Annotated in this window: 89 protein-coding genes, 8 tRNA genes and 1 pseudogene (2 of these 98 running past the window's edge); 57 read left to right on the top strand and 41 right to left on the bottom strand. The window is 71.4% G+C overall.

Annotated elements, in window-relative coordinates:
• The 8 genes from CFRA_RS04980 to CFRA_RS04945 form a co-directional block, all read right to left on the bottom strand.
• Positions 1 to 882, bottom strand: the 5' portion of a protein-coding gene (locus CFRA_RS04980) for a phosphatidylinositol mannoside acyltransferase (RefSeq protein WP_083666846.1). It extends 186 nt beyond the left edge of the window; only the first 882 of its 1,068 coding nucleotides appear in the window; its start codon is at positions 880 to 882; the stop codon falls past the left edge of the window.
• Positions 851 to 1,624 (bottom strand): phosphatidylinositol phosphate synthase, encoded by a 774-nt coding sequence (pgsA, locus tag CFRA_RS04975; protein ID WP_083666845.1) that lies wholly within the window; start codon positions 1,622 to 1,624, stop codon positions 851 to 853. The genes CFRA_RS04980 and pgsA overlap by 32 nt, the downstream gene beginning before the upstream one ends.
• Complete coding sequence (locus CFRA_RS04970) at positions 1,618 to 2,259, bottom strand: ATP adenylyltransferase (RefSeq protein WP_083666844.1); 642 nt, start codon at positions 2,257 to 2,259, stop codon at positions 1,618 to 1,620. The genes pgsA and CFRA_RS04970 overlap by 7 nt, the downstream gene beginning before the upstream one ends.
• Entirely contained in the window at positions 2,249 to 4,330 is a 2,082-nt protein-coding gene (thrS, locus tag CFRA_RS04965; protein ID WP_075663708.1) for a threonine--tRNA ligase, read from the bottom strand. The genes CFRA_RS04970 and thrS overlap by 11 nt, the downstream gene beginning before the upstream one ends.
• Positions 4,331 to 4,598: 268 nt before the next feature.
• Positions 4,599 to 5,891, bottom strand: coding sequence for a Dyp-type peroxidase (locus tag CFRA_RS04960; protein ID WP_075663707.1), 1,293 nt, complete (start codon positions 5,889 to 5,891; stop codon positions 4,599 to 4,601).
• Positions 5,892 to 6,014: 123 nt separating this feature from the next.
• Positions 6,015 to 6,713, bottom strand: coding sequence for a copper chaperone PCu(A)C (locus tag CFRA_RS04955; protein WP_075663706.1), 699 nt, complete (start codon positions 6,711 to 6,713; stop codon positions 6,015 to 6,017).
• Positions 6,714 to 6,717: 4 nt separating this feature from the next.
• Positions 6,718 to 7,299, bottom strand: a complete 582-nt coding sequence (locus CFRA_RS04950; protein WP_075663705.1) for a copper resistance CopC family protein — start codon at positions 7,297 to 7,299, stop codon at positions 6,718 to 6,720.
• Positions 7,300 to 7,496: 197 nt separating this feature from the next.
• Positions 7,497 to 7,568: transfer RNA gene (locus tag CFRA_RS04945), tRNA-Val, on the bottom strand.
• Between the two features lie 502 nt (positions 7,569 to 8,070).
• On the opposite strand from CFRA_RS04945, the gene CFRA_RS04940 reads away from it, so the two are divergent.
• The 9 genes from CFRA_RS04940 to msrB all read left to right on the top strand — a co-directional run bounded on the left by CFRA_RS04940 (position 8,071) and on the right by msrB (position 11,564).
• Positions 8,071 to 8,143, top strand: a tRNA-Gly gene (locus CFRA_RS04940).
• A gap of 24 nt (positions 8,144 to 8,167) precedes the next feature.
• Positions 8,168 to 8,239: transfer RNA gene (locus CFRA_RS04935), tRNA-Val, on the top strand.
• Positions 8,240 to 8,262: 23 nt separating this feature from the next.
• Positions 8,263 to 8,335: transfer RNA gene (locus CFRA_RS04930), tRNA-Gly, on the top strand.
• A 50-nt stretch (positions 8,336 to 8,385) separates the two neighbouring features.
• Positions 8,386 to 8,456, top strand: a tRNA-Cys gene (locus tag CFRA_RS04925).
• A gap of 17 nt (positions 8,457 to 8,473) precedes the next feature.
• Positions 8,474 to 8,545: transfer RNA gene (locus CFRA_RS04920), tRNA-Val, on the top strand.
• 23 nt (positions 8,546 to 8,568) lie between these two features.
• A tRNA-Gly gene (locus tag CFRA_RS04915) sits at positions 8,569 to 8,644 on the top strand.
• A gap of 75 nt (positions 8,645 to 8,719) precedes the next feature.
• Positions 8,720 to 9,532 (top strand): pyrimidine reductase family protein, encoded by an 813-nt coding sequence (locus CFRA_RS04910; RefSeq protein ID WP_083666843.1) that lies wholly within the window; start codon positions 8,720 to 8,722, stop codon positions 9,530 to 9,532.
• Between the two features lie 132 nt (positions 9,533 to 9,664).
• Complete coding sequence (locus CFRA_RS04905) at positions 9,665 to 11,122, top strand: glycosyltransferase family 87 protein (protein ID WP_075663704.1); 1,458 nt, start codon at positions 9,665 to 9,667, stop codon at positions 11,120 to 11,122.
• A gap of 19 nt (positions 11,123 to 11,141) precedes the next feature.
• Complete coding sequence (gene msrB / locus CFRA_RS04900) at positions 11,142 to 11,564, top strand: peptide-methionine (R)-S-oxide reductase MsrB (RefSeq protein ID WP_075663703.1); 423 nt, start codon at positions 11,142 to 11,144, stop codon at positions 11,562 to 11,564.
• Positions 11,565 to 11,777: 213 nt separating this feature from the next.
• Here the strand turns inward: msrB and hemQ are convergent, their stop codons facing one another.
• Positions 11,778 to 12,485, bottom strand: coding sequence for a hydrogen peroxide-dependent heme synthase (gene hemQ, locus CFRA_RS04895; protein ID WP_075663702.1), 708 nt, complete (start codon positions 12,483 to 12,485; stop codon positions 11,778 to 11,780).
• A gap of 147 nt (positions 12,486 to 12,632) precedes the next feature.
• Here hemQ and CFRA_RS04890 point away from each other — a divergent pair, with 147 nt between their 5' ends.
• Both CFRA_RS04890 and CFRA_RS04885 read left to right on the top strand, forming a co-directional pair.
• Entirely contained in the window at positions 12,633 to 13,256 is a 624-nt protein-coding gene (locus CFRA_RS04890; RefSeq protein ID WP_075663701.1) for a DUF3000 domain-containing protein, read from the top strand.
• 2 nt (positions 13,257 to 13,258) lie between these two features.
• Positions 13,259 to 14,593: an HRDC domain-containing protein gene (locus tag CFRA_RS04885; RefSeq protein WP_083666842.1), complete on the top strand. Its 1,335-nt coding sequence runs from the start codon at positions 13,259 to 13,261 to the stop codon at positions 14,591 to 14,593.
• A 19-nt stretch (positions 14,594 to 14,612) separates the two neighbouring features.
• Here the strand turns inward: CFRA_RS04885 and dxs are convergent.
• The 4 genes and pseudogenes from dxs to dut form a co-directional block, all read right to left on the bottom strand.
• A pseudogene (gene dxs, locus CFRA_RS04880) lies at positions 14,613 to 16,619 on the bottom strand (1-deoxy-D-xylulose-5-phosphate synthase); the annotation flags it as partial.
• 109 nt (positions 16,620 to 16,728) lie between these two features.
• Positions 16,729 to 18,204: a class I SAM-dependent RNA methyltransferase gene (locus tag CFRA_RS04875; RefSeq protein ID WP_075663699.1), complete on the bottom strand. Its 1,476-nt coding sequence runs from the start codon at positions 18,202 to 18,204 to the stop codon at positions 16,729 to 16,731.
• Positions 18,205 to 18,210: 6 nt separating this feature from the next.
• Entirely contained in the window at positions 18,211 to 19,122 is a 912-nt protein-coding gene (locus CFRA_RS04870) for a DUF3710 domain-containing protein (protein WP_075663698.1), read from the bottom strand.
• Positions 19,123 to 19,174: 52 nt separating this feature from the next.
• Entirely contained in the window at positions 19,175 to 19,609 is a 435-nt protein-coding gene (gene dut, locus CFRA_RS04865; RefSeq protein WP_075663697.1) for a dUTP diphosphatase, read from the bottom strand.
• Positions 19,610 to 19,747: 138 nt separating this feature from the next.
• Here dut and CFRA_RS04860 point away from each other — a divergent pair, with 138 nt between their 5' ends.
• On the top strand, positions 19,748 to 20,260 hold the full coding sequence (locus CFRA_RS04860; protein ID WP_075663696.1) for a DUF3093 domain-containing protein: 513 nt from the start codon (positions 19,748 to 19,750) through the stop codon (positions 20,258 to 20,260).
• Positions 20,261 to 20,331: 71 nt separating this feature from the next.
• Here CFRA_RS04860 and CFRA_RS04855 read toward each other — a convergent pair whose 3' ends face one another.
• Together CFRA_RS04855 and CFRA_RS04850 are read right to left on the bottom strand one after the other, a co-directional pair.
• Positions 20,332 to 20,625, bottom strand: coding sequence for a DUF4193 domain-containing protein (locus CFRA_RS04855; protein WP_075663695.1), 294 nt, complete (start codon positions 20,623 to 20,625; stop codon positions 20,332 to 20,334).
• A gap of 259 nt (positions 20,626 to 20,884) precedes the next feature.
• A complete protein-coding gene (locus CFRA_RS04850; protein WP_075663694.1) occupies positions 20,885 to 21,721 on the bottom strand; it encodes an inositol monophosphatase family protein in 837 nt (278 codons plus the stop codon).
• Between the two features lie 238 nt (positions 21,722 to 21,959).
• Between CFRA_RS04850 and ppgK the strand changes: the two genes are divergently transcribed.
• The 3 genes from ppgK to CFRA_RS04835 all read left to right on the top strand — a co-directional run bounded on the left by ppgK (position 21,960) and on the right by CFRA_RS04835 (position 25,569).
• Positions 21,960 to 22,721 carry a polyphosphate--glucose phosphotransferase gene (gene ppgK / locus CFRA_RS04845; RefSeq protein WP_075663693.1) on the top strand — a complete coding sequence of 254 codons (762 nt, stop codon included), beginning with the start codon at positions 21,960 to 21,962 and terminating at the stop codon, positions 22,719 to 22,721.
• A gap of 113 nt (positions 22,722 to 22,834) precedes the next feature.
• Positions 22,835 to 23,725: a nitroreductase family protein gene (locus CFRA_RS04840; RefSeq protein WP_083666841.1), complete on the top strand. Its 891-nt coding sequence runs from the start codon at positions 22,835 to 22,837 to the stop codon at positions 23,723 to 23,725.
• A 236-nt stretch (positions 23,726 to 23,961) separates the two neighbouring features.
• Positions 23,962 to 25,569 carry an RNA polymerase sigma factor gene (locus CFRA_RS04835; RefSeq protein WP_075663692.1) on the top strand — a complete coding sequence of 536 codons (1,608 nt, stop codon included), beginning with the start codon at positions 23,962 to 23,964 and terminating at the stop codon, positions 25,567 to 25,569.
• Positions 25,570 to 25,767: 198 nt separating this feature from the next.
• Here CFRA_RS04835 and CFRA_RS04830 read toward each other — a convergent pair whose 3' ends face one another.
• Together CFRA_RS04830 and CFRA_RS04825 are read right to left on the bottom strand one after the other, a co-directional pair.
• On the bottom strand, positions 25,768 to 27,486 hold the full coding sequence (locus CFRA_RS04830) for a DEAD/DEAH box helicase (RefSeq protein WP_075664880.1): 1,719 nt from the start codon (positions 27,484 to 27,486) through the stop codon (positions 25,768 to 25,770).
• Between the two features lie 11 nt (positions 27,487 to 27,497).
• Positions 27,498 to 27,737 carry a DUF3039 domain-containing protein gene (locus CFRA_RS04825; protein WP_075664881.1) on the bottom strand — a complete coding sequence of 80 codons (240 nt, stop codon included), beginning with the start codon at positions 27,735 to 27,737 and terminating at the stop codon, positions 27,498 to 27,500.
• Positions 27,738 to 27,798: 61 nt separating this feature from the next.
• On the opposite strand from CFRA_RS04825, the gene CFRA_RS04820 reads away from it, so the two are divergent.
• The 6 genes from CFRA_RS04820 to galE all read left to right on the top strand — a co-directional run bounded on the left by CFRA_RS04820 (position 27,799) and on the right by galE (position 33,965).
• Positions 27,799 to 28,362 (top strand): DUF3099 domain-containing protein, encoded by a 564-nt coding sequence (locus tag CFRA_RS04820; RefSeq protein WP_075663691.1) that lies wholly within the window; start codon positions 27,799 to 27,801, stop codon positions 28,360 to 28,362.
• Positions 28,359 to 30,053, top strand: coding sequence for a DUF7782 domain-containing protein (locus CFRA_RS04815; protein ID WP_075663690.1), 1,695 nt, complete (start codon positions 28,359 to 28,361; stop codon positions 30,051 to 30,053). Before CFRA_RS04820 ends, CFRA_RS04815 begins: the two co-directional genes overlap by 4 nt.
• 194 nt (positions 30,054 to 30,247) lie before the next feature.
• Complete coding sequence (dtd, locus tag CFRA_RS04810; protein ID WP_075663689.1) at positions 30,248 to 30,679, top strand: D-aminoacyl-tRNA deacylase; 432 nt, start codon at positions 30,248 to 30,250, stop codon at positions 30,677 to 30,679.
• A 100-nt stretch (positions 30,680 to 30,779) separates the two neighbouring features.
• Positions 30,780 to 31,775 (top strand): sigma-70 family RNA polymerase sigma factor, encoded by a 996-nt coding sequence (locus CFRA_RS04805; protein WP_075663688.1) that lies wholly within the window; start codon positions 30,780 to 30,782, stop codon positions 31,773 to 31,775.
• Between the two features lie 502 nt (positions 31,776 to 32,277).
• Positions 32,278 to 32,964, top strand: a complete 687-nt coding sequence (locus CFRA_RS04800; protein WP_075663687.1) for a metal-dependent transcriptional regulator — start codon at positions 32,278 to 32,280, stop codon at positions 32,962 to 32,964.
• Between the two features lie 14 nt (positions 32,965 to 32,978).
• Positions 32,979 to 33,965, top strand: coding sequence for a UDP-glucose 4-epimerase GalE (gene galE, locus CFRA_RS04795; RefSeq protein WP_075664879.1), 987 nt, complete (start codon positions 32,979 to 32,981; stop codon positions 33,963 to 33,965).
• Between the two features lie 11 nt (positions 33,966 to 33,976).
• Here galE and CFRA_RS04790 read toward each other — a convergent pair whose 3' ends face one another.
• Positions 33,977 to 35,188 (bottom strand): DUF4192 domain-containing protein, encoded by a 1,212-nt coding sequence (locus CFRA_RS04790; protein ID WP_075663686.1) that lies wholly within the window; start codon positions 35,186 to 35,188, stop codon positions 33,977 to 33,979.
• 271 nt (positions 35,189 to 35,459) lie between these two features.
• On the opposite strand from CFRA_RS04790, the gene CFRA_RS04785 reads away from it, so the two are divergent.
• From CFRA_RS04785 to CFRA_RS04775, 3 genes are all read left to right on the top strand, one after another.
• Positions 35,460 to 36,449 carry a PAC2 family protein gene (locus tag CFRA_RS04785; RefSeq protein ID WP_075663685.1) on the top strand — a complete coding sequence of 330 codons (990 nt, stop codon included), beginning with the start codon at positions 35,460 to 35,462 and terminating at the stop codon, positions 36,447 to 36,449.
• A 57-nt stretch (positions 36,450 to 36,506) separates the two neighbouring features.
• Positions 36,507 to 39,041: a DEAD/DEAH box helicase gene (locus CFRA_RS04780; protein WP_075663684.1), complete on the top strand. Its 2,535-nt coding sequence runs from the start codon at positions 36,507 to 36,509 to the stop codon at positions 39,039 to 39,041.
• A 181-nt stretch (positions 39,042 to 39,222) separates the two neighbouring features.
• Complete coding sequence (locus CFRA_RS04775; RefSeq protein ID WP_075663683.1) at positions 39,223 to 40,176, top strand: hydrogen peroxide-inducible genes activator; 954 nt, start codon at positions 39,223 to 39,225, stop codon at positions 40,174 to 40,176.
• Between the two features lie 166 nt (positions 40,177 to 40,342).
• Here the strand turns inward: CFRA_RS04775 and CFRA_RS04770 are convergent, their stop codons facing one another.
• Entirely contained in the window at positions 40,343 to 41,404 is a 1,062-nt protein-coding gene (locus tag CFRA_RS04770; protein ID WP_075663682.1) for a hypothetical protein, read from the bottom strand.
• Between the two features lie 124 nt (positions 41,405 to 41,528).
• Between CFRA_RS04770 and hrpA the strand changes: the two genes are divergently transcribed.
• The gene (gene hrpA, locus CFRA_RS04765) at positions 41,529 to 45,458 is read left to right on the top strand and encodes an ATP-dependent RNA helicase HrpA (protein WP_075663681.1); all 3,930 of its coding nucleotides are present in this window, start codon (positions 41,529 to 41,531) and stop codon (positions 45,456 to 45,458) included.
• Between the two features lie 12 nt (positions 45,459 to 45,470).
• On the opposite strand, the gene nrdR is transcribed toward hrpA, so the two are convergent.
• Together nrdR and CFRA_RS11590 are read right to left on the bottom strand one after the other, a co-directional pair.
• Positions 45,471 to 45,929, bottom strand: coding sequence for a transcriptional regulator NrdR (gene nrdR, locus CFRA_RS04760; RefSeq protein ID WP_075663680.1), 459 nt, complete (start codon positions 45,927 to 45,929; stop codon positions 45,471 to 45,473).
• Between the two features lie 81 nt (positions 45,930 to 46,010).
• On the bottom strand, positions 46,011 to 46,409 hold the full coding sequence (locus CFRA_RS11590; RefSeq protein ID WP_156887966.1) for a hypothetical protein: 399 nt from the start codon (positions 46,407 to 46,409) through the stop codon (positions 46,011 to 46,013).
• Between the two features lie 304 nt (positions 46,410 to 46,713).
• On the opposite strand from CFRA_RS11590, the gene lexA reads away from it, so the two are divergent.
• A complete protein-coding gene (gene lexA, locus CFRA_RS04755; RefSeq protein WP_075663679.1) occupies positions 46,714 to 47,409 on the top strand; it encodes a transcriptional repressor LexA in 696 nt (231 codons plus the stop codon).
• 328 nt (positions 47,410 to 47,737) lie between these two features.
• Positions 47,738 to 48,517, top strand: coding sequence for a DeoR/GlpR family DNA-binding transcription regulator (locus CFRA_RS04750; protein WP_075663678.1), 780 nt, complete (start codon positions 47,738 to 47,740; stop codon positions 48,515 to 48,517).
• A 262-nt stretch (positions 48,518 to 48,779) separates the two neighbouring features.
• Here CFRA_RS04750 and ptsP read toward each other — a convergent pair whose 3' ends face one another.
• Entirely contained in the window at positions 48,780 to 50,468 is a 1,689-nt protein-coding gene (gene ptsP, locus CFRA_RS04745; protein WP_075663677.1) for a phosphoenolpyruvate--protein phosphotransferase, read from the bottom strand.
• A gap of 173 nt (positions 50,469 to 50,641) precedes the next feature.
• Between ptsP and CFRA_RS04740 the strand changes: the two genes are divergently transcribed.
• The 7 genes from CFRA_RS04740 to CFRA_RS04710 all read left to right on the top strand — a co-directional run bounded on the left by CFRA_RS04740 (position 50,642) and on the right by CFRA_RS04710 (position 58,191).
• Complete coding sequence (locus CFRA_RS04740) at positions 50,642 to 51,613, top strand: 1-phosphofructokinase family hexose kinase (RefSeq protein ID WP_075663676.1); 972 nt, start codon at positions 50,642 to 50,644, stop codon at positions 51,611 to 51,613.
• 114 nt (positions 51,614 to 51,727) lie between these two features.
• Entirely contained in the window at positions 51,728 to 53,872 is a 2,145-nt protein-coding gene (locus tag CFRA_RS04735) for a PTS fructose transporter subunit IIABC (protein ID WP_075663675.1), read from the top strand.
• 385 nt (positions 53,873 to 54,257) lie between these two features.
• A complete protein-coding gene (locus tag CFRA_RS04730; protein WP_075663674.1) occupies positions 54,258 to 54,854 on the top strand; it encodes a peroxiredoxin in 597 nt (198 codons plus the stop codon).
• Entirely contained in the window at positions 54,855 to 55,391 is a 537-nt protein-coding gene (gene ahpD, locus CFRA_RS04725; protein WP_075663673.1) for an alkylhydroperoxidase, AhpD family, read from the top strand.
• Between the two features lie 88 nt (positions 55,392 to 55,479).
• The gene (locus CFRA_RS04720; protein ID WP_075663672.1) at positions 55,480 to 55,752 is read left to right on the top strand and encodes an HPr family phosphocarrier protein; all 273 of its coding nucleotides are present in this window, start codon (positions 55,480 to 55,482) and stop codon (positions 55,750 to 55,752) included.
• 478 nt (positions 55,753 to 56,230) lie between these two features.
• A complete protein-coding gene (locus tag CFRA_RS04715; protein ID WP_075663671.1) occupies positions 56,231 to 57,112 on the top strand; it encodes a vWA domain-containing protein in 882 nt (293 codons plus the stop codon).
• Between the two features lie 215 nt (positions 57,113 to 57,327).
• On the top strand, positions 57,328 to 58,191 hold the full coding sequence (locus tag CFRA_RS04710) for a hypothetical protein (RefSeq protein ID WP_075663670.1): 864 nt from the start codon (positions 57,328 to 57,330) through the stop codon (positions 58,189 to 58,191).
• Between the two features lie 90 nt (positions 58,192 to 58,281).
• Here CFRA_RS04710 and CFRA_RS04705 read toward each other — a convergent pair whose 3' ends face one another.
• Together CFRA_RS04705 and hflX are read right to left on the bottom strand one after the other, a co-directional pair.
• On the bottom strand, positions 58,282 to 59,562 hold the full coding sequence (locus tag CFRA_RS04705; protein ID WP_075663669.1) for a uracil-xanthine permease family protein: 1,281 nt from the start codon (positions 59,560 to 59,562) through the stop codon (positions 58,282 to 58,284).
• Positions 59,563 to 59,734: 172 nt separating this feature from the next.
• Positions 59,735 to 61,306, bottom strand: coding sequence for a GTPase HflX (hflX, locus tag CFRA_RS04700; protein ID WP_075663668.1), 1,572 nt, complete (start codon positions 61,304 to 61,306; stop codon positions 59,735 to 59,737).
• A 103-nt stretch (positions 61,307 to 61,409) separates the two neighbouring features.
• On the opposite strand from hflX, the gene CFRA_RS04695 reads away from it, so the two are divergent.
• From CFRA_RS04695 to CFRA_RS04685, 3 genes are all read left to right on the top strand, one after another.
• Positions 61,410 to 62,168 carry a hypothetical protein gene (locus CFRA_RS04695; protein ID WP_075663667.1) on the top strand — a complete coding sequence of 253 codons (759 nt, stop codon included), beginning with the start codon at positions 61,410 to 61,412 and terminating at the stop codon, positions 62,166 to 62,168.
• Between the two features lie 3 nt (positions 62,169 to 62,171).
• Complete coding sequence (locus CFRA_RS04690) at positions 62,172 to 62,714, top strand: hypothetical protein (protein ID WP_075663666.1); 543 nt, start codon at positions 62,172 to 62,174, stop codon at positions 62,712 to 62,714.
• 415 nt (positions 62,715 to 63,129) lie between these two features.
• Entirely contained in the window at positions 63,130 to 65,088 is a 1,959-nt protein-coding gene (locus CFRA_RS04685) for a vWA domain-containing protein (RefSeq protein WP_083666839.1), read from the top strand.
• Positions 65,089 to 65,314: 226 nt separating this feature from the next.
• Here CFRA_RS04685 and CFRA_RS04680 read toward each other — a convergent pair whose 3' ends face one another.
• From CFRA_RS04680 to CFRA_RS04665, 4 genes are all read right to left on the bottom strand, one after another.
• Positions 65,315 to 66,550 carry a ThiF family adenylyltransferase gene (locus tag CFRA_RS04680; protein ID WP_075663664.1) on the bottom strand — a complete coding sequence of 412 codons (1,236 nt, stop codon included), beginning with the start codon at positions 66,548 to 66,550 and terminating at the stop codon, positions 65,315 to 65,317.
• Positions 66,547 to 67,065 (bottom strand): molybdenum cofactor biosynthesis protein MoaE, encoded by a 519-nt coding sequence (locus CFRA_RS04675; RefSeq protein WP_083666838.1) that lies wholly within the window; start codon positions 67,063 to 67,065, stop codon positions 66,547 to 66,549. Before CFRA_RS04675 ends, CFRA_RS04680 begins: the two co-directional genes overlap by 4 nt.
• Positions 67,055 to 67,555, bottom strand: coding sequence for a MogA/MoaB family molybdenum cofactor biosynthesis protein (locus tag CFRA_RS04670; RefSeq protein ID WP_075663663.1), 501 nt, complete (start codon positions 67,553 to 67,555; stop codon positions 67,055 to 67,057). Before CFRA_RS04670 ends, CFRA_RS04675 begins: the two co-directional genes overlap by 11 nt.
• A 125-nt stretch (positions 67,556 to 67,680) precedes the next feature.
• Positions 67,681 to 68,940 carry a molybdopterin molybdotransferase MoeA gene (locus CFRA_RS04665; RefSeq protein WP_075663662.1) on the bottom strand — a complete coding sequence of 420 codons (1,260 nt, stop codon included), beginning with the start codon at positions 68,938 to 68,940 and terminating at the stop codon, positions 67,681 to 67,683.
• A 56-nt stretch (positions 68,941 to 68,996) separates the two neighbouring features.
• Here CFRA_RS04665 and CFRA_RS04660 point away from each other — a divergent pair, with 56 nt between their 5' ends.
• The 5 genes from CFRA_RS04660 (at position 68,997) to CFRA_RS04640 (ending at position 74,266) form a co-directional block, all read left to right on the top strand.
• Positions 68,997 to 69,260: a MoaD/ThiS family protein gene (locus CFRA_RS04660; RefSeq protein ID WP_075663661.1), complete on the top strand. Its 264-nt coding sequence runs from the start codon at positions 68,997 to 68,999 to the stop codon at positions 69,258 to 69,260.
• Between the two features lie 371 nt (positions 69,261 to 69,631).
• Positions 69,632 to 70,417: a molybdate ABC transporter substrate-binding protein gene (modA, locus tag CFRA_RS04655; RefSeq protein WP_415684194.1), complete on the top strand. Its 786-nt coding sequence runs from the start codon at positions 69,632 to 69,634 to the stop codon at positions 70,415 to 70,417.
• A gap of 60 nt (positions 70,418 to 70,477) precedes the next feature.
• Positions 70,478 to 72,475, top strand: a complete 1,998-nt coding sequence (gene modB / locus CFRA_RS04650; protein WP_245797695.1) for a molybdate ABC transporter permease subunit — start codon at positions 70,478 to 70,480, stop codon at positions 72,473 to 72,475.
• Positions 72,476 to 72,510: 35 nt separating this feature from the next.
• Positions 72,511 to 74,121: an alpha/beta fold hydrolase gene (locus CFRA_RS04645; RefSeq protein ID WP_245797688.1), complete on the top strand. Its 1,611-nt coding sequence runs from the start codon at positions 72,511 to 72,513 to the stop codon at positions 74,119 to 74,121.
• Positions 74,122 to 74,193: 72 nt separating this feature from the next.
• Positions 74,194 to 74,266, top strand: a tRNA-Arg gene (locus CFRA_RS04640).
• 18 nt (positions 74,267 to 74,284) lie between these two features.
• On the opposite strand, the gene CFRA_RS04635 is transcribed toward CFRA_RS04640, so the two are convergent.
• Both CFRA_RS04635 and CFRA_RS04630 read right to left on the bottom strand, forming a co-directional pair.
• On the bottom strand, positions 74,285 to 75,346 hold the full coding sequence (locus tag CFRA_RS04635; RefSeq protein WP_075663659.1) for a hypothetical protein: 1,062 nt from the start codon (positions 75,344 to 75,346) through the stop codon (positions 74,285 to 74,287).
• Between the two features lie 143 nt (positions 75,347 to 75,489).
• Entirely contained in the window at positions 75,490 to 76,587 is a 1,098-nt protein-coding gene (locus CFRA_RS04630; protein WP_075663658.1) for a hypothetical protein, read from the bottom strand.
• A 204-nt stretch (positions 76,588 to 76,791) separates the two neighbouring features.
• On the opposite strand from CFRA_RS04630, the gene CFRA_RS04625 reads away from it, so the two are divergent.
• Positions 76,792 to 77,967 (top strand): acyl-CoA dehydrogenase family protein, encoded by a 1,176-nt coding sequence (locus CFRA_RS04625; protein ID WP_075663657.1) that lies wholly within the window; start codon positions 76,792 to 76,794, stop codon positions 77,965 to 77,967.
• 89 nt (positions 77,968 to 78,056) lie between these two features.
• Positions 78,057 to 79,697 (top strand): AMP-binding protein, encoded by a 1,641-nt coding sequence (locus tag CFRA_RS04620; RefSeq protein WP_075663656.1) that lies wholly within the window; start codon positions 78,057 to 78,059, stop codon positions 79,695 to 79,697.
• On the opposite strand, the gene CFRA_RS04615 is transcribed toward CFRA_RS04620, so the two are convergent.
• From CFRA_RS04615 to CFRA_RS04605, 3 genes are all read right to left on the bottom strand, one after another.
• Entirely contained in the window at positions 79,694 to 80,485 is a 792-nt protein-coding gene (locus tag CFRA_RS04615; protein WP_075663655.1) for an enoyl-CoA hydratase-related protein, read from the bottom strand. The two genes, CFRA_RS04620 and CFRA_RS04615, sit on opposite strands and share 4 nt — an antisense overlap.
• A 189-nt stretch (positions 80,486 to 80,674) precedes the next feature.
• Complete coding sequence (locus CFRA_RS04610) at positions 80,675 to 80,884, bottom strand: PspC domain-containing protein (protein WP_075664875.1); 210 nt, start codon at positions 80,882 to 80,884, stop codon at positions 80,675 to 80,677.
• Between the two features lie 249 nt (positions 80,885 to 81,133).
• Positions 81,134 to 81,646 (bottom strand): MarR family winged helix-turn-helix transcriptional regulator, encoded by a 513-nt coding sequence (locus CFRA_RS04605; protein ID WP_075663654.1) that lies wholly within the window; start codon positions 81,644 to 81,646, stop codon positions 81,134 to 81,136.
• 221 nt (positions 81,647 to 81,867) lie between these two features.
• Between CFRA_RS04605 and CFRA_RS04600 the strand changes: the two genes are divergently transcribed.
• The gene (locus CFRA_RS04600; RefSeq protein WP_075663653.1) at positions 81,868 to 82,404 is read left to right on the top strand and encodes a YceI family protein; all 537 of its coding nucleotides are present in this window, start codon (positions 81,868 to 81,870) and stop codon (positions 82,402 to 82,404) included.
• A 100-nt stretch (positions 82,405 to 82,504) separates the two neighbouring features.
• On the opposite strand, the gene CFRA_RS04595 is transcribed toward CFRA_RS04600, so the two are convergent.
• The 4 genes from CFRA_RS04595 to CFRA_RS04580 form a co-directional block, all read right to left on the bottom strand.
• On the bottom strand, positions 82,505 to 85,150 hold the full coding sequence (locus CFRA_RS04595; RefSeq protein ID WP_075663652.1) for an ATP-binding protein: 2,646 nt from the start codon (positions 85,148 to 85,150) through the stop codon (positions 82,505 to 82,507).
• Positions 85,147 to 86,298 (bottom strand): metallophosphoesterase family protein, encoded by a 1,152-nt coding sequence (locus CFRA_RS04590; protein ID WP_075663651.1) that lies wholly within the window; start codon positions 86,296 to 86,298, stop codon positions 85,147 to 85,149. Before CFRA_RS04590 ends, CFRA_RS04595 begins: the two co-directional genes overlap by 4 nt.
• A gap of 74 nt (positions 86,299 to 86,372) precedes the next feature.
• A complete protein-coding gene (locus CFRA_RS04585; protein ID WP_075663650.1) occupies positions 86,373 to 87,293 on the bottom strand; it encodes an SWIM zinc finger family protein in 921 nt (306 codons plus the stop codon).
• Between the two features lie 10 nt (positions 87,294 to 87,303).
• Positions 87,304 to 90,444: a DEAD/DEAH box helicase gene (locus CFRA_RS04580; protein WP_075663649.1), complete on the bottom strand. Its 3,141-nt coding sequence runs from the start codon at positions 90,442 to 90,444 to the stop codon at positions 87,304 to 87,306.
• Between the two features lie 312 nt (positions 90,445 to 90,756).
• Here CFRA_RS04580 and putP point away from each other — a divergent pair, with 312 nt between their 5' ends.
• The 3 genes from putP (at position 90,757) to CFRA_RS04565 (ending at position 93,669) form a co-directional block, all read left to right on the top strand.
• Positions 90,757 to 92,328 (top strand): sodium/proline symporter PutP, encoded by a 1,572-nt coding sequence (gene putP / locus CFRA_RS04575; protein WP_075663648.1) that lies wholly within the window; start codon positions 90,757 to 90,759, stop codon positions 92,326 to 92,328.
• 111 nt (positions 92,329 to 92,439) lie between these two features.
• Positions 92,440 to 93,117, top strand: a complete 678-nt coding sequence (locus tag CFRA_RS04570) for an HNH endonuclease family protein (protein WP_075663647.1) — start codon at positions 92,440 to 92,442, stop codon at positions 93,115 to 93,117.
• A 75-nt stretch (positions 93,118 to 93,192) separates the two neighbouring features.
• Complete coding sequence (locus CFRA_RS04565) at positions 93,193 to 93,669, top strand: DUF2269 domain-containing protein (RefSeq protein WP_075663646.1); 477 nt, start codon at positions 93,193 to 93,195, stop codon at positions 93,667 to 93,669.
• Between the two features lie 205 nt (positions 93,670 to 93,874).
• Here CFRA_RS04565 and CFRA_RS04560 read toward each other — a convergent pair whose 3' ends face one another.
• On the bottom strand, positions 93,875 to 96,268 hold the full coding sequence (locus CFRA_RS04560; RefSeq protein ID WP_415684175.1) for a DEAD/DEAH box helicase: 2,394 nt from the start codon (positions 96,266 to 96,268) through the stop codon (positions 93,875 to 93,877).
• A gap of 177 nt (positions 96,269 to 96,445) precedes the next feature.
• On the opposite strand from CFRA_RS04560, the gene CFRA_RS04555 reads away from it, so the two are divergent.
• The 7 genes from CFRA_RS04555 to cydC all read left to right on the top strand — a co-directional run bounded on the left by CFRA_RS04555 (position 96,446) and on the right by cydC (position 107,851).
• Positions 96,446 to 97,891, top strand: coding sequence for an amino acid permease (locus CFRA_RS04555; RefSeq protein WP_083667032.1), 1,446 nt, complete (start codon positions 96,446 to 96,448; stop codon positions 97,889 to 97,891).
• Between the two features lie 35 nt (positions 97,892 to 97,926).
• On the top strand, positions 97,927 to 98,334 hold the full coding sequence (locus CFRA_RS04550; RefSeq protein WP_245797686.1) for a (deoxy)nucleoside triphosphate pyrophosphohydrolase: 408 nt from the start codon (positions 97,927 to 97,929) through the stop codon (positions 98,332 to 98,334).
• Positions 98,331 to 101,306 (top strand): DUF3427 domain-containing protein, encoded by a 2,976-nt coding sequence (locus CFRA_RS04545; protein WP_075663645.1) that lies wholly within the window; start codon positions 98,331 to 98,333, stop codon positions 101,304 to 101,306. Before CFRA_RS04550 ends, CFRA_RS04545 begins: the two co-directional genes overlap by 4 nt.
• 415 nt (positions 101,307 to 101,721) lie before the next feature.
• Positions 101,722 to 103,341, top strand: coding sequence for a cytochrome ubiquinol oxidase subunit I (locus tag CFRA_RS04540; protein ID WP_075663644.1), 1,620 nt, complete (start codon positions 101,722 to 101,724; stop codon positions 103,339 to 103,341).
• 19 nt (positions 103,342 to 103,360) lie between these two features.
• Positions 103,361 to 104,410 (top strand): cytochrome d ubiquinol oxidase subunit II, encoded by a 1,050-nt coding sequence (cydB, locus tag CFRA_RS04535; protein ID WP_075664871.1) that lies wholly within the window; start codon positions 103,361 to 103,363, stop codon positions 104,408 to 104,410.
• 115 nt (positions 104,411 to 104,525) lie between these two features.
• Positions 104,526 to 106,169 (top strand): ABC transporter ATP-binding protein/permease, encoded by a 1,644-nt coding sequence (locus CFRA_RS04530; RefSeq protein WP_083667031.1) that lies wholly within the window; start codon positions 104,526 to 104,528, stop codon positions 106,167 to 106,169.
• Positions 106,166 to 107,851, top strand: a complete 1,686-nt coding sequence (gene cydC / locus CFRA_RS04525; protein WP_083666836.1) for a thiol reductant ABC exporter subunit CydC — start codon at positions 106,166 to 106,168, stop codon at positions 107,849 to 107,851. Before CFRA_RS04530 ends, cydC begins: the two co-directional genes overlap by 4 nt.
• Positions 107,852 to 107,939: 88 nt before the next feature.
• Here cydC and CFRA_RS04520 read toward each other — a convergent pair whose 3' ends face one another.
• Both CFRA_RS04520 and CFRA_RS04515 read right to left on the bottom strand, forming a co-directional pair.
• Complete coding sequence (locus CFRA_RS04520; protein ID WP_075663643.1) at positions 107,940 to 109,334, bottom strand: DHA2 family efflux MFS transporter permease subunit; 1,395 nt, start codon at positions 109,332 to 109,334, stop codon at positions 107,940 to 107,942.
• Positions 109,331 to 110,737: an MFS transporter gene (locus tag CFRA_RS04515; RefSeq protein WP_083666835.1), complete on the bottom strand. Its 1,407-nt coding sequence runs from the start codon at positions 110,735 to 110,737 to the stop codon at positions 109,331 to 109,333. Before CFRA_RS04515 ends, CFRA_RS04520 begins: the two co-directional genes overlap by 4 nt.
• Positions 110,738 to 110,984: 247 nt before the next feature.
• Here CFRA_RS04515 and CFRA_RS04510 point away from each other — a divergent pair, with 247 nt between their 5' ends.
• Entirely contained in the window at positions 110,985 to 111,656 is a 672-nt protein-coding gene (locus CFRA_RS04510) for a hypothetical protein (protein ID WP_083666834.1), read from the top strand.
• Between the two features lie 408 nt (positions 111,657 to 112,064).
• Positions 112,065 to 114,320: an HNH endonuclease signature motif containing protein gene (locus CFRA_RS04505; protein ID WP_075663642.1), complete on the top strand. Its 2,256-nt coding sequence runs from the start codon at positions 112,065 to 112,067 to the stop codon at positions 114,318 to 114,320.
• 25 nt (positions 114,321 to 114,345) lie between these two features.
• Here CFRA_RS04505 and CFRA_RS04500 read toward each other — a convergent pair whose 3' ends face one another.
• A protein-coding gene (locus CFRA_RS04500) for an ATP-binding cassette domain-containing protein (RefSeq protein WP_075663641.1) crosses the window boundary here: on the bottom strand, positions 114,346 to 115,343 show its 3' portion. It continues 460 nt past the right edge of the window; the window shows 998 of its 1,458 coding nt (coding positions 461-1,458); its start codon lies beyond the right edge, outside the window — the gene reads right to left on this strand; the stop codon is at positions 114,346 to 114,348.

Raw genomic sequence — 115,343 nt, 5'->3', positions numbered from 1 at the left:
CGGCTGCAGCATGTGCCAGTCGGCCGGGTGCGCCGCGATATTGGCGGCGAACTGGTCGGCGACCTCCTGCTGCATCTTCTCGCGGGTGTCCACGGCGACCTGCTCGCCGACGGAGAAGCCCCAGCCGTCGTCGGTGAACCAGCAGTGCACCACGTGCAGGGCCGCGCCGGTCTCCCGGGCCAGGTCCACCGAGCCGGTGGGCATGGTGGTCTCCTCGCCGAAGAACTGCACCGGCACGCCGTGGCCCTTCAGGTCGCGCTCGCCGACCAGGCAGACCACGCCACCGGCCTCGACCACCTCGCGCAGGCGCTCCATCGGCGGGCGCCCGCCGGCGTGGGCGAGCACCTCGAAGCCGAGGCTGTTGCGGTAGTCGACGAAGGCGTCGAAGAGCGCCTCGGGGCGCACCCGCTCGGCGACGGTGGTGAAGCCGGTGTAGCGGCCGACGAGGAAGGCGCCGGCCATGTCCCAGTTGCCGGTGTGCGGCAGCACGAGGACCACGCCCTTCCCACGGCGGAAGGACTCGGCGAAGCGCTCCTCGCCCACCACACCGTCGCCGAGCCGGTCGATCAGCTCCGGGTCGCCGGCGATCGAGGGCAGTCGGAAGGCCTCGGCCCAGTAGCGGGCGTAGGAGCGCACCGAGTCGCGCACGAGGCGGCGGGTGACGTTCTCGGGACCGACCACGCGGGCGAGGTTGCGGCGCAGCTGTTCCATGCCGCGGCCGTTGTCGCTCGCCCTGTCGGCGCCGAGGCGGAAGGCGGCGTTGACCCACCTCTCGGGCAGGAGGCGCACCAGCCGCCACCCGGCGAGGTAGCCGAGGGCGGCCAGGTCGTCGCGTCGGGGCAGGCGCACGCTACTCGCCCTCCCGACCGGCCTCCGCCGCATCGTCTTCGGCCGCGCGGCGGGCGCCGGCCGCGCGCTCGGCGTCGGCCGAGTGCTCTGCGCCGTTCGCGCGCTCTGCGCCGCCCTCTGCTCCGGCGTCCGGCGCCTCAGCCGCCCCGGCGGGCGGGGCGATGCGCCGGCCGGCCTCCGGGTCGCGCGAGGCGCGCCACAGCCGCTGGCAGACGGTGAACGCGGAGCCGACCGCGAGCAGCCAGACGGCCACCTCGACGGCGTGCGGCACGCCCAGGCCCTCCAGGCCCAGGCCGAGCAGGCCGACGATGAGGCGCTCGGCGCGCTCGACGAGCCCGCCGTTGATCTTCAGCCCGCCGGCCTCGCCGCGCGCCTTGACGTACGAGATGACCTGCGAGGTCACCAGCACGACCAGCCCCGCGGCGACCGTGGAGCGGGCGGCGTCGTCGACGTAGACGAGCCACCAGACCACCGCGGCGAACAGCGCGCCGTCGGTGATGCGGTCGCAGCTGGCGTCCAGGGTGGCGCCGTAGGCGGTGCCGCCCCCGGAGAGCCGGGCCATGGTGCCGTCGATCAGGTCGAAGCTGGCGAAGACCGCGCACAGCACGGCCGCGGCGAACAGGTGGCCGGTCGGGATGAGCACGAGGATCGCCGCGCAGGTCAGCACCGTGCCGGTCAATGTCACCGTGTTGGGGCTGACCCCCGTGCGCATGACCGCACGGGCCACCGGCTCGACGACGACGGCGGCCGGACGCCTGCCACGCACGCTCAGCATGTGCGCCCCCAGGCGTCGGCCAGCAGCTTCCGGGTCTGCGAGAGCAGCTGCGGGAGCACCTTCGTGCCGCCGAGGACGGTCATGAAGTTCGCGTCGCCCGACCAGCGGGGCACGATGTGCATGTGCAGGTGGCTGCCCACGGAACCGCCCGAGCCCTTGCCCAGGTTGAAGCCGACGTTGACACCGTCCGGGTTCGAGACCCGCTTGACGGTGCGCACGGCCTCCTGCGCGAAGGCCATCATCTCGTGCGACTCGGCCTCGGTCAGGTCCTCCAGGTCGGCGACCTTGCGGTACGGGATGACCATCATGTGCCCGGCGTTGTACGGGTACAGGTTGAGGATGCAGTAGACCGTCTCGCCGCGCGCCACGATCAGCGACTCCTCGTCAGAGTGGCGCGGCGCGTCCACGAACGGGTCGTTGTCGCGCTTCGTCTCGGCGCGCGCGGCGTCGTCAATCGAAGAACCGTCCGGGCGGGTGGTGATGTAGTTCATCCGGTAGGGCGCCCACAGGCGCACCAGCCCGTCCGGCTCGCCCACGCCGCGGTCGACGTAGGTGCTTGACGACGCCGCGCCCGCGACGTCGCCGGCACCTGCGCCGTGGGCGCTGCGGGACGCATCGTCGGCCTCACTCGCCATCGGCGACCTCCGTGCCGAGCAGCGCCTTGAGCGCCTCGGCGGTCGGCTGGTCGTTGCGGCGCGAGCGCACCCACTCCTCGATGGCGTCGACGGCCTTCTCGACCGGCACGCCGTTGACCTGCGAGCCGTCGAGGAAGCGGAAGCTGACCGCGTGGGCCTCGACGTCGCGGCCGCCGGCGAGAAGCATGAACGGCGACTTGCCGGTGGTGTGGGTGCGGATCTTCTTCTGCATGCGGTCGTCCGAGGTGTCGACCTCGGCGCGGATGCCGCGCCCGCGCAGCTGGGCTGCGACGTCCTCGAGGGCCGGGATGAACTCGTCGGCGACCGGGATGCCGACCACCTGGTGCGGGGCCAGCCAGGCCGGGAAGGCGCCGGCGTAGTGCTCGAGCAGCACGCCGAAGAAGCGCTCGATGGAGCCGAAGAGCGCGCGGTGGATCATGATCGGGCGCTGCTTCGAGCCGTCCGGGGCGGTGTACTCGAGCTGGAAGCGCTCCGGCAGGTTGAAGTCGAGCTGCACGGTCGACATCTGCCAGGTGCGGCCGATGGCGTCGCGGGCCTGCACGGAGATCTTCGGGCCGTAGAAGGCCGCGCCCTCCGGGTCCGGGACCAGCTCGAGGCCGGACTTGGTGGCCACGCGCTCCAGGATGCTCGTCGAGCGCTCCCAGATCTCGTCCGAGCCGACGAACTTGTTCGGGTCCTTGGTGGACAGCTCCAGGTAGAAGTCGTCCAGGCCGTAGTCGCGCAGCAGCGAGATGATGAAGTCGAGCACGGAGGACAGCTCGTCCTCGAGCTGGTCCTCGGTGCAGTAGATGTGGGCGTCGTCCTGCGTGAAGCCGCGGGCACGGGTCAGGCCGTGGACCACGCCGGACTTCTCGTAGCGGTAGACCGTGCCGAACTCGAACAGGCGCAGCGGCAGCTCACGGTAGGAGCGCCCGCGCGAGGCGAAGATCAGGTTGTGCATCGGGCAGTTCATCGGCTTGGCGTAGTAGTCCTGCGGCTGCTTGGTGCAGTTGCCCTCCGCGTCGTACTCGCCGTCGAGCTGCATGGGCGGGAACATGCCGTCGGCGTAGAAGTCCAGGTGGCCGGACTTCTTGAACAGGTCGCCCTTGGTGATGTGCGGGGTGTTGACGAAGGAGTAGCCGGCGGCCAGGTGGCGGCGCCGGGAGTGCTCCTCCATCTCGAGGCGGACGATGCCGCCGTCCGGGTGGAAGACCGGGAAGCCGGAGCCGACCTCGTCGGGGAAGCTGAACAGGTCCAGCTCCTGGCCCAGGCGGCGGTGGTCGCGCTTCTCGGCCTCGGCGAGCATCTGCTCGTACTCGGCCAGCTTCTCCTTGGACTCCCAGGCGGTGCCGTAGATGCGCTGCAGGCCGGCGTTGTTCTGGTCGCCGCGCCAGTAGGCCGCGGAGGTGCGGGTCAGGGAGAACGCGGGGATGAAGCGGGTGGTGGGCACGTGGGGGCCACGGCACAGGTCGAACCACTCGACGTCGCCGGTGCGCGGGTTGACGTTGTCGTAGGCGGTCAGCTCGCCGGCGCCGATCTCGGTGGCCTCGTCGGAGTCGGGGTCGACGTTGCCCTTGTCGTCGATGAGCTCGAGCTTGAACGGCTCGTCGGCCAGGGCCTCGCGGGCCTCGTCCTGGGAGGCCCACACGCGGCGCTCGAAGCGCTGCCCGGTCTTGATGATCTTCTTCATCCGCTTCTCGAGCGTCTTCAGGTCCTCCGGGGTGAAGGGCTCGGCGGCGTCGAAGTCGTAGTAGAAGCCGTTCTCCACGGCCGGGCCGATGCCCAGCTTGGTGCCCGGGAACTCGGCCTGGACGGCCTGGGCGAGCACGTGCGCGCAGGAGTGGCGGATGACCGCGCGGCCGTCCTCGGAGTCGGCGGGCACCGGGGTGAACTCGGCGTCGGCCTCCGGGACGTGCGAGAGGTCCTTGAGCTGGCCCTCGGCGTCCTTGACCACGACAATGGCCTCGGGGCCCTTCTTCGGCAGGTCGAGCTCGCGCAGGGCAGCGCCCACCGGTGTGCCCGCGGGTACGGTGAACGGCCGGTAGGTACGGGACTCACTGGTTAATGCCATGGGAGGTAGGCGCTCCTTCTTGCGCTCACGCGGCGGCGCCATACCGGGACGCGGCCGCTGGTGGGTTCTTCCCCCGCGTTTCACCCCGCACGCCGGATGGGCGCGCGGGGCCGCGGACAGTCAAGCATCCTACCCGGCGGCCCCTCCCCCGCCCAGAGGCGGGCGCGCGGGACCGGCCGGGCCACGACAGTGCAGACTTCCCCGTGTTCCCCATAGCCCGGGGTGTCAGCCCCGGGCAGCCCCGCCGTGCTTTCAGCCCCGCGCCGCTCTAGGCCTCGAGCAGGCGCTGGCCCCAGTAGCTGTCGCCGTCCTCGCCGACGCCCGGCGGCAGGGCGTAGACCGAGGAGCCGATGTGGGTGATCCACTCGTTGAGGCGGTCGCCGCCGTCGAGGCGGCGCTGGATCGCGCTGAACTGCTTGTCCGGGTTGCGCTGGTAGCACAGGAAGACCAGCCCGGAGTTCGAGGCGTCGCCGCTTCCCGGTTCCGGCTCGAGGTCGTAGGTGTAGGGCCGGCGCAGCAGGCGCTGCTCGGCGTCGTATTTCTCGTCGTCGCGGGAGAGCGCCATGTGGCTCTTCGGGTCGATGACCGGAAGACCCGTCTCGTCGGTCTTGGTCAGGTCCGGTTCGGTGAACTCGTCGCCGCCGGACAGCGGCGCGCCCTCGGGCAGGTCGCGGCCGATGACGACCTCGCGGGAGTTGCGGTCGAGCTTCTCCCACTCGTCCATGTGCATGGCGATGCGGCGGGCGACCATCACGCTGCCGCCGTCGAGCCAGTCGGGCGCGCCGTCGGCGGCGGCGTCGATCCAGACCTGCTGGTCGTACTCCTCGTCACCGTGCGGGTTGACGGTGCCGTCCTTCTGGCCGAAGAGGTTGCGCGGGGTGGTGCCGTCGGCCATCGAGCCGTCGGCGTGGCTGAGCCCGCGCTGGAACCAGCGGGTGTGGGCGTAGTCCACGCCGGAGCGGATCATGTGGCGCATCGCGTAGGCCACCGAGATCGCGTCGTCGCCGCAGATCTGGAGCACCAGGTCGGTCTGACCCCAGCGCGGGTCCAGGTCGTCGTGCTCGAAGGCGGGGATGTCGTGCAGGAACCCGGGGCGCTGGTCGGGCAGGCCGATCTTGTCGAAGAGCGGCTCGCCGAAGCCGACCGTGATCGTCAGGTTCGCCGGGGTCTGCACCATCTCCGGCTCGAGCCCGCCGACCGGGTTTTTCCCGCCGCACAGCGCGCGGGCGTCCTCGGTCCACAGGTTCATCAGCCGGCGCACCCCGGCGCGGTCCACGCCCTCGTTGAGGTCGAAGGAGATCAGCGCCAGGTTCGCCTGCGAGGCGGTCTGCACGCCGGCCTGGTGGGGCCCGTCGAAGGCCACCGTCTGACCGGCCAGCGGGGCGGCGTCCGCACCCTGCGCGTCGGTCGCCTCATCCCCCTGGCCACCCTTGGCGGCCTCGCCCCCGCCGGGGGTGGCGCAGGCCACGGCGGCGGCGCCGACGGTGCCGACGCCGGCGCCGAGGAACCCGCGGCGCGAGAGGCGGTGGATGTGCTGGTTGCGGTCGGTGGTGTCTGTCATTTCCTTCTGGTCGAGCTCCCTCATCGTGGCCCGGTGCGGGCCGGGTGGCCGTCGGTGACCCCGGTGGGCCTCATGGCCCGGGTCAGCCCGACGGCTCTTGCGGGGCCTGGTGGCCGTGCGGGCCTAGTGGCCCTCGTGGCCGGAGTGGTCCATGCCCTCCATGCCGTCCATGTTGCCCGAGTCGCCGTGGTCCATGCCCTCGTGGCCGGAGTGGTCCATGCCTTCCATGCCCTCCATGCCCTCGTGGCCGCCGTGCTCCTGGCCGGCGAGGTCGCCGTAGTCCTCGTCGCCGGGCAGCAGGGTGCGCACGGGCACGTCCTTGGCCTCGACGGTGGAGCCGTCGGCGAGCTCGAAGGTGATGTCGACGGTGTCACCGGCGGCCACCGGGGTCTCGTAGTCCATGACCATCAGGTGGTCGCCGCCGGGCTCGAGCACGCGCTCGCCGCCGGCGGGGATCGTCATCGGCGTGGTCATCTCCTGCATCACACCGTCGACGGTCTCGTGCATCTGGTTCTTCGGCGCGCCCAGCGAGGTGGTGAAGCCGGTGATCGACAGGTCGCGGTCGGTGTGGTTGACCAGGGTGCCGAAGATGCCGGTCATGTGGTTGTCCTCGCCCTTGGCGCGCACGACGGCGTCGTCGAAGGTCAGCTCGGAGTCCGCGGCCTCGGCGGTGCTCTCGGCGGCCGAGGTCGCCTGGCTGCTCTCCGGGGAGGTGGCCTCGGAGTCCTGCTCGTTGGCGGGCGAGCAGCCGGCCAGGGCGAGGGCGGCGGTCGCGGTGAGCGCGGCCAGCATCATCGGCGGGCGCTTGGACAGGTGCTTCATCGAATTACTTCTCCTTGTCAGAGGACGTCCTGGATCGGGTGAACCAGACGATCACGGCGCCGAGGACGGCCAGCAGCGCGACCCCGCCGAGGGCGATCCACAGCCAGGAGGAGGGTCCCTCCTCGGCCGCGGCCTCGTCGGAGGCGTCCGCGGTCTCCCCGGTGGCTCCCGCGGCCCCGGCGTCATCGCCGAGGACGGTGAACTGCGTCTTGCCGCGGGTGGAGTGCCCGTCCGAGGAGGTGATCTGGAAGCCGACGGTGTAGGTGCCGGGCCCCGGGTCGACGTCCGCGGGCACGTCGATCGACACGAAGCGCCGGTCGAGATCGGGCTCGCCGCTGAACAGCACCTCGCCGCTCTCGGCGTCCGAGACGGCGACGGTGTTGAAGTTCGGGCGCGGCTCGCCGGAGAACTCCAGCGTGATGCGCTCCGGGAAATTGTCGACGCTCGCGTCCAGGCCCGGGTCTGCGTCGATGACGCTGTCGTGGGCGGTCGCCGTGGGCGCCGCCGCCGCGGCGCCGAAGACGCCGGTCAGGGCGGCTGCGGCGGCGACGAGGCCGGCTCGTGCACGGTGCGCGGTGTCTCTCAAGGTTCTCGGGGGCCTTTCCTTCGTCGTCGGCCCGGACCTTCCCGGCCCGGGCACTCCGGCTTAGTTGTCGGCGCGGTCTCCGCTCCAGTTCCCCACCGGGGGTGAAGACGGGGGTGCGCCGTCTCGGGTTCAGCCGTCGATTCTATCCCAGACATGCAAAAGATCCCGCACCCCTGATCGGGGGCGGGATCTGGCGGTGGTCCCAGCTGGGATCGAACCAGCGACCTTTCCGGTGTGAACGGAACGCTCTTCCACTGAGCCATGGGACCGAACGACCCGACGCGGACGACTCGGCCCGTGCGGTGCGCTGAACAAGTTAACACGCCACCTCGCCGCCGACCTAATCCGCAGGTGGACCGGAGTGCCGGCGGAACCCCCGGTGAGGCCCCGCTCCCCGACCACATCCACCGGAAGTCCCCGGAGGAATGAGGGGTCCGGAAAGGGCGGGCGCCCCGGAGGCGGGAACGCGCCCGCACGGGCGCGGGGCACGGCGTCGTCAAGCGCGCGTGGGCACCAGACGCGGGACGGGGCGCGCCCGGACGGGACGAGGTGGCGCCAAGCAGAGGCCGGACGGCGCGCGCAGGGGCGGGCGACGGGGCGTCGGCAAGCGTGCGGAGGCGAACACGGGTGCGGCGAAGTACCCCGGGGCGCGGCCACGGGCGCCGGGCGGGGGCGCCAAAACGGCGTGACGCTGGGGATTTGTCTTAGGCGACCGGAACCAGATAGAGTTTGTCCTCGCACAACGGCAGGCACCGCCTACCGGATGGGCATGCGGATGTAGCGCAGTTGGTAGCGCATCACCTTGCCAAGGTGAGGGTCGCGAGTTCGAGTCTCGTCATCCGCTCCGGGAATTTCGATTCCCTTCCCCGCGCGATTAGCTCAGGGGGAGAGCGCTTCCCTGACACGGAAGAGGTCACTGGTTCAATTCCAGTATCGCGCACAGAGAACCTTCGGGTTCTCGATGCGGATGTAGCGCAGTTGGTAGCGCATCACCTTGCCAAGGTGAGGGTCGCGAGTTCGAGTCTCGTCATCCGCTCCGGTACCCGGTTTCCGGGCACCCAATCAGGTGGGCCGAGGTCCTCCTGCGGTGGAATGGCCGAGTGGTGAGGCAACGGCCTGCAAAGCCGTGCACACGGGTTCGATTCCCGTTTCCACCTCGTAGTTCATCTACCCCGCGCGATTAGCTCAGGGGGAGAGCGCTTCCCTGACACGGAAGAGGTCACTGGTTCAATTCCAGTATCGCGCACAGAGAACCTTCGGGTTCTCGATGCGGATGTAGCGCAGTTGGTAGCGCATCACCTTGCCAAGGTGAGGGTCGCGAGTTCGAGTCTCGTCATCCGCTCCACTTCCCCGCCGGTCCCTTCGGGCCGGCGGGTTTTTCTGTGCCCGGGTGGGTCGCGGCCCCGGCTAGTCTCGGGGCATGCACTCCGACGCCGCACACCAGCCCCGCGACACCGACGCCACCGCGCCCGGGCCCGACGCGCTTCTCGACGAACTCGTCGGCCCGGACGCGCCCGCCGGCGAGGCGACGCACGCCCCGGACGGCGGCGGGCAGCCCGCCGAGGTGCGCGCCATCATGGTCAGCGCCCTGACGGGGTCGGCCGCCGTCGACGGGACCTCGGGCGGACTCGGCAACGACCTGGACGCCGCCCTCCTGGCCGCGGTGCGCCAATGGGCCGACGCGGTGCTCGTCGGTGCAGGCACCGTGCGCGCCGAGGACTACGGCCCGGTCTCCCCCGACCCCGCCTACACCGACCGGCGCACCGCCCGCGGACAGGCCGCGGCCCCGGTGCTCGCGGTGCTCTCCGGCTCGCTCGACCTCGACACCGACGCCCGCCTCTTCGCCGCCTGCCGCGGCGAGGCCCCCGGTGCGCGCCCGCCGCTGATCCTGACCGACTCCTCCGGTGCCGCCTCAGAGCGCGCCGAGGAGCTCCGCCGCGCGGGCGCCGAGGTCGTCGACACCGGCGGCGGCGACGTGCGCGCCGCCGTCGACGCGCTGGTCTCCCGCGGGGCGCGCCGCATCGTCTGCGAGGGCGGCCCCAGCCTGCTGGGCGCGGAGGTCTCCGCCGACCTGATCGACGTGCTCTACCTGACCCTCTCCCCCGTCCTCTCGGGCGCCGTCGAGCAGCCCCTGGTCACCGGCGGCGAGGCGGCCGCCCGCCCGATGGAGCTGGAGAACCTGCACCGCGACGCCGACTCGACGCTCTTCCTGCGCTACCGCCGGGTGCGCTGAGCGGGGCTCCTCGGGCGCGACGCCCCGGCAGATCCCCGCACACCGCGGCGGCCACCGGCTCCTGCTGAGCCCCGTCGATCCCGCCCGCCGAGGCTCCCGGCCACACCCGTCCCGTTCAGTAGGGTGGGGCGCGTGAAATCTCTTCGCAGCGACCCGTTCGCCGGCTTCTGGGTCGGCGCCCCGCCCGCAGCTCCCGGCGCGGCGCGCGCCGCAACCCCGGCTCCGTCCGACGACTCCCCCGCCGGGCTGCGCGACCTCGGCCGCCGCGACGGCCTGCTGCGCGTCATCCTCTGGCCGCTGGCGGTGCTGCTCGTCGTCCACACCGTCTTCGTGCGCGCCGTCGCCGGCAGTGTCACCGACGACTTCACCACCGTCTACCTCGCCGCGCGCCGCTTCCTGGACCGCGTGCCCGTCTACGACGAGATCTACCACCACGTCGACCCGCATTACCTCTACAACCCGGGCGCGACCCTGCTGCTCAGTCCCCTGGGCCTCAGCCACCACCCGAACGCGGTGCGCATGGCCTTCATCCTCGTCGGCGCGGCGGCGATCATCGCGGCGCTGGCCTGGCTGACCCGGCTGTTCGGCTACCGCGCCTCCTCCGCCGTGCTCCCGCTGGCCGTCTGTGCGGCCTTTTTGACCGAGGCCGTGCGCAACACGCTCGTCTTCGCCAACATCAACGGCGTCCTCCTGCTCGTCTTCGTCGCCTTCCTCGCCTGGCTGCTGCGCGGCCGCGACTGGGCCGCCGGCGTGGCGCTCGGCCTGTGCATCCTTATCAAGCCGATGTTCGCCCCGCTGATCGTGCTGTGCGTCGCCGTGTGGCGCTGGCGCGCGGTCGTCGCCGCGGTCGCCGTGCCCGTGCTGGCCAACGTCATCGCCTGGCCGCTGGTGCCCGGCGCCAGCGACTACCTGACCAAGCTCGCCCCGTACCTCGGCGAGGTCCGCGACTACGCCAACAGCTCGCTTCCCGGCATCGCCGTCTACTTCGGCTGGCCCGACTGGCTGCGCCTGGTCTTGACCGCCGTGTGCGCCGCCGCGGTGGCCGTGGCCGTCATCGTGCTGGCGCGCTACCGCTTCACCGCTCCCCTGCTGTGGCTGACCACGTCGTCGGGCGTGCTGCTCGCCGGGGTGTTCCTGCTGTCCTCGCTCGGCCAGCAGTACTACTCGATGATGCTCTTCCCGCTGGTCTTCACCGTGCTGCTGGACCGCTCGGTGGTGCACAACTGGCCGGCGTGGGCGGCCCTGGCCGCAATCTTCTCGCCCTTCGACTGGGACGCCGAGGCCTGGGGCCGGTGGGGCCGCTGGGTCGGCCAGTTCGCCAACACCGCCGGCTGGGCGGTGCTGCTCGTCGTCGCCGCGGCCGTCGCCGTGGCCTGGTGGCGCTCCGAGCGTCCCGGGGGCCGGCAGGCCACCCGGGCCTCCCGCCCCGCCGGGGCAGCCCGCACCGCCGGGACCGCACGCCCCTCTGAGGCGGCCCGCCCCGCTGGAGCCGCCGGTAAAGCGGGAGCCGCCGGGGATGCCGAGAACACCGGCTCCGGCCGGGAATATCGGGCCCGCCGCGTACGCTTCAGTGAGAAGCAGGGCAAGTGAATCCCCGAGGAGGCAGACCGTGACAGACTTCAAGATGATCTCCGACGCCGAGTGGCGCGAGCGTCTCAACGACGAGGAGTACCGCGTGCTGCGCCAGGCGGGCACCGAGGCGCCCTTCGTCGGCGAGTACACCGACACCACCACCGAGGGTGTCTACAGCTGCCGGGCCTGCGGCGCCGAGCTGTTCCGCTCCGAGCACAAGTTCGCCTCCCACTGCGGCTGGCCGGCGTTCTTCTCCCCGCTCGCCGGCGACCGCGTCGTCGAGCGCACCGACGACTCGCTGGGCATGCGCCGCACCGAGGTGCTCTGCGCCAACTGCGGCTCGCACCTGGGCCACGTCTTCGCCGGCGAGGGCTACGACACCCCGACCGACCTGCGCTACTGCATCAACTCCGTGTGCCTGACCCTCGAGCCCGCCGAGGGCGAGGCCGAGGAAAGCTAGGACCGGAGACTGCCAGGCCCCGGGACCGCCCGGCCCCGGGAGAACCAGGGGTGCGGCCAGACCGCACAACTGCACTCAGCGCAACGACAAACAGCGCAGCGAAAAAGGACCGCCGGTGAAAACCACCGGCGGTCCTTTCCTCTCGGGCCTTCAGATCTCCTTGGCCCCCGAGAGCCTTTCGGGCGGAAGGCCCCCTCAGGACAGCAACCCTTCTTAGGGCAGCAGGTCGACCATCTTCGAGATGTCCTCGTAGCGCTGGCCGGTGTAGAACGGGATCTCCACGCGCACGTGCAGGCGGGCCTCGGTGTAGCGCATCTGGTGCATGAGGTCGACGATGCGGTCGAGCTGGTCGGCCTCGAAGTTGAGCATCCACTCGTAGTCGCCCAGCACGAAGGAGGTGGTGGTGTTCGCGCGCACGTCGGCGTAGTCGCGGGCGTTCTGGCCGTGCTCGCGCAGGATCTGCGAGCGCTTCTTGGCGTCCATGTAGTACCACTCGTAGGAACGCACGAACGGGTAGACCGTCATCCACTCACGCGGCTCCTCGCCCATCACGAACGCCGGCAGGTGACGCTTGTTGAACTCGGCGGGACGGTGGACACCGTTGCCGGTCCACACCAGCTCCGAGGCACGGCCCAGGGCGGTGTCGCGACGGAAGGAGTTCAGCGCCTTCTGTAGGTCGGTGAACGTCTCAGCGTGCCACCACACCATGAAGTCCGCGTTCGCCTGGATGCCCGAGGTCAGGTAGACCCCGCGCACGGTGACGGTGCCCTCCTCGGCCAGCTTGTCGAAGAACTCCTGGGCCTCGCGGCCGACCTCGGCGCGGTCGGCGGGAAGCTCGCCGGGCAGCGTGCGGAAGACCGCGGTCTGGAGGTAGGCCTGGACGCGATTGAGCGCCACGTAGTCGATGTCGTTGTCAGCCATGCCGACGGGACCCTCGCTTTCTGGTGATGTCTCGGGAAACCGAATTGGGTCCATCATAAGTTGTATTTCCGGGCGCGTGCCAACCGACCCGCGCAACGGCGCGCCTCCCCCTCACCCGCCCGGGCGCCCGTTAGCTTGAGGGGCGTGATGTTTTCCGAGCAGTCTACGATTCCGCCGTCCCGGGACGGCCGCGCGGACGACGAGGCACTGCCCGCGGACTTCTCCGCCGCCGTCGAGTCCCTCTACCACGCGCGCCTGCGCGACGAGCTGTCGCTCGGCACGATCCGACCGCCGCAGCGGCTCGCGCCGTACAGCCACGCGGTCGGCCTCGAGGTCGACCGCGGCGAGAACCCCGACGACCCGCAGACCGACTCGGACGGCGACGCCTTCGGCCGGCTGATCCTGCTGCACGACCCCCAGGCCGAGGAGGCCTGGGACGGCTCGATGCGGCTGGTCGCCTACATCCAGGCCGACATGGACGACGAGGTCGCCTCCGACCCGCTGCTGCCCGACGTCGCCTGGCAGTGGCTGACCGAGGGCCTGGACAACCTCGAGGCGGGCCACACCAACCTCGGCGGCACGGTCACCTCGACGTCCTCGATGCGCTTCGGCGAGATCGGCGGTCCGCCGCGCGCCCACCAGCTGGAGATGCGCGCCTCCTGGACCGCCACCGGCACCGACCTGTCCGCGCACGTGGAGGCCTTCGCCGACGTGCTCGCCCACGTCGCCGGCCTGCCGCCCGAGGGTGTGCGCACCCTCGGCGCCCACTGACGGTGGCCGACGCGCGGCCCGTCCGGCGCGCCGCCGCCCCGGCCCGCCACAACGGCACCGGCGGTGACCGCGGCCGGGGCCAGACGCACGCGGAGCCCTTCCACACCGAGGCCGAACCGGCCGACCTGCTGCCGCGGGTGCTCGACACCCCGGAGCTCTTCGCCGCCGGCGCCGAGGTCCTCGCCGCCGGCCGCGGCCCCTTCGCCGTCGACACCGAGCGCGCCTCCGGCTTCCGCTACGACGACCGCGTCTTCCTGCTGCAGGTACGCCGCCGCGGCGCCGGCACCCTGCTCTTCGCCCCCGAGGGCCACCGCGGGGAACTGACCGCCGCGCTCGCGCCCGTGATGACCGGCGCCGACTGGATCGTCCACGCCGCCGTCACCGACCTGCCGCCCCTGGCCTGGCTGGGCCTCGTCCCGGGCCGCCTCTTCGACACAGAACTGGCCGGCCGCCTGCTCGGCTACGACCGCGTCAACCTCGGCGCCCTGCTCGAGAACACCCTGGGCGTGCACCTGGACAAGGGCCACGGCCAGGAGGACTGGTCGACGACCCCGCTGCCGGAGGACTGGCTCGTCTACGCCGAAGGCGACGTCGCCTACCTGCTGGAACTGGCGGACTTTCTGGCCGAGGCCCTCGACAACGAGGGCAAGCTCGACTGGGCCGAGCAGGACTTCGACCACATCATCGCCACCCACACCGACCCCGCCCCCGAGCGCGACTGGAAGAAGACCAAGGGGCTGCGCCGCCTGCGCCGCCCGCGTCAGCTCGCCGTCGCCCGCGCGCTGTGGCAGGCCCGCGAGGACGTCGCCGTCGCCGAGGACAAGAACCCCGCGATCCTGCTGCCGGACAAGGCGCTGGTCTCCTTCGCCGCCGCCGGGGTCTCCGACGCCGACCGGCTGCTCAACACCGCCCGCCTCAAGCCCACCCAGTACCGCCGGGTGGCCTCACGCATCAGCCTGTGGGCGAAGACGGCCGCCGAGGCGCTGACCTCGGACCCGGCCGACTGGCCGCGCCCGGCCCCGCGGCACGACTCGATCCCGCCGCACTCGCACTGGCCGGAGCACCACCCGCAGGCCGCGGAGGCCTGGGAGCGGATCCACGGCGAGCTCCTCGAGCTCTCGGTGGAGCTGGGCATGCCGGTGGAGAACGTCGCCACCCCGAAGGTGCTGCGCCGCGCGGTGTGGGAGTCCACCGAGGGCCACCAGCTGCACTCGGTGAGCGAGCTGGTGGACTTCCTCGTCGACTACGGCGTGCGCGACTGGCAGATCGAGCTGGTCGTACCGGCCTTCACCGCCGCGGTCTTCACCGCTGACGGGGGTCGTCGGCGAGGCTGGTGACCCAGCCCTCGATCGAGGAGCGCATGCCCTCGGCGTCGAGGCCGACCTCGGCGAGCAGCTGCCCGCGCGAGGCGTGCAGCGGGTAGATGTCCGGGAAAGCCAGGTGGCGCACCGGGGTGTCGATCTCGGCGGCCTGCATCGCCTCGGCGAGCTGGGAGCCGACGCCCCCGCGGATCACGCCGTCCTCGACGGTGACCACCAGGTCGGCGCCCGCGGCCGCCTCGAGCAGCTCGGCGCGCACCGGGGAGATCCACCGCGGGTCCAGCACGGTCACCGCGACGTCGCCGCCGCGGTCCACGCGGCCTGCCAACCCGTCGACGGCCTCGAGCACGGTGCCGGCCAGGGCACCGAAGGAGACCACGAGCAGCTGGAACGGATCGGTGGCCTCCTCGACGTCCGCGACCTCGGCACCGTCCGCACCCACGGCGGCGTCCACCGCAGCACCGTCCTCGGCGCCGTCCTCGGCGCCGTCCGCCGCACCCGCAGCGTCCGCGCCGGCGGCGCCACGCGCGGCGTCGTCAATCGGCCCCGTCTCGAAGAGCACGTCGGTGCCGCCGGCGGTGCGGCGCAGCGCGGGGATGTCCGCGGGCTTCTCGCCCTTGGGGAAGCGCACCACGGTCGGGCCGTCGGTGACCTCGATGGCCTCGTCGAAGAGCTCGACGAGCTGCTGCCCGTCGCGCGGGGCGGCCAGGCGCAGGCCCGGCACCAGCGAGGTGATCGTCAGGTCCCACACGCCGTTGTGGCTCGCGCCGTCGGAGCCGGTCACCCCGGCGCGGTCGAGCACGAAGGTCACGGGGCGGTTGAGCAGCCCGACGTCCATGAGCAGCTGGTCGAAGCCGCGGTTGAGGAACGTCGAGTAGAGCGCGACCACCGGGTGCAGCCCGGCCAGGCTCATGCCAGCCGCGCTGGTCACGGCGTGCTGCTCGGCGATGCCGACGTCGTAGAAGCGCGAGGGGAACTTGTCGTTGAAGGCCGACAGCCCCGTCGGCCCGCCCATCGCGGCGGTGATGGCCACCAGGTCGGGGCGCCGCGCCCCGGCACGGACCAGCTCGGCGGAGAACGCCGAGGTCCAGCTGGGCCCGGCGACCTTACGGGACTTGCCGGTGACCGGGTCGATGACGCCGGTGGAGTGCATCAGGTCCGGCGACTCGGTGGCCGCCGGTGCGAAGCCGCGGCCCTTCTCGGTCACGGCGTGCACGATGATCGGGCCCTCGAACTCGCGGGCGTAGCGCAGGACGTTGCCCAGCGCCTTGAGGTTGTGGCCGTTGACCGGCCCGATGTACTTGATGCCCAGCTCGGGGAACATCTGGTCCGGCAGCACCTGGGACTTCACGCCCTCCTTGAAGGCGTGCAGCGCCTCGAAGGTGCGCTCGCCGACCCAGCCGAGCGACTTCAGCGTGGTCTTGCCCTGCTCCATGACGCGGTCGTAGGTGCGCAGCATGCGCAGGTCCGCCAGGGCGTCGGCGAAGCCGCCGATGGTCGGCGAGTAGCTGCGGCCGTTGTCGTTGACCACGATGACGACGTTGCGGTCGCGGCCGGTGGCGATGTTGTTGAGCGCCTCCCAGACCATGCCGCCAGTCATCGCGCCGTCACCGACGACGGCGACGACATTGCGGTGCGGCTCGCCGCCCAGGGCGAAGGCCTTGGACATGCCGTCGGCCACACTCAGGGCGGCCGAGGCGTGCGAGGACTCGGTCCAGTCGTGCTCGGACTCGGCCCGGCAGGTGTAGCCGGACAGCCCGCCCTTCTGGCGCAGGGTGTCGAACTGGTCGGCGCGGCCGGTGAGGATCTTGTGCACGTAGGCCTGGTGGCTGGTGTCGAAGATCAGCGGCTCGCGCGGCGAGTCGAAGACGCGGTGCAGGGCGACGGTCAGCTCGACCACGCCGAGGTTGGGACCGAGGTGGCCGCCGGTGGCGGAGACCTTCTCGATGAGCAGCTGCCTGATCTCCGCGCACAGCTCGTCGAGGTCGCCGGGGTCCAGCGCCTTGAGGTCGGCGGGAGAGGAGATGGTGTGGAGAATTCCCATGGGGGTCAGCTCTGCTCCTTCGTGTACCGGGTGACACCGCCGGAGACGGGCCGCCGGCCACCCCCTGATGGGGGCAGCTGACACCCTACGGTGCGTTCCCTCGATCGTACTAGCGTGCCGCGCCCCCGTGGCCGACGGGGGCGGTCTGCGCCGCCTCGCCCTCACCCGCGGCACGTGCGGCCTCGTCGGCGGCGGCGCCACCGGCGGGGTCGGCGGGCTCGAGCCGGCAGACGACCTCGAAGTGGTGGGTGCCCGGGAAGGCGTCGACGAGCTGGCAGTCCGTCAGCCAGTAGCCGTTCTTGCGCCAGTCGGACAGGTCGCGCGAGAGCGTCGCCGGGTCGCAGCCGACGTGGACGACGACCGACGGGTGGGCGGCGGCCACGGCGGCGACGACGTCCGCCCCCGCGCCGGTGCGCGGCGGGTCGAGGACCACCGCGTCCGGGTGGGGCAGTTCGGCCACGGCGCGCTCGACGGTGACCGGGTGCACGTGGTGGTCGATGCCCTTCAGTGCAGGCTGGCTGCCCGCGCGCGCCGAGGGCGAGGAGTCGACGGTGTGGATCGCCGCGCCCTCCCCCAGCGCCGCGGCCAGCGCGGGTACGAACAGCCCGACGCCGCCGTAGAGGTCCCAGCCCACCTTGGGCGCGTTCTCGCCCTGCTTGACGACGCCCTCGGCGTCGGCGTCCAGTCCGGCGGGCGCGGTGGCCGAACCGTCGGACGCGGGCTCGCCGACGGCGGCGGCCACGCGCTCGCGCCCGGCCTTCGCGGCCTCGCTGTCGCGGGTGGCCGCCGGCTCGGCGGAGACGAAGCGCTCCACCAGCCGCGAGTAGGCGGCCGGGGCGGCGACGTGCGCCTGCCAGAAGGCGGGTGCGGCGACGCGGAACTCGCGGCCGGCGACCTCGATGCGGCCCGACTCGGGGCCCTCGATGATCTCGGAGACGCGTTCGGCACGCCGGCCGCGGCCGGTCTTGCGGGTCTCGACGATCTGGCGGCCGTCGTCGGTCTGGGCGACGATGACCTGCGCGCCCGGGGTGAAGCGGCGCGCGCCCTCGCCGACCACGCCGTCGAGCAGCCCGGGCAGCACCTGGGAGCACACGGCGTCGGTGACCAGCTCGTGCGAGCGGGCCTTGTGCAGGCCGGCGCGCCCCTGGGAGTCGACGCCCAGGCGCACGCGGGTGCGCCAGCCGGTCACGGGGTGCAGGGCGGCGGACTCGACCGCGGGGGCGGTGGTGAACCCGCCGAGGCGGGTCAGCTGGTCGCGCAACACGTCGACCTTGAGGCCGACCTCGGCGTCGGGGTCGACCACGCCGTAGTCGCAGCAGCCGGCGCCCTCCGCCGCCGCCGGGCAGCGCTGCTCGACGCGCAGCGGCGAGGCCTCGAGGATCTCGACCGCGTCGCCGCGCGCGAAGCGCTTCTTGGCCTGGGCGATGCGCACGGTGCAGGTGTCACCGGGCAGGCCGCCGCGGACGAAGACGACCCGGCCGGCGACGGTGCCGATGCCCTCGCCGCCGTGCGCCATGCGCTCGACGGTGACCTGGCACTCGTCGCCGGAGGCGAGGTGCTCGGGATGGCTGGTGGACTCACTCATCTGCGATCACGCTTTCGTGGTGCCGCCGGGCTGACCGGCGGCGCCACCCGGGTTCTGCTGGTTCTGCTGGTTCTGCTGGGCCGCGCGCTGCTTCATGGCCTGCTGCAGCTGCTCGACGAGCTGCGCCGGCAGGGCCACCGGCAGCGAGTTGCCGGCGAGCACCGGGTCCTGGCCGCGGTAGACGAAGGTGCGGGCGAACAGGTCGCGGGCCTCGTCGGCCAGCTCCTGCTCGTGGCCGGTCGGGGCGGCCAGGGTGAAGCGCAGCATCCAGCGCGGGCCGTCGACGCCGATGAGGCGCAGCTGGCCGTTCTCGTTGGGCGCGACGATCTCGCGGCCCCAGGGCCCGTCGACGATCTCGGGGGCCAGGCCGTCGTCCTTCATCTTGGCGACGATCTCGGTGACGGTGGTGCGCCACTGTCCGCCGGAGCGCGGGGCGGCGAAGGCGACCGGGGTGATGCGGCCGTGGCGGGTGACCACGTGCAGCATGCGCGGGCCCTGCTCGCCCATCTCGACCTGCACCTGGGAGCCCTTGGGCAGCGGCAGGCGCAGCGAGCCGAGGTTGAGCACGCCGGAGGCGAAGTCGGAGAAGTCGAAGTCCTCGATGTTGACCGAGTCGCCGTCGAAGGGGCCGGTCTCCCCCGTGCCGGAGACCTGGACGTCCTCGCCGGCGCCCGGGTCGGCGGCCGCACCGTCGGTGCCCGCCGTACCCGCCGTGCCCGCGGCGCCCGGGTTCTGGGCCGCGGCGGCGTCGGCCGCGGTGTCGGTCACCGCGGCGCCCGCGCCCTCGGCGCCGGTGCCGGTGCCGGTGCCGCCGACGTTTCCGTTGCCGGCGCCCTCAGCGCCCGGCGCGCCGGTGTCCCGCGCGGCGGCGTCCTCGTGCTTGTCCTTGTCCTTCTTGCCGAAAGGCCAGATCGCCATGTGCTCCTCGCTCCCCTTGTTGTCGTCGGTGTTGTCGTCGTTCCCGTTCGCTTCAGTTCAGCCCGGTCGAGCCGTGCCCGCCGGTGCCGCGTTCCGTGTCGCCGAGGTCGTCGGCCTCCGCGAAGTCGACGAGCTCGACCTTCTGGACCAGAAGCTGGGCGATGCGCTCGCCCCGGGTGACGTGGACGGTCTCGTGCGGGTCGAGGTTGATTAGGCTGATCTTCAACTCGCCACGGTAGCCCGCGTCGATGGTGCCCGGGGTGTTGATCACGGTCAGCCCCTGGCGCGTGGCCAAGCCCGAGCGCGGGTGCACCAGGCCGACGGTGCCGGCCGGCAACGCGATGGCGATGCCCGTGCGCACCAGGCGACGCTCGCCGGGGGCGAGGTCGACGTCCTCGGCGCTGCACAGGTCCGCGCCCGCGTCGTCGGGGTGCGCGCGCTTGGGCAGCGGCATGTCCGGGTCGATCCGGCGCACACGCACGGTCATGTTCGGGTCCAGGGTCTCACTCACGGCCCCCACGATACGGTGCGCCCCGCGCGGCGCGCACCACCGCGCCGCCGCGGCCCACCCCGGCCACGTGCCCGGGGTTCTGCCCGGCGGCGGCCTCCAGTAGACTCTCCGGGTGTGACTGAGACGGCGAACAATGAAGCGAAGGTGCTCTACCGCGAGCGCCAGTGGGTGCCCTTCTACTGGTGGATCCTGGCGTTCTTCCTGGTCGCGCTGCTGACCGCGCAGTTCGCGCACAACCGGACGATCGCCTGGCTGATCGTGCCGGCCGTCGTGCTCTCCGCCCTGGCGGTGTGGGTGCTCGTCTCACTGTCCTCGACCGTGCTGCAGGTCGAGCAGGACGCCGACGGCACCCGCTGGCTCTTCGCCGGCGACGCGATGCTGCCCGGCGACGTCGTCTCGCGCTCGCTGGCCGTGCCCGCCAACGCCAAGCGCAACGCCATGGGCCAGCAGCTGGACCCGGCGGCCTTCGTCGTCTCCCACGGCTGGGTCGCGGAGATGGTCATGCTCGTCCTCGACGACCCCGACGACCCCACCCCCTACTGGCTGATCGGCACGCGCAACCCCGAGGAGCTGCTGCAGGCCTTCCTGCCCGGCCAGGCCGAGGAGGCCACCCGCACGCTGCGGTAGGCGCCCCACCCGAGACGAAATTGCCGACGTCGCGCTGCGCGACGTCGGCAATTTTCTTCTGCGGTGCGCCGCTAGGCGCAGTCCTTGCACACCGGCGAGCCGTCGGACTCGCGGTGGTCCAGGCGCGCGGTCTTCTGCACCAGGAAGCACTCCGAGCAGGTGAACTCGTTGGACTGGCGCGGGACGACCTGCACGTTGAGCTCCTCGCCGGAGAGGTCGTTGCTCGGCGGGTCGAAGGAGTCGACGATCTCGCCGTCCTCGTCGATCGGCGAGGAGGCGGCCTCGGCGGCCTTCAGGCCCTCCAGGGAATCCGTCTCGAGCTCATCGTCCTCGCGGCGACGGGCGTTGTCGTAATCGGTGGCCACGGCAGCCTCACTACTCCCTCACAAGGTTGGGGTCGCCCCACCGGTATGCGGGGCGGACGACGTGTTCTTGGTGGCGGATACTAAACCACACACGCCCGCCTGTCATATATCCACGCCACGCGGCGTTTCCGCGGGTGTAACCAGGGCACCCGACCGCACCTGGCGGCGCCCGGAGGCCGGGCCCACCGGCCGCCCGTGCGCCGGGCCCACCGGCCGCCCGCGCGCCGGGGCTCGGCGGCTCAGCACGGGGCCCGGTGGCTCAGTGCAGCGGGGCGAGCTGGGCCGGCATGGCCAGCTCGTCGAAGAGCCCGGCCAGGGCCGGGTCCAGGGGGCCGGCCGCGGCGCGCAGCAGGCGGTACTCGGAGCTGGGCACGGAGAGCGCGGGCGCCTCGACCACGGCGCCGGCCTCCCGGGCGATGACGGCGCCGGCGGCGAAGTCCCAGCAGCTCAGCCCGTACTCGTAGTAGGCGTCCACGCGCCCCTCGGCCAGGCGGCACAGGTCGAGGGCGGCCGAGCCGGAGCGGCGGATGTCGCGCACCCGCGGCAGCAGGTCGACCAGGAGCTCGGCCTGGCGGCGGCGCGCCCGGGAGGCGTAGGCGAAGCCGGTGGCCACCAGGGAGCGCTCCGGGTCGGTCTCCTGCGAGACGGCGAGGGTCTCGGTGCCCTGCGGGTCGGTGCGGGTGGCCCCGGCGCCCCGGGCGGCGGAGTAGAGCGCGTCGGCCGAGGGGTCGTAGACCGCGCCGGCGACGACCTCGCCGTCGACGGCCGCCGCCACCGAGACGGCGAAGGCCGGCAGGCCGTAGACGAAGTTGACGGTGCCGTCGATCGGGTCGATCACCCAGGACACCCCCGAGTGCGAGGCGACCTGCGAGCCCTCCTCGCCGATGACGCCGTCGCCGGGGCGCCGGCGCTCCAGTTCGCCGACGATGAACTCCTCGCTCATCGTGTCGACGACGGTGACCGGGTCGACCGGCGAGGACTTCGTCATCGTGTAGGCGCGCACGTCGCCGAGCTCGGCGCGCCGGGTGCGCACGCGTGCGCCCGCCTCCCGGGCGATCTCGGCGGCCAGGTCGCGCAGCTCGGTCGGCTCAGTCATCTTCTCCGTCTCACTCTCTGTCGGTGTCGGTCAGTGCCCCGGGCGGGTCCGGGCCGGGCCCGAGGAGTCCCCCGGGCGGCCCCGGGCCGGGCCCGAGGTTCGTGTGCGGTGCCCGGTGCGGCCCCCGCGGCGGTCATGACGCCCGCCATTGTCCCACCGCCGCGGCGCCGGCGCCCACCGTCCACGCTCCCGCCGACTCCGCCCGGCGCGCGCCGTCCGCCTCGGTAGTATCAGGCGCATGGCTAAGCAGGAGAACGTCGGATTCGGCGTGGACATCGGCGGCTCCGGGATCAAGGGCGCGCTCGTCGACCTGGACGAGGGTGTCTTCATCGGGGACCGCCACAAGATCAAGACCCCGAAGAAGTCGACGCCGGAGAACGTGGCGGCCGTCGTCGCCGAGGTCGTCGAACACTTCGAGTGGGACGGCCCCGTCGGCATCACCCTGCCGGCGATCGTGCACGGGCAGGTCGCGCACTCGGCGGCCAACATCGACGAGTCCTGGGTGGGCACCGACCTGCAGGAGCTCTTCCACGCCCACCTCGGCGACCGCGAGATCTCGGTGCTCAACGACGCCGACGCCGCCGGCGTGGCCGAGGCCGCCCACGGCGTGCCCGAGGCCTCGAAGGGCGCGGTGATCTTTTTGACCCTCGGCACGGGCATCGGCTCGGCCCTGCTCATCGACGGCCGCCTCTTCCCCAACACCGAGCTGGGCCACCTGATCATCGACGGCAGGCACGCCGAGCACTTCGCCTCCTCGGCGGTCAAGGAGCGCGAGGACCTCAGCTACAAGAAGTGGGCCAAGCGCGTCAGCGTCGCGCTCAACGAGTACGACCGCCTCTTCTCCCCCGACGCCTTCATCGTCGGCGGCGGGATCTCGCGCAAGGCCGACAAGTGGATCCCGAAGCTGACCGTGGAGACCCCGGTCATCCCCGCCGACCTGCGCAACACCGCCGGCATCGTCGGCGCGGCCATGGCCGTCCACGACCACCTGCGGCCGTGAGGCGGGCGGGCGCCGCCACCGTGAGGCCCCCGCCCCCGCGGAGACCCGCCCGCAGGCACCGCCCCGGGCGCCGCCCCGGGCACCGACCAGAGCACCGAACAGAGAGGACACCGTTGACCCGACCCGAGGAGACCGCCGAGGCGCCGACCGCGGAGTCGACCGAGGAGCTGCTCGCCGCCCGCTACGGCGCGGGCCACCCCCCGGAGACCACGCCCGCCCCGCTGACCGAGACCATCGCCAACCAGCTGCGGCACCGCTCCGTGCGCCGCTGGCTGGACCGCGACGTCGACGGGCCCACACTCACGGCGATCCTGACCGCCGCGCAGTCGGCCGCGACGTCGTCGAACAAGCAGACCGTCTCCGTGGTCGCCGTGCGCGACGCGGAGACCAAGCAGGGCCTGGCCGAGGCCGCCCGGCAGATGGCCGGGCACATCGCGCATGCCCCGGTGGTGCTCGTCTGGCTGGTCGACCACTCCCGGGCCCGGCTGCTCGCGGCCCGCGCGACCGCCGGCGGCGAGGCACCGGACCTCGGCGGGCTGGGCTACCTCGAGGAGGTGCTCGCCTCCGTCACGGACGTCGGCATCGCCGCGCAGGCGGCCGTCGACGCCGCCGAGTCGCTGGGGCTGGGCACCGTCTACCTCGGCTCGCTGCGCAACGACGTGCCGCGGGTGCGCGAGCTCGTCGGCGCCCCGCGCGACGTCGTGCCCGTCCTGGGCCTCGCGATCGGGCATCCGGACCCGGAGGAGAACGCGGGCACCAAGCCGCGGCTGCCGCTGGAGCTCTTCGCCCACCGGGACCGCTACGTCGACTGCCGCGCCGACCCCGAGGCCGCGGCCGCGTTGGCCGGGTACGACGAGACGCTGGCCGGGTACTACTCCCGCTACGGCTCCCACTCGGCGTGGTCGGACCAGCTGCTGGGGCGGCTGTCCGAGGAGGCGGCGACGAAAACCACGCGCCACCTGCTGCGCGAGGAGTTCAACCGCTCCGGTTACGGCCTGCGCTAGACCGCGTGCCGGGCCGCGCCGGGGAAGGGGTGCACACGGCCGCGCGGCTTTGATCTATACTGGGCGCTTGTCAACTCGTGGCCCCGGTGTCTCTGCATCCTCGGAAGCAGGCGCCGCGGGCCACGATCCGGGGGCCGCCCAACGCCCGCTGTCAGGGCGCGGCGACCTCGTAGAGGAGGCGCCCGGCACCCCGTCGGGAACCTTCCGGGACTTGTAGGTAGAGCGAAAGGGCGTACGTGGCAGCCACCGGCACTCCAGGAAACCCCACCGACGGCCAGCAGGCCGAGAGCGCATCGGGCGAGGGGACTGTCGCGCGCAAGACGGCCAAGAAGACCGCCAAGAAGTCGGCGCGCAAGACCGCCCGCAAGGCGACTCCCCGCCGTGCCGCGACCGCCGGCACCACCGCGACCGCGAAGAAGACACGTGCGGCGTCCTCCGCCGGGACCAAGGCCGCCGCCGACACCGCGGCCGCGGCCCCCGCCGCTGAGACGGGCTCGGCCGAGGAGGCCGCCCCGGCGAAGAAGACCGCCAAGAAGACGGCGAAGAAGACCACGCGCAAGGCCACCAAGAAGGCGACGAAGAAGTCCGCCCGCAAGACCACGCGCAAGGCGACGAAGTCGACGGCCAAGAAGACCGCGAAGAAGTCGGCCAAGAAGACGACGAAGAAGACCGCCGCCAAGAAGGCGACCGCCAAGGCCACCTCCCCCGAGGACGAGTCGCAGGAGGACGCCGAGGACGACGAGTTCACCCACGACGAGGGTCACGACGACGCCCACGCCGAGGCGCACGCCCACGGCGAGGGTCACGACGACCACGACGACGAGGAGGAGGACGACGGCTCCTCGGTCTGGGACGAGGACGAGTCGGCCGCGCTGCGCCAGGCGCGCAAGGACGCGGAGCTGACCGCCTCGGCGGACTCGGTGCGCGCCTACCTCAAGCAGATCGGCAAGGTCGCCCTGCTCAACGCCGAGCAGGAGGTCTCGCTGGCCAAGCGCATCGAGGCCGGCCTCTACGCCAACCACCGCATGGAGCAGATGGCCAAGGCCTTCGCCGACGGCGACAAGGAGGCCCGCCTGACCCCGGCGGTCAAGCGCGACCTGCGCTCCATCGCCCGTGACGGCCGCAAGGCCAAGAACCACCTCCTCGAGGCGAACCTGCGACTGGTCGTCTCGCTGGCCAAGCGCTACACCGGCCGCGGCATGGCGTTCCTGGACCTGATCCAGGAGGGCAACCTGGGCCTGATCCGCGCCGTCGAGAAGTTCGACTACACCAAGGGCTACAAGTTCTCCACGTACGCCACCTGGTGGATCCGCCAGGCGATCACCCGCGCGATGGCCGACCAGGCGCGCACCATCCGCATCCCGGTGCACATGGTCGAGGTCATCAACAAGCTGGGCCGTATCCAGCGCGAGCTGCTGCAGGACCTGGGCCGCGAGCCCACCCCGCAGGAGCTGGCCAAGGAGATGGACATCACCGAGGAGAAGGTGATCGAGATCCAGCAGTACGCCCGCGAGCCGATCTCCCTGGACCAGACCATCGGCGACGAGGGCGACAGCCAGCTCGGCGACTTCATCGAGGACTCCGAGGCCGTGGTGGCCGTCGACGCGGTCTCCTTCACGCTGCTGCAGGATCAGCTGCAGGACGTGCTGACCACGCTCTCCGAACGTGAGGCCGGCGTGGTGCGCCTGCGCTTCGGCCTGACCGACGGCATGCCGCGCACGCTCGACGAGATCGGCCAGGTCTACGGCGTCACGCGCGAGCGCATCCGCCAGATCGAGTCGAAGACGATGTCGAAGCTGCGCCACCCCTCGCGTTCGCAGGTGCTGCGCGACTACCTCGACTAGTCCCCCGCCCCCACTTTCCGACGCCCGCGTGTCCCCCACGCGGGCGTTTTCCTTGCGCTCGTGCTGTGCGGCGCGCGGTCTGCGCCGCGCACTCCCCTGCTCCCCGGCGCCGGCAGAGCGCCCTCCCCCGGGGCCGGCCCCTGTCTTACGGTTTCTGCGGCACCGCTCCCACGGGCCGGACGGCGAAGCCTCCGGCCCCTACCACTTGCGCAGGTAGGCGATGCGGTCGCGCAGCTCCTGGGCGGAGCACAGCGCGGTCGGCGGGCCGCCGCAGGCGCGGCGCGCCTCGTTGTGGATCGAGCCGTGCGGCCGCCCGGTGCGCGCCGCGGTGATCGAGACGATCGCGTTGAGCTCCTTGCGCAGCTTCGGCAGCTCCTCGCTGGCCACGCGCTCCCGCGCCCGGCGGGCGCCCTCGGTGCGCGAGGCCTCGCGCTCGCGGCGCTGGTTCTCCTCGGTCTGCTTGGCCTGGCGGGTGCGCGCGTCGAGCTGCTCGGTCTGCCGGCGCTGCAGCAGCGCCTTGACCTGTTCGGCGTCGAGCAGACCGGGAAGACCCAGGTACTCACGCTCCTCGGCGGAGCCCACGCCGGCGCCGGTGCCGTAGGTGGAGCCCTCGTAGATCAGGGAGTCCAGCTCGGCCTCGGCGCCGATCGACTGGTAGCCGGTCTCCTCGTCGGGCTCGTTCTTCTCCCGGTTGGCCTCGGCCAGCGCCTCGTCGTCCCAGCCGCCGTTGTCGCGGTGGGGCTTGCTCAGCACGTGGTCGCGGGACTTCTCCAGCTTGGCGGCCAGGTCCAGCAGGACCGGCACGCTCGGCAGGAAGATCGAGGCGTTCTCACCGGGCATGCGCGAGCGCACGAAGCGCCCGATGGCCTGGGCGAAGAACAGCGGCGTCGAGGCGGCGGTGGCGTAGACGCCCACGGCCAGGCGCGGGACGTCGACGCCCTCGGAGACCATGCGCACGGCGACCATCCACTCGTCGGTGGAGGCGGAGAACTCGTCGATGCGGTCGGAGCTGCCCGGCTCGTCGGAGAGCACGACGGTCACCGGCGTCGAGGAGTAGCGCTCGAGGATCTTGGCGTAGGCGCGCGCGGTCTTGGTGTCGCTGGCGATGACCAGGCCGCCGGCGTCCGGCATGTTGTTGCGCAGCTGCTGCAGCCGGGTGTGCGCGGCGGAGAGCACCGCGGGGATCCAGTCGCCGCGCGGGTCGAGCGCGGTCTTCCAGGCCCGGGCGGTCTGCTCGGCGTTGAGCGGCTCGCCCAGGCGGGCGGCGTACTCCTCGCCGGCCGAGTCACGCCAGCGGGCCTCGCCGGAGTAGGCCAGGAAGATCACGGGGCGCACCACGCCGTCGGCGAGCGCGTCGGAGTAGCCGTAGGTGTGGTCGGCGCGGCTGACCAGGTGGCCCTCGCCGTCCTCCTCGTAGCGCACGAAGGGGATCGCCGCGTCGTCGGAGCGGAACGGGGTACCGGTCAGCGCCAGGCGGTATTCGGCGTCGCGGTAGGCCTCGCGGATGCCGTCGCCCCAGCTCTTCGCGTCGCCGCCGTGGTGGATCTCGTCGAGGATGACGAGCGTGCGCCGGGCGGTGGACACGGCGTGGTGCTTGAACGGGTGCAGCGAGACCTGGGCGTAGGTGACGGCCACACCGTCGAAGTTGCGGTTGAAGCCGTCGGAGTTCTTGAACTCCGCGTCCAGGGAGATGCCCACCCGCGCGGCGGCCTTGGCCCACTGCACCTTGAGGTGCTCGGTGGGCACGACGACCACGACGCGGTCGACGGCGCGCACGTCGAGAAGCTCGACGGCCACGCGCAGCGCGAACGTCGTCTTGCCCGCGCCGGGCGTGGCCACGGCCAGGAAGTCCTTGGGGCGCTCGGTCAGGTACTTGCGCAGGGCGCGCGCCTGCCAGTCGCGCAGCCGCCCCCTGATGAGCTGCCGGGTCACTTCTTGCGCAGGCTCCTGTAGATCCGTTCGCAGTCGGGGCACACGGGGGAACCCGGCTTGGCCTGCTTGGTCACCGGGAAGGTCTCGCCGCACAGCGCGACGACCATTTTCCCGCTCACCGCGGAGTCCACGATCTGGTTCTTCTTGACGTAGTGGAAGAACTTCGGCGTGTCGTCGGTGGTGCCGGTGCTCTCCCGGGTGTCTGGGCGCTCGATGGTGGTCGTTCCGGTTTTCACGGACCCCATAATGCCCCAACCGTGACTCGACGGTCCATCGGGGGTCTACCCTTGGTAGGCGATGAACGAGGGCACTGCAGGTGAGGACGCGGAGACGTCGGGCGACGACGTCTTCTTCGTCGACGCGCCCGCCGACACCCCCGCCGGGGACTCCGGGAGCACCGGCCACCACCGCTGGCGGCTGCGTCGTCGGCGCGCGGAGCTGATCACCTCGCAGCACCGCACCGCCGGGCAGAACCTGCACCGGCGCAAGGTCATCTACCTGACGCTGCAGCTGCTGCGCCTGCCGCTGATCGCGCTGGCGCTCGTGACCTACCTGGTCTGGGAGAACTGGTGGCTGGCGGCGATCGTCTTCGTCGTCTCCGTGCCGCTGCCCTGGGTCGCGGTGGTCATCGCCAACGAGAAGGGCGAGGTGGCCGACAAGCGCGAACGCAACGTCTACAAGCCGGCCGCCGTGCGCGAGCACCGCCGCGCCGTCGCCGCGGAACACGCCGGGCAGCTCGGCCAGGCACAGCGCCGCGAGCTCGGCGCCGGCCCCGCGGACCCCGGCTCCCCGGACACCGGGCGGGCCGCTGAGGAGCAGCACCCCACCATCGACGACCCGAACTGGAGGCCCAGTAAGTGACCCGACCCGACGACGCCGCGACCGATTCCCCGACCGGCCCCGCCGCGCGCCTGGCCGCCCGCCTCATCGAGCTCGGCTTCACCGAGCCCGGCCTCAACACCGCCCTCGGCGGCGAGGCCGTGGCCGCCCTGCACCGCGGCGAGCCGGCGGCCGTCGCCTGGGCGCTCGAGCGCGCCGAGACCGACCTGGAGGTGCCGGTGCGCGCCTTCCTGCTGCGCGAGCCGGTGGCCGAGGAGGCGCTTGCCGAGGCACTCGGCGCGGACCTGGTCAGCGCACTCGTCGACGCCGGCGTCTTCGAGACGACCCCGATTGACGACGCCGCGCGTGCCGACGTGGCGGGTTCCGGCGCGCCCGGCGGTGCCGCGACTGCGGGTGCCGACGTCGCCGGTTCCGCCACCGACGCGCCCGGCGGTGCCCCGGCTGCGGGTGCCGACGCCGCCGGTTCCGCCACCGACGCGCCCGCTCCCTCCGCACTGCGCGCCGTCGTCGACGTCCGCCCGGTGCACCTGAACGGCGCCGACCGCGTCGTCTTCTCCGACCGCGACGCCTCGGTCACCGACGCCGAACAGCGCCGCGACCACGTGCCCGGCATGGGCCAGGCCAGCCTGACGCTGCTGCGCTCGGTGCCCGACACACCGTGCGGCTCACTGCTCGACCTCGGCTGCGGCTGCGGCGTGCAGTCGCTGGCCCAGGCGGGGCTGGCCGAGTCGATCACCGCCACCGACGTGCTGGACCGCGCCCTCGACTTCACCCGCGCCACCCTGGCCGGTGCCGGGCGCGCGGACGCCGAGGTCCTCGACGGCCCGTGGTTCGAGCCGGTGGCCGGCCGCCGCTTCGACCGGATCGTGTCCAACCCGCCGTTCGTCGTCGGCCCGCCCGAGGTCGGCCACGTCTACCGCGACTCCGGGCTCGGCCTGGACGCCGCGAGCGCGACCGTCGTCTCCGGGGTGGCCGAGCACCTCAACCCCGGCGGGCACGCCCACCTGCTGGCCGCCTGGGTGCACCGCGAAGGCGAGAACTGGGCGGCGCGGGTGGCCTCCTGGCTGCCCGAGGACGGCGTGGCCGCCTGGGTCCTCGAGCGCGACCGGGTCGACCCCTCGACCTACGTGGGCACCTGGCTGCGCGACGAGGGCGTCGACCCGCGCTCGCCGGAGGGTGCGGCGCGCACCCACGCCTGGCTCGACTACTTCGAGTCCGAGAACGTCGAGACCGTCGGCTTCGGCTTCGTGGCCGTGGAGAACATCGGCGATGCGCCCTCCGAGGTCGTCGCCGAGGAGCTGACCCAGGCCTTCACGGATCCGCTCGGCCCCGAGGTCGAGGAGTACTTCCGGCGTGCGGCCTGGCTGCGCGCCCGCGACACCGAGGGCGTGCTCGCCGCGAACTACCTGGTTCGCCCGGGGGTCGCCCTCGAGGAGGTCGGCCTGCCCGACGCCGGGACCGGCTTGGGCTTCGCCGACGAGGTCCGTCGGCTCACCCGCACCGACGGGCCGCGCTTCAGCCACGAGGTCGACGCCCACGTCGCCGCCGTCGTGGCCGGCCTGCACCCGCAGGGGCTGACGCTTTCCGACGTCGCGGAGCTCTACGCCGCCGCGAAGGGGCTCGACGCCGACGAGGTGCGCACCGGCGCGGCGGCGGTGACCGTCGACCTGGTGCGCCACGGGCTGCTACTCCCGGCGGACCTGGTCTGCTAGGCCCGCCCCCGCGCAGCAGGCCGGGGGCCGCGGGCCGGGACCTAAGACCCCGCCGTGGCCGGGGCCATGGGCCGCGGCAGAAGGCCCCGCAGGGGCCGACGCCGTGGGCCCCGCACCCCACGCTGCGGGGACCGCCCGCGGGTGGGGCGCGACGTCGGCAATTGAAGAAGAGACGCAAGAGAAAGAGGTAGACGATGAGAGCCGTTCTGACCCGGGTGAGCTCGGCGTCGGTGACCGTCGACGGCGAGACCGTCGGCGCGATCGAGGAGCCGGGGCTGCTCGCCCTGGTCGGCGTGCACCGCGAGGACGGTGACGCCGACATCGAGAAGATGGTGCGCAAGATCGCCGAGCTGCGCGTGCTCGACGGCGAGGTCTCGGTCACCGACGCCGGCGCCCCGGTACTGCTGGTCAGCCAGTTCACCCTCTACGGGCGCACCGCCAAGGGGCGCCGGCCCTCCTGGTCCGACGCCGCCGGCGGCGAGCAGGCCGAGGCGGCGATCGCGAAGGTGACCGCGGGGCTGCGCGAGCGGAGCCTGACGGTGGCCGAGGGTCGCTTCGGGGCGATGATGCGCGTCGCATCCGTCAACGAAGGTCCCTTTACCCTGCTCGTGGACACGCGCGAGTGATCACGAAGCCACCCACGACTGACCCCGAAAAGGGGCACGGGAACTTTCCCGCCCGCCCGTGCGTTACACCCTTCGAGACGGCAACACTGAGGAGGCCTGCATGACAACTGCGTCCGCCAAGGACCACGACTCGAAGGACGTCCCCCACGACAAGGGCAGTCGCCGCAACCAGACCAACGACAACCCGTCGGCCGATCTGGTCCGCGTCTACCTCAACGGCATCGGCAAGACCGCGCTGCTGACCGCGGAGGAGGAGGTCGAGCTCGCCCAGCAGATCGAGGTCGGGCTCTATGCGGACCGGGTGCTCAACCACTCCGACCAGCGTCTCACCCGCGCCAAGAAGCGCGACCTGAAGGTCCTCATCCGCGAGGGCCGCAAGGCACGCAGCCACCTGCTCGAGGCCAACCTGCGCCTCGTTGTCTCCCTGGCCAAGCGCTACACCGGCCGCGGCATGCCGCTGCTGGACCTGATCCAGGAAGGCAACCTGGGTCTGATCCGCGCGATGGAGAAGTTCGACTACGCCAAGGGCTTCAAGTTCTCCACCTACGCGACCTGGTGGATCCGCCAGGCGATCACCCGCGGCATGGCCGACCAGTCGCGCACGATCCGCCTGCCCGTCCACCTCGTCGAGCAGGTCAACAAGCTCTCCCGCATCAAGCGCGAGCTCTACCAGCACCTCGGCCGCGAGGCGACCAACGAGGAGCTGGCCGAGGAGTCCGGCATCCCCGAGCACCGCATCGAGATGCTGCTGCGCCAGTCGCGCGACCCGGTCAGCCTGGACATGCCCGTCGGCGCCGACGAGGAGGCCCCGCTGGGCGACTTCATCGAGGACGCCGAGGCCGCCGACGCGGAGACCGCCGTGGTCGCCTCGCTGCGCCACTCGGACATCCGCTCCGTGCTGGGCACGCTCGAGGACCGCGAGGAGGACGTCATCCGCCTGCGCTACGGCCTCGACGACGGGGTGCCGCGCACCCTGGACCAGATCGGCCGGCGCTTCGGGCTCTCCCGTGAGCGCGTGCGCCAGATCGAGCACGAGGTGATGAGCAAGCTCCGCGACGGCGATCGCGCCGACCGCCTGCGCGACTACGCCCTCTAGCCTCCTCTCCCTCGGGGCCCGCCGGGACCGTTTCCCACCCGGGTCCGGTCCCCACCGGCCCCGGGGCCCGTCCCCGCCCGGACCTGAGTCCCGGGCACCTTCCCCGTCGCCGTGGGCGGCGGGGTTTTCTGCTGCGCCGGCGGGCTCGGGGCTGCCGCACGCCGCAGCGAGCCGGCCGCACGCCGCCGAGGGTCGGCCGCCCTCACCCCGCAGCCCCGCCGCCTGGCGACCGCCGCCGCTCGGGCCGCCGACCGGCCGCTCCCGGACAGTTAAGTGCAGACTTCTGTACGCCACGGGGTCGTATTCCGCCCGTGGAAGGCGAGGCTGGCGTATTCTGGTCACGAACGCAGGTTCGGAGGCGTTGTCTCACCGACGACGCAGGATTGATAAGATAACTTCATTATCCGCGGCGGATTCATTGCCCTCCGCGGATCGTCCCCCGCCGGCGCCGGTGTCGCCGACAGGTCAGCCGCTGACAGTAAGCACGAAGAGGTCCGAGAACGTGAGAGATCTGGTCGACACGACGGAGATGTACCTCCGCACGATCTACGAACTGGAAGAAGAGGGCATCACGCCGCTGCGCGCCCGCATCGTCGAGCGCCTCGAGCAGTCCGGTCCCACCGTCAGCCAGACCGTGGCCCGCATGGAGCGCAACGGCCTGCTGCACGTGCGCCCGGACCGCAGCCTCGAGATGACCGAGGAGGGCCGCTCCCGCGCCATCTCCGTGATGCGCAAGCACCGCCTGGCCGAGCAGCTGCTGACCGACGTCCTGGACCTGGACATCCACCAGGTCCACGAGGAGGCCTGCCGCTGGGAGCACGTGATGAGCGACGAGGTCGAGCGCCGCGTGATCGCGGTGCTCGACGACCCGACGCTCTCCCCCTTCGGCAACCCCGTGCCCGGGCTCGAGCAGCTCGGCGCGGAGGGCCCGGAGTCCCTGGAGCGCGGCATCCGCCCCGTCGACCTGCCCGAGGGTGAGACCGCGCACGTGCGCCTGCTGCAGATCAACGAGATCCTGCAGGTCGACGTCCGCCAGTTCCGCGCCCTGACCGAGATTGGCGCCGTGGTCGGCGCCGAGGTCGACGTGACCAACAACGACGGCACCGTCACCGTCACCCACGACGGGCAGTCGGTCGAGCTGGCCGACTACCTCGGCCACGCCCTGCGCGTCGAGAGGATCGACGAATGAGCCAGTCCCGCCCGCTGCGCCTGCTGGTCACCGGCGGCGCAGGCTACGTCGGCAGCGTCTGCTCGCACGTGCTGGTCGAGGCCGGCCACGAGGTCACCGTCCTCGACGACCTGTCGACCGGCAACCGCGGCGCGGTGCCGGAGCAGGCCAAGCTCGTCGTCGGCGACATCGACGACTCCGCCGACGAGGTCCTCGCCGGGGGCGACTTCGACGGCGTGCTGCACTTCGCCGCCCGCTCCCTGGTCGGCGAGTCCGTGGAGAAGCCGGACGTCTACTGGCACCACAACTTCGTCTCGACGCTGAAGCTGCTCGACGCGATGCGCGCCCACGGGGTCAATAGCCTCGTCTTCTCCTCGACGGCCGCCACCTACGGCGAGCCGGCCGAGGTGCCGATCACCGAGGACTTCCCCACCGCGCCGACCAACCCCTACGGGGCGACGAAGCTGGCCATCGACCACCTGATCACCTCGTACGCGGCGGCCTTCGGCCTCGGCGCGACGAGCCTGCGCTACTTCAATGTCGCCGGCGCCCACGGCGCGGTCGGCGAGTCGCGGGAGGTGGAGACCCACCTGATCCCGCTGGTGCTGCAGGTCGCTCTGGGCCAGCGCGAGAAGATCTTCATCTTCGGCGACGACTACCCCACCGAGGACGGCACCGCGGTGCGCGACTACATCCACATCCGCGACCTCGCCGACGCCCACCTGCTGGCGCTGACGACCAACGAGCCGGGCCGCCACCGCATCTTCAACCTCGGCTCCGGCGACGGCTACTCGGTGCGCCAGGTCATCGAGACCTGCCGCGAGGTCACCGGGCACCCGATCCCCGCCGAGGTGGCCCCGCGCCGCGCCGGCGACCCGGCCGTGCTCGTCGCCTCCTCCGAGCGCATCAAGGAGGAGCTCGGCTGGAACCCGACGCGCACGGACCTGCCGCGCATCGTGGCCGACGCCTGGGCCTTCACCAAGGACCTCGACGCCGCGGCCTACCGCGCCGGGAAGGCCTGAGGCCAAAAGATTCACGCGGCGAGCCCGTCGATCCCGCCGGCCGGGTCCGCGCCCGCCACGCCGAGGCGCTCGGCGACCTGCCGACTGCCGCGGCGTACCCGCTCGGCGACCACCTCCGGGCCGCACCGCAGCTGCGCCTCGGAGAGCAGGCGGGTGAGCCGGTGGGCCGGGAACTCCGTGCGCGCCACCGCGAGCGCGGCGGCCACCCGGTGCCCGTGGCCGGCGGGCCCGGCCACCAGCGAGTAGAGGCAGAGCGCGTTGGCCCGGGCCTCCCCGCTGAGCACCCGCACGAGCACCGCCAGGACCCGCTCGGCGGCCTCGGGGTGATCCAGCACGGTCGCGGCCACCGCGTCGCGCAGGTGAGTCTCGCCGAGGGCGCCCGCGAGGCAGACCAGATCCTCGAAAAAAGAACCACGAACAAGTCCTCGGCCTTGACTTACCGCGTCCAGGGCCCTCTCGGCCGCACCGACGACGGCCCCGTACGCGGCCCGTCCCGCCGCTCCCCCGCGTCGCATCGCTGCTGCCAACCCGCGGGCACGCTCGGCCGCGGCAGCGAGCACGACGTCGTCCAACACGCCGGCCGGGCCGGCCACGGGCGCCCCACCACCGACCGCACGGGTGCCGGCGACGGCACCGACCGCACGGGTACCGGCGGCGGCGCCGGGCGCGACGTCGTCAATCTCTCGTCCGGCGAGCGGCGCGAAGAACTCCAGGGCGGCCTCCCGGTCGGGCTCGGGCAGCTCGCCGCGGCGCAGCAGCGGCGCCATCGCCGCGGCCGCGACGACCTCGGGGATGCGCCCGCCGTACCAGTCGTCGAGGGGCTCGGCGCCCGGCGGGCAGAACTCGAGCTCGTAGCTCCCGCCGGCCAGCACCCCCTCGGCGCTCCAGCAGCCGAGCAGGTCGACGTCCCCGGCGCGCGAGGCGGCGAAGAGCAGCTCGCAGACGCGGTCGCGCTCGGCGGCGTCGGCGGTGATGACGAAGGCGGCGATGACGCGCCCGTCGCCCGCCCGGTACGCGCCGAGACTGCCGAGGGCGGACTCGACGGCCTCGGCGTCGACGGGACGCAGGTCGACGCGCAGGACGGGACCCAGGGCGAAGCGGACGCCGTCGTCGAGGAAGGCGGCGAGCACCAGGGAGTCCTCGGGGAAGAAGCCGAAGACGGCGGGCAGGTTGGCGATCAGGTCTCCGGGGGTGTGCAGGGTGTGTTCCGTGGAATCGGTCATGGCGCCATGGTCGCCGCCCGGACCACCCGGCGCGCGCCGCGCACCGCCCGCCTGTGGAGTACCGCGTGCAATCCACAGGACCGGCCGCGCGGGGCGGCCCGTGAGGCGCGGCACACGGCTATAATCGACGGTTCAGGCCGGGGCTTTCACCGCCCGCCGGAGGACACCACGGAATTATCGGCGGGGCCGGTGGCGTTGTACCCGGTGTGACCGCGAGCGCCCCGCCGACCGGGGCGGCCGCGGCGAAGCGAACAGGTAAGGGAGGCACGTCATGAACGACGACGAGCGTCGGATGTACGAGCTGGAGTACCCCACCCCGGAGATCCGGGACGGACACCAGCACGGGCCCACCCTCGTGGTGGCGCTGCAGGGGTACGCGGACGCCGGGCAGGCCGTCGAGGCCGTCTCCGAGCACCTGCTCGCCGCGTTGGAGAACCGCCTGGTCGCCTCCTTCAACACCGACGAGCTGGTCGACTTCCGCTCGCGCCGGCCCGCGGTGACCATGGAGGACCACGAGATCATCCGCACCGACCAGATCAGCCTCGACATGCGCGTGCTGCGGGACCCCGAGGGCCGGTCCTTCCTGCTGCTGTCGGGTCCCGAGCCGGACATGCGCTGGAACGCCTTCACCGAGGCCGTCACCGACCTGGTCGAGCGCTACGACGTGGAGAACACCATCTGCCTGTACTCCGCGCCGATGACGGTGCCGCACACCCGCCCGCTGGTCGTCTCCGCCCACGGCAACGCCCCCGGGCTGGTCGGCCGGATGTACCGCTTCGACGGCAAGGTCGTCCTGCCGGGCTCGGCCGCGCTGCGCATCGAGGCGGCGCTGGCGCGCGCCGGGCGCAACGTCGCAGGCTACACCGCGCACGTGCCGCACTACGTGGCCGCCTCCCCCTACCCCGCCGCGACGCTGAACCTGCTGCGCTCGGTCGCCGACGCCACCGACCTCGACCTGCCGCTGCGCACCCTCGAGCACGACGCGCGCCGGGTGGCCGAGCAGCTGGCGGAGCAGACCGACGACTCCGGCGAGATCCAGCAGGTCGTGCGCGCCCTCGAGGAGCAGTACGACGAGGCCGTGGAGAAGTACCGCGAGGCCCACCCGCGCGCCGTCATGCCCGGCGAGGCCGACCTGCCCAGCGGCGAGGAGCTCGGCGCCGAGTTCGAGCGCTTCCTGGCCCGCCTCGACGAGCCGGGTGACGGCCCGGGCGAGGACGACGGCGAGGGCCCGGACTCCCCGCAGCCGCCGCAGGGCGAGTAGCCCCGCCACGCGCCGCGTGGACGCCCGGCTAGGGTGGGCAGGGTGAATCTCGCCCAGATGCTGCCCGACCTCGACGAGGTGCCCGCCTCCCTCGTCGACGAGTCCATCCTCGACTCGTTCACCGCCTGGACCCGCTCGAAGGGCATCGAGCTCTACCCCGCCCAGGAGGAGGCGGCCCTCAACCTGGTGGCGGGCGACAACGTCGTGCTGGCCACCCCCACCGGCTCGGGCAAGTCGATGGTCGCCATCGCCGCGCACTTCACCGCGATGGCCAAGAGGCAGCGCAGCTTCTACACCGCCCCGATCAAGGCGCTGGTCTCCGAGAAGTTCTTCTCCCTGTGCGACGTCTTCGGCCCCGAGCAGGTCGGCATGATGACCGGCGACGCCACCGTCAACGGCAACGCCCCGATCATCTGCGCGACCGCCGAGATCGTCGCCAACATCGCGCTGCGCGACGGGAGGCGCGCCGACATCGACCAGGTGGTCATGGACGAGTTCCACTACTACTCCGACCCCGAGCGCGGCTGGGCCTGGCAGGTGCCGCTGCTCGAGCTGCCCCAGGCGCAGTTCCTGCTCATGTCCGGCACCCTGGGCGACACCACCGACCTGCGCGAGGACCTCACCGAGCGCACCGGCCGGGCCACCCAGCTCGTCGGCGCCGACGCCGAGCGCCCCGTGCCCCTCGAGTTCGAGTACGCCACCGACCCGGTCCACGAGACCATCGAGCGCCTCCTCGAGAACAACCGCGCGCCGGTCTACGTGGTGCACTTCTCCCAGCGCGAGGCCACCGAACGCGCCCAGGCGCTGACCTCCCTGAAGCTGCTCACCGACGAGGAGAACGAGCGCCTGCACACCGAGCTGGCCGGCTTCCGGTTCACCACCACCTTCGGCAGGACGCTGTCGAAGCTGGTGCGCCGCGGCATCGGCGTGCACCACGCGGGGCTGCTGCCCAAGTACCGCCGCCTGGTCGAGCGCCTCTCCCAGACCGGCCTGCTGAAGGTCATCTGCGGCACCGACACCCTGGGCGTGGGCATCAACGTGCCCATCCGCACCGTGCTGATGACCGGGCTGGCCAAGTTCGACGGCACCCGCCAGCGCGTGCTGAAGTCGCGCGAATTCCACCAGATCGCCGGGCGGGCCGGGCGCGCCGGCTTCGACACCACCGGTTACGTCGTCGTGCAGGCCCCCGAGCACGAGATCGAGAACATCCGCGCCCGCGCCAAGGCCGGAGGCGACCCGAAGAAGCTGAAGAAGGTGCGCACCAGGCACGCCCGCGACGGCGAGGTGACCTGGTCGAGGAAGACCTTCGACCGGCTCGTCGAGGCCCCGGCCGAGCAGATGCACTCGCAGTTCCGCGTCTCCAACTCGATGGTCATCAACATCCTGGCCCGCCCGGGCGACGCCTACGGCCACTTCCACCACCTGCTGCGCGGCAACCACGAGACGCGCGCCCGGCAGAACCGCGACATCCTGACCACGGTCGGGCTGGTGCGCGGGCTGATCAACGCCGGCGTGGTCGAGCGCGCCCCCGGCGGCGGCCCCGACGAGGCCGGGCGCACCTACCGACTGACCCGCGAGGTGCCCCGCGACTTCGCGCTCAACCAGCCGCTGAGCCCCTTCGCCCTGGCGGCCCTCGAGCTGCTCGACCGGGACTCGCCGACGTTCACCCTCGACGTCATCAGCGTCTTCGAGTCGGTCCTCGACGACCCGCGCCCGATCCTGCGCGCGCAGCGCAGCGAGGCGCGCGGCCGCGAGATCGCCGAGCTGAAGGCCGACGGCGTCGACTACACCGAGCGGATGGCCATCGTCGAGGACATCACCTGGCCGAAGCCCCTGGAGGAGCTTCTCGACTCCGCCTTCGAGACGTACGCGCAGGGCGCGCCGTGGGCGCGGGAGTTCGACGTCTCGCCGAAGTCCGTCGTGCGCGACATGGTCGAGCACGCCATGACGTTCTCCGACCTGGTCTCCGCCTACGGGCTCGGCCGCTCGGAGGGCGTGGTGCTGCGCTACCTCACCGACGCCTGGCGCACCCTGGCCCACACGGTGCCGGAGGCCTACTACACCGACGAGCTCGACGACATCGTCGTCTGGCTCGGCGAGCTGATCCGCCAGGTCGACTCCTCGCTGGTCGACGAGTGGGCGCAGCTGGCCGACCCGGACCAGCCGGTCTCGAAGGAGGTCGTCGCCCAGGAGCTCGCCTTCGGAGTCACCGACCCCTCCGCGCTGACCGCCAACCGCCGCGCCTTCCGCATCATGGTGCGCAACGCCATGTTCCGCCTGGTCGAGCTCTTCGCCGACGAGCGCGAGGACGAGCTGGCCGAGGCCTTCGACTACCTGGACGACGCCCCCGACTTCCCGGCGGCGATGGACACCTACTTCAACGAGTTCGACGAGGTGGACACCTCGCCGGCCGCCCGCGGGCCCGAGTACTTCATCGTCGAGGAGTCCGACGCGCGGCGCTGGCTGGTGCGCCAGATCCTGCGCGACCCCGAGAACGACCGCGCCTTCTCCTTCGTCGGCGAGGTCGACCTCGACGCCTCCGACGAGGCCGGCGAGGTGCGGCTGAGCTCGCTGGAGTTCCGCGGCCGGTAGCACCGGAGGAGAGATTTCCGACGCCCGCGGTGGCCCGCGCGGGCGCGCGTGCGCGCGCCGACCGTGCGGTGCCCGCCGCGCCGGGCGGCGCGGCGTCGGAAATTCAGCGCTCCTCAAATTTCCCGCGACTTATTAGGGGCCGACATCACATTCCGGGCGGCGATAGGTTACCCTGATTGATATGTCGAACAAGGAGTACCGCCCCACGCTCGCCCAGCTGCGGACGTTCGTCACCATCGCCGAGAACAAACACTTCGGCACCGCCGCGCAGAAGCTGAACATCTCCCAGCCCTCACTGTCGCAGGCACTCGTGGCCCTGGAGACGGGGCTCGGGGTCCAGCTCATCGAGCGCTCCACCCGCAAGGTCATCGTCACCGCCATCGGCGAGAAGCTGCTGCCCTTCGCCAAGGAGACCCTCGAGGCCGCCGACGCGTTCCTCAACCGCTCCCGCGGCGCCGGCGGTGAGCTGACCGGACCGCTGACCATCGGGATGATCCCCACGATCGCGCCCTACCTGCTGCCCACCCTGCTGCCGCGGCTGCGTGAGCACTGCCCGCAGATGAGCCCGTCGGTCGTCGAGGACAAGACCAAGCACCTGTTGGCCATGCTGCGCGAGGGTCAGATCGACCTCGCGCTGATGGCGCTGCCCTCCGAGGCCTCCGGCATGGTGGACCTGCCGCTGTACACCGAGGAGTTCGTGGTCGTCGTGCCCGAGGACCACCCGCTGGCCGGCTCCCACGACCTCGACCTCGACGTGCTCGACCAGCTCGACCTGCTGCTGCTCGACGAGGGCCACTGCCTGCACGACCAGATCATCGACCTGTGCCGCCGCGCGGAGATCAACCCGTCGAAGGCCGCGCACGCCGTCACGCGCGCCTCGAGCCTGACCACGCTGATGCAGCTGGTCTCCGCGGGCTTCGGCGCGACGCTGCTGCCGATGAGCGCCGTCGACGCCGAGTGCCACCGCACCGGCGTGGCCACCGCCACCTTCGGTCCGCGCGTGCGCGCCGACCGCGAGATCGGCCTGGTCTACCGCTCCTCGAGCTCACGGGCCCACGAGTTCGAGCAGATCGGCCGGCTGATGCGCGAGGCCTACGACGAGGCCTCCCGCCCCGCCGAGAAGCTGCTCGCCTAGGCGGCCGGCGGCCCGGCGGTCCCCACGGCCGTTCGAGCGCAACGCGACGGGCCCCGTACCCGGTGGAGGTCACCGGGTGCGGGGCCCGTTTCCTGTGTCAGCGGGACTGGCCGCTGTCGGTGTCAGCGGGGCCGGCCGCTGTCGGTGTCAGCGGGGCCGGCCGCTGTCAGCCGCGAGCGGGGACGACACCGCCGACGGCCTGGCGGTAGGCGTGCGCCTGCGCGTTGTAGGACGCGGGCAGGACCACCAGCAGCGCGAGGCCGAAGGTGATCACCACCAGCACGAGGGTGATCAGGCCGAGCAGGATGTTCAGGCCGAGCAGCGGGAAGAAGTTCCGCAGCGCGGCGCGGAAGCCCACGCCGATCGCGGCGCCGAAGGGCGCGCGCCGGTCGGCGACCGTCCAGTTCCACAGCATGGTCAGCGGCCCGACGATGAGGGCGACCAGGAGGGCCAGCAGCATCGTCACGGCGAGGCCGATCATCGCGCCGGCGGGCAGATCCCCGCGCGCTGCGGCTGCGGGGTCGACGGAGGCGAAGGCCACGAGGACACCCGGGACCACGATGACGGCGACCGCCACGGCGGTGATCACGCTGACCAGCACCACCATGCCCAGCGTGGGCAGGTAGTTCAGGTTCTGCCTGAGCATGCCCCAGTCGACCCGGCCGCGGCTGATGTGACCGAGCGCCAGGTTGTAGACCAGCGGCATCAGGAACAGCATCCCGAAGTTGGTGATCATGTTGGTCGCCGTGCCGAGCACGGAACCGCCCGAGCCGACGTAGTTGACGTCCGCCCAGAACCCGAGGCCGCCGAGCAGGGCGACCACGGCGAGCACGGCGAGGGTACCCAGGACCCAGACCTGCCAGCCGGCGAAGGTCGCGCGGAAGCCCCAGGCGATCGACTCGGTGATCGAGACCCGGCCGTCGGCCGTGCGCAGCGCCGGCGCCTCGTCGTGGCCCGGGCCGTAGCCCACGGCGTCGTAGCCGTAGGCCTGGTCGTAGTTCTGGTCGTGGGCCTGGTCATAGCCGGCACCGTAGCCCGCGCCGTAGCCGTCGGCGTCGTAACCGGCGCCGGCCCTGCCGAAGTCCTCGCGGTCCTCCGGGTGGTTGGTCGACGGGTAGGCCGGGTAGGACGGGTACGACCCGGAGTCCGCGCCCTCGCCGGAGCCGGGAGTCAGGTCATCGCGGTCGTCCGCGTTCCCGTTGTCGCGGGGATCGTCAGGTCCAGTCATCGGAGGAGACCCTTTCTGCTCGGAACACTGAGTTTCGTACGCCGCAAGGCTACCCTGTAAGGCCTGTCTCCACCGGCCTGCCGGGGTGCGTCGCGCCCGGGCGGACTAGAATCTCCCCATCGACATGGACTCCAGCAACAACACCGACCGCAACCACGACGCCGACACCGCCGCGCCCTCCCGCGACGAGCTCTACTCCCGGCTCGACGAGGTGAGCATCGCCGACGAACGAGCTTTCCGACGCCGCCTGCGTAAGGCGCGCGCGCCCAAGGCGCGCGCCGCGATCGGCGCCGACATCGACGCAGCCGCCGCACGCCTGCGCGACGTCGACAAGCACGTGCCGGAGATCCACTACCCCGAGCAGCTGCCGGTGACCGCCTGGCACGACGAGATCGCCGAGGCGATCCGCGACAACCAGGTCGTCGTCATCGCCGGCGAGACCGGCTCGGGCAAGACCACGCAGATCCCCAAGATCTGCCTCGAGCTCGGCCGCGGGCGGCGCGGGCGCATCGGCCACACCCAGCCGCGGCGTCTGGCCGCGCGCACCGTCGCCGAGCGCATCTCCGAGGAGCTGGGCCAGAAGATCGGCGAGACCGTCGGCTACGCCATCCGCTTCGACGACCGGGTCAGCCCGACCACCGCGGTGAAGCTGATGACCGACGGCATCCTGCTCGCCGAGATGCAGCGTGACTGCTGGCTCAACGGCTACGACACGATCATCATCGACGAGGCCCACGAGCGCAGCCTCAACATCGACTTCCTGCTCGGCTACCTCAAGCGGCTGCTGCCGCGCCGGCCGGACCTGAAGGTCATCATCACCTCGGCGACGATCGACCCGGAGCGCTTCGCCCACCACTTCGCCGACGCCGACGGCGAGCCCGCCCCGGTCCTCGAGGTCTCCGGGCGCACCTACCCCGTCGAGATCCGCTACCGCCCGCTGGAGCGCATGGAGGGCGACAAGGTCGTCGACACCGACCCGCTCGACGGGCTGGTCTCCGCGTGCGAGGAGCTCATGGCCGAGGGGCCCGGCGACATCCTCTGCTTCTTCCCCGGCGAGCGCGACATCCGCGACGCCATGGACGCCATCGAGGCCCGCCACTGGCGCGGGGTGGAGACCACCCCGCTCTTCGGCCGGCTGAGCAACCAGGAGCAGCACCGCGTCTTCTCCCCGCACTCCGGGCGGCGCATCGTGCTGGCGACCAACATCGCCGAGACCTCGCTGACCGTGCCCGGCATCCGCTACGTGGTGGACACGGGCACGGCGCGCATCTCGCGCTACTCGACGCGCACGAAGGTCCAGCGCCTGCCCATCGAGCCGGTCTCGCAGGCCAGCGCCAACCAGCGCTCGGGCCGCTGCGGCCGTGTCGCCGACGGCATCGCCATCCGCCTCTACTCCGAGGAGGACTTCAACTCGCGCCCCGAGTTCACCGACCCGGAGATCCTGCGCACCAACCTGGCCAGCGTCATCCTGCAGATGGCCCTGCTGCGCCTGGGCGACATCGCCGAGTTCCCCTTCGTCGAGCCGCCCGAGCGCAAGGCCATCCGCGACGGCGTGCTGCTGCTCCACGAGCTGGGTGCGATCACCGACCGTGAGCGCGACGGCCTGCCGCAGCTGACCGACATCGGCCGCGACCTGGCGCGCATCCCGGTCGACCCGCGCCTTGCACGCATGCTGGTCGAGGCGCGCACGCTCGGCTGCCTGGCGGAGGTCATCGTCATCGTCGCCGCGCTGAGCATCCGCGACATCCGCGAGCGCCCGATGGAGAAAAAGGCCCAGGCCGACCAGCTCCACGCCCGCTTCAAGGACACCACCAGCGACTTCCTGAGCTACCTGAAGCTGTGGGACTACGTCGAGGAGAAGCGCCACGAGCTCTCCGGCAACGGGCTGCGCAAGCTGATGAAGGCCGAGTACCTGCACTACATGCGCTCCCGCGAGTGGCGCGACCTGATCCGCCAGCTCACCGAGGTCACCGCGCAGCTGGGCTGGCAGAAGACCAACGTCGTGGGCAAGCGCGACGCCGACGCCATCCACCGCGCGCTGCTGACCGGGCTGCTGCAGCACATCGGCGCGCGCGACGGGAAGTCGCGTGAGTTCCAGGGCACCCGCGGCACCCGCTTCATGATCTTCCCCGGCTCGGCGCTGGCGAAGAAGCCGCCGGAGTTCGTCATGGCCGCCGAGGTCGTCGAGACCTCCCGGCTGTGGGCCCGCGACGTCGCCGCCGTCGACCCGGCGTGGGTGGAGAAGGCCGCACCCGATCTGGTGCGTTACCAGTACTCCGAGCCCTACTGGTCGACGAAGAAGGCCGCGGCGATGGCCCACGAGAAGGCCACGCTCTACGGCGTGCCGATCGTCGCCGACCGCCCGGTGCCCTACCACAAGGTCGACCCGGCCGCCGCCCGCGAGATGTTCATCCGCAACGCGCTCGTCGACGGCGACTGGAACACCCGCCACCACTTCTTCCGGGACAACGCGGTCAAGCTCGAGGAGGCCGCCGAGGTCGAGGAGAAGGCACGCCGGCGCGGCATCGTCGTCGACGAGGACACGCTCTTCGAGTTCTACGACGCCCGCGTGCCGGAGACGGCGACCACGGGCGCGCACTTCAACAGCTGGTGGAAGCGCAAGCGGCACAAGCAGCCCGACTTCCTCGACTTCTCCCCGGAGAAGCTGCTCACCGACGCCGCGGGCGCGGTCACCGAGGAGTCCTTCCCCGACCACATGCGCGTCGGCGACGTCGACTACGAGCTGACCTACCGCTTCGAGCCGGGCGCGCCCGACGACGGCGTGACCGTCAAGGTGCCGGTGCCGATGCTCGCCGGGCTGGACGCGACCGACTTCAACTGGCTGGTGCCCGGTTTCCGCGAGGAGCTGTTCACCGAGCTGATCCGCTCGCTGCCGAAGCCGCTGCGGCGCACGGTGGTGCCCGCCCCGGACTTCGCGCGCAAGGCGCTGGCCCTGGCCGAGCCCTACGCGGGCACGGTCACCGAGGAGCTGGCCCGCGCGCTGCACGAGTGCGGCTCCAGCGGCATCGACGCCGTGGACTTCGACCCGACGAAGCTGCCGGCGCACCTGAGGATGACGTTCGCGGCGATCGACAAACGCGGCAAGGTCATCGACACCGACAAGTCCCTGCCCGCGCTGCGCGACCGGCAGGCCGGCCACATCCGCTCCTCGGTGAGCAAGCTCGGCCGGGCCGCGGAGTCGAAGCGCGCGGAGAAGTGGACCCCGGAGACGCTCGGTGACGTCGCCGAGGAGGTCACCACGGTCGTCGACGGCCACGAGGTCACCGCCTACCCGGCGCTGGTGGCCACCGACGGCGGCGTGGCGGTCAAGGTGCTGCCGACGAAGCAGGCCGCGGACTCGGCGATGCTCACGGCGACGCTGACGATGCTGATGCGCGAGATCTCGGTCTCGACCAAGCAGATGACGCGCGGGCTGCCGCTCAAGCAGCGCGTCGCCGTGGACAACTACCCCCACGGCGGGGTCGACGGCCTGGTCGAGCAGGCCCGTGTCGCCGCCATCCGGGACCTGATGATGGCCCACGGCGGGCCGGTGCGCTCCCCGGAGAAGTACCGGGAGCTGGCCGCGGCCGTGGCGCCGGAGGTGCCCGGTCAGGTGCGCCGCACGGTGGTGGCGATCGCGCCGGCGCTGGTGACCTACCTGTCGGTGGCCGCCGAGCTGGATCGCTGGGAGGGCCCGGCGATCGACGACATGCGCGCACAGCTGGGGTTCCTGCTGCCGGAGAAGGCCGTGCTCGTGCACGCGCAGGCGCACCTGCGCCACCTTCCGCGCTACTTCCAGGCGATGGAGATCCGGCTCGCCGAGATGCAGGAGGACCCGGACCGCGACGCCGACCGTCAGGACGAGGTCGAGGCGGTCAAGGCGGCGTTGAAGAAGAAGATGTCGGGTCGCCCGGCGGCGGCGTGGCGCACGAAGGCGGTACGCGACGTGCAGTGGCAGATCCAGGAGTTCCGGGTCAGCCTCTTCGCCCAGCGTCTGGGCACGGCGGGTTCGGTCTCGCGCCGGCGCATCGAGAAGGCGATCGCGAAGCTGTAGGCCGGGTCTCCCCTACTCGGCCTCGCGGGCGCGACGACGCATCATGCGGATCTCCTTCTCGAAGTCCTCGGCGGACTCGAAGGACTTGTACACCGAGGCGAAGCGCAGGTAGCCGACCTCGTCGAGCTCGAGCAGCGGCTCGAGGATGGCCAGACCGATGTCGTTGGCGTTGACCTGCGAGGGCCCCTTCGAGCGCACCTTCTCCTCGACCTTCTGGGCGAGGCGCTTCAGCGCGTCGTCGGGCACGTCGCGGCCCTGGCACGCGCGGCGGACGCCATTGACCACCTTGTCACGGCTGAACGGCTCGGTCACGCCGTTGCGCTTGACCACCAGCAGGACGGCCTTCTCGATCGTGGTGAAGCGGCCCTCGCAGGCGGTGCACTCGCGGCGGCGACGGATGGCCGTTCCGGCGTCGATGACGCGCGAGTCGATCACGCGGGAACGGTCGCTGTGGCAGAACGGGCAGTACACTGCGGGCACCCTCCTAGGTCCGGGACGGCTCGCCCGGGGCGTCCGGGCACCGACCCGAGTCTAGTGTCCGCCCGGACCCGCCTACTTCGCCGCGGTGGCGTCGAAGTCGACGGTGGAGATCTGGTGGGTGGCCGAACCCATGTTGACCGGCGGGTAGCCGGCGGCGTCGTCAGACTCGCCGAAGATCAGGGCGCCCAGCACGAGCACCAGCCCGCAGATCGCACCGACCAGCAGCGAACTGCGCTGCTCCTGGACTCGCCGAGACGTTCGCCGGGCACCGCCCTTCCGGGTACCCCCGGCGGGTATCCCGGCACGCCCGCCCGGAGAGGCGGTATTCGAAATCTCGAGCGTTCGAACACCGGCCGTCGAGCGCCCCTGACCGGGCTCCCACACCAGCGGTGCGGCCACGGTGTTCCGGACGTCGACCGTACCGTTGTCGGGCCGGACGAACTGTGCGTTACGCTGCATCGAGATGGTCATGGGGGTTCTCCTTTCGCCGTGTTCGAGGTCCACCCTAAAGACCGGGCGTGACTGTTCGAACATCGACTAGTTCATCTGTTCGATTACGGGTACGTGTTCGAGTTATAGCACCCGCCCGGGCGTGTGTCCACCACGCCGGGCAAAATCCTCGAACACAGTTGCCATGGACGCGCTATACTGAACGCAAACCGACCACAGCCGGATGACGGGGCCGACGACAACGGCCCCCGACCGGCCGAGAGCGAACCGCCGGCAGGCCCGGACCAGCCGGCCAGAGAGAGACGAAGACCAGGAGCGCGCGACCATGGCCACCAACCGATCGACCAAGAAGCAGAAGAACTCCACCACCAGAGACCCCGCGAGCCTGACCGCGCGCCAGCGCCGCATCCTGGAGGTCATCCGCGACGCGGTGGTGCTGCGCGGTTACCCGCCGAGCATCCGCGAGATCGGTGACGCCGCCGGCCTGCAGTCGACCTCCTCGGTCGCCTACCAGCTCAAGGAGCTCGAGAAGAAGGGCTTCCTGCGCCGCGACCCGAACAAGCCCCGCGCCGTGGACGTCCGCGACCTCTCCGGCGCCCCGGTCAAGAAGGGCCGCAAGGGTACCCCGGAGCCGCCGGAGCACGCGCAGACCTCCTTCGTGCCGATGGTCGGCTCCATCGCCGCGGGCGCACCGATCCTGGCCGAGGAGAACATCGACGACTACTTCCCGCTGCCCGCGGACATCGTCGGCGACGGCGAGCTGTTCATGCTCAAGGTCTCCGGCCAGTCGATGCGCGACGCCGGCATCCTCGACGGCGACTGGATCATCGTCCGCTCCCAGCCGGTCGCCGAGGAGGGCGAGTTCGTCGCGGCGCTCATCGACGGCGAGGCGACCGTCAAGGAGTTCCACCGCGACTCCAGCGGCGTGTGGCTGCTCCCCCACAACGACGCCTTCGAGCCGATCCCGGGCAACGACGCCGAGATCATGGGCAAGGTCGTCTCGGTCATGCGCAAGCTCTAGCACCTCCCCTCCTGCCGGCCCCACGCACGCCCGGACGGGCCTCGCCCGCCCGTCCACCCCCGTTCGTGGGGCCGATCCAGCCTCAGGGACTCGTCACACGCTTCCGTGACGGGTCCCTCTTTTTGCATCGCAGGTGCAGGTCGAACCGGAAGAGCAATGTTTACCCGGGCACATTCACACACAATGGCTCGGTTATTTTTGCTGCTATAGGGTCCCACCGCTTATGTACAATGTCTGTTTTTGTGGTTTAATGTTGGCATCGGGCATTTTCTGCCACTCCCCCCGCACTCTCATAAACATTTCCCCATCTGAGGAGGCGCCCAGCGAGATGTACGCCGAGGAAAGACGACGCCAGATCGCCTCACAGACCGCGGTCGAGGGCCGCGTCAACGTCACCGAACTGGCCAGACGCTTCGACGTCACGGCGGAGACCATCCGTCGTGACCTCGCCGTGCTCGACAAGGAGGGCATCGTCCACCGCGTCCACGGCGGCGCCGTGGCCACCCAGTCCTTCCAGACCACCGAGCTCTCCCTGGACGCGCGCCTGCGCTCCGCGCCGACCGCGAAGTCCGCGATCGCCCGCGCCGCGCTCGAGTTCCTGCCCGAGCCGCCCGGCGGCATGTTCCTGGACGCCGGCACCACGGTGACCGCGCTGGCCGACCTCATCTCCGATTCCGGCCAGGCCAACCAGTGGTCCATCGTGACCAACTCCCTGCCGATCGCCCTGAACCTGGCCAACAAGGGTCTCAGCGAGATCCAGCTGCTCGGCGGCAGCGTCCGCGCGATCACGCAGGCCGTCGTCGGCGACACGGCACTGCGCACCCTGGCGCTGATGCGTGCCGACGTCGCGTTCATCGGCACCAACGCCCTGACCCTGGACCACGGCCTGTCGACGGCCGACGCCCAGGAGGCCGCCATCAAGTCCGCGATGGTCACCAACGCCCGCCGCGTCGTCGTGCTGTGCGACTCGTCGAAGATCGGCAACGACTACCTGGTCAGCTTCGCCTCGATCGACGACATCGACGTCGTCATCACCGACGCCACCGCCCCCGAGTCCTTCGTGCGCGCCCTGCGCGAGCACAACGTCCAGGTCGTCCTCGCGGAGTGACGCCCCGCCGGACGTCCTTCAATTGACGACGTCCCGCTGATCGCCGCCGTGCGCCCCTCACCCGGGGCGTACGGCGGCGTTTTCCGTCTCCGGGCACTCCGCGCGAGACCCCGAGCCGCCTCTCCAGAGATCCCTGGACGCCACAGTCTCCCCTCTCTCCGCCCCCTGCTTCGGCAGAGCAGACAAGAAGAAACCGCCCCGGGACCTCTCTCGAGGCCCGGGGCGGCTGCGTCACGCCGGTCGCAGCCGGCGCGCTCGCGGCCTACTCGCCGACGAGCATCTTGCGCACGCTCTCGCGGGCGACCACTGCGCCCACGGCGTCCAGGGCTGCCTCGGCGGCCTCCTGGCACTGCTTGAACGTGGACTCGGAGAGCCGGGTGCCCACGGCGGCGATCGCGGTGGAGGCGGCCGACAGGGAGTTGACGCCCAGGCCGGTGAGCACGCAGGCCAGCAGCGGGTCGGCGGCGGCCTCGCCGCAGACGCCGACGGCGGTGTTGGTGTCGCGGCCGACCGAGCAGGTGTGCTGGATCAGGCGCAGCACGGCGGGCTGCCACGGATCGGTCAGGTACGCCAGCTGCGAGGACAGGCGGTCCGCGGCCATCGTGTACTGGGTCAGGTCGTTGGTGCCCACGGAGACGAAGTCCAGGTGCGGCATGATCTTGTCGGCCATCAGGGCGGCGGCCGGGACCTCGATCATCGCGCCCGGGGTCAGGCCGCGCTCACGGCAGAGGGTGGAGAACCACTCGGCCTCGCGGGCGGTGGCGACCATCGGGGCCATGACCCAGGTCGGCGCGTCCTCGCCGCGGCCCTCGGCGGCCTTGGCGATGGCGTCGAGCTGGCGGGTCAGCAGCGACTGGTTCTGGCGGGCGATGCGGAGGCCGCGCACGCCGAGCGCCGGGTTCTCCTCCTCGTCCATGTTCGCGAAGGCGATCGGCTTGTCGGAGCCGGCGTCCAGGGTGCGCACGACGACCTTGGAGTGCGGGAAGGCGTCGAAGACCTTCTTGTAGAGGGCCGCCTGATCGTCGACGCTGGGCTCCTCGGTCGCGGAGAGGAAGCTCATCTCGGTGCGGTACAGGCCGATGCCCTCGGCCTGGGTCTCGGAGGCCAGGCGGGCGGCGTTGCTGTCCTGGACGTTGGCCAGCAGCTGGACGCGGTGGCCGTCGGAGGTCTGGGCCGGGCCACGCCACTCGGCGATCTTGACGGCGCGCTCCTGGGACTCGCGAACCTGGCGGCGGGCGTCCTCCTCGTCGGGCTCGACGTAGACGACGCCCTGGCTGCCCTCGACCATCACGCGGGTGCCGGCGGTGATCTCGGAGATCTCGCGGCCCGCGGCGACGATGCACGGCAGGTTCAGCTGGCGGGCGATGATGGCGGTGTGGCTGGTCGGGCCACCCAGCTCGGTGACCAGGCCCTTGTAGTGGTCGATGTCGAGCGCGGCGGTGTCCGCCGGGGAGAGGTCGTCGGCGAAGAGGATGGCCTCGCCGTCGATGGAGGGAAGACCGGGCTCCTCCTCGCCGCGCAGCTCGGCGATGACTCGGTCGCGGATGTCCTTCAGGTCCGTGGTGCGCTCGGCCATCAGGCCGCCGGCCGCGGTGAACATGTTGATGAACTTGCTGGTGGCCTGGACCACCGAGTACTCGGCGTCGGCACCGCCGCGCACGTTCTTGCGCACGGCCTTGCGCCAGCCGCGGTCGCGGACCATCCCGGCGGTGGCCTGCAGCACCTCGGCGGCCGGGCCGGAGGCCTCGGCGGAGCGTGCGGTGAGTCGGTCAGCGACGGTGTCTGCCGCCGTGACGAAGCGCTCGAACTCTGCGTCGCGCTCATCCTCGGCGACGGTGCGTGCGGAGCCCGGGAGCTCGGGGCGGGGACGCACCCAGACGACCGGGGCGTACGCCGTACCGGCGACAACCGCGGTGCCCGTGAAGGTGGTGGTGTCAGTGCCTGAAGTCATGCATCCGATACTAGTGAACCATTCGTTGGATTTCCACATGAACGGCTACCGACCGGACATGAAACCCCAAAGTTCCCCACATAAACTCACATAAAACGCTTGACATTCCCACACAACCGGGCGATGATGGAGCGCGGAACGAACTGGCCCTGCCCGCAGGAGGATGCGCCACCGTGATTGTCACGCTGACCCCCAATCCAAGTACCGACGCCACGCTCGAGCTGGACGGCCCGCTCGAGCGCGGCGCCGTGCTTCGACTCAAGTCAACCACGCACGTCGCCGGAGGGAAAGGGGTGAACGTCGCCCACGCCGCGGAGCTGGCCGGGGCCGACACCCTCGCCGTCTTCCCCGCCGGCGCCGATGACCCCTTCGTCTCGCTCGTCGCCGCCTCGGGCGTGCCGCACCGCGACGTCACCGTCGCCGGTTCGGCCCGCACGAACACGACGGTCACCGAGCCGGACGGCACCACCACCAAGCTCAACGGCCCCGGCCCGGAGCTCTCCGGGTCCGAGCGCGCCGAGCTGACCGAGGCCCTCATCGCCGCGGTGCCCGAGGGCGCCGGGCAGTGGGTCGTCCTCGCCGGTTCGCTGCCGCCGGGGGTCCCCGCGGACTGGTACGCGACGCTCGTCGACGCCGTCCGCGAGGCCCGTCCGGAGGCCAAGGTCGCCGTCGACACCTCCGACGCCCCGATGATCGCCCTGGGCGGCCGCTTCCCGGCCTCCGCCCCGGACCTGATCAAGCCCAACGGTCTCGAGCTCGGCCAGCTGGTCGGCGTCGACGGCCAGGAGCTCGAGCGCCTCGCCGAGGACGGCGACTTCGGTCCCGTCGTCGAGGCGGCCCGCAAGGTCAACGGGCAGGGCGTCGAGAACGTCCTGGTCACCCTCGGCGGGGCCGGTGCCGTCCTGGTCACCCCCGAGGGCGCGTGGAAGGGCACCCCGCCGCCGACCACGGTCGCCTCGACCGTGGGCGCCGGCGACAGTTCGCTGACCGGGTTCATCCTGGCCACCCTCGACGGAGAGGACTCCGCCGGGGCCCTGCGGCGCGCCGTGGCCTACGGCTCCGCCGCCGCCGGCCTGCCGGGTACCACGCTGCCGCGGCCGGACCAGGCCGACGTGGAGCGCACCCGGGTCTCCACGGTCGACTGACCGCGCCCAGGCGCACATACACAAGGCGCACATATTTCGGGCCCAAGTCCCGCCAATTCGTCACCACCGACCCAATCAATCCCTCAATCGCAGTAGTGCTCAAGAAGGACTGCCATGACTGACCAGATCATCACCCCCGATCTCGTCGCGCTCGACGCCGACTTCGGGTCCTCGACCACCGAGGTGATCGAGAAGCTCGCCGGACTGGTGCACGCCGCCGGCCGCGCGACCGACCAGGCCGTGCTCGCCTCCGACGCGAAGGCCCGCGAGGCCAAGTCCGGCACGGGTGTGCCCGGCGGCGTCGCGATCCCCCACTGCCGTTCCGAGGCCGTGACCAAGCCGACCCTGGCGTTCGCCCGCCTGGCCAACGGCGTGGACTTCTCCGGCCCGGACGGCGACGCCCACCTCGTGTTCCTGATCGCGGCCCCCGCCGGCGGCGGCAAGGAGCACCTGAAGATCCTCTCGAAGCTGGCCCGCGCGCTCGTGCGCAAGGACTTCCTGGCCGGCCTGCGTGAGGCCGAGACCCCGGAGCGCATCGTCGAGCTGGTCCTCGGCGTGGTCAACGCCCCGGCCAAGAAGAAGAAGCCGGCCGCCGACGCCGCCACCGGCGCCGCCGGTGCGGGTGCCGCCGGCGCCACCGCCGCCGGCGCCACCGCCGCAAGCTCCGAGGCCGCGAGCTCCGAGGCCGCCGCCCCGGCCGCCAAGGCGGACGTCACGCGCATCGTCGCGATCACCGCCTGCCCGACCGGCATCGCCCACACCTACATGGCCGCCGACTCCCTGACCCAGGAGGCCGACGCCCGTGCGGACGTCGACCTGGTCGTCGAGACCCAGGGCTCCTCGGCCGTCACCCCGGTCGACCCGAAGATCATCGAGGCCGCCGACGCGGTCATCTTCGCCACCGACGTGGGAGTCAAGGACCGCGAGCGCTTCGCGGGCAAGCCGGTCGTCGAGTCGGGCGTCAAGCGCGCCATCAACGAGCCGACCAAGATGATCGACGAGGCCATCGCCGCCGCGAAGAACCCGCACGCCCACCGCGTGGCGGGCACCGCGGGCTCCTCCTCCGCCGCCGAGGCCGAGGACGAGAAGGGCCTGGGCTGGGGCAAGCGCATCCAGCAGGCCGTGATGACCGGTGTCTCCTACATGGTGCCCTTCGTCGCCGCCGGCGGTCTGCTGCTGGCCCTGGGCTTCCTGCTCGCCGGCTACGACGTGGGATCCGACGACGGCTGGAAGGCCATCGTCCTGGGCAACTCCCTGACCAACCTGCCGGGCAACGAGGTCATCTACGACGGCGTCACCTACAACTTCGACCGCTCCGGCCTCCTGCTCTACCTCGGTGCCGTGTGCTTCGCCACCGGCCAGATGGCGATGAGCTTCATCGTCGCCGCCCTGTCCGGCTACATCGCCTACGCCCTGGCCGCCCGCCCGGGCATCGTGCCCGGCTTCGTCGGCGGCGCGGTCTCCGTGCTCGTCGGCGCCGGCTTCATCGGTGGCCTGGTCACCGGTATCGTCGCCGGCCTGGTCGCCATGTGGATCGGCTCCTGGAAGGTGCCGCGCTTCATCGGCTCTCTGATGCCGGTCGTCATCATCCCGCTGCTCAGCTCGCTGACCGTCGGCGTCCTGATGTTCCTGCTGCTCGGCCGCCCGCTGGCCGCCCTGATGAACGGCCTGCAGGACTGGCTGACCTCCATGTCCGGCTCCTCGGCCGCGATCCTGGGCATCATCATCGGCCTGATGATGTGCTCCGACCTCGGTGGCCCGATCAACAAGGCCGCCTACCTCTTCGGTACCGCCGGCCTGTCCACCGGCGACGAGGCCTCCCTGAAGATCATGGCCGCCGTCATGGCCACCGGTATGGTCCCGCCGATCGCGCTGTCCGTCGCGACCTTCGTGCGCAAGAACCTGTTCACCCCCGCCGAGCAGGAGAACGGCAAGTCCTCCTGGCTGCTGGGCCTGTCCTTCGTCAGTGAGGGTGCCATCCCGTTCGCCGCGGCCGACCCGCTGCGCGTCATCCCCTCGATGATGCTCGGTGGCGCCACCACCGGTGCCCTGTCGATGATCTTCGGTGTCACCAGCCAGGCCCCGCACGGCGGCATCTTCGTGATCTTCGCGATCGCTCCCTGGTGGGGCTTCATCGTCTCGATCATCGCCGGTGTGCTCGTCGGCGCGATCGCCGTGATCGCCATGAAGCAGTTCTGGCCCAACAAGGCCGCCGAGGCCGCCGCCGCCAAGGCGGAGAAGGCCCCGGCCCACGCCTAGGCCCTCCGGAACGCTCACCGGCGCCAGGTCCGCCTGAGCCGCCGGACGAACCGGCAACCGACCCCGGTCCCCGCACCCGCGGGGGCCGGGGTTTCGCTGTGCGTGGACCCGGAAACGCCACCCCCACTTGTGGGCATATCCTATGAGTTCCGCCACACCTATCGGACTACCTTTCAACCGCTCCCCCGCACACACGCCGCAGCCGACGCGCAGACCTGCACCGACGCGACGTCGTCAATTTATCGCCACAATCAGCGCCGCAAAATTAATTTACTTCACTTATTGACAAACGCGCGCTTCGGACCAAAATCGGGAGACAGAGGGGCGCCGGGCCGCAGACCCGTCAAGCCCCACGGAGAATCTCTCTGCAATTCCTAGAAGGAGTGTGAACATGCTCACCGTCGGTGACAAGTTCCCCGAGTTCAACCTCACCGCACTCAAGGGCGGCGACCTCCACGAGGCCAACGCCCAGCAGCCCGAGGACTACTTCGAGACCGTCAGCCTGGACAAGTACCCGCGGCAGTGGAAGGTGGTCTTCTTCTACCCGAAGGACTTCACCTTCGTGTGCCCGACCGAGATCGCCGCCTTCGGCGAGCTCAACGAGGAGTTCCTGGACCGCGACACCCAGATCCTGGGCGGCTCGGTGGACAACGAGTTCGCGCACTTCAACTGGCGCGCCACCCACCCGGACCTCAAGACCGTGGGCTTCCCGATGTTCTCCGACATCCGCCACGAGCTCGTGCGCGCCCTGGGCATCGAGAACGCGGACGGCGTGGCCGACCGCGCCACCTTCATCGTCGACCCGGACGGCATCATCCAGTTCGTCTCCGTGACCCCGGACGCCGTCGGCCGCAACGTCGACGAGGTGCTGCGCGTGCTCGACGCGCTGCAGTCCGAGGAGGTCTGCGCCTGCAACTGGGAGGCCAACGACCCGACCAAGAACATCAACAAGATGGACGTCGTGCAGGAGGCGCTGAAGTAAATGGGTATCGCTGAACTTCGCAACGGATTCCCGGACTGGGCCAAGGACACCAAGCTCAACCTGGGCTCGCTGACCCGCTCCAAGGACCTCAACGAGCAGCAGCTGTGGGGCACCATGCTCGCCGTGGCCGCCTCCGCCGGCAACGCGACCGTGCTGCGCGAGATCGACGCCGAGGCCAAGGAGCACCTCTCCGAGGCCGCCCGCGACGCCGCCTTCGCCGCCGCGACCGTGATGGCCATGAACAACGTGGCCTACCGCTCGCGCGCCTGGCTCGGCGACGACTACTCCGGGGTCCGCATGGGCCTGCGGATGAACGTCATCTCCAACCCCGGCGTGGAGAAGGCCGACTTCGAGCTGTGGTCCCTGGCGGTCTCCGCCGTCAACGGCTGCGAGCACTGCCTGAACGCCCACGAGCACACGCTGCGCGAGGAGGGCCTGAGCCGCGAGACGATCTGGGAGGCCGTCAAGGTCGCCGGTACCGTCCGCGCCGCCGCGCAGGCCTACGACATTCTGGCGACGACCGCCTCGGACGACTAGACTTCTGGTCGAGATCGTCAGGCCTCGTGTCCGCCCGGACATCCGTTCGGGCACCCGTGGCCGCAATCCGTTCAACGAAAGGACGACCATGGCCTCCAAGACCGTTACCGTCGGCTCCGCCGTCGGCCTGCACGCCCGCCCGGCTTCCATCATCGCCGACGCCGCCGGTGAGTACGACGACGACATCTACCTGTCGCTCGTCGGTGGTGACGAGGATGACGACGAGACGGACGCCGCCTCGTCGCTGATGATCATGGCCCTGGGCGCCGAGAAGGGCGACCAGGTCACCGTGACCTCCGACAACGCGGAGGCCGTGGAGAAGATCGCCGGCCTGATCGAGAAGGACCTCGACGCCGAGTAGTCCCCGCCGACGCCGGTGCTCAAGCCGGCGCCGCGACTGACAGAGCCCTCCCGGGTACGGGAGGGCTCTTCTCGTGTCCGGGGTTCCTCGGGGATGTCTGCCCTCTGTGGGTTTGTGTGGGGTTCTGCGGGGCGCGTGCGGCGCCCCGGGCCCCTTTCCCCGCCCGTCGCTTGCCGACGTCCCGTCGGGCGCCGTGAGCGGTTCCGTGCGCCGTTGGCGCTCCGGCGGGCCGCGGTGCCGGCGGGGTGCGGGGGCGCGGGCGGTGCCACGGCGGCCCGTACGCCAGCCCCGGGGGCACCCGGGGGTCTTATCGCCCGCCGGGAATCTTTGGGACGCGGGCGCAGCCACCGGCGGGCCAGCTGCCAGGGTATACGCGCTTCGTTACATAAGCGTGTCCTTGTCCAGGGAGCACACATGCCCTGAATGAAATACGTTGGGTGTGCCCTAATTCACTTGACTGAACCTGACGAGGCACACTATGAAACCAACGGAACAACCCAGACGGGTCTCCGCCACGCTGACGGTCCTCGCGATCTTCGCGGCATTCATCGGCGTCTTCACCCCGACCGCCACCGCGCAAGACGACACGCCCGCCCAGGACGACGCCCAGGCCTCCTCCGTGCTGATCATGGACGCCTCCAGCTCAATGCTCGAAGCCGACGGTGAGGGAACCCGCATGGACTCCGCCAAAAAGGCCGCCCACACCCTCGTCGATGAGCTCCCCGACACCGCCACGATGGGGTTCGTCGCCTACGGCGCCAACGAGTCCGACGCCCCCGACAACCGCGAGGCCGGCTGCAAGGACATCGAAACGTTGGCACCGGTGGCCGAACTCGACCGCGACAAGTTCCACGCCGGCATCGACGGGCTGACCCCCACCGGCTACACCCCCATAGGCAACGCCCTGCGACACGCAGCCGACGAACTGCCTGACAAAGGTGAACGCTCCGTCATCCTCGTCTCCGACGGCATCGACTCCTGCGCCCCACCGCCGGTCTGCGAGGTCGCCGAGGAACTCGCCGACGAAGGTGTCGGTCTGGTCGTCCACACCGTCGGCTTCCACGTCGACGACGAAGCCCGCAAAGAACTCGAGTGCATCTCGCAGTCCACCGGCGGCGAGTACCGCCAGGCCGACGACGCCGACAAGCTCGCAGAGGACCTGAAGGTCCTCGCCCAGCGAGGCATCGCCGGATACCAGAAGGCCGGAACGGAATTCGAGTTCGCAGATTCGATCGAGGACGCCAAATGGCTCGGCGAAGGCCGCTACCACACCCGGGTGACCCCGAACACAAACATCAACCAGGGACTGCACTACATCCGCGTCGCCGTCCCCGAGGGCACAACGCCTACGTCTCGCTGACCGGCTTCCCCGACCGTGAGGCCACCGGCGAAGTCGTCGCCTCAGGAGGCTTGAACCTCAATTACTTCAGCTCAGAAGTCGACAGCACCTCCGGACACGACTCATGCACCAGTGAGTCGCTCACGAGTAGTGGGACCAGTACCGAGCTCACAGCCTATAAACCGCCGGAGCCTCACGTAGTCCGGATCGACGGCGGCCTCGACACCGAGTGCGACATGGATCAGTGGTACCTCGGCTACGAGATATACACGCCCAGCAAGGAGGTCAGCGACGCCTCGATCGAGGTAGAGATCTCCTTCGAGCCCGTCCCCGACGAGAAGACCCAGGCTAGCTACCCGGACGGGGAGGAAGGAGATAACTCGACGGATCACCGCGACCTCCCCCTGGAGGACGCCTCGCCGATCACCGGCGGCACCGGCTTCGCCGACGCCGTCGAAGTCAAGCCCGGCACCTACTCCGACACGATCGTCCCCGGCGAGTACCGCTTCTACAAGGTGCCGGTCGACTGGGGCCAGCGCCCCGTCGTCACCCTCCGTTCGAACAAGTCTGAGCGCGAGAACGTCGACCGAATCGCCGCTGTGATCTATTCGCCGCACCGCGTAAGTTCCGCAGAGCTCGATGTCTCCCCGCCTCATGACGGAGGCTCCGACAGCGGCACCGCCGCCACTGACCGACCGGTCCTCTTCAACAACCGCGCATCCGACACCGGTGGCCCTACCTCCCTGGCCGGCGACTTCTACATCGGAGTCGCCATGTACTACGGCCGCGACACAAATGCAGTCACCGGCATCGACCAGCCCTACGAGATCGCCTTCGAAGGCGACAAGACCGACGGCCCCGAATGGCGCATGGTCAACGCCGACGGGCCGCCGCCCTCCGACACCCCGCCCTCCACTGAGAAGCAGGAGGGCGCGGACAAGGAAGGCGACAAGGCCGACTCCGAGGACACCGACCAGCAGGCCCAGGACTCCGACGACGACGGCGGCTTCAACCTGATGTGGATCGCCGCCGCAGCCGGCGGCATCCTCGTCATCGCCCTGATCATCATCGTGGCCCTGCTCATGACCCGCCGCAGGTAAAGCCCTGACCCGCCGCGAGCACAGCTGACCCCCGACGCCGTTTGAACGGCGCCGGGGGTCACCCGCGTCGGGGGTCGGTCCTCCCCTGCCTCAGCGGCGGGAGAAGACAGCCGCGCCGCCCTCGCCGACGTGAACGTAGAGCCACTTGAGGATCGGGTAGCCGACGATGATGCCGATCGAGCCCCAGGCGATGCCCTCGAGCTCCACCGGGCCGACCGAGAGGGTCAGGTTGCCGATGCCGGCGATCAACGCCGTGGCCGCAGCGGTGAGGTTGACCGGGTTGTTGAAGTCGACCCGGTTGTCCTGCCAGATGCGGATGCCCAGCATGCCGATCAGGCCGTAGAGCACGAGGGTCGCCCCGCCGAGCACGCCGGAGGGGATGGTGAAGATGAGCGCGCCGAACTTCGGGATGAAGGCCAGGGCCACCGCGGTCAGCGCCGCGACCCAGTAGGCGGCCGTGGAGTAGACGCGGGTCGCGGCCATCACGCCGACGTTCTCGGCGTAGGTCGTGGTGCCGGAGCCGCCGGACAGGCCCGCGACGGTCGTCGCCAGGCCGTCGGCGAGCAGCGCGTCGCCGGCAAGACCGTCGAGGTTGCGGCCGGTCATCTGGGAGACGGCCTTGACGTGGCCGACGTTCTCGGCGATGAGCACGATGATCACCGGCAGGGTGACCAGCACGGCCGAGAGCCGGAACTCCGGGGTGTGGAACTGCGGCACGCCGATCCAGGCTGCCTCGCGGATGTGCTCGGCGGCCTCGGGGCCGATCGCACCGGTCAGGGCGGCAAAGACCCAGCCGATGATCACGCCGATGAGGATGCCCAGGCGGGCGACCATGCCGCGCCCGGCGACCGTGGCCACGAGGATGGCCAGCAGCGTCACGCCGGCCACCCAGGGCTGCGACTGGAAGTTCTCGGCGGCCGTGGGCGCGAGGTTCAGGCCGATCAGGGCGACGATCGCGCCGGTGACTGCCGGGGGCATCACGGCGTCGATGACGCGCTTGCCGGCGGCCTTGACGATGAAGCCCACGCAGGCCAGCGCCGCACCCGTGACGACGATTCCGCCGAGCTGGACGGCGATGCCGTCGGCCTGGGTGGCGGTCAGCGGGGCGATGAAGGCGAAGGAGCTGCCCAGGTAGCTGGGCAGCCGGTTGCGCGTCATCAGCAGGAAGAGCATGGTGCCCAGCCCGGAGAACAGCAGCGTGGTGTTGACCGGGAAGCCGGTGATCGTCGGCACCAGCAGGGTGGCGCCGAACATGGCGATGACGTGCTGCATGCCGATGCCGATGGTGCGCGGCCAGCTCAGCCGCTCCTCGGGCTCGACGACCTCACCTGGCAGGATCCGCCGGCCGTCGCCGTGCAGCGTCCAGCCCAGTCCGCGGCGGGCGGGTGCCGCCGCTCCCCCGCCGGCGGTGTCGGTGCCGGTCCCCGCCCCCCGCGGAGCCGGCGTCTTCTGTGCGATTCTCGGATTCGTTCACAGACCTCGATTATTGCGCGCCCAGGTCGCGCACGGAAATCCCCTACTTCCCGAGGTCCTCCTCGACGTCCTACTCGCGGTTGTCCTCGGCGTCCTCCCCCACCGCGAACTCCGAGAGCGAGGCGGCCAGCTCGGTGGGCATGCGCGCCTCGAGCACGGTTCCGGCGTCGGTGTACTCCTCGCGCAGCACGGTGCCGTGCTCGTGGACGCGGGAGACAAGCTCGCCGCGGGTGTAGGGGATCTCGACGGTGACGTGGGCGTCCAGGGAGTTGAGGAAGAGCTCGATGCGGCTCTCCAGCTCGTCGATGCCCTCGCCGGTGCGCGCGGAGACGAACACCGCGTCGTCGAGCGCGTGGCGCAGCTCCGCGATGACCAGCGGGTCGGCCGTGTCGACCTTGTTGACCACCAGGATCTCCGGCGGCGCCTCCTGGCCGGTCTCGCGGACGATGTCGGCGATCACACCGTTGACCGCCTCGACCTGGCCGAGCGGGAACGGGTCCGAGCCGTCGACGACGTGCAGGACCAGGTCGGCGCCGAGGACCTCCTCGAGCGTCGACTTGAACGCCTCGACCAGCTGGGTGGGCAGGTGACGCACGAAGCCGACGGTGTCGGTGAAGATCACCGCGCGGCCGTCGGCGAGCTCGGCGCGACGGGTCGTCGGGTCCAGGGTGGCGAACAGGGCGTTCTCGACGAGCACGCCCGCGTTCGTCAGGGCGTTGATCAGCGAGGACTTGCCGGCGTTGGTGTAGCCGGCGATCGCGATGGTCGGGGTCAGCGACTCCGCGCGGCGGTGGCGCTTGACCTCGCGCGAACGGGTCATCCCGGCCAGCTCGCGGCGCAGCTTCGCCATGTCCGAGCGCAGCCGGCGACGGTCCGCCTCGATCTTCGTCTCACCGGGACCGCGCAGGCCCACGCCGCCGTTGGAGCCGGCGCGGCCGCCCGCCTGCCGGGACAGGGCCTGGCCCCAGCCGCGCACGCGCGTGATCAGGTACTCCATCTGGGCCAGGGCGACCTGCGCCTTGCCCTCGCGGGACTTCGCGTGCTGGGCGAAGATGTCGAGGATGAGCATCGTGCGGTCGATGACCTTGCAGTCGAGCTCCTTCTCCAGGGCGACCAGCTGGCCCGGAGAGAGCTCGCCGTCGCAGACGACCGTGTCCGCGCCGGTGGCCGCGACGATCTCGCGCAGCTCGGCGACCTTGCCGGAGCCGATGTAGGTGCCCGGGTCCGGGGTGTCGCGGCGCTGGTAGAGCATGTCGATGACGTCGGCGCCGGCGGTCTCGGCCAGGGCGGCCAGCTCGGCGAGCGCCGCCTCGACCTCGGCGACGGTGCCCTCGGTCCACACGCCGACGAGGATGACCTGCTCGAGGCGCAGCTTGCGGTACTCGACGTCGTAGCCGTCGGCCTGCTCCTCGTGGTGGACGTCCGTCTCGCGGATGACGCGGCGGAAGGAGTTGCGCTCGGCGAGGTCCATGTCGCCGGTCGTCACGGCGTGCCCCGCACGCCCGTCGGCGCCCGCCCCACGGTGGTCGCCGACGGTGACCGACGCGGCGTCGTCAATCGCCCCGCGCCCGGTGTCGCTGTGGTTGTCCGCGAAGGCCTGCGACAGCAGCTCCTCGCGCTGATTGTGATCGGTTTCTCGCATTGCCTTCCATTGTCCCACGTCGTCGTGACGGGCGTGCCGGCACTCCCCGGTCAGCGGGCTCCCGGGTGCCTGCCCGCGCGGGCGCGCACGTAGAATCGTGCGCATGAGCGACGACCTGAAGAGCATCGGCCTGGACTTCGACCGCTGGCAGGACGCGGTCGAGGCGGCCATCGGCACCGACCGACTCGCCGTGACCGGCGCCGTGCGCGGCGGCCAGCTGATCCAGTACAGCGACCCCTCCGGCGCACAGATCAACATCCTCGCCGTCGAACCGTACTCGACCTGGGCGGGCTTCGACGCGCAGTCCCAGACCACCGGCACCCTCGACATGGTCAACGACGTCCTCGCACTTGTCGACGTCACCGACCCGGCCGGCCAGGAGCTGGGCACCATCACCGCGAACCTCTCGCAGGGCCCGCTGTTCTACGAGGTCGGTCCGCAGCCCGAGCAGCCGCTGGGCATCACCGCCCTGGCGCTCGACGCGAAGGTCTACCCCTCCGACGTCGAGTACGAGAAAGCCACCGGCGAGGTCTTCGGCGTGGTCTACTCCGAGGGCGCGCAGCTGGTCGCCTCCGGCTCGGGTGCCGCCGTGCCCGACGCCGGCGCGCAGTTCTCCGCCCGCGTGATCACCGCCGAGCGCCGCACCAGCGACCTGACCGGCCAGGCGTTCATCCACGCCACCGTCGAGGGCCCCTTCCCCTTCGACGTCTGCCTGCCCGACGCCGCCGACGTGCCCCAGCCGGGCGCCGTGATCGCCGGCACCGCCCTGATGGCGGCCTCCGTCCTGGTCACCGGCGGTGGCTGCGGCGGCTCCGGCGGCTGCGGCTGCGGCGCCGGCGGGTGCGGCTGCGGCGGGCACTGACCCATGCCGCCCGCACCGCAACGCGGTGTCCCGCGGCTCTACCTGATCGGGTTGGCCGCCGGCTGCGTGCTGCTGGTCTGGCTGATGAAGCTGCCCGGGCTGCTGCTCGCGGGCATGCTGCTGACGGTGGTCTTCGTGGCCACCCGCCGCGACCCCGGTGCGGCCGGGCGGGAGGCCGCGGCGCTGACGAACTCCGTGCGCCTTTCGGCGGAGGACATCCGTGACGTGCTCGAGGCCTTCGAGAAGTTCCGCACCTCGCAGGACGCCGACGCGCTGGCCGACCGCACCTTCAACCGGCCTGCCTTGGCGGACCCGGACACCTCCGACCCGGAGATCCAGCGGTTCCACTACCAGTGCCACGGCGCGCGGCGCTTCCTCAACCGCATCGAGGCGCGCCTGGCCGACCCGGACATGACGGTGCGCGACCTCGAGCGCCTGCTCGCGGTCACCGACCGGCGCGCGGTCGAGCTCGAGGAGTCCTGGCTGACCGCACGGCGCGCGGCCCGGCGGATCGGGCGCCGCGGGCGGGGGCTGGACCGGGACTGAGACGGGAGCGCCGGCGCGGGCCGCCGGCGCGGGCCGCACGCTTTTCCACCGGGGAACGTCAGAGTGTGCGACTACGACGTCGCACATTCTGACGGTCACACGACCGTTACGCGAATCATCACAGGTCAGAGCCTCGACGAAAAACGGGGTGTCAGAATGTGCGACCGCTTCGTCGCACAATCTGACACCCCACAACCGGCAGGCCCCGGGACCGGCCCCGAACCCGCGCCCGGCGACGCCCAATCGACCCGCGAGCACGGCCTACCGCGCCCCGTCGGTGCCGTGCCGGTCCAGCCTGGCGCCAGTTCCCGCACATCGTTACATAAGCGTGTCCTTGTCCGGGGCGCGCGCATGGTGTGAATGAAATACCTTGGGTGTGCCCTATTTCACTTAACTGAACCTGACGAGGCACACCATGAAACGAACGGGACAACCCATACGGGCCTCCGCCACACTGACGGTCCTCGCGATCTTCGCGGCATTCATCGGCGTCTTCACCCCGACCGCGACAGCACAGGACGACGCCAAAGCCTCCTCCGTGCTGATCATGGACGCCTCCAGTTCCATGCTCGAATCAGACGGCGACGGCACCCGCATGGACTCCGCCAAGAAGGCCGCCCACACACTGGTCGACGAGCTGCCCGACACCGCCACGATGGGACTGGTCGCCTACGGCGCTAACGAATCCGACGCACCCGACAACCGCGAGGCCGGCTGCAAGGACATCGAAACGTTGGCCCCTGTGAAAGCGCTGGACCGCGACAAGTTCCACGACGGCATCGACGGGCTGACCCCCACCGGCTACACACCGATGGGCAACGCACTGCGCCACGCAGCAGACGAACTGCCCGACAAAGGTGAGCGCTCCATCATCCTGGTCTCCGACGGCATCGACTCCTGTGCCCCACCGCCGGTCTGCGAGGTCGCCGAGGAACTCGCAGACGAAGGTGTCGGCCTGGTCGTCCACACCGTCGGCTTCCACGTCGACGAAGCGGCACGCAAGGAGCTCGAGTGCATCTCCGGGTCCACCGGCGGTGAGTACCGCCAGGCCGACGACGCCGACAAACTCGCCGAGGAACTGCAGTTCCTCGCACAGCGCGCCGTGACCACTTACAAGGCCGCCGGCACGGAATTCGAGTTCGCCGACTCGATCGAGGACGCCAAGTGGCTCGGCGAGGGCCGTTACCACACTCGAGTGACCCCCAACAACGAGAAAGACGAGGGCCTGCGCTACATCCGCGTCGCCGTCCCCGAGGGTCACAACGCCTACGTCACCGTGACCGGCTTCCCCGACCGCGATGCCACCGGTACCGCCGGTGATACCTCTGGTCCTTCGAAAAATCTCTTTTACCACCTGGACGACATCGGTAATACATCCAACGGAAAAGACTGCTCTGGCGATGAAATGGGGCTGGCTACCGGAGAAACTCCCCTCAGCGCGTACACACCGCCGGAGCCCGTAGTCGCCGGAATTGAGGCCCCTCAGGGCGACGACTGCAATATGGAACAGTGGTACCTCGGCTACGACATCTTCTCCAGTGCTGATCTGACCGGCCGTGAAGTGTCCATCGAGGTCCAGGTCGCCTTCGAGCCCGTCCCGGATGAGACGCCCATGCAAGGCATCCCGGAGGATGGCTCCGGCGGCGACCAGAAGAGCCAGGCGGACCTCCCCTTGGACGAGACCACGCCGGTCACCGGCGGGACCGGCTTCGCCGACGCCGCCGAGGTCAAGCCCGGCGCCTACTCCGACACGATCGTCCCCGGCGAGTACCGCTTCTACAAGGTGCCGGTCGACTGGGGTCAGCGCCCCGTGGTGACCATCCGCACCGGCAAGTCGGAACGCGGCGACGTTCTCGACCGAATCTCGGGCACCATCTACTCGCCCCACTTGATCGAAGCCCGTGAATTCGTCGTCGAACCTCCTGAAGACGGCACCGAGACCACCACCGCGACGACCGAAAAGCCGATCCTCTTCAACAATCGCCAAAGCAACAGGGCCGGTGGCAAATTCTCACTCGCCGGCGACTACTACGTGGGAGTCGCTATGCGCCTCGGCTCCTCGGACGAAGCCCGGGGCATCGACCAACCCTATGAGATCGCCTTCGACGTCGAGGGCGACAAGGTCGACGGCCCCGAGTGGCGCATGGTCAACGCCGACGGTCCGCCGCCCTCAGACACCCCGCCCTCGGATGAGAAGGACAAGGACGCGGAGAAGAAGGACGACAAGGCCGAGGCCGCGGACACCGACCAGCAGGCCCAGGAGTCCGAGGACGACGGCGGCTTCAACCTGATGTGGATCGCCGCCGCAGCCGGCGGAATCCTCGTCATCGCCCTGATCATCATCGTGGCCCTGCTCCTGACCCGCCGCAGGTAGCCGGACGCGTCAGAGTGTGCGACGACGGCATCGCACACTCTGACGGTCACACGACCGTTACACGAAAAGTCGCAGGTCAGAGCCTCGACGAAAAACAGGGTGTCAGATTGTGCGATCGCTTCGTCGCACAGTCTGACACCCAGCAGCCTGCAGGGCCCAGGGCCGGCCCCACGCCCAGCCCCCAGCAGGGCCCAGGACCGCACCGCACCCGCACCCGGGTGCTCCCCTACCGCGCCCCGTCGGTGCCGTGCCGGTCCAGCCAGGCGTCGATGCCGCCGCGCAGGCTGACCAGGCCCTCGAAGCCGCGGTCGGTGAGCGTCTGCACGGCCAGCGCCGAGCGCACCCCGCCGGCGCAGTAGACCACCACCGGGGCATCCTCCGCGGTCTCCGGCAGCTCGGGGTCACGCCCCGCGAGCAGGTCAGGCAGCGGGACGTGCACGGCACCGGGCATGTGGAAGGCCTCGTACTCAGAGTCGTCGCGGACGTCGAGGAGCACAGCACCCTCGGGGATCTCGGAGACCTCGCGCACCTGGCGCTCCCCCACCCCGGCTACACCAGCCTCGCCGGCCGCCGCCCCACCGGCGCCAGCCCCGCCGGCCGCCGAACCACCGGCGGCACCGGCACGATCAGCACCGTCACCCGGCTCCTCAACCGACGCACCACCACTAACCGCATCCCCCACCGCGGAACCGTCCACCAGGAACTCCCCCGCCGCGACCCGACGCGCCACCTCGGGGTCCCCCACCAGCGGCACGTACTCCCAGCGTCCGACCAGCGAGTCCAGGTAACCGAGCGATCCGCACAAGACGTCACCGACCCCGGTGACCACCTTCAACGCCTCCATCGCCATCGCGGAGCCGACCTGGCCCACCACGGGCCCGAGCACCCCGGCCTGCGCGCACGAGGGCACCGAGCCGGGCGCTGGCGGCGCGGGGAAGAGGTCCTCGTAGACCGGCCCGCGGGTGGCGTCGAAGACGGACATCTGCGCCTCGAAGCCCAGGATGGAGCCCCACACGTGCGGGATCCCGGCCCGCGCGCAGGCCCAGGAGGCGGTGTGGCGCGCGGCGAAGTTGTCGGCGCCGTCGAGGAGCACCGCGGCGTCGTCAAGCACCTCGGCGGCGTTGGCCGGGGTGAGCCGCGCGCGCACGGCGCGCACCTCGATGTCGGGGTTGAGCGCGAGCATCGCCGCGCGCGCCGAGTCGGCCTTGGGCTCGCCGATGCGCGCGGTGGCGTGGATGACCTGGCGGTGCAGGTTGGACAGGTCCACGAGGTCGTCGTCGATGACGGTGATCCGCCCCACCCCGGCGCCCGCCAGGTAGAGCAGCGCGGGCGAGCCGAGCCCGCCGGCGCCGAGCACCGCGACGTGCGCCCCGGCCAGCGCCTCCTGCCCTGCGCGCCCGAAGCCGGCCAGGGTCAGCTGGCGCCGGTAGCGGGCGACGGCGCGCGCGTCGAGGCGGCTCACTCCAGGCCCACCCAGTGGTTGGTGCCGTCGGCCATCTCCTGCTCCTTCCACACGGGCACGCGCGCCTTGACCTCGTCGACGACCTCGGTGGCCGCGGCGAAGGCGGCCGCCCGGTGCGCGGCGGCGACCACGACGTAGAACGCGGTGTCGCCGATGGCCAGTGCGCCGGTGCGGTGGGCGGCCCACACCCGTGCGTGCGGGTGCCGCTTGACGACGTCGCGCACGACCTCACCCATGACGTCGCCCGCCGTGGGGTGCGCCGTGTAGGTCAGGGCGTTGACGTCCGCGCCGCCGTCGTGGTCGCGGACCACGCCGTCGAAGGTGACCACCGCGCCCATGGCGGGCGTGGCGGTCGCGGCGCGGGCCTCGACGGCGAGGTCCTCGAGGCGGTCCTCGGTGAGGAAGGCGGCGATGACGCGGCCGGTCTGCTCGTGGACGCGGGCGGGGTCCTCCCCCGGGGTCAGCGGCTGCGCTTCGGCTCCGGTGGCCGCGTCGGTGACGGGGTCAGTGGGCATGGTGTCCTTCCAGCATGTCGGCGAGGTGGTCGATGAGCGGGTCGAGGGTGGCGATGCCGTCCTTGACCGCGCCGCGCGAGCCCGGCAGCGTCATCACGAAGGTGCGCCCGACGGTGCCGGCGACCGCGCGGGAGAGCGCGGCGTGCGGGGTGGCGGCGGCCCCGGTGGTGAAGAAGGCCTGCACCACCCCGGGCAGGGTGCGCTCGAGGTGGGGCTCGACGGCCTCGACGGTGCGGTCGTCGTCGGTGATGCCGGTGCCGCCGGTGGTCAGCAGGACCCGGGGCAGCAGGCCAGGGTCGGCGAAGAGCTCGCCGAGGACGGTCTCGATCTCGGCGTCGGCGACGACGACGGCCTCGGGGGTCTCGAAGCCGCGGGAGCGCAGCCACTCGACGAGCAGCGGGCCGGTGCGGTCGGTGTAGGTGCCGTCGGCGGCGCGCGTCGAGGCGACGACGACGAGCGCGTCGCGGGCACCGTTCGTGGGTTCAGACACGGTGGATCCTTCCTGTTCGTGGGCGGGGCCGGGTCGGCGGACGGGAGCCGCCGGCCAGGCCGGGTCGGTGGGCGGGAGCCGCCGGCCGGTCCCGGGGCGCTGGCTGGGGCCGGGAGCCCGGTCCCCTACAGCCGGTGGACGGTCACGGCGTCCCCGGCGGCCAGGTGGGCCCCCGAGGGTACCTCGATGAGGCAGTCGGCCCCGACGGCCTGGGAGATCAGGTGGCTGCCCGGCCCTCCCAGCGGCGTGGCGGTCACCACGCTGGCGTCGCCCGCCGCAGCCGCACCGGGCTCAGCACCCGGCGCCGCCCCGGCGCCGGTCTGCGCCCCACGGCCCAGGTACCCGCGACGGAACTGCACGCGGGCGTCGGAAAGCCCGTCCAGCGCCTCGGTCAGCCGCGCGGTCTCGGGGGCGGGCGCCTCACCGAGTGCGGGAGCCACAAACAGCCGGAAGCTGACCATGGTCGAGACGGGGTTGCCGGGCAGGCAGACCACGGGCACCCCGGCCAGGCGCCCGACGCCCTGCGGGCCGCCGGGCTGCTGGGTGACGTGGCCGAACCAGACGTCCTCGCCGTCGGCCTCGAGCAGCTGGCGGACGACCTCGAAGCGGCCGTGCGAGATGCCCCCGGAGGTCACCACCGCGTCCGGGCGGTGCGCCTCGATCGCGGCGGTCAGATCGGCGGCGAGGCGCTCCGGGTCGTCGTCGGTGCGCACGCGGGCCACCGGCTCGAGGCCGTGGCGGCGGCACAGCTCGGCGAGCATGGGCCCGTTGGAGTCCGGGATGGTCGCCGCGCCGTCGGGATCGTCGACGACCTCGGCGCCGCCGGTGCAGATGAGCACGCGGGCCCGGGCGCGCACGCGAACGCGTGTGACGGAGGCGTTGATCAGCGCGGCCAGGGTGATCGCGTCGACGCGCTGGCCGGCCGGGGCCACCACCGCACCGCGGGCGAGATCGGAGCCGGCCGCGCGCACGAACTTCCCGGCGGTGGTCGCCGGCACGTGCACCTCACCGGCGGCCTCGGCGGCGGTGAAGGTGTCCGGTCCGCACTTCTCCACCGGCACCACGGCGGCGGTGCCGCCGGGCAGCTTCGAGCCGGTCATCACGGGCACCGCGCGGCCGGCCACGCCCTCGGGCACGACCTCGGCCGGGTCGGTGCCGGCGGGCACGGTCGGGCCCACGGGCAGCCCCGCGGGCAGTGTTTCCAGGGAGGCGGCGTCGACGGCGTAGCCGTCCATCTGGGAGTTGTCGAAGCGCGGCGAGTCCGCGGCCGCGAGCGCGTCGGCGGCCAGCACGCGGCCGGCGGCCTCGCGGACGGCGACCTCCTCGGTGCGCGCCGGGCCGAGCAGACGGCGCACGGCGGCGAGATGTTCTTCGGGACTACGCATCTACGGCAGCCTCTCCCTTTCTCGGTTTTCCACGGCCCGCAGGTACGGTCGGGCACATGTCCACGATAGAGGTCCACTACTTCGCCGCGGCGCGCGCGGCGGCCGGCACCGCGCTCGAGCGCGTCGAGGCGCCGGGCACCCTCGGCGAGCTCGTCGGGCAGCTGGCGGCCGGCCACTCCGGCACCACGGAGGCGGGCATGTCCCTGGCCTCCGTGCTGGAGCGGTGCAGCTTCCTCGTCGACGGTGCGCGCAGCGAACTCACCGCGTCGCTTGACGACGCCGCGCGCGTCGACGTGCTGCCGCCCTTCGCAGGCGGCTAGAGGGTTGGGCCGGCGCTGTCGCGCCGACCGGGGGCCTAAAGGTTCACCCCCGAACCGCTCCCCCGACCCCGCCCGGATCCGGGAGGTGTACAGATGTACACCCCCGTCCGGGCGGTCTTTTTACACGGATACACCCGTACCCGGTGAGCAGCACCGACGGCGCCGGGTGGCGCCGGCGCCCGCGGACGCGACGTCGGCAATCGAAGCGCATACCGGAAATAACCACGTCTGAACCCGGTTCATCGTGTCTGAACAGCGCCGACAAAAGCTGTCATACTGGTGCCCGCATACCGGAATCGCACTGAAAGGAAGCTTTTCCCGTGAAGAAGACCCTCGCAGCCATCTCCGTCGTCTCCGCCGCGGCGATCGTCCTGGCCGGCTGCTCGCCGTCCAACGAGAACGACTCCTCCGCCGAGGCCACCTCGAGCTCCGCCGCGGGCTCGAACTCTGAGTCCCAGGCCGCCTCCGACCAGAACGAGGCCGTCGACCTGACCGTGCTCGCCGCCGCCTCGACCCGCGTGCTCAACGACGACCTCGACGCCCAGACCGCCGAGCTGGACACCCCGCTGAACCTCGAGTTCATCAACGGCGGCTCCTCCGGCCTGGTCCAGCAGCTGCAGGACGGCCACCCCGGTGACGTCTTCATCTCCGCCGACAAGAAGAACATGGACAAGGCCGTCGACGCCTCGGTGGCCTCCGACCCGGTCGAGATCGCCCAGAACTCCATGGTCATGGTCGTGCCCAAGGGCAACCCCGGCGAGATCACCGGCGTCGACGACGGCTCCATGGACGGCAAGAACGTCGTGCTGTGCGACGAGCAGGTCCCCTGCGGCAACGTCTCGAAGTCCATCCAGGAGGACCTGGGCATCGACATCGAGGCCGTCTCGCTCGAGCAGTCCGTCTCCGACGTGCTGGGCAAGGTGACCTCCGGTGAGGCCGACGCCGGCTGGGTCTACCGCACCGACGCGCAGGCCGCCGGCGACGACGTCGAGGTCATCGAGATCCCCAAGGCCGAGGACCACGTCAACTCCCTGTACGCCGCGGTGACCACCAACTCCGAGAACCCGGAGGCCGCCCGCGAGCTCGTCGACCTGCTGACCTCCAAGGAGTTCGCCGAGACCTGGGAGAAGTACGGCTTCACCCCCGTCTCCGAGTAAGAGGTGCGCGTGACACGCACTCCCACTGAGCAACCGGCCCCCAGGCCCGCAGGCGCCCGGGTGCCGGTTGCCCTGCTTCTGGTCGCCGTCATCGGCGTCGTCGTCATCGTCGGCCCCGTGCTCGCCCTCGGCGTGCGCGTGGACTGGTCGCAGTTCTGGCCCGTCCTCCAGGAGGACGACACCCGCGAGCTGCTCGCCGTGACCGTCTACGCCGCCGTGCAGGCCACCCTGATCACGGTGCTGCTCGGCGTGCCGCTGGCGGTGTGGATCTCGTCCTCCGAACGCTTCGGCGCGCGTGTGGTGCGCCTGCTGGTGATGCTGCCGCTGGCGATGCCGCCGGTGGTCGCGGGCCTGGCGCTGACGGCCGCCGTGGGCCGGCGCGGGCTGCTCGCCCCGGTGCTCGACGCCCTGGGCATCCAGTTCGCCTTCGCCTTCCCCGGCGTGGTGCTCGCCCACACCTTCGTCGCGCTGCCCTTCGTGGTCGTCTCCGTCGACTCGGCCCTGCGCCAGATCGACCGCGAGATCCTCGCCTCGGCCGCCGGCGTGGGCATGCGCCCCCGCGAGATACTCACCCGCATCACGCTTCCGGCCATCGCGCCGGCCGTGGCCACGGGCGCGGGCCTGGCCTTCGCCCGCTCGCTCGGCGAGTTCGGCACCACGCTGACCTTCGCCGGCTCCATGCCCGGCGAGACGCGCACCATGCCCATCGGCATCTACCTCGAGCGCGAGATCGACCAGGACCGCGCCTACGTGCTGGCCGCGGTGCTGATCATCCTCGCCGTCCTCGTGCTCTTCGCCGCGATGCTGCCCACCCTCTTCGCCCGCGAGCACACCCCGCGCCCGGCGACGATCACCGCGCTGGACACCGACCGGATGCGCGAGCTGACCCGGCCGGCCTCCGGCGGCACCGGCGTGGAGATCACCACCCGCGGGGTGACCACCCACTTTCCCGCTGGCACCATCACCGCCCTGATCGGGCCGAACGGCTCGGGCAAGACCACCCTGGCCGGTCTGATCGCGGGCAGGCTGCGCGGCGCCGAGGTCCGCGTCGACGGCGAACTGGTCGACGGGCCCGCCCGCGGCGACTTCGTGCCCGCCCAGCGCCGCGGCATCGTGCTGCTGACCCAACGGCCCGGCCTGCCGCGCACCGCCACGGTGCGCCAGGCGGTCACCATGGCCACCCGGGACAGGGAACTGTCCGGCGAGCTGCTCGAGGCCGCGGGTCTGGCGGACCTGGCCGACACCCCGGTGCCGGCGCTCTCCGGCGGGCAGGCCGCGCAGGTCGCCCTGGTCCGCGCCCTCGGCGCGCGACCCGGCGTGCTCATCCTCGACGAGCCGATGGCCGCCATCGACGTCGACTCCACCGCCCGCTGGCGCCGCCTGCTGCGCGCCACCGGCGGCGACCGCACCACGATCATGGTCACCCACGACCCCGTGGATCTGGCCGGGCTCTCCGAGCGCGTCGCCGTGATGCAGTCCGGGCGCACCGTCGCCGAGGTCCCCACCGGCGAGCTCTTCGCCCTGCCGCCCACGGACTTCGCCGCGCGCCTGGCGGGTGTCAACCGCCTCGAGGGCACGGTGACAATTTCCGACGCCGCGTCGGTCACCGTCGGCGTCGCCGGCCAGGAGGTTGCCGGCCAGCTGTCCGCGGACGCACCGGCCCCGGCCGGGGGCGTCGCCCCCGGCACGCCGGCCGTGGTGACCTTCGCCCCGACGGCGGTCACGCTCGCGCGGCGCGCGGGCGCCGACGGTGACGGGACCGGCGAGGACGCGCGGCGGGACGTCGGCAATCGCGCACCGGAGGTGCTCTCCGCGCGCAACCGCTGGTCCGGCACCGTGCTCACGCTCGACTCCACCCCGGCCGACGCCGGCGCGGGCGCGAACGTCATCGTCACGGTGGGACTCGCGGACGGCGTGCAGCTGACCACCCCGGTGACCACCGCCGCGGCCGTGGAACTGGGCCTGGAGTCCGGGGTCGCGGTCGACTGCCTGGTCAAGGCCACCGCGGTCACCATTCACCCCCGCCTGATGCCCGGGCCCGGCGCCGATAAGGTCTAGCTGATACCTTCATGGGGACCCTGAAAGGAGCCCCTGTGAAGAACATCCTGCGCAGCGCCGCCGCGGTCGCCGCGGCGGCGCTCAGTGCCACCACGCTCACCGTCGCCGCCTCGCCCGCCGGCGCCCAGACCGCCGGCGTCAACTGGGGCGAGTGCCCCGTGCGCGTCGACCAGCCCGGCGCCCAGTGCGGCACCGTCGAGGTGCCCGTCGACCACGCGAACCCCGACGGCGAGAAGATGGAGGTCAGCCTCGTGCGGCTGCCCGCAGGCGGCGAGAAGCGCGGCACCGTCTTCGCCAACCCCGGCGGCCCGGGCGTGGACGCCATGGGCGTCTACGGCTCCACCCAGGGCATGGCCTATCCGGCCGCGATGCGCGAGCACTACGACGTGGTCGCTGTGCAGCCGCGCGGGCTCTCCGGCTCCCGGCCGATGACCTGCAGCGAGAACGCCTCGGCGGACTTCGTCTCCCAGACGGTCAACGTCGGCGGCGCCGTGCGCAGCGCCTGCGAGGCGACCCACCCCGGCTTCCCGCGGCAGATCACCACCGAGAACACCGCCGGCGACTGGGAGTCGGTGCGCGCCGCACTCGGCGAGGACCGCATCAACATCCTCGGGGTCTCCTACGGCACGCTGCTCGGCTCCGTCTACGCCTCGACGTACCCCGAGCGCGTGGACAAGCTCGTGCTCGACTCCGGCTTCAACCGCGAGACCATGTGGGCGCCGCTGATGAACGGCCAGCGTGCCGGCTACGAGCGCTCGCTGCACGACTTCTTCGGCTGGGTCGCCGCCAACGACGAGACCTACCACCTCGGCGACACCCCGCTGAAGGCCTACCAGTCCTGGTCGGCGGCCGTCACAGCCGAGGCCGGCACCAACCCGACCGTCGCCCCGCCGGCCGCGCAGGTCGGCGACGTGCCCGCCGGCCTCGAGTGGGCCGGGCAGTCCGCCGCGGACCTGATGACCGCCACCGGCCTGCAGCGCGTGCAGCTCGAGAGCCTGGCCTCCCAGGCGACGAACCCGGGCGCGAACCAGTCCAACTCCGAGCTGCTGGTGACCACCCGCCTGCTCGTGCCCACCCCGGCCACCTGGGACGTGCTGGCCCAGATGATCAACGGCAGCATCGACCCCGCCGAGGCGATGGGGGCCGCCGACGAGATGGACGCCGAGACCAAGGACCGCGCGCTGGCCGAGGCCGCCGAGGTCGAGGAGTCCTTCATCTACATGCAGAACACGATGATCTGCAACGAGTCCGAGGCCCCGGTCAACCCGGCGCTGTGGCCCGAGGCCCTGTGGTACTCGCTGGTCACCGGCGACATCTTCGCCTCCCCGGGGGCCCTCTTCGGCTCGGGGGCGTACTGCTCCGGGGCCCCGGCGACCACGAAGGTCCGCCCGCTCGACGGCTCGAAGCTCGAGCACCGTCCCCTGCAGCTGCAGGCCACCGGCGACCCGCAGACCGTCTACGGCAACTTCGACAACATGGCCGGGCAGATGAACAGCCAGGTCGTCACCGTGCACGGCCCCGGCCACGGGCAGTTCGGCGCCGGCAACCCGGCCGCCGACGAGCTGGTGATGCACTACCTCGAGACCGGTGAGGCCTCCGCGGCGGAGATCCAGGGCATCGACCCCTCCGACCCGCAGATCAGCTAGCCGCGGTTAGGCCGCACGGGCGGGCGGTGCTAGACTGTCTCCCGTTGCCCGGCGGCTCACCGCCGGACAGATGCCCCCGTAGCTCAGTGGATAGAGCGCCGGTTTCCGGTACCGAAGGTCGCAGGTTCGACTCCTGTCGGGGGCACGACGACGCCGCAGGCCATCAGGCCCGCGGCGTTTCTTCGTCGAAGGTGAATGCCCCGGAGAACTCACCGCGCTCGAGCGGGCCGGCGAGCTCGTGGGCGACCACGCAGATCTCGGCCATCATCTCGCCCTCGGGCGCGGTCTCGATGTCGCCGGCGAGGAACTGCTGCGCGATGTTGCCGGCCGGGGCCACCTCGCCGTACCCGGCACGGGTCAGCGCCAGCCAGGCCGCGATCTGCGCCGCGAACTCGGCGGCCTCGGGGGACCTCGTCTCGTGGCCGCGCCTGGCCGCCTCGCGCAGCAGCGACCACCTGCGGTTCTGGCTTTCCTGGATCCGTTCCCCCCGCGAGGTGCGCGGCGCGGAGGCGGACTCGTCCGGGACACGCTCCGGCAGGTACCTGTTGCGTGCGCTGCGCAGCAGCGGCAGCCGCACCTGCAGGCGCCCTGCGGCGACCATGAGCTCCCACAGCCGGCGCGAAGGCGTGAGGCGGGTCCAGTCCGGCGTGGGCGCCATCTCCAGGACGACACCGCGCAGCCGAGACTTGTTCGGGACGGAAACCAGGCCCGGGTAGCCCAGGCGCGTGGTCACGAAGTATCCCCCGCCGAGCCCGAGCTCGTCCGGGTCCCGGCTCGGCTCCGGGTCCACGGCGATCCCGAGGTCGGGCAGGCCGCGCATGAACCGCGCCGCCAGTCCCGGATGGTCCACGGGCCGGGAGAAGAGTCCGCGCTGCTCGCCCTGCGGGTCGGCGGCGAGACCCGCCTCCGCGCCGACGATCGGGCGGGTCTGGGCGATGTCGTAGACGGGCAGGAGCGGGGCGCCGGGCTTGAGGATCATCTCCGGGCGCTCGTCCGCCTCCGGTCGGCGCCCGAGTTTCTCCCAGCCCTCCCGGGTCTCCACATGCGTGGCCTGCGGGCGCTGGAGCAGCAGCGCGACGGCGTTGTACGGGGCCAGGCCATCGAAGAGCGCGACGGCCTGGAGCAGGGAACGGGCGGATTCGGTCTGGGCGGAGTCGGCGGGGTCGGGAAGTTCGGTGGCGAAGGCGTCGAACAGGGAGAAGTCGGTGTAGGAGCTGGACGTCATGGTCGGTCCTTTCGGTCGGCTACGCGACCCACACTATGAACCGCCCGTGACACGACCGAACGGGATCCGCGCATTTTCGAACAGGCTCTCTAGCTCCCGCACCCCGGGCCCGGCCGTCGAGCCCGCCTGGTCGCCCCGTCCGCCTAGTCGCGCTGGCGCCACCAGTCGAGCAGCTCGGTGCCGCGGCCCTCAGGGAAGGCCACCCCGGAACGCGCGCAGCAGTCCAGGCAGAGGCACTCGAGCTTCGCGGCCAGCCGCAGCGCCTGGCCCAGGTCCGCGGTGTGCGTCTCCGAGGGGTAGTCACGCTCCATGCCCATGCGCGCCGCGGCCAGCCAGCCGGCCAGGCGCGCCGAGGCGCCCGCGGTCGAGGCGTCGGTGACCTCGGTGGCGCCCCCGCCGGCGCCCATGCCGGCGTCCGCGCCGGCGTCCGCGCCCTCGGTGCCGGAACCGCCCTCGGCGGGCTGCGCGGCGTCGCCAATCTTCCGGGTGCGCAGGTGTTCGATCAACGGGTACGCCGCCAGCAGATGGCGGCGCTCATCCTTGGTCACGCCCTCGGCGTCGAGGCGGTGCTCGGCGGCCGCGTGCTCCTCGACCTCGAGCGCGCCGAGCGGCAGGCCCTCGGCGGCGAGCACCTCGGCGACGACGGGCAGCAGGTCCGCCAGCTGCTCGCGGGCGCTCAGCCCGAACCAGGAGTCGGTGAGCACGACCTCGGCGAGCACGGCGCGCTCGTGGCCGGCGCGCGAGGGCACGAAGGCGGGCTCGGCCAGGCGACGGCCGAGCACCGTGCGCCGCCCCTCCCCCGGTACGTCTCGGTCCTCGCGGGCGGCCACACCCACGCCGGGCAGGACGGTGATCAGGTTGTCCACCGCGGCGTCGGCGGCGACGGGCTCGATCGAGGAGTCCGGCGCGGTGCCCTTGCCCAGCGAGGTGGTCTGGCGCTCGTCGTAGACCAGCTCGACGGAGCCCTGCGGCCCGGGCAGCGCCGATGGCCGCGCGCCGCGGGATGGCGCGCGCCCCAGCTCCCGCCACCGCGCACGGGTGTGCACGTGGCTGGCGTCGGGGTCCTGGACGATGAGCACCGCGGCCGTCGGCAGGGGCAGCTGCCGCAGGCAGGCCAGCCCGGAGAGGATCGAACGGGCCTCGGGCGCGCCGGCGTCGGGCAGCTCGCAGGCCGCGGCGTCGAGGATCGACTCCGGGGCCGGGTGGGTGTGGAGTTCAGAGAAGTTTTGCGGGGCGTTCATGCCCGTCACGCTAGTGCAGCGCAGGTCATTCGTCTCGCCGAACAGATCAGGCTGCGCGCATGCCCCGCCCCTTCACTTGCCGACGTCGCGCGTGCCCCACCCCGGCGTGCCCCGCGCGCGTACAAAATGGCACGCGCCACCCGGTCACACTGGTAGTGTCGGCGATCACAGCAAATGACTAACGACCGTTCGTCCGGAGGAGCCATGGCCGACAACCCCATCACCAGCCCCGCAGACTTCTACGACGTCTTCTCCGACGTCACCGGAGGCGACCTCGAGGCGTGGCGGCGCGCCGCCGAGTTCGGCGCGGCGGCCCGCGACCGCGTCAACGCCGCCTGGGAGGCCGCCGACTACCCGCTCGACCTCGTGCGCGAGGCCGCGGCGGCCGGGCTGATGACCGACGGCATCGAGATCCCCGGCCAGCCCTCCTACTCCGCGCTCGGGCGCTCCCTGATCGTCATGGAGGTCGCCCGCTGCGACGCCTCCCTGTCCACCGCCATCGCCGTGCAGGCCGGTCTCGCCATGCGCTCGATCGCCAACTGCGGCTCCGAGGAACAGAAGACCAAGTGGCTGCCGGCCATGGCCACCTGCGACAAGCTCGGCGCCTTCGCGCTGACCGAGCCCGACCACGGCTCCGACTCGGTGGCCCTGGAGACCTCCGCGCGCCGCGAGGGCGACGAGTGGGTCATCAACGGCGCCAAGAAGTGGATCGGCCACGGCTCCGTCGGCGACGTCTCCATCATCTGGGCGCGCACCGACGACGGCGAGGTCGGCGGCTTCCTCGTCGACCAGACCGCCGAGGGCTACGCGGCCGAGACCATCAACGGCAAGGGCTCGCTGCGCGGCATCCCCCAGGCGCTGATCACGCTGACCGACGTCCGCGTGCCCGACTCCGCCCGCCTGCCCGGCGCGCGCAGCTTCCGCGACACCGCGGGTGTGCTGTCCGGCACCCGCTGCTCGGTGGCCTGGGCCGCCCTCGGCATCGCGCTCGACTGCTTCGAGCGCGCCCTGGCCCACGTCCAGGAGCGCGAGCAGTTCGGCCGCAAGCTCGCCGGCTTCCAGATCATCCAGCAGCGCCTCTCCGACATGCTGCAGGACCTGGTTTCCATGGCGCTCTACTGCCGCCGCCTGGCCGACCTCGAGGAGGCGGGCACCCTCTCACCGAAGCAGGCCTCCCTGGCGAAGGTGCACAACACGCGCGCGGCCCGGCGCATCGCCGCCGACGCCCGCGACATGCTCGGCGGTGTGGGCATCCTCCTGGAGAACCACATCATGCGCCACATGGCCGACCTCGAGGCCCTGCACACCTACGAGGGCACCGACACCATCCAGTCGCTGATCGTCGGCAAGGCGGTCACCGGCGTGAGCGCGTACCGCTGAGCGCGGCCGCCCCTGACCCCGTACCGGCAACCGCACCCGACGCCCCTGATCCCATACCGGCAACCGCACCCGACGCCGAAGGAGCAACGATGAGCACGTCCGAGACCGTCCGCCCCGTCGAGTGGCTCACCGAGAAGGTCCGCGACCTCGACATCCCCGACGACGAGACCGTCTTCGACCTCGTCTTCGGCGGCATCACCGACGAGGAGCGCGACCGCCCCGCCATCACCGACGTCTCCACCGGCCAGACACTCACCCTCGGCGAGTTCCGCGACCGCGTCGAGGCCCTGGCCGGAGCGCTGGCCGCCCGCGGGATCGGCGTCGGCGACGTCGTCGGCCTGCAGGCGCCCAACGGCATCGCCTACGCCCTGGCCTTCCACGGCATCATGCGCGCCGGGGCCACCATCACCCCGATCGGCGCGCTGGCCACCGCCAAGGACGTCGAGTTCCAGCTGCGCGACTCCGGGGCCGGCAGCCTGCTCTACATCGACAAGCTGGGCCCCGCCGGAGCCGAGGGCGCCGAGCGCGCCGGGGTCGACATGACCGTCGCGCTCGACGACCCGGCCGCCGGGCTGGCGGCGCTGCTGACCGAGGGCGAGCCCGCCCCCGAGATCGACATCGACCCGCTGACCCACGTCGCCGCCCTGCCCTACTCCTCCGGCACCACCGGCCGGCCCAAGGGCGTGCGGCTGAGCCACCACAACCTGACCGCCAACATCCGCCAGACGGTCGCGATGCTGAGCCTGAACGGCCTGCGCCCGGGCTGGACGGTGATGGGGCCACTGCCGTTCTTCCACATCTACGGGATGAACTCGATGCTCAACACCATCGTCGCGGCGCGCTGCCACCTGCTGACCATGCCGAAGTTCGACCTGCACCTCTTCCTCGAGGCGCACCAGAAGTACGGCGTGCAGTACACCTACGTCGCCCCGCCGATCATGGTCGGGCTGGCCAAGCACCCCGCCGTCGACGAGTTCGACCTCTCCTCGCTGGAGTTCATGCTCTCCGGGGCCGCGCCGCTCGACGAGGAGCTCGCCGACGCCGTGGCGAAGCGCATCGGCTGCGACGTCATCCAGGGCTACGGCATGACCGAGACCAGCCCGCTGGCAACCGCGCACGTGCGCGGCCAGGGCGACATCGGCTCCATCGGCACGCCCGCGCCCAACACCGAGGCCAAGCTCGTCGACCTGCTCGACCCGGATCTCGCCGAGATCCCGGTGCCCGGGCCCGGCGACCCGCAGGCCGAGGGCGTGCCCGAGGGCCACTCCCGCGACGGCGAGCTGTGGATCCGCGGGCCGCAGGTCATGCTCGGCTACCACGACAACGAGGAGGCCACCGCCGGGGCGCTCACCCCGGACGGCTGGCTGCGCACGGGCGACATCGCCCGCTACAACGCCAACGGCAGGCTGCTCATCGTCGACCGCGCCAAGGAGCTGATCAAGTACAAGGGCTACCAGGTCGCCCCCGCCGAGCTGGAGGCCCTGCTGCTGACCCACGACTCGGTGGCCGACTCCGCGGTCGTGCCGTGGCGCCGTCCCGAGGACGGCGAGGAGGTCCCCCGGGCCTTCGTCGTGCTCAAGGAGGGCCACGAGCTCGGCGAGGAGCAGCTGAAGGATTGGGTCGCCGAGCGAGTCGCCCCCTACAAGAAGATCCGCCGGATCGACTTCATCGAGCAGATCCCGAAGTCGGTCTCCGGCAAGATCCTGCGCCGCGAGCTGCGCGACCGCTAGTCGAAGTCGGGGCGGCGGTGTCCCAGGAAGGCCGCCACGCCCTCGCGGTGCCCGTCGGAGGTCAGCAGGCGCGGCTGGACCTCGGCCTCCACGGCCAGCTGCTCGTCCAGGCTGCCGAGCGTGGCACCGTTGATGAGAGCCTTGACCTCGGCGAGCGCCTCGCGCGGCGATCCGGCGAGCACCCCCGCGACCAGCTCGCGGGCGGCGGAGAGGACCTGACCGTCCTCGACGACCTTGGCGACCAGCCCCGCGGCCGCGGCCTCCTCGGCCGGCAGGCGCGACTGGGTCAGCGCGAGCTGCATGGCTCGGGCCCGCCCCAGGGAGGCTGCGACCGTCAGGCACGCCGCACCGTCGGGCACCAGGCCGATGCGCCCGAAGGGCAGCGTGAAGAACCCGCTTCGCCCGGCGACGATGAGGTCGCAGGCCAGCGCCAGCGAGGCGCCGATGCCGGCGGCCGCGCCCTCGACCGCGGCGACGACGGGCACCGGGCAGTCGGTGACCGCGCGAATCATCGCGGTGGCGTTGGCCATCGGGTCGGAGTCGGCGTCGTCGCCGGCGGCGAGCGCCTCGGCGACCTCGGCCGCGCCGTCGACGAGGTCGGCGCCCGCGCAGAACGCGGGGCCGGCGCCGGTGAGCACCACGGCGCGCACCGCGGCGTCGTCACCCGCCCGCTCGATGGCCTGCGCGAGCTCCAGGAACTCCGCGTGCGTCAGGGCGTTGCGCCGCTGGGGCTTGTCGATGGTCACCACGGCCACGTTGCCGTCGCGCTCGGTGCTGATCGTCGTCATGGGGCCACTCACCGTCATTTCCCTTGGATCTCTCTCCGGTCGGGCGACCGGATGCGTCACGTGTGCGTCCAAGGTATCGGGCGCGGGCGCGCCGCCGCAGCCGTTTCGGTGATCTGGCTCACCCGGAATGCGGGCCAGGCGACGGCACCCGACGGAGCGCGTGCGCCGACGCGCGCCGCCGGAACAGCCTCAGTCCTGCGGCATGATCAGCCAGGCGAGCAGGTAGAAGATGACCTGCGGGCCGGGCAGCAGCACCGAGGCGACGAAGAGCAGGCGCACCAGGCCCGGGTCCCAGCCGTAGGTCTCGGCGATGCCGCCGCACACGCCCCCGATCCAGCGGTCGGTGATCGAGCGGTGCAGGCGCCGGCTGCTCAGCGGCTCGGCGTCGGTGCCATACACGGCGGTGTCCTCGGCGGTCGGCGGGATGTAGGTCTGCGCGTTCACGGGATGCTCCTCTCGGGTGGCCGGGGCGGTCTCTCCGCCCCGTGTCACCTTCAAGTCAAGCCGCCGGCGCTGACGAGGACATCGGGGATACTCCCGGATCTTCCCCCTAGGGGTGGGCGCAGACGCGCACCCCGTGGCCGCACCACGCCCCCACGCCTACGGTGCCCCACGCCGCGGGCGACGCGACCGCGCCGCGTCGGAAAGCTACTTCGCGCCGTCGGCGTCCCCGCACAGCGGGCCGGCGAAGTGGCCGGTGCCGGGGACGTTGTCCACGGCGAGCACGCCCTCGCCGAAGGCGCGCAGGCCCGCGGCGGCCTCGGGCGTGAGGTGGTCGAAGACGAGGCGCCGCACGCTCTCGACGTGCTCAGGGGCGGCGGCGACCAGCCGGCTGCGGCCGTCGTCGGTCAGGCGCACCTCCACGCCGCGGGCGTCGCCCTCACTGGGGCACTTGGTCACCAGACCGCGGCGCTCCATGCGCGTGACCTGGTGCGAGGTGCGGCTGCGGTCCCAGTCGAGCGAGGCGCACAGGTCGCGCAGGCGCAGCGACTCACCGTCGGCCTCGGACAGCGAGACGAGCACCGCGAACTCGGAGGCCGACAGGTCCTGGCCCTTCTGCAGCGTCTCGTCGATCGCGCGCGAGATCTTGCGCGTGCTCGCCAGATAGAGGCGCCAGAGGTCCTGCTCGTCGTCGTTGAGCCACCGCGGGGTCTTCGTCATGTCTCCCGAGAATAATTATCGGCCCTGGCAATGGCCAATGACTCCCCCATTTTGTTGACGATTCACCGTTACTTGTTGACACGTCAGCGAAACGCATTATGATGGGTCTCGTCACCGCGACACAGACGGTAACGCGGCCGGGAGGCGTCCGCGACCGCAGCGGTAGCGGTGACGCATTAGCGCAAGACACACAGACCCGATCAAATCTCAAGGAGACTTCAATGACCGACTACACCGGCACCTACGCCATCGATCCGGCCCACACCAACGTCGGCTTCACCGCCCGCCACGCCATGGTCACCAAGGTCCGCGGCCACTTCCCCGAGGTCGAGGGCACCGTGGAGATCACCTCCGCCGACGCCTCCGAGGCCTCCGCCAAGGCGACCGTCAAGACCGCCTCGATCGACACCGGCAACGCCGACCGCGACGGCCACGTCCGCGGCGAGGACTTCTTCGACGTCGAGAAGTTCCCGGAGATCACCTTCTCCACCACCGAGGTCTCCGTGACCGGCGGCGAGGGCACCATCACCGGTGACCTGACCATCAAGGGCACCACCAAGCCCGTCACCCTGGACGTCGAGCTCTTCGGCGTCGAGGAGGACCCCTTCGGCAACACCCGCCTGGGCTTCGAGGCCACCGGCAAGATCAACCGCACCGACTTCGGCGTCGACTTCCAGGCCCCGCTGAACTCCGGCGGCGTGCTGGTCAGCGAGAAGATCGGCATCGAGATCGAGGGCTCGGCCATCAAGCAGGCTTAAGTCTGAGGCGCTGCCGGAGCGCCACCGGGCCGGACGGGTATCCCACCCGCCCGGCCCGTTTTCTTGCTTGACGACGCCCGCGTGCCCCGCCGTCGGCGCGTCAGTCCACCGTGGCGGCGCGCTTGAGCTGGGCGATCGGGTAGTCGACCTTTCCGGCGACCCCGTCGTAGCGGCTCGGCATGCAGGTCAGGATGAAGACCTGCCCGTCGCCGCCGACCTTCGAGAGCACCGTGCTCATCCGCTCCAGGCGGTCGGGGTCGGTGTTGCCCAGGGCGTCGTCGACGAAGACCGGCGTGGTCAGCCCCTCGCCGGGACCGCCGGCCAGGCGCGCGACGGCGAGGCGGCCCAGGATCATCAGCTGCTCCTTCGCCCCGCCGGAGAGCAGCTCGACGTCGACGGTGCGCCCGTCGCGGCTGCGCCCGCTGACCGCGAGGTCCTCGTCGAGCTCGAAGCGGGCGTCCCGGCCGAAGACCGGACCGGTCAGCTCCGCGAGCTCCTCGGCGAAGGGCCGGGCGTAGCGGGCCCGGGCCTCGCCGCGGTGCCGCTGCAGCGCCTCGCGCAGCACGGCCACGGCGTGCGCGCGCCGCTCGACGGCGGCCAGCGTGTGCCCGGTGCGCTCCTTGCGCGAGCGCGCGGTCTCGAGCTCCTCCTCCGCGCCGCGGGCGTGGTTGATGTAGCCCTCGTTGCGCGAGATCGTCAGGGTGGCCCGGTTGGCCCGCTCGGCGAGGCTCTCGACCTTGGTCTCCGCCGCGGCGTGCAGCTCGGCGGCCGTCTCCGGGTCAGCCTCGCGGACCTTCTCCTTCGCCGCGGCCAGGCGTTCCTCGGCCTGGGTCAGGGCGGTCTGCGCCCCGGCGAGCACGTCCTTGAGCGTCTCCTCGGCCTGCTCCTCCTCCGCGGCGGCCAGGCGCCGGTCGGCGGCCTCGGCCTCGGAGCGCGCACCTTCCAGCCGGGCACGCAGCTCGGCCAGCTCGGTGGCCGCGGTCCGCTTCGCCCACGGGTCACGCTCGGCGGCGGCCCGGTCGCGGGCGCCGGCCGCCTTCTCGCGGGCCTCCTCCGCCTCGTCGACCTGCTTGGCGGCGGCCTCGGCGTCCAGCTCAGGCGCGGGGTCCTCCCCCAGCGCGGCGGCGAGCCGGTCGCGCTCGGCGCGCAACTCGCCGGCGTCGTCCTCGCCGAGCGCCTCGTCCAGCAGGCGGCGGGCGTCGGCGAGCTCCCGGGCGCCGCGCTCGCAGCGCTCCAGGGCGGCGCGGGCCTCCTCGACGTCGGCCACGTGCAGCTCCTCGAGCAGCACCCGCAGCTTCTCGCGCGCGTTGTCCAGCCGGTCGGCGTCGGTGGTGTCGTCGGCCTGGCCGGCGCGGAAGACCGCGGTGACCTCGCCGACGCGCAGGGTCGTGCCGTCGGCCAGCGGCACCTCGGCGGGCCCGCCGCCGAGCTCGACCGCCTCGCCGCCCACCGCGACGTCGGCACCCGAAGGGCCGCTGACCAGAAGCTTCGCGGCGCGCTGCCGGGCGACCTCCTCGGCGATGCGCACCTCGGTCGCCGCGTCCTCGACGGCCTTGACGTCCTCGGCGCGCACCGTGTGCTCGGGCAGCGCGGCGCGGGCCTTCTCGACTGCACGGGTGCGCTCGTCGATCAGCTCGACGCGCGCGGCGAGCTCGGTCAGGCGCGCGTGGTCGCGCACCGCCTTCTCCTGCGTGCGCGCCGCCCGCCCGGCGGCCTCGGCGGCCTTGAGCTCGTCCTCGGCCTTCTTCAGCGCCTCGTCGAGGCGGTTGAAGGTCTCCTCTTCCTCGGCGGCCTTCTTCTCGGCCGCCTCGAGGCCGGAGCCCATCTGTTCCAGTGCCTTGCGCCGCGCGCCGGCCTCCTCGCGCAGCTCGGTGCGCCGGGCCAGGTCGGCCTCGGCGCGCTGCACCTCGCGCGCGGCGTTCTCGCGGGCGAGACCCGCCTCCTCGGCGCGGCGGGTGACCTGCTCGGCGGCCTCCAGCTCGGCGGCGCGCCGCTCGAGCTTCCCCCGGGCCTCGGGCAGCGCGGCCTCGGCGTCGTCGCGCTCGCGCTCGGCGGCCGCGGTCTCGCGGACGTGGCCGGCCAGCTCCTCGACCGCGGCCTTGGCGCGGGTGAGCTCCTCGGCCGCCGCGGCGTCGGCGGTGCGCGCCTCGGCCAGCTCGCGGGCCTCCCTACCGGTCTTGGAGAAGTAGCGCGCGTACTCGTCGTCGACGGCGCCCATCAGCGCGGAGTCCTCCTCGCCTGCGCCGGGCTCCCCGCCCGAGGCCTCGTCGAGGGCGCGCGAGAGCGACGGGATGCCCACGGCCTCGAGCGCGGGCTCCACCTCGGACTGGCGCATGAAGGTCGCGGCCAAAAGGTCCTCGTCGACGTTCTGCGCGAGGATCTCCTCGAAGCGGTCGTCGGCGTCGCGGCCGGTGACGTTCTCGCGGCGCGGCTCGAAGACGGTCAGCTCGGCCTTGCGGGACTTCAGCCACTGCTTGGTCATGGTCAGCCGGTACGGCCCGGCCGTGATCGTCAGGCTCACCCGGGGGCCGACGTCGCGGCCGACGGGCTGGTAGGCCTCCATCTTCTTGCCGCCGGCGGTGTGCTTCTTCTCGATGAGCAGGTGGATGGCGTCCATGATGGTGGACTTGCCGGCCTCGTTGTCGCCGGAGATGACGAAGACGCCGCGCTCCGGCAGGTCGTGCAGCTCGAGGTGGTCGACGCCCTTGAAGTTGTCGATGACGATGTCGTGGATGCTCAGGCTCACCGGTTCTCCTCGGTCTCGTACAGGCGGAACAGCAGGTTGACCGCGTCGGTCTCGCCCGCCTCGACCAGCTCGTCGAGGGTCTCGGCGACGAAGCCGGTCATCCCGGAGTCCGCGATCTCCTCCGCGCTCGGCGCGGTGTGCAGGTCCATCAGCCGGGTGCGCTCGCGCAGCGAGGCGAAGACCGGCTCCAGGGCGGCGATGCCGCGCTCCAGCTCGCGGCGTTGGGCGAGCCCCACGCTGCCGGTCAGCGCGTACTTCACCGCGGAGTTCTTCTTGTCCTCCCAGCCGTTGAGGGTCTCCAGGAAGTCGGCGACGTCCTCGTCGGAGTTGATCTCCGCCGCCAATGCCTGGAAGCGCCAGCGGCCCACGCGCACCTTGTCCACGTCCACCTCGGCCGGGCCCACGCCGTCCTTGCGCACCGTGACCACCAGGGCGTTGCCGGAGTCGGCCTCGCCGCCGCCGTCGGGCTCGCGGAAGGCGGTGACCTCGGGGGCCCCGGAGAACCAGGCGCGCCCGCCGGTCGCCTCGGGCTCGACGGCCAGGGTCGAGTGGGTGTCACCCAGCGCCAGGTAGTCGATGGTGCCGTCGGCGAAACGCGGCCCCAGCCCGGCGACGTCGAGGTGGTCGAGGCGCTCGTCGCCGTAGGAGGTCGGCTGGCCGTGGCCGACGACCACGCGGATGTCCGCGGTGGGCTCCAGCTCCGCCACGGCCGCGGTCACCAGGTCGCGGTCGGTCTCGCGGGCGGTCAGCGGGGCGCCGATGATCTCCACACCCGGCGCGGCGGCCACCGGCCCGGAGCCGTCGAGCAGGTGGACGTGGTCCATGCCCGGTTCCTCGGTGACCCGGCGCAGCACGGAGGCGGCGTTGAGGGCGTCGTGGTTGCCGGGCAGCAGGTAGCAGTCGACGGGCAGCTCCCGGAAGGCCTGCACCGCGCGTCCGAAGGTCAGCTTGGTCACGGAGTTCATCTCGAAGACGTCGCCGGCCATGACGATGAAGGCGCAGCCGCGTTCGGCCGCGATCTCGCCGAGGCGGGTGATCGCGTCGATGCGCGCGTCCGTGTAGCGCGGCAGCGCCTCCTTCTCGTCGAGGAAGTGCCGTTCCATGCCGAGCTGCAGGTCGGAGGTGTGCAGGAAGGTGACTTCGGTCATGACCCCAGTTCTAACAGACCCCCGTGACAACGCGGCGCCGAGCGGGGACCACTCCCGAACAGACGTTTCCGGCCTCACTCCCGGGAGCGCGGGGAGGTGTCGCTGCCGGTGAGGTGGTCGTAGAGGTCCTCGATGTCGGAGACCGCGCGCAGCTGCTCGATCGAGGTGTAGGAGACCTGCCGCATCGCCTGGTGCAGCAGGTCGGTGTCGGAGTCGTCGAGCGCCGGCGCGACCTTCGGGTCGGGCAGGCCGGGCAGCTCGCGCCCGCCCCAGAACGCCTCGTTGTCGCCGCTGGCCGAGTCCGCCGAGACCTCCCGGGCGTGCCGCGACATCTCGGCGACCATCTGGTCGATGTCCAGCCCGCGCACCTCGAACATCAGCGCGGGCCGCTTGATCAGCCGCTGGGCGGCGACCTCGCTGACGGCCACGGCGTGCTTGCAGGCCGTCGTCATGTCCGGGCAGTCGCAGTGGAAGCGGATGTCGCCGGTGCCCGCACCGAGCAGGATGTCGAGCACCTCGCCGTCGACGTCGCCCTGGCGTGCCCGGCGCGCCCCGTCGGTCGACTCGGCGAGCCGGCGGGCGACCTCGGTGAGGTCGTCGGCCGAGCGGTACGGCAGCTCGATGGTCGTGTGGAAGGGGTCGGGCTGGGACCCGGCGACCTCGGCGGTGATGCGCCCGCCGGAGAACTCGACGCCGAGCACGTTGCCGCCCTCGGCGTAGGCGCGCCCGCGGTCGACGCGCCCCTGGTCGGTCGCCGCGGTCACCGCGCGCACCAGGCGTGCGGCCCCGGGCGAGAGCGTCCGCGAGCGGTCGTCGTCCAGGGGGCGTGCCCTCCTGCTTGCGCGCGCCCCGTCGCCCCCGTCGCCGCGTCCCCCGCCGTCGCGCGCGCGGCCGCGGTCGCGGCGGCCGAAGTTGGCGTAGATGACGTTGTCGCGCCGCGGGTTGCGCCCGTGCCGGGCGCCGCCCTGGCCGTCGTGCTGCTCGTCGTCGCTCATGGTCTTCCTCCTACTCCCCCGTGCCGCGGTAGCTCATCAGCTCGGCGAGCTGGTCCGGGTCCAGCTCGGTGATCCAGCCCTCGCCCTCGCCGATGACGGCGCCGGCCAGCTGGGTCTTGCCGTCGAGGATGTCCTGGATGGACTCCTCGAGGGTGCCGGCGGTGATCATCTTGTAGACGGTGACGTCCTTGCGCTGGCCGATGCGGTAGGCGCGGTCGGTGGCCTGGTTCTCCACCGCCGGGTTCCACCAGCGGTCCATGTGGACCACCACGCTGGCCGCCGTCAGGTTCAGGCCGGTGCCGCCGGCCTTCAGCGAGAGGATCATCGCCGCCGGGCCGTCCGGGGACTGGAAGCGCTCGACCATCTTCGCGCGCCCGGTGCGCGAGACCCCGCCGTGCAGGAAGGGCACGTCCTCGCCGAGGCGGCGGCTCAGGTACGGCTTGAGCAGGTCGCCGAAGGCGCGGTACTGGGTGAAGATGAGCATTCGCTCCCCGCCGCCGACGGCCTCGTCGAGCAGGCGGACCAGCTCGGCGACCTTGCCGGAGCGGTGGTGGCCGCGAAGCGTCACCGCCGAGCCGTCGCCGAGGAAGTGCGCCGGGTGGTTGCAGATCTGCTTGATGCGGGTCAGGGCCGCAAGGACCAGGCCGCGGCGGGCCATGCCCTCGGTGTCCTCGATGCGCCGGCGCACGTCGTCGACGTAGGCGGTGTAGAGCGCGGCCTGCTCGGCGGTCATCGCGACGGTGACCACGTGCTCGTTCTTCTCCGGCAGGTCGTCGACCACGGCCGGGTCGGTCTTGAGCCGGCGCAGGATGAACGGGGCCGTGAGCCTGCGCAGCCGCTCGGCCATCGCGGAGTCCTGGTCGCGCTCGATGGGCCGGGCGAAGTGGTTGCGGAAGAACGACGCGCTGCCCAGCACGCCCGGGTTGGTGAAGTCCAGGATCGAGCGCATCTCGGACAGGTGGTTCTCCACCGGGGTGCCCGTCAGCGCGATGCGGTGGCGCGCCGGCAGGGCCCGAACGGCCTTCGCCGAGCGCGTCGCGGAGTTCTTGATGTGCTGGGCCTCGTCGAGGACCACGTGGTCCCACTCGACCGCGCCCAGGAGCGAACGGTCGCGCGCGGCGATGCCGTAGCTGGTGACCACCACGTCGTGGGTCGCGATCATCTCGTCGAACTTCTCACCGCTCGCGCGGTGCGAGCCGTGGTGGACCACCACGCGCAGCTGAGGGGTGAAGCGGCGCGCCTCGGTGGCCCAGTTGCCCACCACGGAGGTCGGCGCGACCACGAGTGTGGGCCCGGTGGCCTCGTCGCGGGCGTGCTCGACGGCCAGCAGCGTCAGCAGCTGCAGGGTCTTGCCCAGGCCCATGTCGTCGGCGAGCACGCCGCCGAGCCCGTTGCGCGACATCCAGTGCAGCCAGTCCACGCCGCGGCGCTGGTACTCGCGCAGCTCGGCGTGCACGGTCTCGGGCAGCTCGACGCGCTCGGGGGCCTGCTCGGCCAGCGCCCCGGTGCCGCCGATCAGCGCGGTGTACCAGTCCGGCCCGGTGATCTCGACGGGGTCCTCGGCCAGCGCCTCGAGCGCCAGCTCGCGCAGCTCGGCGACGGTGACCTGGCCGGAGTCGTCCTCGGCGGCGGCGTTGAAGGCCTCGCGGGCCTCCTCGAGCTCGCGCTCCAGGCGTGCGACGGTCGCGTCGGTGTCCGGGTCGTCGGAGAGCCGGGCGCGCTCGATCTCGGCGGCCAGGCGCTCCAGCTCCCGCTTGGCGCGCGTGCGGGAGCGTTGCGCGAGCTCGGACATGTAGTCGGTGATCCGGGAGATCGAGGAGGTGTCGGCCAGCACCCACTGCCCGCGCAGGCGGATCAGCCCGGACTTGGAGTGGACCAGCTCGTCCATCTCGGAGTCGGTCAGCTCGGTGTCACCCACCGAGATCCGCCAGTTGTAGTCGATGAGCTTGTCCATGCCGATGTGGCGCCGGGTAGCGCCCTCGCCGGCGGCGTCGGACTCGCGGGTCTCCAGGTGCGCGTGCGCCTCGAAGCTCGCCCACGCCTTGGGCAGCATGACGGTCACGCCGTGCTCGCGCAGCCGGGCGGCGTCGCGGGAGACGAAGTCGACGACCTGGGAGGTCGACAGGTAGACGTCCCAGTCGCCCACGCGCCCCTCCCCCGGCGCCTCGGTGTAGAGGTCGACGGGCACGGAGACGCCGCGCGGTGCGTCCACGCCGTAGGACGCGACGTCGAGAAGCGGGGCGATCTTCACGGCCCGGGCCTGCTTGTCGCGGGCCAGTTCCAGGGTGCCGCGGTCGAGGTGCCCGGCGCGCACGGGCTGCGGGGAGCCCACGCCGCTGCGCAGCTGCACGCGCACCGGCCACAGCGCCTCGTCGGGGTCGACGTTCTCGGTGTCGGAGTCGTCGGGCTGCTCGACGATGGCCACCAGCTGCACGTCGACGCTGGTGATCGACTCCTTCCAGGAGTTCAGCCGGTTGAGCAGGCCCACCCCGCCGCGGCGCACGGGCGTGGACTCGATCAGCGAGCGGGCGAAGTCGTGGCGGTCGAGGTAGTCGTCCTCCTCGGTGAGGTCGGCCAGCATGGCCGCGGCGATCCAGTGCGGCCAGGTCTCGGTGATGTCCTCGTCGAGGTTGCGGTTGTTGACGGTGAGCACGCCCGGCGCGGCGGCGGTCATGGCGGCGACCCAGCCGCGCTCGTCGAGGCCCTGCGCGAGCTGCCACTGCGGGTACCAGTGGTTGTCCTCGTAGGCCAGCTTGATCATCACGCGCCCGGCGCGCACGAAGCGGTAGAGGCCGCGGTACATGCGCACCAGCCACATCAGGTCCGGGGCGATCGCCTCGCGCTGCGCCTTGGTGGCCGCCGGGCCGGGCTCGTCGAGGAACTCGAGGCGGCTGAGCAGACTCATCGCCTCGGCGGGCGCGTAGGCGGCGGTCGGGATGGTCAGGGCGACCTCGCGGCCCTTGGGCGTGCGCAGCGTGGTGCGCAGCCGGTGGCGGAAGGAGGCGGCGGTCAGCAGGTCCGCGACCGCCGGCGGGAACGTGCCCTCGGGGACCGATTCGGGCACGACGATCCGGTGGCCGGCGACCTGCTCGATCCACAGGTGCAGCCCGGAGCGCTGGACCCACAGCCCGTGCAGGAGGAATTTGGCCATAGGAACCGTTTTACCATTGTCGCCGCGTTTTCGGCCCCTCCCAATTGACGACGCCGCGCAGCGCAGCGTCGGTGCACCCAATACGGGTGGGGCGCGCCCCGGTGGCGGGCGGGCCGCTGCGCGGCCACGGCCGGGTGCCGCGCGAAGACGGGTGCCCCGCTGCCACGGGTGGGGCGCGCCCACGGCGCGCACCGGGGCGTCGTCAAGCACACCCATCACCGGGGAGACATGAGTGAATTATTTCCCTGGAAGTGACTTGTGCGACATAATGACGACGATCTGTACGCCACCGGAGAGGCATCCCCCGTGCATATGACCGAGTCGACGTGGTTCGTCATAGCCATCGTCATCTACATGTTCACCATGCTGGCCATCGGCTACTGGTCCTACGTGCACACCAGCAAGTACGACGACTACGTGCTCGGCGACCGCGGCCTGAACCCGTTCGTCGCCGCGCTCTCGGCCGGCGCCTCGGACATGTCCGGCTGGCTGCTGATGGGCCTGCCCGGCGCGCTGTTCGTCTCCGGCCTCTCCGAGCTGTGGATCGCCGTCGGCCTGCTCATCGGCAGCTTCGTCTCCTGGTCGATCGTGGCACCCCGGCTGCGCAGCTACTCCGAGATCGCGCAGAACTCGATCACGCTGCCCAGCTTCTTCGGCAACCGGCTGCGCGACCACACCCGCTCGGTGCGCGTGACGGCCGCGCTGATCATCATCCTGTTCTTCACCTTCTACGTCTCCTCCGGCATGGTCTCCGGCGGGCGCTACTTCGAGGCCACCTTCGGCGGCGACTACCTGACCGGCATGATCATCGTCGCCGCCGTCACCGTCGCCTACACCTTCATCGGCGGCTTCCTGGCGGTCTCCTACACCGACGTCGTCCAGGGCCTGATCATGTTCCTCGCCCTGATCCTCGTGCCCACCATGGCGCTGCTGACCCTGGACAACCCCGCCGACATCTTCACCTGGGCCACCGAGCACGACTACGGCCCGTGGACCGACGGCACCGGCAACCCCGAGTTCTTCTCCATGTTCACCGGCGTCTCCGTGGCCACCTTGATCGGGCACCTGGCCTGGGGCCTGGGCTACTTCGGCCAGCCGCACATCGTCATCCGCTACATGGCGCTGCGCCGGCCCTCCGAGGCCCGCCGCGGGCGCATGTGGGGCATCCTCTGGATGGGCCTGTGCGTGCTCGGCGCGCTGGCCACCGCGACCGTGGGCACCGTGTTCTTCTCCCAGAACCCGGACATCGCGGTGACCGACCGCGAGGCCTTCGAGACGATCTTCCTGGACATGGGCCGCATCCTCTTCCACCCGCTGATCGCCGGCCTGGTGCTCACCGCGGTGCTCGCCGCGATCATGTCCACGATGAGCTCGCAGCTGCTGGTCGTCTCCTCCTCGCTGATCGAGGACCTGATGACGATCTTCCTGAAGAAGCGCCCCGAGGAGATGGTGCTGGTCAACCTCTCGCGCACCGCGGTCGTGGCCGTCTCCGTGGTCGCCGCCGCACTCGCTGTCAACCCCAATGACTCGATCCTGGGGCTGGTCGCCTTCGCCTGGGCGGGCTTCGGCTCCGCCTTCGGCCCGCTGATGCTCTTCAGCCTCTACTGGAAGCGCCTCAACACCGCCGGCGCCCTGGCCGGCATGGTCACCGGTGCCGTGGTATCCTTCGTCTGGGGCTCGGTCGAGGCGCTCTCCGGCACGATCTACGAGATGGTGCCCGGCTTCGCGGCGGCCGCGCTGGTGACCTGGATCGTCTCGAGCGTCACCCGCGCCCCCTCCGCCGAGGTGCAGTCCGACTTCGAGCGCGCCTCGAAGCTGGCCGAGATCGCCGAGTCCGACCCGGACGTCGACATCGCCGAGGCCGGGCGGCGCCTGGAGGCTTAAGTCCCTCCCCCAGCTCACGTGCCCGGCGCCCGGTCCTCCGGCGCCCGGCTTTTCGGCGCCGGGGCCGCGCCCGCAGGAACCGCGCGGCGCGCACCCGCGGTCTAACCGGGTGTGCCCCTCAGTGAGACCCCCGCGCGCTGGCTGCGCCGCATCCTGCTCGTCCTGACCGCCTGGGCGCTGGCCGCCACCGCGTGGCCGTGGCTGCGCCCCTACGAGACGCTTGACGACGTCCCGCTGCCCGCCCTGGGCGATTCCCTCGCGGCCGTCGTCGTGCTCGACGCCCGCCCCGAGCTGCCCGGCTACACCCGCGAGGCCTTCGGCGCCGGGTGGGCCGCGCAACCGGGCGGGTGCACCACCCGCCAGGCGGTCATCGCCGCGCAGTTCGAGGACGTGCACGCCGAGGAGGCGACCTGCCGGCTGCTCGCCGGGGCCGGTCAGGACCCCTACACCGGCGAGGCGCTCGCGGCGACCGACGAGGTCGAGATCGACCACGTCTTCCCGCTGGCCGCCGCCTGGGACATGGGCGCGCACGCCTGGGACACCCGCACCCGCCACGCCTTCGCCAACGACGCGGTCAACCTCGTGGCCACCTCGAAGGCCGCCAACCGGGACAAGTCGGACCAGCTGCCCGCCGAGTGGCTGCCCGAGGCCCCGCGGGCGCGCTGCTGGTACGCGCGCCGCGTCGCGGCGGTCGCGGCGCGCTGGGGGCTCGCGCTCTCCCGGGCGGACCGGGCGGCGATGCGCGGGGCGTGCCGCCTCGGCGGACTGGGCGCGGCGCTGCCCCGCTGAATATTGCTGCCATGACAACGCCCGTTAGACTGGCCGGGAACTTGCACAACTCTCCGGGACCGAAGAAAGGTCACTGTGTACACCATCCTTCTCGCACTCCACGTCATCGCGGCCGTCCTCTTCCTCGGGCCGGTCACCTACGCGGTCTCCCGTTTCCAGGTTGAGGCCGTCGCCGCCCACAAGGGTGACGAGCGCGCCGCCGGCACCGCCCGCACGCTGCACAAGGTCACCTCGACCTACGGCGTGCTCTCGCTGCTCGCCCCGCTGCTGGGTATCGCGGTCATGTTCACCGACCCCGGCACCTACTGGACCGACGGCCGCTTCCACGCCTCCATCGGCCTGTCCGTGGTCGCCTGGGCCCTGCTGATCTTCCTGATCATCCCGCGTCAGAAGAAGATGGCCGGCGCCCTGGGTCTGCTCGGCCCCGACGAGGTCGACGCCGACGAGAAGTTCCGGGTCAGCAACTGGGACAAGGCGAAGGGCCAGCTGTCCATGTTCGGCGGCATCTTCGCGCTGCTCTGGGTCGTCATCGCCGTCCTGATGGTGATCTGACCGGAACCCAGGTCCACTGAACCGGTCCCCCGGACCGGCACATGAAAGAACCGCCCCCCCGGCCTCTCTCGAGGTCGGGGGCGGTTTTCGTGTCAGGCCGGGCGCTCGGCGCCGTCGGGCCGACGTCGTCAGGCCGCGCGCTCGGCGCGCCGGCTCCGTCGGGCCGAGCCGCGCTCAGCGCGCCGGCCGACTGGCTGCCGGTCGCCTACCAGCGGTCGCGACGGTCTCGGTTGCCGCCCCGGTGGCCGCCCCGACGGTCGTCCCGGTCGCGGTAGCCGCCGCGTCGGTCGTCACGGTCCCGGTTGCCGCCACGGTGGCCACCCCGACGGTCGTCCCGGTCGCGGTAACCGCCACGGCGGTCATCGCGGTCCCGGTAGCCGCCACGCCGGTCGTCACGACGGTCGTCACGGTGCCCGCCACGGCGGTCGTGGTGGTCGCGGTGACCGCCCCGGCGGTCGTCGCGCCGGCCACGGCCCCGGTCGCGGTAGTTGTCGCGGTCGCGGTCACGCGGCGGGCGGCCGGTGTCGCGCTCGAGGTTGATCAGCTGGCCGGAGATGCGGGTCTCCTCCAGGCGCTCGAAGACCTCGCCCGGCAGATCCTCGGGCAGCTCCACCAGGGAGTGCGAGCCGAAGATCGAGATGCGGCCGAAGTCGCGGGAGTTCAGCCCGCCCTCGTTGGCCAGGGCGCCGACGATGGCACCCGGGCGCACGTGCTGGCGCTTGCCCACGGCGATGCGGTACATCGCCTTGCCCTCGCCGGCCTCGAAGCGGCCGCGTCCGCGGCGGTCGCCCCGGTCGCGGTCACGGTCGCGGTCGCGGCGGTCCCGACGGTCGCGCCTGGCGTCCTTCGGCGGCTCCTTCATCAGGAACTCGTCGCCGATCTGCGCCTGGGTGGCCAGGGCGGCGGCGATGTCCTCCAGCGGCGTGTCGTGCGCCTCGGAGTAGGCCTTGACCAGGCCGCGGAACAGCTCGAGCTGCGGGTCCTCCAGCGACTCGGTGATCGAGTCGGCGAAGCGGGACTTGCGCGACTCGTTGACCTCGTCGACGGTCGGCAGGTCCATCTCGGCCAGCGGCGCGTTGGTCACCCGCTCGATGGTGCGCAGCATGCGGCGCTCGCGCGGGGTGACGAAGAGGATGGCCTCGCCGGTGCGCCCGGCACGGCCGGTGCGGCCGATGCGGTGGACGTAGCTCTCCGTGTCATGGGGGATGTCGAAGTTGAGCACGTGGCTGATGCGCTCGACGTCGAGGCCGCGGGCGGCGACGTCGGTGGCCACGAGGATGTCCAGGCGGCCGTCGCGCAGCTGGTCGACGGTGCGCTCACGCTGGGCCTGGGCGACGTCACCGTTGATGGCGGCGGCGGAGAAGCCCCGGGCGCGCAGCTTCTCGGCGACCTCCTCGGTCTCCGACTTGGTGCGCACGAAGATGATCATGGCCTCGAACTCGGTGACCTCGAGGATGCGGGTCAGCGCGTCGAGCTTGTTGCGGTGGGCCACGTGCAGCCAGCGCTGCGTGATGTTGGTGGCCGTGCGGGTCTCCGCCTTGACGGTGACCTCGGCGGGGTTGTCGAGGTACTGCTTGGAGATCCGGCGGATGCCGTTGGGCATGGTCGCCGAGAACAGGGCGACCTGCTTGTGCTCCGGGGTGTCCTCGAGGATGCGCTCGACGTCCTCCTGGAAGCCCATGTTGAGCATCTCGTCGGCCTCGTCGAGGACGAGGAAGCGCAGGTTGGAGATGTCCAGCGAGCCGCGCTCGAGGTGGTCGATCACACGGCCCGGGGTGCCCACGATGATGTGGGCGCCGCGCCGCAGGCCGCCGAGCTGGATGCCGTAGGCCTGCCCGCCGTAGATCGGCAGGATGTGGATGCCGCCGAGGTGGTCGGCGAACTGCTGGAAGCTGTCGGCGACCTGCAGGGCCAGCTCGCGCGTCGGCGCGAGCACCAGGGCCTGCGGGTGGCGCTGCGAGCGGTCGATGCGCGCCAGGATCGGCAGCGCGAACGCCGCGGTCTTGCCGGTGCCGGTCTGGGCCAGGCCGACCACGTCGCGGCCCTGCATCAGCAGCGGGATGGTCTCCTGCTGGATCGCCGAGGGCTGCTCGAAGCCGACCTTGCGCACGGCCTCGACGACGTCGTCGGGCAGGCTCAGCGCGTCGAAGCCCGGGGCGTCGTCGTTCTTGTCGTTCTCGTCGTCCTTCTCGGACTTCTCGTCCGCACCGGACGTGCCGGACTTGTCGTCCGTGTTCTCTTCCGTCTTCCCGTCGGCGCCGGCGTCCTGCGCGGCGTCGTCCTTGTTCTCGGCGCCCTTGGCGTCGTCGTTCTCGTTCTCGGCGCCCTGCTCGACGCGTTCCTTGTCGTCCATGTCCTCCGCGCCGTCGCTTTCCGACGCCGTCCCTTCCGCCACGTGCGCGTCCGCCGCGGCCTCTGCGCCGCCCTCGGCGGCGCTGTCCTTCTTCTCGTCGTCGTTCTCGGTCTGCCCGGCCTGATCCGCGGCCCTGGTGTTCTCCGAGGTCTGGGCCTCGACACCGCGCGAATCTTCCCGGTTCACCGACTCATCCACATTCTCCGGCGCATTCTCGCCGCCGGCGGCGTTTTCGGTTATGCTCATTGCCCTGCAAGAATACGACAGGTACCACGGTTTTTCCGCATCGGGCCGACAATTTCGCTCCGTGACCCGATGGAGTGCTGCGTCACCCTGACTGCTATGGTGCGCCGCGCAACTCCCTATTCGTCGGCGCGTCTCCGTGGGCGCGTCAGTTCAACACAAAAGAAAGTGGGCTCGGTCATGTCGGCACAGCCTTCAGAGAGCACCGCCGCGCAGTCCGCGCAGGCGCAGACCCAGACACCGCAGCGGCGTCGTCCGCAGCTGGGACTGAAGGCCCGACACATCCATTTCATCGCGCTGGGCTCCGCGATCGGCACCGGCCTGTTCTACGGCTCGGCCGGCGCGATCCAGGCCGCCGGCCCCTCGGTGCTGCTGGTCTACCTGCTCGGCGGCGCGGTGGTCTACTTCATGCTCCGCGCCCTCGGCGAGATGGCCGTGCGCCACCCGGTCTCGGGGTCCTTCGCCGAGTACACCCGCGAGCACCTGGGCGGCTGGGCCGGCTACATCACCGGCTGGATGTACGCCTTCGAGATGATCATCGTCTGCCTGGCGGACCTGACGGCCATCGCGATCTACATGGGCTTCTGGTTCCCGGACACCCCGCAGTGGGTGTGGGTGGCCGTGACCCTGCTGGTCGTGGGCGCGGCGAACCTGGTCAGCGTGCGCTGGTTCGGTGAGCTCGAGTTCGCCTTCACCATCGTCAAGGTCGCCGCCGTGATCGCGATGATCGTCGGCGGTGCCGCGATCCTGGCGTTCAACCTGGGCTCGGACCCGCAGGCCGCGGGCGTGGACAACCTCTGGAGCGACGGCGGCTTCTTCCCCAACGGCGCCGGCGGCATGATCTCCGCGTTCATCCTGGTCCTCTTCGCCTTCGGCGGCACCGAGATCATCGGCGTGGCCGGCGCGGAGGCCGAGGAGCCCAAGAAGGCGGTGCCGAAGGCCGTCAACACCGTGCCGATGCGCATCCTGCTGTTCTACGTGCTGAGCATCCTGGTCATCCTGCTGCTCAACCCGTGGCGCTCGATCACCGGCGAGGAGAGCCCGTTCGTCCAGATCTTCAGCACCCTGGGAGTCAACTGGGCGGCCGCGCTGCTCAACGTCGTGGTCATCACCGCGGCGCTCTCCGCGATCAACTCGGACCTCTTCGGCGCCGGCCGCGTGATCACGGGCATGGCCCGCCAGCACCTGGCCCCGCAGCAGATGCAGAAGACCACCGCCAAGGGTGTCCCGGTGTTCACCACGGTCGCTCTGTTGGTCGTCCTGGTCGTCGGCGTCGTGCTCAACTGGCTGCTTCCCGAGGAGGTCTTCACGGTCGTCGCCGCGCTGGCCACCTTCGCCACGATCTACGTCTGGCTGATGATCCTCGTCGCCCACGTCGCCTCGCGCCGCCACCTGAGCGCCGAGGAGGTCGAGGCCCTGGACTTCCCGGTGCCGCTGTGGCCCTGGGGTCAGTACTTCGCCATCGCGTTCATCATCTTCACCTTCGGCATCATGCTCTGGGAGCCGGAGTACTGGACCGCACTCGCCGTGGGCGTGGGCTTCCTGGTGCTGATGACGGTGCTCTACTACGCCACCGGCCGGCACCGGATCCCCGGAATCAACGACATCGACGGCGCGCGGCTCTAGAATCCGAGCACACCGAGATTAAGGAGTCCCCCGCGATGGGAATGGCCACTGACCCGATCCGCGTCACCGGCGCGGTCATCGTCCGCGATGGCACTGTCATGGCCGCCCAGCGCGGGGCGCACAAATCTCAGGGGGGCCTGTGGGAGTTCCCCGGCGGCAAAATTGAGCCTGGTGAGGCCCCGCAGGAGGCATTGGCGCGCGAGCTGCGCGAGGAGCTTTCCTGCAGCGTGAGCGTGGGAGAGAAATTGACGACGACCGCGCATGACTACGGCACTGCGGTGGTTGAGCTGACTACCTTCTTCTGCACTCTGGAGGGGACCGAGCCGCAGCTGAGTGAGCACCAAGCGCTCGCGTGGCTGCCTCCCGAGCGCCTTGAGGAGCTGGAGTGGGCCCCGGCCGATGTGCCCGCCGTGCGTCTGCTGGTTGAAGGCGCCCACCCGTGAACCGACTGACCGAGGCGTTGAACCTCGATACTCGATTCGGCTTTCTCGACCGCGCGCTGCCGGCCGGTCAGATCTTCAACCCCGAGCTCATCGTCAATGCTTCGACTGATTCCGCGGCGCCGAATACCGGCGAGGATCGGTCCATGCTCGCCGCGATTAAGAACGAGCTGCGACAGGCCAACGAGTTCATCTTCTCGGTCGCCTTTATCGCCCCGAGCGGCCTGGCGCCGCTGAAACAGCAGCTTCTCGATTTCACCGGCCGCGGGACGATCATTACTTCCCGCTACCTGGACTTCAACGAGCCCGCGGTTTTCCGAGAGCTCCTCCAGCTCACCGAGGACAACCCCAATATCGAGGTCCTCATTCACGAGGATGTCGATCATGGCTTCCACGCCAAGGGCTATATCTTCCGCCACGAGGTCGGTATGACTGCCATCGTCGGCAGCTCGGATGTCACCGGCAGTGCGCTCAGCACTAACCAGGAATGGAACTTGAAGTTCTCTGCCCTGCCCGGCGGCGACATTGTCGAGCAGATCGATAAGGCCGTGGCCTATCAGAAGTCCACTTCGGTCGCCTTGAGCGCCGAATGGATTGAAAACTACGAGCAGACGCGCCACCACCGCGACTTTGTCGTTACCGACTCTGGGGTTGGCGAGCGCATTAACGGCCGCACGCGGATCCTGCCGAATGTCATGCAGTCTGATGCGCTCGAGCAAATTCAGCGCGTTGTCGATGCCGGCGAGCAACGGGCCGTAGTCATTTCCGCCACCGGTACCGGAAAGACCATTCTCGCAGCCCTCGCGGTGCGCCAGTTCGCCCCGAAGCGAATGCTCTTTATCGTGCACAGCGCGGACATCCTCGCCAAGGCAAAGCTCGAGTTCCAGAAGGTTCTCGAGGAACCCGATTCGGCCTTTGGCTTTTACTCCGGTGGCACCTATGACCTGGACGCGAAATATCTCTTCGCCACCATCCAGACCATCTCGCGCGACGAGCACCTGTTGCAGTTCGCTAAGAAGGCCTTCGATTACATCGTCATCGACGAGGTTCACCGCTCTGGTGCCAAGTCCTATCGCAAGGTCGTCGACCACTTCGAGCCCGAGTTTCTCCTCGGGCTGACCGCGACTCCCGAGCGCACCGATAACTTCAACGTCTTCGAGCTCTTCGACTACAACGTCCCCTACGAGATCCGCCTCGACAAGGCGCTCAAAGGCCGAATGCTCGTGCCGTTCCACTACTACGGCATCGCCGATCCCGTCGATAGCGAAGGAACCAAGACCGGCGAGCAGATTTCACTCGGCGCGCTGACGGATTCCAGCCGTGTGCGCAGCATCGTCGACAACCTGCAGACCTATGGGCATGCCGAAGGCGCTAAGGGACTGATCTTCTGCAGCCGTGTCGACGAGTGCCAGCTCCTGGCAGAGGAGCTCAATGGCCAACTCGTGTACGGCAAGCCGCTACGTACACGCGCGCTGACAGGCAGCTCCACGAACGAGGAGCGCCAGCAGGCGGTCGAGGAACTCCAGGCCGGACGCCTGGACTATCTGCTCACCGTCGACATCTTTAATGAAGGCGTCGATATTCCCGAGCTCAACCAGATTGTCATGCTGCGCGAGACAAAATCCCGCATTATCTTCACCCAGCAGCTCGGTCGCGGCCTGCGCAAGGCTGCAGGTAAAGACCACGTTCGCGTGCTCGACTTCATCGGTAACTACGCGAATAACTACATGATCCCGTTGGCACTGACCGGCGATAACACCGGCACCAAAGAAGGCGCGCGCCGCGACACCATGACGCCGACAGTGACCGCCGGTGGCTCGACCATTAGCTTCGATCGCATCGCCCAGCAGCGCGTCCTGCATGCCATCGACAGCGCTCGGCTCACGGGCCGGCGCGAGCTGCGCGCAGCCATTACATTGCTTCGCGACCGCCTCAATCGGATTCCCCAGCTGCGACACTTCCTGCGCTTCGACTCGCTCGATCCCTACGTACTCGCGACCACCGAGCGGCCACGGAACTACTGGACGCTTCTGGTCTCTCTGAAGTTCCTGTCAAAGGACATGGCTCCGAGCGCTGCAGAAGAGTCATATTTGAGCATGCTTTCCGCGGAGCTGCTTAAGGGTATTCGCCCGCACGAGATTCTTCTTCTGCAGAGGCTCCTCGAAGTCGGCGAACTTACCCGCGATGACTTCCGTGAACTCCTTCGCGAGAACAACACTCGCTCTGACGATGCGGTTATCACGCACACCGAGCGGGTTCTCACGCTGGAGTTCTTTAACGAGCAGCTCAAAGACGCCTATGGCCGCACGCCCATTATCGATGTGGTTCGCGGTAAATACCGACTGCACCCGAAGTTCCGAGACCTCTACGAGGCCTACTCCCCCAGCGCCAAGCACGAGTGGAACCCCGCATCCTTCCGCGATCATGTCGATGACGTGCTCGCCACTGGACTGATGCGTTGCCGCCAGACCGGTCAATGGGATGGACATCTGGTCGTTGGCCGGCGCTACACCCGCCGCGATGTCTGTCGCCTGCTGTGCTGGGCGAAAAACCAGGAAGGCACGATGTACGGCTACAAGCTCGACGCCGATACTCAGACCTGCCCGATCTTCGTCACACATAACAAGGCCCAAGAGCTCGATGTTGACGTGCGCTACCCCGACCAATTGATCACCCCCAGTGTGATGCACTGGTACTCCAAGCACGGGCGCACGCTGGCCAGCTCGGATGTTGCTCCGATGGCCGCCAATGAAGTCGACATGCCGCTCTTTGTTAAGAAAAGCGATGCCGAAGGCTCCGACTTCTTCTACCTCGGTCGCGTCTCGGCCGATAACCCCGAAGCCACAACGCTTCCCGATAAGGATCACGTCAAGAAGGACGTCGTCTCGATGGACCTGACGCTCGAGTCACCGATCGAGCAGGAGCTTTTCGAGTACCTCAACACCGAGGCGCGCACCGCGCGCCCGGACGCCTAGGGCTACCACCGCGACGTCGTCAATTTTTGTTCCACCCCCTTTCGGGGGCCTGGTTGAGTTCCTTCGCAACTCAAGTAAGTTTCGCATGCCCGGTCGTAGCCGCAGATCACCGGAATCGAAACTAAAGTTGCCTGCGCACGGAAGTGACGGGCGACACGAGACCTTTCACCCCTGTTCTAGTCTGACGTGTGAGGTATCCACCGCGGGATTCGATTAACCCGCCAACTTTGGGTTGAATGTAATTGACGGCGGTACCCGGGCAGATTCTCCGGCTGCCCCGCGACCACTCCCCTGCGGCCGCTTCCGCCTTCCCTCACCGCGTGCCGGGGGCACGTGAACGCAGCCAACGCGACCGGCGGGCGGTGAAGTCTCTCATCGAAACCGGAGCGTGCTCACGTAAAGGGGCTGATTGACAGTGGATGTCCTGGACATCTCACGCTGGCAGTTCGGCATCACGACCGTCTACCACTACCTCTTCGTGCCACTGACCATCGGACTCGGCCCGCTCGTCGCCCTGATGCAGACGTTCTGGCAGACCACCGGGCGCGACTACTGGTACCGCGCCACCAGGTTCTTCGGCACCGTCTTCCTCATCAACTTCGCCATGGGCGTCGCCACCGGCATCGTCCAGGAGTTCCAGTTCGGCATGAACTGGTCCGAGTACTCCCGCATGGTCGGCGACGTCTTCGGCGGCCCCCTGGCCCTCGAGGCGCTCATCGCGTTCTTCCTCGAGTCCGTCTTCCTGGGCGTGTGGATCTTCGGCTGGGGCAAGGTCCCCGGCTGGCTGCACACGACCGCGATCTGGATCGTCGCGGTGGCCACCAACATCTCGGCCTACTTCATCATCGTGGCCAACTCGTTCATGCAGAACCCGAAGGGCGCCGTCTACAACCCCGAGACCGGCCGCGCCGAGCTCAACGACATCGCCACCCTGCTGTTCAACAAGACCGCCTTCTTCGGGTACCTGCACGCCGCCGCCGGCGCCTTCCTCACCGGCGCGACCTTCATCCTCGGCGTGTCCTGCTGGTGGCTGATCCGCGCCCGCCGCCAGGCCGCCAAGGAGAACTGGGCCGAGGACGACCCGCGGCGCGCCCGCCACGAGGTCCACCGCCCCGTCATCCGGCTCGGCCTGTGGGCCACCTGGATCTCCACCGCCGCGATCGCCTTCACCGGCGACCTGCAGGCCAAGCTGATGTTCATCCAGCAGCCGATGAAGATGGCCTCCGCCGAGTCGCTGTGCCACACCCAGACCGACCCGAACTTCTCGGTGCTCACCGTGGGAACGCACAACAACTGCGACTCCGTCATCCACCTCATCGACGTGCCCTTCGTCCTGCCGTTCCTGGCCGAGGGCAAGTTCACCGGCGTGACCCTGCGCGGCGTGCTCGACCTCCAGGCCGAGCACGAGGCCCTCTACGGCCCCGGCAACTACATGCCCAACCTCTTCGTCAGCTACTGGTCCTTCCGCGCCATGATCGGGCTCATGGTCGGCTCGGTCCTGCTGGCCCTGTTCGCCTGGTGGTTCACCCGCCGCGGCAAGGCACCGACCGGCAGGAGGGGCACCTGGTTCGCCCGCTGCTCGCTCATCGCCGTGCCCTTCCCCTTCCTGGCCAATATCGCCGGCTGGGTCTTCACCGAGATGGGCCGCCAGCCCTGGATCGTCCACCCCAACCCCGAGTCCGTCGGCGACCCGCGCACCGAGCTGATCCGCATGACCATCGGCGAGGGCGTCTCGCACCACTCGGCGGCCTACGTCTGGTTCACCGTCATCGGCTTCACCCTGCTCTACGGCCTGCTCTACTGCCTGTGGTTCTGGCTGGTGCGCCGCGCCGTGCTCCTCGGGCCCCCGGCCGAGTCCGGACCCGACCCCGCAGGCGGCACCGAACAGCCCGGCCCCGCCTCCGCGGTCGGCGCCGAGCACCCCATGAGCGTCGAACCGGTGCGCTTCGCCACCGCCGTGACCGGCCCCGACGCCGGTGCCGCGGACACGGGCACCGACGCCGCCACGTCCACCCCCGAGCCCGGGAAGAACTAGGAGGAACACCATGTTCGGCATCGAACTTCCCGTCATCTGGTTCATCCTCATCGCCGTGCTCTTCGCCGGCTACTTCCTGCTCGAGGGCTTCGACTTCGGCGTCGGCATCCTCGCGCCCTTCATCGGCCGCAACCGCGCCGAGCGCAACACCCTCGTCGGCACCATCGGCCCCGTCTGGGACGGCAACGAGGTCTGGCTGATCACCGCCGGCGGGGCCATGTTCGCCGCCTTCCCCGAGTGGTACGCCACGCTGTTCTCCGGGTTCTACATCCCGCTGTTCCTCATCCTGGTCGCCCTCATCGTGCGCATCGTCGCCCTCGAGTGGCGCAAGAAGGTCTCCGACCCCGCCTGGGAGCGCTGGTGCGACCGCGGCCTGGCCTTCGGCTCCTGGGCCCCGGCCATCCTGTGGGGCATCGCCTTCGCCAACATCGTCCGCGGCCTGCCGCTCGAGGCCGACCACTCCCTCGACGCCGGCGCCGCCCTGGCGACCGTGTTCAACCCCTACGGCCTGATGGGCGGGGTGACCTTCACCGCCCTGTTCGTCTTCCACGGCCTGACCTTCATCCGCCTCAAGACCGACGGCGTCGTGCGCCAGCGCGCCCAGCGCTTCATCGTGCCCGTCGCCGCGGTCACCGCCGTGTGCGGCGTGGTCTTCCTGGTCTGGACCGTGCTCATCGCCGCCAATGAGCCCTGGGCCTGGGCGCTGGCCGTCCTCGCCGCCGTGCTGCTGCTCGCCGCCGCCCCGATGATGTACCTCGGCCGCGACGGCTGGGCCTTCCTGCTCAGCTGCCTGGTCGTGCTCTGCTGCACCGCGCTGCTCTTCGGCTCGCTCTTCCCCGACGTCATGCCCACCACACTCGCCGGAGGCGAGTCGCTGACGGTGTGGAACGCCGCCTCGGCGCCCTACACCCTGAAGTTCATGACCTGGGTCGCGCTGATCATGACCCCGCTGGTGCTCATCTACCAGGGCTGGACCTACTGGGTCTTCTCCCGTCGCCTGCGCGCCGAGGACGCCCACGTGGAGATTTCCGACGCCCTGCCCCGCCACGTCGTCAACGAGGCGCGGTAGCGTGCGCCGCGGCGTCGCCCCCGCCCAGCCCGTCCCCGAACCGGTGGACGGGCCCGCGGGCCTGCCCGACGCCGCCGACGCCGCGCCCCGGCGCGGGCCCGTCGACCCGCGCCTGCTGCGCCTGTCCGCGCCCACCCGGCGCTGGATCGGCGTGGCGGGCCTCCTGACCGCCTGCCAGTCCGTGGCCACCGTGGTCATGGGACTGATGGTCGGCCTGGTCACCGCCGGGCTGATCGAACAGCCCGGGCGGCCCTTGAGCTCCTGGGCCGGGCACCTCGGGGCGCTGGCCGCAGCCGTCCTCGTGCGCGGCACGGTCTCCTTCGCCCAGTCCCGCTTCGCCCACCGGGCAGCCGCTGCCGTCACCGTCGATCTGCGTGCGAAGGCACTGGAGCGCCTCGCTTTGGCCGACCCCCGCAGAGTCGACCGCGCCGCCTGGCGCACCACGCTGGGCACCGGCATCGAGGGGCTCGGGCCGTATCTCACCGGCTTCCTGCCGGCGCTCGCCGGCACCGTGATCGCCACCCCGGTCATGCTCGCCGTCGTCTGGTGGCTCGACACCCCGTCGTTTCTGATCGCCCTGGTCACCGTCCCGCTCATCCCCTTCTTCATGTGGCTGGTGGGGACACTGACCGCCGGGCGCACCGAGCGCCGCCTGCGCGACCTCTCCGTCCTGACCGACCAGCTGCTCGACCTCATCGCCGGGCTGCCCACCCTGCGCACCGTCGACCGCCAGCGCGACACCCTCGCCGAGGTCCGCCGCCTGTCCGACCGGCACACCGGCTCCACGGTCTCCGTGCTGCGCATCGCGTTTTTGTCCAGCCTCGTGCTGGAGTTCCTCGCCACCCTCTCGGTGGCGCTGATGGCCGTCGGCATCGGCTTCCGCCTCCTCGACGGCAACATGACCCTCGCCGCGGGACTGACCGTCCTGGTCATCGCGCCCGAGGTCTACAACCCCATCCGCGAGGTGGGCACCCGCTTCCACGACGCCCAGGACGGCCTGGCCGCCACCGACGCCGTGCTCGGGGCGCTCGCCGGCGGTGCCATGGCGGGTGCCGCGCGGCCTGGTTCCGCGGACACCGGTTCGGGAGCCGCGGACACCGGGGACACGGATTCCGGCCGCGCCGAAGGCGACGCCGGGGCCGCTGGCGTCGGCGTGGGCGCCGGCGCCGGCGCCCACGCCGACCGCGCGGGAAGCGCACACGCGGAGGCGGACGGGACGTCGTCAAGCAAAACCGACGAGGGCGTGCGCGTCGTCTTCGCACACCTCACGGTGCCCGACCGCGACGGTGCGCGCCCGCACGACCTGAGCGGGGTCGCCGAGCCCGGCGCGCTGACCGTGCTCGCCGGGCCCAACGGCGCCGGCAAGTCGACCGCGCTGCTGGCGCTGCTCGGCATCGTCACCGACGGGGTCACCGGCACCGCCCACGTCGAGTCCGGCGGCGAGGTGCTCGACCGCGACGAGCTGTGGCGGCGGGTCTCCTACCTGCCGCAGCGTCCCGTCCTGGATCCGGCGTCGGTGGGCGACACCTCCGGGCTCTCGCTCGGCCAGCGCCAGCGCGTCGCCTTCGCCCGCGAGCTCGAACGCGACGCCGCGCTCATGGTCTGCGACGAGCCGACCGCCCACCTCGACGAGGAGAACGCGCTGGTCATGATCGATCAGCTGCGCCGGCGCGCCGCCGACGGGGTGACCGTGGTCGCCGCCAGCCACGACCCGCTGCTCATCGCCGCCGCCGACCGTGTCATCGAGGTGAACGCATGAGCGCCACCAAGACCCTGCGCGGCGATCTGGCCGCCCTGCGCGCCGCCCGGCCCCTGACCGGGCTGCGGCTGCGCGAACTGATCGGCCCCGTCACCGCGGGGACCGCCACCATGCTCGCCTCCATCGCGCTGACCGTCGTCTCCGCCTGGCTGATCACCAAGGCCTGGCAGCGGCCCTTCGTCATGGACGTCATGGTCGCCGTCACCGCCGTGCGCGCCCTCGGCATCTCCCGGGCGCTGCTGCGCTACGTCGAGCGGCTCTCCGCCCACCGCCTCGCACTCGGCACCGCCGGGCGCACCCGCGTCGGCGCCTACCGGCTGCTCGCCGCCGGCGACCCGCGGAAGGCCATGGGGCTCGGCTCCGGGGCGCTGCTGACCCGGCTCGGCGAGGACGTCGACGAGGTCGCCGACGTCATCGTGCGCGCCGTCGTGCCCGTGGGCACCGCCGTGGTCACCGGGGCCGTCTCCGTCGTCTTCGTACTCTTCGTCTCCCCCGCCGCCGCCCTCGTGCTGGCTGTGGGGCTGGTGGCCGCGGCCGTCGTGCCGCCGTGGCTGGTCGCCCGCGGCGTGCGGGTGGCCGAGGACCGCCGGGCGGCGGCCGGCGAGGCCTACACCGCCGAGGTCGACCAGGTCCTCTCCGGCTCGGCCGCCCTGCGTGTGCGCGGCGAGCTGGACGGCGCGCTTGCGCGTGCCGACGCCGCCGCCCGCGAGCGCGAACGCGCCACCGAGGCCGGGGCCCCCGCGCTCGCCTGGGCCGCCGGCGCCCAGAGCTGGATCCACGGGCTGACCGTGCTGGGCGTGATCCTGCTCGCCGGGAGTCTCTACCTGGCCGACGGGCACTCCCCGCAGTGGCTCGGTGTGCTCGTGCTGCTCGCCCTGGCCGCCTTCGAAGCGACCGGCGAGCTGCCCGCCGCGGCCGAGACGCTCACCCGGGCCGCCGGTGCCGCGCGCCGGATCGCCGCGTTCGCCGAGGGGTCGGGGGCTTCTGAGGAGGGGTCTGCCGCGGACGGGTCCGTGGCGGAGGGGGCCTTGGCCGGCGGCGCTGTGGCCTCCGGCCCGCGCCCGCCCGCCGAGCCGGACGTCGTCGCACGCGGCCTCGTCGTCGGCTTCGACACGGACGTGGCCACCTGGGACCTCGAGGCGCCCTTCGGCAGCTTCCGCGAGATCGTCGCCCCCTCCGGCTACGGCAAGACCACGCTCCTGCTCACACTCGCCGGTCTCCTGCCCCCGCGCGGCGGCACCGTGATCATCGGCGGGCTCGCACCCGCCGACTACCCCGCCCACGAGCTGCGCCGCGGCGTCTTCTTCACCCCCGAGGACGCCCACGTCTTCGCCACCACCGTGCGCGACAACCTCGCCGTCGGTGCCGCCGGCGCCACCGACGCCCAGATGCACCAGGTGCTCGAGGCCGTCGGACTCGAGGACTGGGTCGCGGGCCTTCCCCGGGGCCTTGCCACCATCCTCGACTCGGGTGCGGAGAGCCTCTCCGACGGCCAGCGCCGCCGCCTGCTCATCGCCCGAGCCCTGCTCACTGACTCCCCCGTGCTGCTTCTCGACGAGCCCACCGAGCACCTCGACCCGGCAAGCTCCGCGGCGATGCTCGAGATGCTCTCCTCCGGCGACCTGCCGGGTGCCCGGGCGCGGCGCACCGTCATCGTCGTGCGCCACCCGCGCACGCGGTAGTCGTCTCCGGGCGGGTGCCCTGCATGTGCGCATGTGCGGACACCCGGCGTGTGCGCGGCGTGCACAGCGGGCACCGGCCCGGCGCCGCCTACCCGGCCGCGTCCTGCGAGCGCACCCGCGTCGTCGCGCGGAAACCGGAGACCGCGTAGAGCCCCACCAGCAGCCCGCCGACCGGCAGCAGCATGCCCACGGCCAGCGCGCCGGCCTGACCCAGCGGCCCGGTGCCCACCTGCAGCACCGCGCCCAGCGAGGCCGCGCCGAGCACCGCGCCGACCTGCCGGGAGGTGTTGTAGACCCCCGAGCCCGCCCCCACCAGGTGCTCGGGCAGCCCCCGCATCGAGATCGTCGAGTTCGGCGACCAGCACGCCCCGTTGGCCACACCCAGCAGGCAGATCGGCGCCAGCGTCCACATCACCGGAGCCTCAAGCCACATCACCACCGCGAACGAGCACATCGCCGCGATGAGGAAGCCGAAGCCCGTCTTCGAGATCAGCCCCGGCGCCAGCCGGTCGGTCAGCCTGCCGGCCATCGGCGCGACGATCACCGAGAGGACGCCCATCGGGATCATCATCAGCCCCGCGTGCCGCGGGTCCATGCCCTTGACCTGCTGCAGGTACAGCATGATCGGCAGGTGCACCGCGTAGACCGCGAAGCCGAGCGTGGCCACCGCCAGCGCGCCGCGGGCGAAGTTGTTGTTGGCGAAGAGCTCCAGCGGCATCAGCGCCTCCCTACCGGTGCGCCCGGCACGGGCCTGCAGCCACACGAAGCCCACACCCGCGGCCAGCCCCACGATCAGCACCGCGATAAGCTCCGGGCCCCAGCCGAGCTCCGGGCCCTCCTGCAGCGCGAAGACCACGCCGAGCACCGCGACCAGCGAGACCAGCGCACTGACCGGGTCGACGTGCGCGGCCGTGCGCTCCAGGCGCGGCACCCAGCGCGAGACCAGCAGCAGCGAGACCAGGCCCAGCGGCACGTAGGCCGCGAACGCGAAGCGCCAGTCGGCGATCCCGACGATCAACCCGCCGAGCACCGGCCCGAACATCCCCGTCGAGCCCGCCACGGCCGACCACACCCCCATCGCCTGGCCGCGGTGGTCCGCCGGGAAGACCCGGTTGATCACGCTGAGCGGCTGGGGGTTGACCAGCGAGGCGCCGAAGCCCTGGCAGGCGCGCAGCACGATCAGCGCCTCGATCGTCGGCGCCATCGCGCAGCCGGCCGCGCACGCGGTGAAGATCGCCATGCCGCACAGGTAGACCGTGCGCTGCCCGAACCGGTCGCCGAGGCGTCCGGTGACCAAGAGCGGCACCGCGAAGGTCAGCAGGTAGACCGCCGAGACCCACACCGCCTGGTTGACCGAGGCGCCCAGCTCACGCTGGATGTCCGGCAGGGCCACCGCCACGAAGGACTGGTCGAGCAGCGTGACGAAGAGGCCCACGCACAGCGCCCCGAGCGCGTGCCACGGCCGCGTGGAAGCCTGCGTCACGCGCGCCCCCTCCGCTTGCCGACGTCGCGCCGCTCACCGTCGCCGGTCGCCGCACCGTCGCCGGTCGCCGCACCGTCGGCGGTGCCGGCGCCTGCGGCGCCGGGCCCGCCCGTGGAAGCTTCGGCGCCGGGCGCGCCCGTGGAACCTTCGGCGCCGGAGGGGTGGGACGGGACGTCGGCAATTGAGCGCAGGTCGCCGCCGGCGGCCTCGAGGGTCTCGCGCCCGTGCAGCGCCCAGGAGAGGAAGGCCAGGGCGGTCACCGCGCCGCAGACGGCGAAGCCGACCGGGAAGCCGGCGGCCTGCGCGACCGCGCCGACGACGATGGGCCCGAGGATCGTGCCGCCGTCCTGGGCCATCTGGAAGTTGGCCAGCACGTTGCCGCCGGAGCGCTTGTTGCCGATGACGTCGGCGATCACGGCCTGCTGCGGCGGGTTGAGCACGCCCGCGCCCGCGCCGGCCAGCGCCGAGGCGATGAGCAGCGGGTAGAAGCTGTCGGCCAGGCCCAGCGTGCCGGTGAAGACGCCGTTGGCGGCCAGCCCGATCAGGATCAGCGGGCGGCGGCCCACGCGGTCGGCCAGGCGCCCGGAGAACTGCAGGCAGATCGCGTTGCCGAAGGCGAAGGCGGCCATCGCCAGGCCCGCGATCGCCCCGCCGTGCTCGAAGACGGCGGCCGCGAACAGCGGCAGGGTGGCCACGCGCACGCCGAAGTTGGACCAGCCGTTGGCGAAGCCGGAGACCAGCACGCAGCGGTAGGCGCGGTCGGCGAAGGCCTCGCGGAAGGTCATCGGCGGGTGAGTCGGGTCCTTGGCCGTGCGTCCCGTGCCCGCGTGCGGCATGCGCCACCACACCACGCCGACGGCCACGAAGAGCGTCGCGCCGTAGATGGCGAAGGGCGCGCGCATGCCCAGCGAGGACAGCGCCGCGCCGAGGACGGGGCCGATGATGTTGCCCAGCAGGAACGCCGAGGCGTAGGCCGAGGAGCACCGCCCGCGGATCGTCGGCGGGGCGAAGCGGACGATGATGCTCATCGCCGAGACGGTGAACATCGTCGAGCCGATGCCGCCCAGGCCGCGCAGCAGGAGGATGTGCCAGTACTCCTGGGCGACCGAGACCGCACCCGTGGTCACCGCGACCGTGGACAGGCCCGTCAGGTAGACCCCGCGCGAGCCCAGCCGGTCGATCAGTTTGCCCGATGCCGGCGCGAAGAGAAGGCGCGAGAACGCGAAGATCGAGACCACCGCGCCCGCGGCCGCCATGCCGACGTCGAAGCTCTGCGCGAACTGCGGGATGATCGGCGCGATCAGCCCGTAGCCCAGGGCGATGAGGAAGGCTGCTGCGACGAGCACCCAGATCTCGGTGGGGATCTTCGGCTTCGCGGTTGTGACGGTCTGGGTCTCTGACATGGCTTTCTCGGTGGTGCTCCCCTGCTCTGTGGGCGGTCTTGTCCTGTGGCGGGCCCTGACGGGCCATGGCGGTCTGTGCGTCCGCCCTTTCCGGTGGCCTCTGGGCGCTCAATGCCGCAACCACCCTACCCCGGGCGCGCACGAAGTCCACCGAACGTCCTGGACAGCGCCAGGTTTTAGAATGTGTGTTCTAATTTTGCGGCGGAGTGGGGCCTTCCCGTCACGCGGCGTTCTTAATGTGCGGGTCATGAAGAACTCCACGAACCCCGGCAACTCTGACGCTTTCTCCTCCATCGGCGGGCGCGGCCGTTCTTCGGCCGGCCGTTTCCCGGTGAGCCGTGGCGGGCGCGCGGCCCGTCACGGCGCCGCGCGTGACGGCTCCCCCGCGCGCCACGGTGCGGCCACGCGCAACGTGCGCGGCGTCCGGCGCCGCCCCACCCACCGCGCCGAGACCCCGGACCCGGATCTCGCCGGCTCGCTGGCGCGCATGATCCAGAACCGCGAGTCCGACTCGCTGCGCAACGTGCTCTCGATGGTCCGGCACCCGCGCTCGCTGGTACGTCCCGGAGCCCGCTGGCGTCCACCGACACTGCAGCTTCCCGAGGTGCTCGGCGAGGACGCGGCCGTCGTCGCCGTGCGCCGCCACCGCGTGGGCACCCGCGCGCGGGCCCGCATCCGCGGCTGGAGCTCCGAGACCGAGCCGGCCTACCTGCTCATGCTGCGCTTCAGCGCGACCGAGAAGGAACTGCCCGCGGCCACCCCGGAGGCCTGGGTGCGCGCCCTGGTGCCCACCGCCGCAGCTGACGCCGTCCACCAGCTCACCGGCGAGACCGCACCGACCTTCTGCTGGTTCGTCGACCGCGACTTCGCGCCGGTCCACTCCCCCGCGTCGCTGTTCACCGCCGGCGAGGCGGCCTGACGGGGTTCGGCGGGCGGGGCCCGGCGGCCGGACCGGCGCGGCCGGCAGGGCGGTCGGGCGCGGCCGGCACGGCTGGCACGGCCGGGCAAGCAGGGACCGGCAGGCCGGACAGGCGCGGGCGGCAGGGCGGGCACACATCCGTGAGCGTGGATACGGATGCAGACCATGTTCGACCACGCGTTTGCCTCGGCCAAACAGTCACAACCCGCCTGGATCTCGCCGCACACACCGGATAATCAGCGGACGGACCCCAAGAAACTTCGAAAAATATACTCGAACACACTTGCGTTCTATCGCATGGATCGCTAGGCTCGACACCGGAAAGCACGAACAACACTCGGGGGAAATTCACGCGGCGAGGGGCCGCACCACCGGGAACGGACCATCACCGCCGAGGGGGTGACTCTGATGACCGCGACCACCAAGAACCGCTCCGATGACCCGCGCGTCGCGGAGATCACCGCTCTGGCCCGCACCTGCGCCGAGTCCATGGAGAAGATCTCCGAGATTCTCGACAGCGGCCTCGACGCCCACACGTTCACCGCGACCATCCCCGCGATCAAGGAGCTCGAGACCTCCCTGGCCTCCAAGGCGATGGTCGACGCGGCCTTCGCCCACCTCTCCGAGGTCCACCGCGCCGGCAACCTGGCCGGCACCTCGAAGACCCACCTCTTCCTCACCGAGACGCTGGGGATCTCGCGCAAGGAGGCCTGGGCCCGTATCGAGGCCGCGAAGTCCATCTACGGTCCCGCCCAGCCCGCCGCGGCCGGGCCGGGGGATCCGGGGACCGGGAGCCCCGGCGCCGACCAGGACAGTTCCGGTCAAACGGACGGTAACGGCCAGGCTGACAGTGACGGCCAGGCCGCGGACGCCGAAAGCTCCACCCACACCGACGGTGACTCCAGCAGCACCTCCGGCGACGAGTCCGCCGACGGCACCTTCAACCCCTTCAACACCTTCGCTCCCTTCGGCTCAGAGCGCGAACAGCAGCAGCACGAGCAGCAGGAGCGGGAGAAGCGCGAACGCGAGCAGCGTGAACGTGAAGAACGCCGCCGCCGCGAGGACGAGGAACGTGCACGCGAGGAGGCCAAGCGCCGTGCCGCCGAGGAGCGCCGCCGCAAGGCGGAGGCCGACAAACGCGAGGCCAACCGCCTCGCCCGCGCCAGGAAACTCGCCGCCGAGAAGGCCCGCATCATCGACACCGAGCTCAAGACCCTGCTCGACTCCGCGATCATCGGTCGCGAGGAGCTGCGCAAGGAGGCCATCCTCGAGGCCGACAAACGCTCCCCGGAGGACCTGCGCGCCTGGCTGCGCTCCCGGATTGCCGAGGTCAACCTCGGGGCCCGCGACCCGCTCGCCCCGTACAAGAACCGCTACGCCTGGCTCTCCCCGATCAGCGCCGATGGATCGGCGACACTCCAGGCGAAGCTGACCCCGCCGATGGTCGCGCTGGTCGAGGAGCTCTTCGCCGACGCGCTGAAGCCCGGCACCGACATCCCCGACCTCACCCCCGACACCCCTCCGGGCGACGGGCCGAAGCCCACCAAGAAGAAGGACAACCGCACCGCCAAGCAGCGCAAGTGCGACGCCTTCTTCCAGGCCCTGGCCCACTACGCCGCAGCGACGGACAAGGCCAGGGGCTGCGCCGGCCTGCTGATCTCGCTGACCGCCGAGCACCTCGACGAGATCGATGAGGCCGCCTCGGCCATCAGCAGGAATCTCGAGACCCTGGGCGACGCCGGTCGCGTGGACCCGGACAGGATCCCGGTCTGGCGCAAGGCCTACCCCACCAACACCTCGGTGGACCTGACTCTCTTCGACATGCTCGCTCTGCAGGCCTCGGCCTACGACATCGAGATCCTGCACTCCCGCAATGGCGACCCGCTGCACGCCGGGCGCTCGCTGCGGCCGGCGAGCTTCATGCAGAAGGCGGCCCTGGTCGCCACTGAGCTGGTCTGCTCCTACCCCGGTTGCACCGAGCCGGCCATCGCCTGCGAGGTCCACCACCTCGTCGCCTGGCTGCTCGGCGGCCGCACAGACGTCGAGAACCTCACGCTCAGATGCAAGGACCACCACGGAGACAACAACGACAGACGAGATCCCCAGTGGAAACGCGGATGGGCCGACAGAGACCCCGAGACCGGAAGAGTCGGACACACCGGATTCCACACGGCCGACGGGCTGACCCCGGTGGACCTCAACGAGACCTCCCGGGCACGCCGAGCCGCCGGGTCGAAGATCCGCGACGCCAACGCCGACCCACCGGAGGGCAGTCCCCCGCGCGCAGGTGCCCCCGGGGCAACCGATAACTCTGAACCGACCAATGATCCCGGGACACCTGTACCCGAGGCGCCCGACTGGCTCGACGACTACGAGGACTACCTCGCCGAACGGGCCAAACACGAAGAGTCCGACGCGACCGACCATGCCGGCCACGGCGATGTCTTCGGCGACGCCATGGATGGCGGCTACCCCAGTAACGCCTCCGACGGCGCCAGCTGCGACGACGCCATGGACGGCGACCACTGCGGTGACGCCTCCGAAGGCGCCAGCTTCGACGACACCGTGGACGCCCACTACTCCGATCACCTCAGCTCCAACGAGGATGACGGGGACAACGATGACAACGGCGGCTGGATGCAGCCCGGGCTCTTCATCGCCTGACGGGTGTCGCATCGCCTGACCGGCGTCATCGCGTCTCGCGCGGTGCCGCCAGATCGACCTGTCGAACCGTCGCGTAACCGCCGACCTCTCCGACGAAACCGACATCGTGGCAGGTCAGAACCACCGCGGCACCCGAGGCCAGTGCCTCTGCGATCAACCGGTGCGCCCGCCGGCGCCCCGCGTGATCGAGTCCCACGTCGGGCTCGTCGAGAAGCACCACCTCCCGGCCCAGCCCGGTCACTGCTGCCAGCTGCGCGACGCGCAGGTCGGCCCGCGCCAGATCCAGCGGGTGCTCCTCCGGGTCGAGCCCGCAGGCCGTGCACCTCTCGGCCGAGCCGACCCACCGCCCGACCGTCGGGTCGACGGCCTGGTCGTCGGGGTCCTGGACGGCCATGGCGACGGAGGCGTCGACCTCGGCCGGCGTCGGCCCCAGTCCGGCCAGCGCCCGCAGCAGCGTGGTCTTGCCCGAGCCGTTCGGACCGCGCAGCCAGACCACCTCGCCTGCGGCAAGGCTCAGGTCGACCGGCCCGAACCAGTCGCCGGTCCTGTGGTCATGCCCGGGTGCGGAGGCAGCCCCGGTGGCCTCCGGAACCACCCGGGCGGCCTTCGACTTCCGGGAGAAGAGCTTCCCGAGCACCCGACGGACGCGCCCCTTCGGCTCCGGTGCGTATCCCGGACGGGCGACCAGCCCGCGGATCACCGCGACCGTCTTTGGCCGGTGGGCTCCGGTTGCGGCCTCATCCGCGCAGGAGACATCAGCACCATCACCCGCGCAACCCGCGTCAGCCTGATCACCGTCACCGGCGCCGTTTTCACCGGCCGGCCCGACCCGCTCCGGCAGTTCCACCGGTCCCGGATCCGTGAACGCCACCAGCCGCATCCGTCCGTCCGCGCCGGACGCCGGACTCACGGCCCGCACCCCGCCGAGCTCGGCAACCGGGGACGTACCCAGCACCAGCACCCGGCCACCACGACCGGCGAACCGGCGGCACAGCCCGGCCAGTCGCTCCCGCGCCCGCGGAT

Origin of the sequence: Corynebacterium frankenforstense DSM 45800, assembly GCF_001941485.1 — a bacterium.
Lineage (GTDB): Bacteria > Actinomycetota > Actinomycetes > Mycobacteriales > Mycobacteriaceae > Corynebacterium > Corynebacterium frankenforstense.
The sequence above is the reverse complement of the archived record's forward strand: the minus strand, read 5'-3'. Positions and strand labels throughout refer to the sequence as shown.

Excerpts from the sequence above, each read along its gene's own strand:
- pgsA (WP_083666845.1), bottom strand. The coding sequence starts at position 1,624 with ATGCTGAGCGTGCGTGGCAGGCGTCCGGCCGCCGTCGTCGTCGAGCCG.
- CFRA_RS04970 (WP_083666844.1), bottom strand. The coding sequence starts at position 2,259 with ATGGCGAGTGAGGCCGACGATGCGTCCCGCAGCGCCCACGGCGCAGGT.
- thrS (WP_075663708.1), bottom strand. The coding sequence starts at position 4,330 with ATGGCATTAACCAGTGAGTCCCGTACCTACCGGCCGTTCACCGTACCC.
- CFRA_RS04960 (WP_075663707.1), bottom strand. The coding sequence starts at position 5,891 with ATGACAGACACCACCGACCGCAACCAGCACATCCACCGCCTCTCGCGC.
- CFRA_RS04955 (WP_075663706.1), bottom strand. The coding sequence starts at position 6,713 with ATGAAGCACCTGTCCAAGCGCCCGCCGATGATGCTGGCCGCGCTCACC.
- CFRA_RS04910 (WP_083666843.1), top strand. The coding sequence starts at position 8,720 with ATGCACTCCGACGCCGCACACCAGCCCCGCGACACCGACGCCACCGCG.
- hemQ (WP_075663702.1), bottom strand. The coding sequence starts at position 12,485 with ATGGCTGACAACGACATCGACTACGTGGCGCTCAATCGCGTCCAGGCC.
- CFRA_RS04890 (WP_075663701.1), top strand. The coding sequence starts at position 12,633 with ATGTTTTCCGAGCAGTCTACGATTCCGCCGTCCCGGGACGGCCGCGCG.
- CFRA_RS04875 (WP_075663699.1), bottom strand. The coding sequence starts at position 18,204 with ATGAGTGAGTCCACCAGCCATCCCGAGCACCTCGCCTCCGGCGACGAG.
- CFRA_RS04870 (WP_075663698.1), bottom strand. The coding sequence starts at position 19,122 with ATGGCGATCTGGCCTTTCGGCAAGAAGGACAAGGACAAGCACGAGGAC.
- dut (WP_075663697.1), bottom strand. The coding sequence starts at position 19,609 with ATGACCGTGCGTGTGCGCCGGATCGACCCGGACATGCCGCTGCCCAAG.
- CFRA_RS04850 (WP_075663694.1), bottom strand. The coding sequence starts at position 21,721 with ATGACTGAGCCGACCGAGCTGCGCGACCTGGCCGCCGAGATCGCCCGG.
- ppgK (WP_075663693.1), top strand. The coding sequence starts at position 21,960 with ATGGCTAAGCAGGAGAACGTCGGATTCGGCGTGGACATCGGCGGCTCC.
- CFRA_RS04820 (WP_075663691.1), top strand. The coding sequence starts at position 27,799 with ATGAACGAGGGCACTGCAGGTGAGGACGCGGAGACGTCGGGCGACGAC.
- dtd (WP_075663689.1), top strand. The coding sequence starts at position 30,248 with ATGAGAGCCGTTCTGACCCGGGTGAGCTCGGCGTCGGTGACCGTCGAC.
- CFRA_RS04805 (WP_075663688.1), top strand. The coding sequence starts at position 30,780 with ATGACAACTGCGTCCGCCAAGGACCACGACTCGAAGGACGTCCCCCAC.
- CFRA_RS04790 (WP_075663686.1), bottom strand. The coding sequence starts at position 35,188 with ATGACCGATTCCACGGAACACACCCTGCACACCCCCGGAGACCTGATC.
- CFRA_RS04785 (WP_075663685.1), top strand. The coding sequence starts at position 35,460 with ATGAACGACGACGAGCGTCGGATGTACGAGCTGGAGTACCCCACCCCG.
- CFRA_RS04780 (WP_075663684.1), top strand. The coding sequence starts at position 36,507 with ATGCTGCCCGACCTCGACGAGGTGCCCGCCTCCCTCGTCGACGAGTCC.
- CFRA_RS04775 (WP_075663683.1), top strand. The coding sequence starts at position 39,223 with ATGTCGAACAAGGAGTACCGCCCCACGCTCGCCCAGCTGCGGACGTTC.
- CFRA_RS04770 (WP_075663682.1), bottom strand. The coding sequence starts at position 41,404 with ATGACTGGACCTGACGATCCCCGCGACAACGGGAACGCGGACGACCGC.
- hrpA (WP_075663681.1), top strand. The coding sequence starts at position 41,529 with ATGGACTCCAGCAACAACACCGACCGCAACCACGACGCCGACACCGCC.
- CFRA_RS11590 (WP_156887966.1), bottom strand. The coding sequence starts at position 46,409 with ATGACCATCTCGATGCAGCGTAACGCACAGTTCGTCCGGCCCGACAAC.
- lexA (WP_075663679.1), top strand. The coding sequence starts at position 46,714 with ATGGCCACCAACCGATCGACCAAGAAGCAGAAGAACTCCACCACCAGA.
- CFRA_RS04750 (WP_075663678.1), top strand. The coding sequence starts at position 47,738 with ATGTACGCCGAGGAAAGACGACGCCAGATCGCCTCACAGACCGCGGTC.
- ptsP (WP_075663677.1), bottom strand. The coding sequence starts at position 50,468 with ATGACTTCAGGCACTGACACCACCACCTTCACGGGCACCGCGGTTGTC.
- CFRA_RS04735 (WP_075663675.1), top strand. The coding sequence starts at position 51,728 with ATGACTGACCAGATCATCACCCCCGATCTCGTCGCGCTCGACGCCGAC.
- ahpD (WP_075663673.1), top strand. The coding sequence starts at position 54,855 with ATGGGTATCGCTGAACTTCGCAACGGATTCCCGGACTGGGCCAAGGAC.
- CFRA_RS04720 (WP_075663672.1), top strand. The coding sequence starts at position 55,480 with ATGGCCTCCAAGACCGTTACCGTCGGCTCCGCCGTCGGCCTGCACGCC.
- CFRA_RS04715 (WP_075663671.1), top strand. The coding sequence starts at position 56,231 with ATGAAACCAACGGAACAACCCAGACGGGTCTCCGCCACGCTGACGGTC.
- CFRA_RS04710 (WP_075663670.1), top strand. The coding sequence starts at position 57,328 with ATGGATCAGTGGTACCTCGGCTACGAGATATACACGCCCAGCAAGGAG.
- hflX (WP_075663668.1), bottom strand. The coding sequence starts at position 61,306 with ATGCGAGAAACCGATCACAATCAGCGCGAGGAGCTGCTGTCGCAGGCC.
- CFRA_RS04695 (WP_075663667.1), top strand. The coding sequence starts at position 61,410 with ATGAGCGACGACCTGAAGAGCATCGGCCTGGACTTCGACCGCTGGCAG.
- CFRA_RS04690 (WP_075663666.1), top strand. The coding sequence starts at position 62,172 with ATGCCGCCCGCACCGCAACGCGGTGTCCCGCGGCTCTACCTGATCGGG.
- CFRA_RS04685 (WP_083666839.1), top strand. The coding sequence starts at position 63,130 with ATGAAACGAACGGGACAACCCATACGGGCCTCCGCCACACTGACGGTC.
- CFRA_RS04675 (WP_083666838.1), bottom strand. The coding sequence starts at position 67,065 with ATGCCCACTGACCCCGTCACCGACGCGGCCACCGGAGCCGAAGCGCAG.
- CFRA_RS04665 (WP_075663662.1), bottom strand. The coding sequence starts at position 68,940 with ATGCGTAGTCCCGAAGAACATCTCGCCGCCGTGCGCCGTCTGCTCGGC.
- CFRA_RS04660 (WP_075663661.1), top strand. The coding sequence starts at position 68,997 with ATGTCCACGATAGAGGTCCACTACTTCGCCGCGGCGCGCGCGGCGGCC.
- CFRA_RS04635 (WP_075663659.1), bottom strand. The coding sequence starts at position 75,346 with ATGACGTCCAGCTCCTACACCGACTTCTCCCTGTTCGACGCCTTCGCC.
- CFRA_RS04630 (WP_075663658.1), bottom strand. The coding sequence starts at position 76,587 with ATGAACGCCCCGCAAAACTTCTCTGAACTCCACACCCACCCGGCCCCG.
- CFRA_RS04625 (WP_075663657.1), top strand. The coding sequence starts at position 76,792 with ATGGCCGACAACCCCATCACCAGCCCCGCAGACTTCTACGACGTCTTC.
- CFRA_RS04620 (WP_075663656.1), top strand. The coding sequence starts at position 78,057 with ATGAGCACGTCCGAGACCGTCCGCCCCGTCGAGTGGCTCACCGAGAAG.
- CFRA_RS04615 (WP_075663655.1), bottom strand. The coding sequence starts at position 80,485 with ATGACGACGATCAGCACCGAGCGCGACGGCAACGTGGCCGTGGTGACC.
- CFRA_RS04605 (WP_075663654.1), bottom strand. The coding sequence starts at position 81,646 with ATGACGAAGACCCCGCGGTGGCTCAACGACGACGAGCAGGACCTCTGG.
- CFRA_RS04600 (WP_075663653.1), top strand. The coding sequence starts at position 81,868 with ATGACCGACTACACCGGCACCTACGCCATCGATCCGGCCCACACCAAC.
- CFRA_RS04590 (WP_075663651.1), bottom strand. The coding sequence starts at position 86,298 with ATGACCGAAGTCACCTTCCTGCACACCTCCGACCTGCAGCTCGGCATG.
- CFRA_RS04585 (WP_075663650.1), bottom strand. The coding sequence starts at position 87,293 with ATGAGCGACGACGAGCAGCACGACGGCCAGGGCGGCGCCCGGCACGGG.
- CFRA_RS04580 (WP_075663649.1), bottom strand. The coding sequence starts at position 90,444 with ATGGCCAAATTCCTCCTGCACGGGCTGTGGGTCCAGCGCTCCGGGCTG.
- putP (WP_075663648.1), top strand. The coding sequence starts at position 90,757 with ATGACCGAGTCGACGTGGTTCGTCATAGCCATCGTCATCTACATGTTC.
- CFRA_RS04560 (WP_415684175.1), bottom strand. The coding sequence starts at position 96,268 with ATGAGCATAACCGAAAACGCCGCCGGCGGCGAGAATGCGCCGGAGAAT.
- CFRA_RS04555 (WP_083667032.1), top strand. The coding sequence starts at position 96,446 with ATGTCGGCACAGCCTTCAGAGAGCACCGCCGCGCAGTCCGCGCAGGCG.
- CFRA_RS04550 (WP_245797686.1), top strand. The coding sequence starts at position 97,927 with ATGGGAATGGCCACTGACCCGATCCGCGTCACCGGCGCGGTCATCGTC.
- cydC (WP_083666836.1), top strand. The coding sequence starts at position 106,166 with ATGAGCGCCACCAAGACCCTGCGCGGCGATCTGGCCGCCCTGCGCGCC.
- CFRA_RS04515 (WP_083666835.1), bottom strand. The coding sequence starts at position 110,737 with ATGTCAGAGACCCAGACCGTCACAACCGCGAAGCCGAAGATCCCCACC.
- CFRA_RS04510 (WP_083666834.1), top strand. The coding sequence starts at position 110,985 with ATGAAGAACTCCACGAACCCCGGCAACTCTGACGCTTTCTCCTCCATC.
- CFRA_RS04505 (WP_075663642.1), top strand. The coding sequence starts at position 112,065 with ATGACCGCGACCACCAAGAACCGCTCCGATGACCCGCGCGTCGCGGAG.